Raw genomic sequence first — 115,343 nt, 5'->3', positions numbered from 1 at the left:
GGTGGGGGCGCGGGGGCCGGGGGGTGACGGCTCGACGGGCGGCGGTGTCGGTTCAGCGGGAGGCGGTGTCGGTTCCACGGACGGCGGTTCGGGGTCTGTGGGAGGCGGTTCGGGCTCTACGGGCGGTACGGGTTCCGGGGTGGGAGCGGGGGCCGGTACCGGTTCTCGTACGGGGGCGGGGGCGGGCGCCGAGGTCGGCTCCGGCTCCGGCTCCGGCTCCGGCTCCGGCTCCGGCTCCGGCTCCGGCAGAGCGTCTCGCGCGGGTGCGTCCGGGCAGGCGGCGGAGGAGCTGAGGCAGGGGCGTGCCGAGCGGCGGACGGTGCCGGGGCAAGGCGGGGCGCCGGGGATCGAGCGGACGGCGGAGGGTACGGAGGCCGCGTCCGGTACGGGCGGGGCGGGCGCGTACGAGGGTGCTCCGGGCGGGGGCGGAGCGGAAGCTCATGGCCGCCTCAGCGAGGGCCGTGATGCCCATGAAGCTCGTGGTATTCGGGATCACCGCAGCGGCCGCGATTCCCACGATCCCCGCGATGCCGGTGATCCCCACATGTCCGGCGGACCCGGCGTGCCTACGGGTTCCGGTGGGCCCGGCGGTTCTGGCTGGCCGGGCGGTTCTGGTGGGCCAGGCCGTCCCCATGGGGCTGACGGTTCCGGTGGGGCCCATGGTTCCGGTGGGGCCGACGGTTCCGGTGGGGGCCAGGGCTCCCGTGGGACAAACGGCTCCGATGAGGGCCAAGGCTCCCGTGGGGCGCACGGCTCCAGTGGGCCAGACCGTCCCAGCGGGGCCAGCGGTTCCGGTGTGGCCGGCGGTTCCGGTGTGGCCGGTGTTCGGGCCGGGTCGGTCGGCGCCGGTGATGCCGTCGGGTCCGGTACCCGTAAGGGCACTCCCCTTCGGGGGACGGATGTGCCGCGTGGGGTGCGTAAGCGCGGTGGGTTCGGGGCCTGGGCGCGGCGGTTGGCCGGCGGGCGGGGGCAGGCGGGGGCGGAGCACGACCCGTACGAGTACGACGCGGAGTACGACGAGGACGAGCGCGGGGCGATGGCCTCGGTGTTGCCCGCCGGTGGCGAGCGGCTGCCGGAGACCTGGCCGGATCCCGCCGCGCTGCTGCTCACCGCGCTGGGGCCCGGCGCCCGGCTGTGGGAGCGGGGGCCGGGGCACCCGGAGGCGCTGACGGTGCGGCTGGGTACGACGGACCGGGTGGCGCCGGACGGCTCGGGGCTGTTGCCGGCGGTGCCGGTGACCACCGGGTTGCGCGAGGTCGGGGCGCTGGGGCTGGCCGGGCCGCGCCCCCGGCTGATGGGACTGACCCGCGCGGTCGTGGCCCAGCTCGCCGCGCTGCACTCCCCCGACATCCTCGAACTGGTCCTGATCAGCGCGGACCGCTCCCGCTCCGCCGAGGAACGCGCCACCGACTGGTCCTGGCTCGGCTGGCTCCCCCACCTCCGCCCCGCCCACAACCAGGACTGCCGCCTCCTCCTCGCCTACGACCGCGAGCAGACGACGGCACGTCTGGACGAGTTGCTGCGCCGCCTGGAGGACCACGCGGCGGACACGGCGGGGCATGCGCCCGGGCGCGCGGCGGGCGCCGGGTCCGGTCGTACGCCGCGCGCCGGAACCAGTCGTACGCAGGGCACCGGGACCCTGGGCGTGGCAGGCCACCGGTCGGACGACACGACGGGCCGGCTGTCCCGGGAGGCGACGGGCCGCACCGCCGGGGCCGGGGACGCGACGGGCCAGGGGGACGACGGTGCTTCCGGCCGGCGGGCCGTGCGGCGGCCCTCGTGGGCTCGGGAGGACGGTCCGGCGGGCGGTGACTTCCCGGGGCCGTACACGGTGGTGATCGTGGACGGGGACCCCGGGGGCGCGGATGTGCGGAAGGCCGTGATGCGGCTGGCGCAGGACGGGCCGGTCGCCGGGATCCATGTCGTGTGCCTCGCCGAGACGGAGTCCGCGTCGCCCGCCTCACCGGTGACGGAGACGTACGCGGCGGCCTGCGAGGTCTCGCCCGCGTTCCGCGCGTGCGGGGCCGTCGCCCTGCTCAGCGGTGACGTCGCCACGGCGCTGCGGCTGCTGCGCGTGGCCTCCGGGTACGCCGGGGTGAGCGGTTCCGGGGCACCCGGTCCGTCGGGGCCCGCTCGGTCCGGGCGTACGGGGAGCGCGCATCCCGGACCCGCCGACCACGCGCGCGGTGCGGACTTCGACGGCCCGTCGAGCCGCCCCCGTTCCGACCGTGCGGCCCACTCGGACCCCGGTCTGGTGAGCCGAACCCACACCAACATCGACCTCGCGGGGAGCGGACTCTCCGGTGCCGACGAGCGCACGCATCCCGGCACCCAGAATCTCCCCTCGCTCGATCCGGAGGCGGCGCCCGGGCTGTTGAACCACGGCACGGTGGCCACGCTGGACGCGGTGTCGGTGGCGTGGGCGGAGCGGTTCGCGCGGGCGCTGGCGCCGTTGCGTACGGACGGGTCGGCCGGTGACCGGCAGGCCCGGGTGTCGGCGCCGTTGCCGCAGTCGGCGCGGTTGCTGGACGAGTTGGGGCTGGCGCGGGCCACGCCGGCGTCGTTGATGGCTCGGTGGGCGGACGCGGGCGACGACACGACGGCGCTCGGCGGGCGGGCCTGGGCCGTGCTCGGCGCGGGGCCGCGCGGGCCGGTGTCCGTGGACCTCGTCGCCGAGGGCCCTCATCTGCTGATCGAGGGGCCGGCCGGCAGCGGTCGTACGGAGCTGCTGCGGTCCGTCGCCGCGTCGCTGGCCGCGGCCGAGCGGCCCGACCGGCTGGGGATCGCCCTCGTGGACGGGCGGGACGGCGGGGGCAGTGGCGGCGCCGGTGGTGCGGGCGGGGGGCGGACCGGGGAAGGGCTGGGGGCCTGTACCGACCTGCCCCACGTCGGGACGCATCTCACGGCCAACGATCCCGTCCGGATGCGGGAGTTCGCGCAGTCGCTGAGCGCCGAGTTGAAGCGTCGGGCCGAGTTGCTCGGCGGGCTCGGGTTCATGGAGTGGCACACCCGGCGTGAGGTGTCGGGCCGTATCGTCCCGCAGCGGTCGGCGGGGGCCGGGTCCGGCGGTGTGTCGGCGGGCTCGTCCGGGGCGGCCGACCTCGACTCGTCCTCCAGTTCCACGCTCCGGCTGCGGCCTGGGGCCGGCCGCAGGCCCGGGGACCAGGGCGGCAAGGGGGCGGCCGGGAAGCGCCCTGCCCCCGGCTCGGAGCTGCCCCGTCTCGTCGTGATCGTCGACGACCTCGACGCCCTGCTGTCACCGCCCCTGGGCTCCACGGGGCGGCCTGCGGCCGGATCCGTCGTACGGGCGCTGGAGGCGGTGGCCCGGGAGGGTGAGCGGCTCGGGGTGCATCTCGTCGCCACCACGGGTGGGGGTGGGCGTGTGGGAGAGAGCGAGTTCGGGCGTGCGGGTGGGGGGCGTGTCGTGCTGAGCGCGCCGGTGCCGGGGCCGGACGAACCGGCGCCCGGGCGAGGGGAGTTGCTGGGTGAGGGGGGTCGGGCGACCCCGTTCCAGGCGGGGCGGGTGACGGGGCGCATTCCTCGTACGGCGACCCTTCGGCCCACCGTCGTCCCGCTGGACTGGGCGCGGATGGGGGACCCGCCTGCGCGGCGCCCCGTAAGGGAGTTGGGGAACGGGCCCACGGATCTGGCCTTGCTGGCCAGCGCGTTGGACCGCGCGGCGCGGGAAGTCTCGGCGGCGGGAGTGCCGTCGCTGCTCTGACCGTTCGTCACAAGGCGCCCGGCGCCTGGGTCGGCCGGGCGTGGGCTGCGCAACTCGGCGCTACGAGGTGCCGCTGCGCCCACCGTGCCGCCCCTAGCGGCACGACTGCCCGCAGCTACATCAGCTACGTCAGCCACGTCAGCCACGTCAGCTATGGCAGCTATGGCACCGGGGGCGCCCCCGGTGCTTTTAGGGGCGCGGGGAACTGCGCGAGCAACCACCCCCGGCGGGAAGCCGCCCACGACGAGCCACCCCCACGGCGAGTAGGCACCCCCCGCTCGCCCGCGGCTCATGGTCACGACGCGGTCACGATCAAGGACTTGACACCGCAGGCGCTCTTGCCGCCCCCAGGCACGCGGCGTAGACCAGAGCGCACGGGACAGCGCTTCTACGTTCGACGACGCACGGAGAACGGGGTCAGTCATGCGCAGCATGCTTCGTACACCCAACGCCAAGGCCCTCGCCGCCCTCGCCGCAGGCCTCCTCGCCGCCTCGCTCACCGCGTGCGGCGGTGACGACGACGGCGGTGACAGCGGTGATACCGGCAACGGCGGCGGCAGCAAGGCCACCGTCCAACTCCCCCAGCTGGACGGCCAGAAGCTGGAGGTCGCGGCGGTCTTCACCGGCCCGGAGCTGGACAACTTCCAGAAGGTGCTGGACGAGTTCGAAAAACGTACCGGCGCCTCGGTGACGTTCGTGCCGACCGGCAACAACACGTCCACTTTCCTCGGTACGAAGATCGAGGGCGGCAAGCCGCCGGACGTGGCGTTCCTGCCGCAGGTCGGCGTGTTGCACCAGTTCGCCGAGAAGGGCTGGGTCAAACCGCTCGGCAGTGAGGCCCAGGCGCAGCTGGACAAGAACTTCTCGGCCGGCTGGAAGGACCTGGGCGCGTACGAGGGCAAGCAGTACGGCGTGTACGCGAAGGCCGCCAACAAGTCCCTCGTCTGGTACAACACCGCGGCCTTCGAGGCGGCGGGCATCACCGAGGAACCCAAGACGTGGGACGAGTTCATCCAGACCGCGCAGACGCTCTCCGACGCCGGCTCCCCCGCCGTGTCGATCGGCGGCGCGGACGGCTGGACGCTCACCGACTGGTTCGAGAACGTCTATCTGTCACAGGCGGGCCCGGAGAAGTACGACCAGCTCGCCAAGCACGAGATCAAATGGACCGACCCCTCCGTCAAGGAGGCCCTCACCACGCTCGCGGAGCTGTGGGGCAAGGACGACCTGCTCGCGGGCGGCGCCTCCGGCGCGCTGCAGACCGACTACATCAAGTCGATCACGAACACCTTCGGCGGGGACACCCCGGCCGGCATGGTCTTCGAGGGCGACTTCGTGGCCGTCACCATCAACGGTGACACGGACTCGAAGATCGGCACGGACGCCAAGGTCTTCCCGTTCCCGGCGGTCGGCGACGCCTCCCCCGTGGTGACCGGCGGCGACGCGGCCGTGGCGCTCAAGGACGGCAAGGGCGCGCAGGCGCTGCTCACCTTCCTCGCCTCGACCGACGCGGCGGAGATCTGGGCGGCCCAGGGCGGCTTCCTCTCCCCCAACAAGGAGATGGACCAGGGGACTTACAAGGACGACGTCACCCGGGAGATCGCCAAGGCGCTGCTCGCGGCGGGCGACGACTTCCGCTTCGACATGTCCGACCAGGCCCCGGCGGCGTTCGGCGGCACGCAGGGCGTGGGTGAGTGGAAGGACCTGCAGGACTTCCTGAAGAGCCCCGACGACGTGGCCGGTGCCCAGAAGCAACTGGAGACCGACGCGGCGAAGGCCTACGGGAACGGCTGACGGCCGCGATGTCGTCCGCTGTGGCGAAGACGGCGGGGGGCGCCGGCGCACTGCCGACGCCCCCCGCCGCACCGCGCAAGAGCGTGACCGGTACCCGGTGGTGGGTGGCAGGGCTGTTTCTGCTGCCCGCGCTGGTGCTGCTCGGCGCGCTCGTGGTCTACCCGATCGGGTACTCGGTCTGGCGGAGCCTGTTCGACGGAGACGGCTCGGGTTTCGTCGGCCTCGACAACTACGCGGAGATCTTCTCCGACGACTCCACCCTCGTCGCCGTACGCAACACCGCGATCTGGGTCGCGGTCGCCCCGGCGCTCGTCACCGCGCTCGGTCTGATCTTCGCGGTGCTGACCGAACGGGTGCGCTGGGGAACCGCGTTCAAGCTGATCGTCTTCATGCCGATGGCGATCTCGATGCTGGCCGCGGGCATCATCTTCCGGCTGGTGTACGAGCAGGATCCGAACCAGGGTGTCGCCAACGCGATCGCCACGTCCGTACATGACGTCTTCGTGGACGAGTCGGTGTATCCGAAGGCCCGGCCCAACGCCCAGGTGAGCGATCTACGGGCGTCCGGCGGGGGTTCGTTCACCACGGAGGGCACCGTGCGGGCGGGAAGCCCCGCCCTGCTCCCCCTCGTCGGGATCGCGCCCAACCGGCTGCCCGGCGACGCACAGGACGCGAAGGCGGCCACCGGCGACGGTGTCACCGGCACGGTCTGGCTGGACTTCCGGCTCGGTGGCGGCGGCGAGAAGGGAGCCGTCGACCCGGGTGAGAAGGCGTTGGAGGGCGTCAAGGTCGAGGCGGTGAAGGACGGGAAGGTCGTCGCCACCGCGACCAGCGGCACCGACGGCACGTTCAGCCTCCCGGACTCGGCCGAGGGGGCCCGACTCCGGCTGCCGGGCTCGAACTTCGCGGCGCCCTACAACGGCATCGACTGGCTCGGCCCGGCCCTTGTCACCCCGGCCGTGATCGGCTCGTACATCTGGATGTGGGCCGGCTTCGCGATGGTGCTGATCGCGGCGGGGCTGGCCGGTGTGGACCGCAATCTGCTCGAAGCGGCCCGGGTGGACGGGGCGAACGAGTGGCAGGTGTTCCGCAAGGTCACCGTGCCGCTGCTCGCGCCGGTCCTGGTCGTCGTCCTCGTCACGCTGATGATCAACGTGATGAAGGTCTTCGACCTCGTCTACATCATCGCGCCCCAGCCCACCCAGGACGAGGCCAACGTCCTCGCACTGCAGCTGTACTTGGTGTCGTACGGCGGCGGGGGCGACTTCGGGCTCGGCAGCGCGATCGGTGTGATCCTGCTGCTGCTCGTGCTGCCGGTGATGTGGGTCAACATCCGGCGACTGCGGAAGGAGCGCCAGCGGTGACCACTCTCGAGACCCCGGCCCCGGCTCCGAAGACCCCCGAACTCGACCCGCCCGTACGCGCCCAGCGCTCCGTCGCCTCCCGGCTGGCGAGCGGCGTGGCGGGCGGCGCGCTGCGTGTGTTCCTCCTCCTGGTGGCGCTGTTCTGGCTGGTGCCGACGTTCGGACTGCTGGTGTCGTCGTTCCGCGACCCGACCGACATCTCCACCTCCGGGTGGTGGAAGGTGTTCTCGGCACCGGCCCAACTCACCACCAAGAGCTATGAGTCGTTGCTGGAGAACGACGACATCACGGGCGCCCTGTTCAACACGATCTGGATCACGGTCCCGGCGACCCTGCTGGTCGTCGTGATCGGCGCGATGGCCGGATACGCCTTCGCCTGGATGGACTTCAAGGGCCGCGACGGGTGGTTCATGGTCGTGGTGGGGCTGTTGGTGGTGCCGGTGCAGGTGGCGCTGATCCCGCTGTCCGGGCTCTTCCGGGACCTCGGGATCTTCGGCGACATCATCGGCGTCGTCCTCTTCCACGTCGCCTTCGGACTCCCGTTCGCGATCTTCCTGTTGCGGAACTTCTTCGCGGAGATCCCACGTGAGCTGCTGGAGGCGGCGCGGCTCGACGGGGCGGGTGAGGTACGGCTGTTCGCGACCGTCGTCATGCCGCTCGCCGCGCCGGCGCTCGCGTCCCTCGGGATCTTCCAGTTCCTGTGGGTGTGGAACGACATGCTGGTCGCACTGGTCTTCTCCAGCTCCGGATCACAGCCGTTGACGGTCGCGCTCCAGCAGCAGGTACGGCAGTTCGGCAGCAACATCGAGATTCTGGCGCCGGGTGCGTTCATCTCGATGGTGATCCCGTTGGCCGTGTTCTTCGCGTTCCAGAGGCAGTTCGTGTCGGGTGTGATGGCGGGGGCGGTGAAGTAGTAGCCGCCGGGCGCCTAATAGATCGGGGCGTGGGGGTGCGTCGGCGGGTGCGGGTGCGTGGGGGCTGGTCGCGCAGTTCCCCGCGCCCCTAAAAGACCCCGGGCGCGCCCCATGCCGTCAAGGGGCGCGGGGAACTGCGCGAGCAACCACACACCACCCGCACCCGCCGACGCACCCCCACCCCCGAGCTAGTGCTCTGACCGCATTGGTTCGCCGGGTGGCTAGGGTGGTGTTCAGTGGCCCCACCAAGGCGACTCCAACTGGCCCCGGTTCATGGATGATGCGTAAAGATCAGGCGTCGCGAGGTGGCTCCGGAAGGCGGCTTGATCTGGGACCACCAGGGTGGGGGTGGTCGGTCCCGTCTGGCCCTCCGATAGGCCGTCGGGCCGGGCCGCTTCGTGTCATCGTGCGTCGTTGAGGATCTCCCGGACGCGTGCCGCGTAGGCCCGAGGGTGGGTGGTGTTTCCGTTGTGGCCGCCGGGCAGCTCCTGCAGTTCGCGGTCGAGCAGTGCGGCCAGGGCTGTCGCGCACTGGTAGTCGAAGACGGTCCTCGGGGTGGCGTGCCCGGCGGCGGGCACGATGTGGGCGCTGACGTCCTTCAGAGCGGCGGTGTCGAGGGTGTCGTGGACGATCGCGGTGAAGTCGTGCCGGATGAAGTAGTCGAAGTTGGCGGTGCGCCGGGCGTCCATCGGCTGGGGCGTCAGGCCGGGTTCGGCGTCCGTGGCGGCGGGGTCGATCCCGAGAGTCCTGGCGATCTCCGGGAGGGCGGCGCCGAGGCCCTGGTGAAGGTAGAGGTCCTGCAGGGCGGCGAGTTCGTGCTCGTGTCGGGCGCGTTCGTCGTCGGGCAGCAGGCGTGGGGCGACGGGCTCGTGGGCTATGAGGGTGTGGATCTGTCCGGGATGCCGCAGGGCGGCGTGCATGCCGACGACGGCTCCGAGACTGCAGCCGAGCATGAGGGCGGGGGCGTCCGTGAGATGCGCGAGGAGGCGGTGGACGTCGTCGGCGTGCTCGGCCAGGGTGGCGCCCTTCTCGGCGGTGCGGAGCCGGCTGCGGGACAGGCCGCGGCGGTCGTAGGTGACGACGGTGTAGGTGTCGGTGAGGTGGGCGACGAGGTCGGTGGTGCGGTCGGCGTCGCCCTCCCCGCTCTGCGAGATCAGCAGCGGCGGCCCAGTGCCGCGGACCTGGTAGTGCAGGACGGTGCCGGGAACGGTGAGTGTGCCGGTGGGCTTGGGCACGGCGGTCCCCCCTTTGTGCGCGACGGGCCTTCCGTCGCGGCCTCGACCACCGTAATCCATCGAACTAGATACATCAATCTCGATGAATCGAGCTCGATGTATGTTGGTCGGCGTGAACGGAGTCGAGCTGTTCCTACTGGGACGCACCCTGATGAAGATCGGCGAGGAGGCCCTGCCGGAGCCCCCGGGCGACGCCGGCCGCTATGCCGGAAGCACCCTGCTGGTGCTCATCGTGGCCAGCGACATCGCCGCCCATCCCGACACCACCGTCGGTGAGATCGCCGCCCGCACCGGCCTGCCGCAGAGCCAGGTGTCCGCGGCCATCGCCCGGCTGAAGGAGGCCGGATCGGTCCAGACGGCGCCTGATCCCGCTGACCGGCGGCGGGTGCTGGTGCGCCAGGCCGCCGAGGTGTCCGAGCGAGTGACGCAGGTCCGCGCGACAGGCATCGAGGATGCGCTCGCCGCGGCACTTGGATCCGACGACCCGCAGCGGCTGAGGGAGGTCTGCGAAGCATTGGATGTGCTGGCCCGCAACCTCATGCCGACGGTCCGGGAGCCGCGCCCGTAACCGGGTGCGGCCGGGCGGCGTGCGGACGCTGCATGACCACCCGAGCGGCTGATCAGTTCCGGCGGGCGCTCCTGGTCACGCCGAGAAGTGCGGAGATCGTTCGGCCGTCGGACCGGGGCCGGGTCACTTCGTCCCGCTGTTTTTGTTGGCCCTAGTGCGGGCCAGGCGGTAGGACTCGGTGCCGGTCTCGATGAGAGTGGCGTTGAAGGTGAGCCGGTCCACGATGGCCGCGCAGAGCCGGGGGTCGGTGAAGGTCTTGCTCCAGCCGGTGAACGCCTCGTTGGAGGCGATGGCGATGCTGTTCTTCTCCTCGCGTTCGGTCAGGACCTGGAAGAGCATCTCGGCGCCGCGGCGGTCCAGTTCGAGGTAGCCGAGCTCGTCGATCTCCAAAAGGTCGACGCGTCCGTAGCGGGCGATGGTCTTGCCGAGCTGTTTGTCGTCGGCGGCCTCGACGAGCTCGTTCACCAGGGCCGCGGCCGTCGTGTAGCGGACGCGGTAGCCGGCCATGGCGGCCGCAGTACCCAAGCCGATCAGCAGGTGGGACTTCCCGGTGCCGGAGTCCCCGATCAGACACAGCGGGTAGCCCTTGGCGATCCAGTCGCAGGTGGCGAGGGAGTGGATGACGGCCGGGTCGACGTTGGGGTTGGCGCGGTAGTCGAAGTCGCGCAGGGACTTCTCCCGCGGGAAGTGGGCGGCCCGGATGCGGCGTTCGGCCCGGCGGCGGTCGCGGTCCTCGCACTCGGCCATCAGCAGCTCGGCGAGGAAGCCCGCGTAGGAGAGCCCTTCGCGTTCGGCGCGGGCGATGGTGTCGGCGGCCTGGGCCCGCATGGTGGGCAGCCTCAGCATGCGGCAGGCGGTGTCGATCGCGGCATCGGGTGTCTGCGCGGTAAGCGCGTGATGGGCAGCGGTCATGGCGAATCCTTCCGGCGGAGCTGGAGTAGTTCGTCCCACTGCTCCAGGCGGGGCAGGGGGCGGGCGTCATCGGGCAATGGCTGGGCCAGGCGGCGCGAGGTGAGGTGGCTGACCTGCGGCATCTGCGGGCTGAGCGGATCCGTCTGATCCGGCGGCGCCGGTGTCGCGGTGACTGTGGGTGCCCGGCCGGCCGCCTGGGCGGCCTTGCGGGCCTCCAGGGCAACCACGTCGTCGCTGCAGGTACCCAGCGCGACGGCGGCCCGCAGTCCCGCGATCACGTCCGCGTGCTGCTGATGGCGGTGCAAGAGCAGGACCCTGACCAGGGCTTTCGTTCCTTCGATCTCGCCGAGCTGCTGCTGGGCCAGGGCCCAGAACGCCTCGTGCTCAGTGGTGAAGGTGCCCTCGGTGCGGGCCTGGTGCAACGCCTCGGAGCGGTCCAGGGCACCGGGCTTGCGCAGCAGCACCTCCAGGTAGTGGTCCAGGACCAGACGTTCCTGGCCGCGGCCGGCGAGCCGGGCATGGCGGGCGATCTCGCGACGGTTGTCGAACACGACGAGCGTGTCGCCGGTCAGGTGGACGGTGACCTTGCGGTCGATGAAGCGGACCGGGACGGAGTACGAGCACATCTTGACGGTGATCCGGCTGTAGCGGTCGACCCTCGGCGGACCACATCCACCGTTCCACCGCAAGACCCAAGGTGGGACCACTTCGCCTCGCCACTACCCCTCAGTGCCCCCGAACACCCCTTCCCCTGGGGCCAGTTGGAGTCGCCTCGGTGGGGCCACTGAACACCGCCCTAGCCAGCCGGGTGGGCCTTCGGAGCGGTTGGATGGCGACGTTCGTTCCGACCGCTGGAGGTGTGGTGGCCGAGCTTGTGCGGGTGCGCCGATTGACCGATCAGGAAGGGCAGAAACTGCAGCAGATCCTGCGCCGGGGCAGTACCAGCTCGGTGCGCTATCGGCGGGCGATGATGCTGCTGGCCTCGGCCGGCGGAAACCGTGTCCCGGTGATCGCCCAGCTCGTCCAGGCCGACGAGGACACCGTCCGCGATGTGATCCACCGCTTCAACGAGATCGGCCTGGCCTGTCTGGACCCTCGGTGGGCGGGAGGCCGTCCCCGCCAACTCAGCCCCGACGACGAGGACTTCGTCGTCCAGACGGCCACCACCCGCCCGACCAAGCTCGGCCAGCCCTTCACCCGCTGGTCGGTCCGCAAACTCGCCGCCTACCTGCGCCGCGTACACGGACGCATCATCCGCATCGGCCGGGAAGCCTTACGGTGCCTGCTCCTGCGCCGCGGCATCACCTTCCAGCGCACCAAGACCTGGAAGGAGTCGCCCGATCCCGACCGTGATGCCAAGCTCGACCGCATCGAAGAGGTGCTGGAACGCTTCCCGGACCGGGTCTTCGCCTTCGACGAGTTCGGCCCCCTCGGGATCCGGCCCACCGCAGGCTCCTGCTGGGCGAAGCAGGGCAGGCCCGACCGCCTGCCGGCGACGTACCGCCGCACCCACGGCGTCACCTACTTCCACGGCTGCTACTCCGTCGGCGACGACACGCTGTGGGGAGTGAACCACCGCCGCAAGGGCACCGCCAACAGCCTGGTCGCGCTGAAGTCGATCCGCGCCGCCCGCCCCGACGGCGCCCCGATCTACATCATTCTGGACACCCTCTCCGCCCATACCGGAGCGGACATCCGCCGCTGGGCGAAGAAGAACAAGGTCGAGCTGTGCTTCACCCCGACCTACGCCTCCTGGGCCAACCCGATCGAGGCCCATTTCGGCCCGCTGCGGCAGTTCACCCTCGCCAACTCCCACCACCGCAGTCACCCCGTGCAGACCCGGGCCCTGCACGCCTACCTGCGCTGGCGCAACGCCAACGCCCGCCACCCCGACCTCCTGGCCGCCCAGCGCAAGGAACGCGCCCGCATCCGCAGCGAGAAGGGCATTCGCTGGGGCGGACGCCCCCTGACGGCCGCAGCCTGATCCAGACCGGCGAAGACTGGACACGCCTGCGAAGGCTCGAATCGGTGCGGAAGGAACCGGTTTGCCGCAGACCCCTCTCCGCAGCGCAGCCAAAAATCTCTTGCGGAGTCGTCTGAGCACTCGATACCCAGCATCGAGACGACAAGGAGCACAGGATGACGACCCCTCTGGGTTCATTGAACGAGTTCTGCTGGATGGACCTCAAAACCCGTGACTTGGCCGGCACCGCCACCTTCTTCTCGAAGACGCTGGGCTGGCGCTTCGCGGTGGACGAGAAGGACTGGCGAAAGGCCACCAAGATAGCCATCGACGGCCACCTGATCGGCAGCGTGAGCGACCTGGCGAACCCGGTCTACCCACCGGGAACACCCGCCCATATCGCCTATTATCTGGCAGTCGACAACGTCGATCGCCGTGCCGAAGCGGCGACGGTGAACGGCGCTCGTCTTGTCGTGCCTCCCTTCGACGCGGGCGATCAGGGGCGCATGGCGACATTGATCGATCCAGTAGGTGCCGCCTTCTCCCTCTGGCAGCCACGCAACTTCACCGGATGGAAGTTCCCGTCCCACTTGGCAGGTGCCCCGCACCGCATGGTCCTGACGTGCGACCAGCCTGAGAAGGCCCGGCACTTTTACGACAAGACGATGGGGACCCCTCCGAACTGCGCCGATTTCATCGCCACACGTGGACCCAGTGCATCCGCCCCGCAGTGGGAACTTGCGGTCGAGGTCGAGGATCCGGACAGCGCCGTCGCCCGCGCACACGATTACGGCCAAGACCCGGCCACCTGGTTCGAGGAAACCGGTCGTCGTGTTGTGCGGTTGAGCAGCCCAGAGGGACTGACATTCCTGGTCCGCTGCCTTGAGCAGTGACTCGGCCGTCGACCAGGCGGTGGTCGCACCCTGGCCCAACCCGGCGGACCTATGCGGTCAGAGCACTAGTAGGCGCCCCCGGCCCCGGCCCCGGCCCCGGCCCCGGCAGAGCCCACCGCGCGAACTCCCCTCCTACACCCGCAAGTTCACACCCGTGCGCCCCCACCACCCGGCGATATCCCCCGTATGGAACACGTCGCGTAACCAAATCATCGGATCGGCCGTTTCCGGGCAGTATGCCCGCGCCGACCCAAGGATGTCCTCCTTGCCCAGGTTCAGTGTCATCGTTCCCGCGTACAAGGTTCAGGCGTACCTGCACGAATGCCTGGATTCCGTGCTGTCCCAGTCCTTCACCGACCTCGAAGTGATCGTCGTCGACGACGCCTCGCCCGACAACGGCGGGTCGATCGCCGACGAGTTCGCGGCCCGCGACCCCCGGGTCAGGCGAACCGTGCGCCTGCGGGAGAACGCGGGGCCGGGTGCCGCCCGCAACAAGGGGATGGAGTACGCGAGGGGCGACTACCTCCTCTTCCTCGACGGCGACGACACGTTCACGCCGGGCGCGCTCCAGGCGATCGCCGACCGCGTCAAGGAGACCGGCGAACCCGACGTCCTCGTCCACGACTTCGCCCGCACCTCCTGGTCCGGCGAGTCCGTCCGCAACGAACGCGCCCTCCAACTCACCGAGCAGGGCACGGCCCCGTTCCGCCTCGACGACCGCCCGGGCCTGCTGAGCGTCCGCCCGGTGGCGTGGAACAAGGCGTACAAGCGCGAGTTCGTCGAGGACCACGACTTCCGGTTCCCGCCCGGCATCTACGAGGACACGGCCTGGACGTACCCGGTCCTGATGACCGCCGAGTCCGTCGCCACCCTCGACCGGGTCTGCGTCCACCACCGCCGGCGCCGCCACGGCAGCCTCCTCGGGGCGACCACGCGGGCGCACTTCGATGTGTTCGAGCAGTACGACCGGGTGTTCGCGTACGTCGACGAGCGGCCGGAGCTGGCCCAGTGGCGTCCGGTGCTCTTCCGGCGCATGGTCGACCACCTCACGTCCGTGTTCACCCGGCGCCACCGGCTGCCGCGCGAGGCGCGCGCCGAGTTCCTGCGCACGGTCCGCGCGCACTGCGCCCGCTACCGCACTCCGGGCGCCCCCATCCGCGCCCACGCCCGCCTCCGGCACGCGCTCCTACGGCTGGGCAGCCAGCGCGTCTACCGGGCGCTGTGGGCCGTGGCACGGCTGGGCGGGGGCGCCGGACGCCTGGTGGCGGGCCTGGCCCGGCCGCTGCGCGACGCCGGGCTGCGCCTCCACTACCGCGTCCAGCGCCTCCTCCCGCTGCGTGCCGACCGGGCGGTGTTCGCCGCGTACGGCGGCCGGGGCTATGTGTGCAGCCCGGCCGCGCTGGAGAACGCGTTCCGTACGTACGTCCCCAAGATGCGCACCTCGTGGATCGCGCGCCCCGAGCACCACCACACCCTTCCGGTGGCGACCCGGCGTGTGCGCCCCGGCTCGATGGCGTACTGGACGGCGCTCGCCCGCTCCAAGTACCTGGTGAACAACGTGGACTTCGACCGCCGCTTGGTCAAGCGTCGCGGCCAGGTCCTCCTCCAGACCCAGCACGGCACCCCGCTCAAGCACATGGGCCTCGACCTCCAGGACCGCCCGGCGGCCGCGCGCGGCACGGACTTCGCGGCCGTGCTGCGCGGCAGCGACCAGTGGGACTACGTCCTGTCCGGCAACCGCCACTCCACCCTCGTCTGGGAGCGCGTCCATCCGTCCGCGTACACGACCCTGGAGTACGGCTCCCCGCGCAACGACGTGTTCCTGAAGGCCAATTCGACGGATGTGGCCCGGGTGCGCGAACACCTCGGCATCCCCGAGGGCGCGGTCGCCGTCCTGTACGCCCCCACACACCGCGACTACCGCCACTCGCAACGCGCCCACCTGGATCTGGAGCGGGTGCTCCGCAAGCTCGGCCCGCGCTTCGTGATCCTGGCCCGCGCCCACCACGCGTACGACTCCCCGCTGACGGACCTGGCGCACGGCCGTCTCCTCGACGTCACGGCCTACCCGAGCGTCGAGAACCTGTGCCTCGCCTCCGACGCGCTCGTCACCGACTACTCCTCCCTGATGTTCGACTACGCCAACCTCGACCGGCCCATCGTGATCCACTCCGAGGACTGGGAGGCGTACGAGGCGGCCCGTGGCACGTACTTCGACCTGCGCTCGTTCCCGCCGGGCGCGGTCGCGCGCAGCGAGGACGAGCTGATCGACATCTTCGCGACGGGGCACTGGCGCGGGTCGCGCTCCGCGCAGTTGCGGGCCGCCTTCCGTGACCGGTTCTGCCCGTACGACGACGGGCGGGCGGCGGAGCGGGTGGTGCGGCGGGTGGTCCTGGGTGACACCGCGCCGGTCGACTTCGTCCCCTTGGCCGACCGCCGTCCCGTCCCGTCCGCCGCCGCGGCCCGTCCGTCGTCTCCGTTGGCGACGGTCCCTGGCCAGTCGCAGCCGGGCGTGGACGACTCCCTGCGCACGTAACCGCCTTTCCCTCGCCCCCGCCGCCCCTACCCGTCCCATCCCCAGGGGCTGCGCCCCCTTCGACCCCCAGCCGCGGGTCCGGTGGGGGCTGGTCGCGCAGTTCCCCGCGCCCCTGAAAAGCGGGGGCTGCGCCCGCCGCTTTTCATCGGCCCGCAGGGCCGTCTTCAGGGGCGCGGGGAACTGCGCGAGCAAGCCCCACCCAGCCGCAGTCGAAGAACGCCCCCCCCGAAAGGACAGAATGCCCCGCTTCAGCATCATCGTCCCCACGCACGGTGTCGAAGGGCGCCTCCCCCTCGCCCTGGACTCGATCCTCACGCAGCCGTTCGGCGACTTCGAGCTGATCCCGGTCCATGACGCGGCGGGCTCACCCGCGGAGGCGGTCAGCACCGCGTACTCCACCAGGGACACCCGGGTGGCCCCCGTCGAGTCGCCGCCGTCGGGCGGGCTGAGCGCTGCCCGCAACGCGGGACTGGCGGCGGCGCACGGGACGTACGTCCTGTTCCTGGACGGGGACGACACGCTCGCCCCGGGCGCGCTGCAGGCGATCGCGGACCGGCTGGCCGAGACCGGCGGCCCCGACGTCCTGTACTTCGCACACGAACGGGCGCACTGGTGGGAGGGCGGTACGACCCTCGTGCGCCCGACCGGTGTGCGGACCCCGGCGTGGAGCGCGGCCTACCGCCGGGACTTCCTCACCGCGCACCAACTCACCTTCCCCATCGGCCACTTCACCGACCTCGGCTGGAGCGGTCTCGTCGCGCTCGCCACCGACCGCACGGCGGAGCTGCGGAGCACGGTCTGCGTACGGCATCTGCTGCGCCGGCAGGGCAGCCGGCTGAACGCCCCCGGTGAGCACCAGCTCGAACTCCTCGACCAGGTGGAGCTGGTGCTCGCCAGGGCCACGGCCAAGCAGGGCCTGTCGGAGGCACTGTTCGAGCAGCTGTTCGCGGTCGTGCTGCGGACCGCCGCGCACCCGGAGCGGCTGCCCGCCCACCACCGCCGCGCCTTCTTCCGTCGCGCCGCACACCTCTACCTCCACAACCTCCCGGCCGGCTTTCGCCCGCCCGGCGGCAGCCTCGGCGTGCAGCACCGGCTGCTCGCGACCGGCTCGTACGCCGGGTTCCGGGTCCTGTGCGCCGCCAACCGGGCGGCGGCCGGAGCGCTCGCGGCGCTCCCCCGCCCCCGCACGCCCCTGGCCCGCGCCCTGTACGCCGCCCAGCGCCGCCTCCCGCTGGACAAGAACCTCACCGTGTACTGCTCGTACCGGGGTCGAGGTGTCACCTGCGACCCGGCCGCCCTCCACGCCAAGGCCCGCGAACTCGCCCCGCACCTCCGCTCGGTGTTCCTCGTCGATCCCGATGTGGTGGACCGGCTCCCGAAGGACCTCGACCACGCCGTCATCGGCAGCCGGCGCTACTGGCGGGTGCTCGCCCGCGCCAAGTACCTCGTCGACAACGCCGGCTTCCCGGACACGGTCGTCAAGCGTCCCGGCAGTGTCCATCTCCAGACCCAGCACGGCACCCCACTGGAGACGACGGGCGTGGACCGGTCCCCGTACCCGGTGGCGGCCGCCGCGTCCGGCAGCCTCACCAGCCTCCTCAAGCGCCTGGACCGCTGGGACTTCAGCCTCTCCGCGAACCGGCACTCCACGGAGACCTGGGAGCGCGCGTTCCCGGGCACGTACGAGCAACTGGAGTACGGCTCCCCGCGCAACGACGTCTACTACACGGCCACGGCGGCGGACGTGGCGCGCGTCCGGCGTGAACTGGGCATCCCCGAGGGCAAGAAGGCCCTGCTCTACGCCCCCGCCCACCGGGACCAGGCCACCGGCCACGGCACCCGGCTGAACCTGGAGGCGTTCTGCGAGGCGGTGGGCGAGGAGTTCGTGGTGCTGCTGCGGGCGCACCACTTCCCCGACGACGGCACCGCCCGCACGAGCGACGACCGGATCATCGACGTCACCCGGCACCACTCCACCGAGGACGTCTGCCTCGCCGCCGACGCGCTGATCACGGACTACTCCTCCGTGATGTTCGACTACGCCAACCTCGACCGGCCGATCGTGATCCGCGCGGACGACTGGGAGGTCCACCGGGAGACGAGGGGCGTGTACGTCGACCTTCCGGCCGCGCCGCCGGGTCATGTGGCGCGTACCGAGCGGGAGTTGGCGGACCTGTTCCGCGACGGCTCGTACGCGGACGCGGAGGCCGACGCCCTGCGGGCCGACTTCCGGGAGCGGTTCTGCCAGTTCGACGACGGGCGGGCTGCCGAGCGGGTCGTACGGCGGGTGTTCCTCGGTGAGCGGCCGGAGGCGCTGCCGCCCGTCGTGCCGCTCGCCGAGCGCACCCCGGCCCCGGCGCCCGCCGCCGCGACCCTCGTGAGGAGCTGACGGACATGCCCCGCTTCACTGTCATCGTCCCCGTCTTCAAGGTCCGGGGTTTCCTGCGGGAATGCCTCGACTCGGTCCTTGAGCAGTCGTACCGGGACCTGGAGGTGATCGCTGTCGACGACTGCTCGCCGGACGGCAGCGGCGAGATCCTCGACGCGTACGCCGCCCGCGACCCGCGCGTACGGGTGCTGCGTCTCCCGGCGAACGTGGGGCTCGGCCGGGCCCGCAACGCCGGGCTGCCCTACGCCACCGGGGACTTCCTCCTCTTCCTCGACAGCGACGACACCCTCATCCCGGGTGCCCTGCGTGCCCTGGCCGACCGGCTCGACGAGGCCGGCGATCCCGATGTGCTGGTCTTCGACCACGCCCGCACGTACTGGTGGGGCGGGACGCGCCGCAACGCCCTCGCGCACCTCCTGAACACGGCGGGCGAAGGCACCTTCACGGTCTCCGAGCGCCCCGAGATCCTCGAACTGTGGATGTCCGTGTGGAACAAGGCGTACCGGCGGGAGTTCGTCGAGACGCACGGCTTCCGGTTCCCGCCCGGCTCCTACGAGGACACGCCCTGGACGTTCCCGGCGCTGCTGAGCGCCGGGCGGATCGCCACGCTGGACCGGATCTGCGTGGCCCACCGGCAGCGGCGGCAGGGCGACACCCTGTCCACCACGAGCCGCCGGCACTTCGACGTCCACGACCAGTACGAGAGGGTCTTCGGCTTCCTCGACTCCCGCCCGGAGCTGGCGACTTGGCGGCCGTATCTGCGGAACAGGATGGCGGAGCACTGCCTGGACATCCTCGCCGAGCCGGACCGGCTGCCGCCTGCCGACAAGGCCGAGTTCTTCCGGCGGACAGCCGTGCTGTACCGGAAGTACCGGTCCGACGACGACCCCGTGGCCCCGGAGTTCCCTGTCCTGGAGGGCGGTTGGACCGCCTACCGCGCCCGGCAGGGGGCCGTCCGCGTCCGTACGGCGCTCGGCGCGCACGGGGAGCGGCTGCGGGCGGCCGGTGCCGAGGGGATCAGGCGGGGCTGGTCGCTGGCGCACGAGCGGCTGCCGCTGGACCCGAATCTGGCGGTGTACTCGGCGTTCTCGCACCGGGGAGTGCTCGGGGACCCGGCGGCCGTGTACCAGGCGGCCCGCGATCTCGCGCCGCACCTGCGTGGGGTGTGGGTGGTGCGGCCGGAGCGGGTGGCGACGCTGCCGCCGGGCGTCGAGTACGTGACGCCGGGGTCGCGCGAGTATCTGCGGGTGGCCGCGCGGGCCACGTACTTCGTCAACAACGTCAACTGGCCCGGCACCCTCACCAAGCGTCCGGGCAGTGTGCACATCCACACCCATCAGGGGGCCCCGCTCAAGTTCATGGGCGCCGATCTGCTGCACAAGCCGGGTGCCCGGCTCGGTGTGGATGTGCCGCGGATGCTGCGCCGGGCCGACCGCTGGGACCACAGCCTCGTCGCCAACCGCCACTCGGAGCTGGTGTGGAGCAGGGCGTACCCGTGCGGCTTCACCTCCCTGCGGACCGGCAGCCCGCGCAACGACGTCCTGGTGAACGCCGGGCCGGACAGCGGCGCGTCGATCCGTGAGCGGCTCGGCATCCCGGTCGGCCACACGGTCGTGCTGTACGCGCCCACGCCCCGCGACTACCGGCGGGGCGGCCACGTCGAACGCTTCGACCTCGCCCGGTTCGCCACGGACCTGCGGTGCGGTCTGGGCGAGGCCCACACCCTCGTCGTACGGCTGCATCCGTCGCTCGCGGACGGCCCGGCGCGCGGGTTCGGGCTCGCCGAGCTGCACCGGCGGGGTGTCGTCGTGGACGCGACCGACGAGCCGCATGCGGAGGAGCTGATGCTCGCCTCCGACGTCCTGGTCACGGACTACTCGGCCCTGATGTTCGACTACGCCAACCTCGACCGGCCGATCGTCGTGCACGCCGACGACCGGGACGCCTTCGCGGCGAGCCGGGGCATGTACGTCGACATCACCGCCGACCCGCCCGGCCATGTGTCCCGCTCCTACCGGGAGCTGGCCTGGCTGTTCGACTCCGGGCAGTGGCGGGACGCGGAGTCGGCGCGGCTGCGGGCGGGGTTCCGGGAGCGGTACTGCGAGTTCGACGACGGGCGGGCGGCCGAGCGGGTGGTGCGGACGCTGATGCTGGGTGAGAGGGCGGCGGCGGTTCCCGCGCCCCGGCCGGGCACCCACACCTCACTCGATGTGGTGACCGCGAGCTAAGCCGTTGACCCGAGCGGGAATATACGGCGAATGCCTCGAACAGCCCATACCGGTCACGATTCCGGCCGCGATCCCCTGCGAGCCGGCGCCCGGCGTCGCCGTGTCGCCCTCGGCGCCACCGCCCTGCGCGGCGGCCGTACCTGGCTGACCCGGCGGCCGACTCCCTATGTCGTCGTCGGCGGGCTGTTCTGGCTGGTGATGACGCTGGCGTACTGGCGGGTGCCGCTGTGCTGCGACGCCGGTCAGCACGCGGCGGTCGTCGAACGCCTCCGCTGGGACCTGCTGCATCCGGCCCACCCGACCGCCGACCTCCCGGGCGCCGGCAGCCCGTACTACTCCCCGTATGCCGTCACCCAGGGCGTCCTCGCCCGGCTGACCGGCCTGAGCGGGTGGTCGCTGGTGAAGCTCGCCGGGCCGGTGAACCTGCTGGTGCTGCTCACCGGGATCGGCCGTCTGGTGCGCGTGCTGACACCCCGGCCGTGGGCGCCGGTCCTCGCGTTGCTGTTCATGACATTGCTGTGGGGCACCGAGCGGATCCTGTGGAGCGGCTACCTCGGGCTGATGTCGATGACGACGAACCTCGGCTATCCGTCGGCGTGCGCCACCGGACTGACGTTCTGGGCGTGGGCGTGGACGGCGGCACGCGCGCGTGGCGGCGGGTTTTCGCGGGGCGTGCGGTACGTCGGGCCTAGGGCCCTTCTGATGGATCTCCGTGGGAGAAGGAGCGGCGTTCGGTGCGTGCTCTCGGCGTGCCGGGCGAAAGCCCTCGTAGCGGAGCCACTAGGGCTTTTGTCCGGTGCGGCGAGAGTGCGTGCCGGGCGTCGCGACGCCGCGGAGATCCATCAGAAGGGCCCTAGCGGCCTCGGCAGCCTCTGGGCGTACACCGGACTCGGCACGCTGTACGGGCTGATCCTGCTGGTGCATCCGATCACGGCCGTGGCGTCGATGGCCGGGGCCGTGGCGATCGTGGCGGCCTGGCAGCGTGGATGGCGGGGCCCGTTGGTGGGGCGTTGGGCGCTGACGGGAGCGATCGCCCTGGCGGTCGCGGTGTCGTGGCCGTACTACGACATCCTGTCGCTGGCCGGGAACACGGGTGTGGACGGCATGCACAAGCCGCTGTACGAGAACGTGGCCGGACATCTCTGGCTGGCGCTGTTCGGGCTGCCGGCGCTGTGGGCACGGGGGCGCAGGTCCCCGAGGGATCCGCTGGTGCTGATGTTCGCGGCGGAATGCCTGGTGGTGGCGTACGGCTGGGTCAGCGGGCACTACACGTACGGCCGCGTCCTCGGGCTCGCGGCCGTGCCCGCGCAGTTCGCCCTGGCGGTGGAGCTGGCGGCGCCCCGGCCGTGGGGGTGGGCCCGGCACGTGCTGGGCGGGGCGGCGGTCGCGGGGGCGTGCGTGGGGTTCCTCACCGTGCAGGCCGGGGCGGTGGTGCCGTCCCGGCTCGACCCCGTGGGGTTCGATCCACCGCCGCGGTGGCCTTCGTACGCGTGGGTGGCGCGGCATGTGCGGGCGGGGGACGTGCTGATCACGGACGGGTATTTCGCGGAGCGTGCGGTCGCCGGCTACGGGGTGAACCTGGCGGTGCCCACCTGGCCCGATCCGGCGCTGGACGAGCGGGAGCGGGCTCGGCGGTACGCGGATGTCCGGGCGTATCTGGATCCCGCGTCCTCGCGTGCGAAGCGCGCGGTGGTCGCGCGGCGGTACGGGGTGAGGTGGGTGTTGTTGGCTCGTTGGCAGCGGGTGCCGGGGGAGGCGGTGGTCGTGGGGTGGAGTGCTGAGACCGGGGAGGTGCTGGCGCGGATCGCTCCGTAGGGGGTGGTTTCGGAGCGATCCGCGAGCTTGCGGCCGGTGGGGGCTGGTCGCGCCCACGCGGCGGAGCCGCACATTGATACAGCCCCGCGCCCCTAAAGGTGTGAGCCCTTCCCGGATCGCTTGGCTACTCGACGACCAGCTCGACCGGCATGTTGTTGCGGGTTGCGTTGGAGTAGGGGCAGACCTGGTGGGCCTGCTCGACGAGCTTGCGGCCGGTGGCCTCGTCGACGGTGTCGGGGAGCTCCACGCGGAGGGTGGCCTTGAGGGCGAAGCCCTCGCCCTCCTTGCCGATACCGACCTCGGCGGTCACGGCGGCCTCGCTGACGTCGACCTTGGCGGCGCGGCCGACGAGGCCGAGGGCGCTGGCGAAACAGGCGGCGTAGCCGGCGGCGAACAGCTGCTCCGGGTTGGTGCCCTGGCCGTTGCCGCCGAGCTCCACCGGGAGGGCCAGGTCGAGGTCGAGCTTGCCGTCGTTGGTGACGGCGCGACCGTCGCGGCCGTGGGTGGCGGTGGCGACAGCGGTGTAGAGCGCGTCCATGGGAGAACCATCCCTTTCAAAGGGTCATGTCACGTCCGGCGGTCCGGTCCGACCGCCGTTCATGGACTCAAGTAGAGCACACAATTCAATTGACCACAACTAAATGGCGGACACGAGTTACTCTGGAGCCATGACCACGAACGCCGCCCCCTTGCCCGAGGGGATCTCCCGGGAGATCCCCGGGCAGGTCTCCGAGGAGGACCTCCTCCGTCTCGACCGGCAGATCTGCTTCTCCCTGCACGCCGCCTCGCGCGCCTTCAACAGCGTCTACCGCGTGGTTCTGAAGGACCTCGGGATCACCTATCCCCAGTACCTGGTGATGCTGGTGCTGTGGGAGCAGGGCGAGCTGCCCGTGAAGAGGCTGGGCGAGCATCTGCGGCTCGACTCCGGAACCCTCTCGCCGCTGCTGAAGCGCCTGGAGGCGGCCGGTCTCGTACGGCGTGAGCGCAGCGCCCGCGACGAGCGGTCGGTGGTGGTGCGGCCGACCGAGGAGGGCACCGCCCTGCGGGAGCGCGCGCTGGCCGTGCCGCGCCGGATCGTCTCCGCGACGAGCTTCGACATCGACGAGATCCGCGATCTGCGCGACCGCCTGAACCGCCTGACGGCCGCACTGGACGAGGCGGCGCTGGAGGACCCGACGGGTCAGTCACAGGTCTGACGCCGCGCCCCGTCCGGGCGATCGGACGGAATCCAACAACCTTGAACGGAACCCCGACCTCACGGGTGCCATCTTCCCCACGGGGCCGCGAAGCGCCCCTTAAGGGAAGATTGCACACATACCTCTCACAGGTGCGGGGCAAGCATGGCTCTTCAGCAGGCGCAGGTCTCCGTCGTCGTCATCGGGTACGACGACGCCGCCCATGTGGCGGACGCCGTGCGTTCGGCGCTGGCACAAGGGCCGGCCGTCCGTGAGGTGATCGCGGTCGACGACTGTTCTACGGACGGCAGCGGGGAACTGCTGGAGCGGCTGGCCGAGGACGAGCCCCGCCTGAGGGTGATCCGGCGCCCGGCCAACAGCGGCGGCTGCGGCACCCCGCGCAACACCGGGCTCGACGCCGCCGCCTCGCCGTACGTGATGTTCCTGGACAGCGACGACGTGCTGCCGCCGGGTGCCGTGGAGGCGCTGCTGGGCGCGGCCCTGGAGCACGACGCGCCGGTCGTGTCGGGGCTGTGTGTGCGCAAGGAGCTGCCGTCCGGCCGGGAGACCCCCTGGCAGCCCGAGCTGTACGCCCGGCGCACGCTGGTGGCACATCCCGCCCAGCGCGTACGCCTGGTGCACGACACCCTCTGCGTCAACAAGCTCTACCGCACCGCCTTCCTGCGCGAACGCGCCATCCGCTTCCCCGAGGGCCGCTACCCGTACGAGGACTTCGTGTTCGTCGCGCGCGTGCTGGCCGCCGTGCCGCGCGTCGCGCTCGTACCGGACCCGGTGTACGTCTGGCACGTACGCCGGTCGGCGGCCCGGCTGTCCATCTCCCTGGACCGCTCGGACATCGCCAACTGGCGGGCCCGCCTCGAGGCCGACAAGCTGTCGTACGACATCCTGCTGGGCGCCGGCGAGAAGCAGCTCGCGCGGGCGACACGGACGCGGTTCCTCGACCACTCGCTGCGGATGTACGCGCGCGAGCTGGACCTGCGCGGCGCGGAGTACCGGCGCGAGTGGTGGGCCCTGACGCGCGCGTACCTGTCTTCCTTCGACGAGGGCGACTTCACGCCGGCGCCCGCGCCCGGCCGGGTCGTCGCCCGGGTGATCCTCGCTTCCGAGGAGCCGCGCGACCTGGCCCGCCTCAAGGAGCTCGCGGCCCGCCCGGCCCGGCTGAACCCGCCCTACGCGCGCGCGGCCGACGGCTCCCCCGTCTGGTCCGCCGATCTCCCCCAGGTGGAGCTGGACCACCTCCTCGTCCGGCCCGTGCATCTGCTGCCCGCCGCCGTCGACGCGGAACTGCGGCCACGCGCGCGTGGGACGGCGCTCCGGCTGCGCCTGCACGAGCTGTACGAGCGGATGGCGGACGCGGGGCCGGAGACCGTGCGGGTGGAGTTCACCGAACGGGAGACCGGGCGGGTCGGGTTCAGCGGCACGGCGGCCCTCGCGGCCCAGCCGGACTTCGACAGCTGGACGGCCGACGTCCCGCTGGACCTGGCGGCGTTGGGCAGCGGCACCTGGGACCTCCGGCTGCGGCTGCGGTTCCAGGACGGCACCCACCGGGAGACCACCGCGCACGCCGTCGCGGGCGCCGGGCTATTGCGCCGGAGCGCACTGCCGAGCACGCGCCACGGTGTGCTCCTGGTGCAGCCGTACGCGACGCACGCGGGGGCGCTCGCGGTGCGGATCGCGCCCGGTTGGCGAGGATTGACCGAAGTGGTACGCCGTCGCCTCAAACGCCTGCTTCACTGATGACCTACCTGCGATGACCCATCTGCCGGCACCCGCCGGCGTCTGTCGGCATCCGCCGGCACCCGCATCAACACCATGACTACGAGGGGACGGTCGTACATGACCTGGCTGATCACCGGTGGCGCCGGATACATCGGGGCGCATGTGGTGCGCGCGATGCTCGACGCGGGCGAACAGGCCGTCGTCTACGACGACCTGTCCACGGGGATCGCCGAACGGGTCCCCGACGGGGTGCCGTTGGAGATCGGCTCCACCCTCGACGGGGAGCTGCTGACGCGGGTGATCCGGGACCGAGGCATCACCGGAGTCGTCCATCTCGCGGCGAAGAAGCAGGTCGGCGAGTCCGTCGAACTACCGCTGCACTACTACCGGGAGAACGTCGAGGGCCTGCGCACCCTGCTGTCGGCCGTCACCGACGCCGGGGTCGCCTCCTTCGTCTTCTCGTCCTCCGCCGCCGTGTACGGCATGCCCGACGTGGACCTCGTCACCGAGGACACGCCGTGTCTGCCGATGAGCCCGTACGGCGAGACCAAGCTGGTCGGCGAGTGGCTGGTGCGGGCCACGGGCCGGGCGACCGGCCTGTCGACGGCCTCGCTCCGCTACTTCAACGTGGCCGGGGCGGCGACCCCCGAGCTGGCCGACACCGGCGTCTTCAACCTCGTCCCCATGGTCTTCGAGAAGCTCTCCGAGGGCGCCCCGCCACGCGTTTTCGGCGCCGACTACCCGACCCCCGACGGGACGTGCGTCCGCGACTACATCCACGTCGTCGACCTCGCGGAGGCCCATGTGGCGGCCGCGCGGCGGCTGCGCGAGGCGCCGGGCACGGACCTGACCCTCAACATCGGTCGCGGGGAAGGCGTCTCGGTGCGCGAGATGATCGACCGGATCAACACGCTCACCGGTCACGACCTGCCTCCGACGGTCGTCGACCGGCGCCCGGGCGACCCCGCCCGTGTCGTCGCCTCGGCGGACCGGATCGCCTCCGAGCTGGGCTGGAAGGCGCGGCACGGCGTCGAGGACATGATCGCGTCGGCATGGGCGGGCTGGACGCTGAACCACGCCGCGCAGTGAGATGTGTGGCTGGATCGACCTGATGCGGGAACTGTTCGTGCCGTTTGCGCGTGTGTACTGAGGGAAGCGAACGACGCGTACGAGAAGTACGACGAGCAAGCGACGTACGACGTATCCGACAGGGGCGTTACGGGGGTAGCGACGATGCCGGCATGGGACATCGATCCGATCAACGTGCAGACCACGCTGAACTCGACCGGTGAGGCGGCGGGCGGCCTGGAGAAGGCCGCCAACTCTCTGGTGACGAACATGGCGAGCGCGGCCGAGTCGGCCGGTACGGCCGTGCCGGGCGGGCAGTTCAACGGGCCCATGATCGGGCCGGTGGCCGCGGGCACTCCCCGGGTGCCGGTCGGCCCGGTCGCGGCGGCGCTGAGCCAGTACCTCCAGGAGCGGCAGCAGAAGCTGGCGTTCATGGCGCAGCGGACCATCGACTCGGTGCAGGGCGCGGCCAAGGCCACCAACGCCTATGTCACAGGCGACCTGGACATGGCCGCCGAGCACCAGGCGGGCGCCCTGAAGGCGACGGTCGTGCCACCGCCGCCGGGTGTCGACGGCAACGGCGGGCAGGGGCCGAAGTGAGCGACGACATCCCCGTCATCCCGGAGGAGGTCCCCGAGTTCACGGGCGATCTGGAGCTGCTGGACCAGCACATCGCGGGCGTCCGTTCGGCCGGCACCTCCCTGAAGGACTCGGGCTCGGCGATCCACACCCGCTTCGGCGGCCTCTCCGCGTACTACAAGGCGCCGGAGGCGGAGGCGCTGTTCGCGACGACCGCGCCGGTGGCGGCCAAGGGCGACGAGTTCGCCACCGAGCTGGAGACCGTGGCCTCGGCCCTGGACACGTATGCCGCCGCCGTCGGCCCGCTCAAGCAGAGGTTCGACCAGCTCCGCCAGGACGCGATCGCCTTCCGCAACAGGATCGCGGGTGACGACGAGTGGCGCGCCGACGGCGACCTCGTCGAGGAGAACAACAACCGCCGCTCGGACATCAACGCCGCGTACGCCGCCTTCCAGGCCGCCGAACGCGACTGCTACAACAAGATCGTCGCGCTGGTCGGCGGCGAGGCGCTCGTCGTCAACGACGGCTCGAACAAAGAGAACATGTACGGCTACCGGGGCGAGGACCTCAACAACGCCGGTGGTCTGCCCTGGGGCGACCCCGTCGAGGAGTCCAACCCGTGGTACTACATCCACGAGCACGCCTGGGACTTCGCGGTCGGCTTCGTCGTCGACGGTGTGTGGGGCACGATCAAGGGTCTCGGCACACTGGTGGGCTTCAACGGCCTGGACGCGGCCGGCCAGGCCTGGGTCGGCCTCGCCAAGCTCGCCACCGGCATCGTCATCATGTCCAACCCGGTGACCGCCGCCGCGTTCTGGCTCACCCCCGACGACAAACTGCCCTCCTGGATCCGCGACTCCCGTACGGCGGTCGTGGAGACCGGCAAGGCGCTCATCGCCTACGACGAGTGGGGCAAGAACCCGTCGCGGGCGGCCGGGGCCGTGACCTTCAACGTCCTCACCACCGTCTTCACGGGCGGGGCGGGCGGTGCCGTGGCCGGCGCGGGCAAGGCCGGCGCCATCGCCAGGGCCATCTCCTTCGCGGGCAAGGCCGGCAAGATCGTCGACCCGATGACGTACATCACCAAGGGCGTCGGCGCGACGGCGGTGAGGATCAGCGACGTGATGGCGGGCCTGCGCGGCATCACCGACGGCACGCAGATCAGGCTCGGCGAGGGCACGTACCAGATCGCCGACCCGCCCAACATCACGGACGACCTGCCGGCCGGCCTGACCCCCGAGAACAGCGTCCGCATGGAGACCCCCAAGGGCGAGGTCGTCTACCTCAACACCGAGACGCTGGTCATGCACAACGCCGACGGCACGGTGCGCGAGTCGCTCGACAGCATCAAGCAGGAGGGTACGGCGGCCGAGCGGGGGGCCGATGTCTCGCAGCGCCAGCCGGAGCTGGTGGGCGCCGGGGCCAGGGTGGGCGACGGGACGGGGACTGTGGGGCAGGTCGGGGACAACGGCCTGCCGTCCGGGAGCCATGAGACGCCGACCGGTGGTGGTCGTGGTGAGACACCGGGTGGTGGACAGGCGGAAACCCCCTCGGGCGGCGGTCACCCGGAGAGCCCTGCGGGCGGCGGTCACAGTGAGACGCCCGGCGGTGGCGGCACCGACGGACCCGGCAGCGGTGGTACCGACGGACCCGGCGGTGGCGCTGACGGTCCGGGTGGGCCTCCTCAGGATCCGCCGGTTGGCCCGGGAGCCGGTAGCGGCGGTCCGGACGAACCCAGCGGCTGGGAGCGGCCCGACGGCGACCCGGCGCCCTTCGAGCGCGGCGGTCAGCTGGAGGACCAGGTCCGTCAGCAGATCCGGGGTACGAAGGTCAAGCCGGGCGACGTCGAGTCGATCCTGAACACCCTGGCCGGGCACCCGGCGGGGCGCGAGGTCGCCGACGTCATCGCCTCCGGGCGCTTCAGGGACGCCCCGAACTTCTCGGACGTCGTCTCCAACATGTCCCGTCCTTCGGAGATGCCCGGGAGCCTGGAGCAGATCCGGCTGGCCAACCGGCTGCACGAGAGCGGACTGACCGACATCTCGTTCGAGGTCAAGCAAGGAGGCCACGAGATCAAGCCGGGAGTCGTCACCGGCGAACGGACCGACCTGGACGTGATGGCCCGGGACGCGGCCGGCAACGTCCACGGCTGGCAGTTCAAGGACGTCCAGTCGACCAACCCCAGGAACGTGGTCGGCAAGGTCTTCAAGGAGATGCGCCAGCTGACGGACTCGGGCGCCGACGTGCAGACTTTCGTGCTGGACACGGTGGTCTCGAAGCAGGACCTCGCGCCGCACCTCGGGCGGCTGGAAAAGAACTACATGGACAAGAACGTGCAGGTCGTCATCCGCACACCGGACGGAATCGTGTTCATCCCGCCGGGCGGTAGGTTCATGCCGGAGGGAACGCTGTGATCACCACTACACCCGTCGCCCGGTGGACCTGGGGACGTGACGACGAGGCTGCCGACGGTCTGGTCCTGTGCCTGCGTGATGTGCTGGGCGCGTACGCGGTGCTGGCCTCCCACCGCCTCGCGCTCGGCGCGCCGAAGGTGCGTCTCAAGGTGCCCGAGTCGGGAAACCCGAAGAACCGCCTGTTCGAGGGCGAGCTTCTGCCGGGTGAAGGGCATGATCCGGACGAGGCCGCCACACGGTTGGCCGACGAGGCCCGTGCCGCGCTTCGTCCCGGCGAAATCGGCTCGGTGGAGGCCGAGATCACCTGCACCGGCGTCCTGCTCGACGGCGAGGGACGGGAAAGCCGCCAGGAGAGGCTGTTTCTTCTGGGCACGGCCGCGTACCGCGACTATGTCACCACGGACCTCGTGACGTTCTCGGACGCCTGGATGCCGTACGACCTGGAAGGGCGCCCTCAGGCTGACGTCCACGGCGCGAACGCCCCGCGCCTGGAGGCCGCGCTGCGCGACCTCGCGGAAGCACTGGGCGAGGAGACCGACCCGGACGACCCGACCTTCTTCGGCAGGCCGACCGAGACGGGCGTCGACAACTTCTTCGAGCCGGACGGCTCCCCGTCCGACGTGTGGTCCCGCTTCGAGATCCCGAGGCGTAGCGAGGTCTTCCGGCATGGCCCCGTCTTCGACTCCGTGGGCTACAAACGGTCCGGGGCCGAGCAGGTCCAGTGCGTCCCGGTCGTCGCCGACCACGGCGGCGTCCTCGGCTACCTGTGGGCCTCGGACGCCGACGCCGCCGCCAGCTTCGAACCGCGCGCGGCGGCCGATGAGGAAGGCCGCAAGGCGGGTCTGGTGTGGCTGGACCGCCTGCACGAGTCGTACGAGCGCGGCCTGACCCCGGTCCAGGCCCTCGCGGCCTGCGCCGCCCTGCCCGCCGACCCGGTGGCGGGCCACGTATCCGGGAACGCCGAGCCGCAGATCATCGCCCTCGACGACCTGCGCGAAGCCGCCATGCACGGCGACTGACCCGCCACGGTGAGGGGAGGGAAGTGACGAACACGCCCGGCCACGCTCCCAGGCCGGGCGCCGGTGGATGGGACCCGCCGGGCTCGATCTCCATGGTGTCGATCTGTCCGGCAGGGACCTCACCGAGTCCTGGCTGACGCAGGCGCACGGCAGTCCCCACCGGGCCCGGCCCTCGGCCACTTCCCCGGGAAGCGACTTCCCTCGACACCCTGGAAGAACCGTCAGGACGGTACTGAGTGACCTCCACACTCCTGCGCTCTCCGAGCGAGTCCGCGTCTTGGACCTGGAACCTGGACGACGTCGAGCCGCCTGGCCTGGAGTCCGCGCTGACCGTCGTGGCCCGTATGAGTCAGGTCCTGCGGGAACATGGGCTTCTGGTACCGCCGTTCGCCCTCGAATGGGACTGGTTCGTGTACGGCAGCGGCGGCATCGGCGTCACCACACGATTGTCGCTCCGGAGCCCGCTGGCCGACCCGGAACTGCCCGCTCACGTTCTGGCGGCCCGCCCCGTGGGCTTCCCCGACGCGTCGGTCGGGAGCATCCTCGTCGTGGGCTCCGGCACCTGGATCGACGCGGCGGGGGAGAAGCACCGGGAACACCGGCTGGTCGAATTGACGGTGGCGCCGGACGCGCCCGGCATCTGGGCGGAACTGGCCGTGTTCCACGACATCTGGGGCCCCTTCGACTTCCGGGGCCTGCCCCATCCGGACGTCGAGCAGCGGAACGCCCCTCGCCTCGCGGCGGCCCTCCAGTCACTCGACGCACTGCTGGGCGTCTCCGCCGAGCCCGGCGATACCACGTACTTCGGCAGCGCCGAAGGCCACGGCATCAAGGCCCCGGAGGCGATCGACGGCCATGGCCCGGACCTGACGGACCTGCTCTGACAGTGATGATGTTCGTGGTGCCGTCGCCGGCAGGTCAGGGGATCTGCTCGGGGCCGGATGAGAGCCGTGAGGTCGGCGGAACGGACATCGACTGATCAGGTCGTCCCCCATACGCTCCTCGGTGCGTCAACTGCCAGGACCGGCCGGTTGGTCCCTGGTGTGAGTGGCATCCCACGGGGTGCTCGGCGAGAGGACGCGCAGCCGCCGCCCTGCCCTCGCCCAGCTCGAACCACACCCCTTTCCCCGCCGCGCCCAGCCGCTCGGTCCCCCAGCGGCCCTCCGTGACCGTGTCCACGATCCACAGACCACGGCCCGATTCGGCGTCGTAACCCTCAAGTCGGATCGGGGGATTTCGGGACTCGTCGTAGACCGTGACGCGTACGGCATTGCGGTAACCGTCCGTGTCGAGCAGCAGCCGGACGCCCCGCTCCTTCGTGTGCACGCAGGAGTTGGTGACCAGTTCGGAGGTGCAGAGCACGGCGTCGTCCACGAGGGCGTCCAGTGCGAGGGCGTGGAGAACGGTGGTGACGAAGTCCCGGGCGACGTGGGGGGTGGTGGGGAGGAGGGGGCAGTTGAGTTGGTATTTGGGCATGGCTCATCAACTCCAACTTGCTGGGGGCGTGGGTGAGTTGAGGCACGCGAGGGCTGGGCGCACTCAGGGTGCCGGGCACGTCACCGACCGTAGGGCGTAACCTGGTGACGGCACAACCTGATGCCGGATATTGACCCCGTTTCGGTGACCGTCTTGCTCGGGTGAACGGCATACTCGTCAGCCGAACAACCAGGGAGAGAGCACCGATGCCACCCAGGAGCACCCCTACCGCCCGGCAGGAGCGCCTCGGCGCCGAGCTGCGCAAGATCCGCGAACGGGCGGGTGTGACGGCCCGCGCAGCTGCCTCACTCCTGGGCACGAACCCCATACAGCAGAGTGCCTACGAGGCCGGCCGCAGCGGCATCAGCGAGGAGCGGATTCGTCGCCTGGCGGCGCATTGCGCGTGCGATGACAGGGCGTACGTCGACGCGTTGGTGAGCATGGCGAATGAGCGCGGCAAGGGGTGGTGGGACAAGTACCGGGGCACCGTCGTTCCCCAAGGGCTCGCTCTCGCAGAGTCCGAGTATCACGCCACTCGCATCCGAACTTTCCAGGTCGTGCATGTTCCTGGCCTGTTGCAGACCGAGGAGCACATGCGGGCTCTGTTCAACTACGCATCACAGAACGTGCCCCAAGGCGACCTGGACACCTTCGTGGCGTTCCGTACCCAACGCCAGCAGGTCCTCGACGACCCTTCCGGGACGCCGTACGAGGCCATCGTCCACGAGGCTGCTCTCCGCATCCGCGTTGGTGGCCGCGACACGACCCGGGCCCAGTTGAAGCGGCTCCTCGAACGATCGGAAGCGGCCAACGTGACCGTTCGTGTGCTGCCTTTCGATACAGACGACTTCGCCGGAACGGGCTATTCGATGCTCTACCTGCACGGACCCGTCCCCCAACTGGACACCGTGCAGATCGATACGGGCCATGACAGCGAGTTCTTCGACGCGGAGGCACGCTTGTTGCAGTATCGACGGCGATACGAGCGGGTGACGGCAGCGGCTCTCCCTGTGGCGGAGTCCCGAGACCTCATCGCCCGCATTGCCCACGAGCTGTGAAAGGAACCGACGTGCCCGATCCTCGCTTCCACTGGCAGAAGTCGTCCTTCTCAGGCGCTGATGCGGGTGACACCTGTGTCGAACTCGCCCCCACCCCCGCCGCCATACACATACGCGAAAGCGACCACCCCACCATCCTTCTCACCACCACCCCCACCCCCCTCCACGCCCTCCTCACCACCCTCAAAGAAGGCACCCTTGGCGGCCATTGACCCGCAGCGCGCCCTCGGCGCAGTGCTCGGCTCCGCCGTCGGCGACGCGCTGGGCGCGCCCTTCGAGTTCGGCCCCGAGGGCGCGTTCTCCGCACGCTTCCCGAAGGGCCACCGCGGGGAGATGTGCGGAGGCGGCGGCCTGGGATCCGGGCGAGGCCACGGACGACACGCAGATGGCCGTGCTCGTCGGGGAGTCACTCGTCGAACACGGCGGCCTCGAACTCCCCGATGTCTTCCGGCGGTTCCAGCGCTGGGCGGCCGCCGGGCCCAAGGACATCGGCATCCAGACCGAGGACGTCCTCACCAACGGCGAACCCTGGGACTTCGCCGCCGCCCTCCACTTCCAGGTGAACCTGCGGGCCGCGGGCAACGGCGCGTTGATGCGGGCGGCCACCTCGGCCGTGTACTTCGCGCCGTACGGGCGAGAGGCCGGCATGGATGCCGGGCGGCGGCTGTCCGCGCTGACGCACGGGGACGCGGCAGCCTGGGAGGGCACGGCCGTCTTCCACGAGTTGGTACGGGTCGCGCTGGGCGGAGGCGATCCGCTCGCCGCCCTCCCCGAGACGCTGGACGCCGTACGCCCCGACCACCGCACCCGGTACGCCGTCGTCCTCGCCCCCGACTGGCACCCGGACGACGCCACAGAGTTCAACGGTGCCGTCTGGCCCTGTCTCGGCTCCGCCGTCTGGGCGCTGCGTACGACCGACTCGTACGAGGACGCCGTACGAGCGGCCGTCGACCTCGGCGGCGACACGGACACGGTGGCGGCGGTGACCGGAGGGCTGGCGGGGGCGGTGTACGGCGTCGGCGGTATCCCCGAGCGGTGGCTGGAGCCGCTGCACGTGCCCCTCCCCGGGTTCGGGGACCGGGTACTGCGGGCGCACCAACTGGCGGATCTCGCCCGGGATCTGAGCCGACCTACAGTGCCCTGAGCGCCGCCGCCGTGGCCCGGGTCAAGCTCGCCAGATAGCCCTTCGGCAGCTTCGGCGCGCGCACGACCACCGACCGCCAGTACAGCGGCCCGGAGATCACATCCAGGGCCAGGTCCTCGTCGACGCCCTCCCGGACCTCCCCGCGCGCGACCGCCGCCGCGACGATCCCCGTGGCCACACTCTGCTGGCCCTCGCGGAGCGCCTTCTGCATCGCCTCGGCGATCTCGGGGTTGCGGGCGGCCTCGGCCTGGAGGTCGGGGATGATCTGGCCCGCGACCGGGTGGCGCAGGGCGCGCGAGGTGACCTCGTACAACAACCTGAGGTCTCCCTCCAGCGAACCCGTGTCCGGCATCGGCAGGCCCTGCACCGCCACCGCCGAGACGAGGTCCAGCACCAGGTGCAGCTTGGAACGCCAGCGCCGGTACACCGCCGTCTTGCCGACACCCGCGCGGCGCGCGATCCCCTCGATGGACATCCGGGCGTAGCCGACCGCCGCCAGCTCCTCGAAGACCGCCGCCCGGATCGCCTCGGTCACATCCTCGCGGAGCACGGCCGCCCCGGCGGGGGCCCGGCGACGCGGCCGTGGCGGCGGCTGCGCTGCGGAGGGGCCGGCGTTCGTCGTCATGCCTCCCAGCATAGGGCGCGACGACGAAACGGTTGCGTTCCGACGTCATAACGGCTTACGCTCGCGTTGCGACGATACGGTCCCGTCCCGACGTAAGCGCACGGCAAGAGCCGTACGAGAGCGGCGTAAGTCGCGTGAGACGACGCCGAGTACGGCCGCGTACGGCCGAGTACGGTCGCGTACGCGGGACGTCCCCCACTAGCGAAAGCAGCGGATGTGAGCCAGGTCCTCCACACACCGCCGACCAAAACGGCGGCCAACCCCCCGGCCGCCCCGGGCACCCCCGCCGCCGAGAGCCCCGCCCAGCTCGCCGAGCGGTACGGGCTCAGCGTCAGCGGGGCCCGCCCCTCGCTCGGCGCGTACGTACGGCAGCTGTGGGCCCGGCGGCACTTCATCACCGCCTTCGCCACGGCGAAGCTGACCGCGCAGTACAGCCAGGCGAAGCTCGGCCAGATCTGGCAGGTGGCGAACCCGCTGCTCAACGCGGCGGTCTACTACCTCATCTTCGGCCTGCTCATGGGCACCAAGAACGGCGTGCCGGACTACGTCCCGTTCCTCGTGACCGGCGTGTTCGTGTGGACCTTCACGCAGAGCTCGATCATGGCGGGCACCCGGGCCATTTCCGGCAGCCTCGGCCTCGTCCGCGCCCTGCACTTCCCCCGGGCCTCGCTGCCCCTGTCGTACTGCCTGCAGCAGCTCCAGCAGCTGCTGTTCTCCATGGCCGCGCTGGTCGTGATCCTGCTCGCCTTCGGAGTGCCGGTCGCCGCGTCCTGGCTGCTGATCGTGCCGGCGCTCACGCTTCAGTTCGTGTTCAACGCCGGGGTCGCGATGGTCATGGCGCGGATCGGCGCCAAGACCCCCGACATCTCGCAGCTGATGCCGTTCGTGCTGCGTACCTGGATGTACGCGTCGGGCGTGATGTTCAGCATGGACCACATCCTCGCCGACCGGGACCTGCCGGCCTTCGTCCACGTGCTGCTGGAGTACAACCCGGCCGCCGTCTACATCGACCTCATGCGCTTCGCGCTGATCGACAGCTTCCACGGGAGCCAGCTGCCGACGCATGTGTGGGCGATCGCCGCCGGCTGGGCGCTCCTCGCGGGCGTCGGCGGATTCATCTACTTCTGGAAGGCTGAGGAGACGTACGGCCGTGGCTGACATCGACACCATCACCGCCCCCCAGGCCGGGGAGACCGCTCGGGAGACCGGCGCCGAAGCCGTCCCCACCGTCGTCGTCGACGGCGTCGACATCGTCTACCGCGTCAACGGCACGGGGGCCGGGCGCGGCACCGCCACCGCCGCGCTCAACCGCATCCTGCGGCGGAAGAAGACCGAGAAGGCGGCCGGCGTACGCACGGTGCACGCCGTGCGGAACGTGTCCTTCACCGCGTACCGGGGCGAGGCCATCGGCCTCATCGGCACGAACGGGTCCGGCAAGTCGACCCTCCTCAAGGCCGTCGCCGGACTCCTTCCCGTCGAGAACGGCCGTATCTTCACCGACGGCCAGCCGTCTCTGCTCGGCGTGAACGCCGCCCTCATGAACGACCTCACCGGTGAACGCAACGTCCATCTCGGCGGGCTCGCCATGGGGATGTCCCGTGAGCAGGTCAAGGAGCGGTACCAGGAGATCGTCGACTTCTCGGGCATCAACGAGAAGGGCGACTTCATCACGCTGCCCATGCGCACGTATTCCTCCGGAATGGCGGCGCGGCTCCGGTTCTCCATCGCCGCGGCCAAGGACCATGACGTGCTGTTGATCGACGAGGCGTTGGCGACGGGTGACGCGTCCTTCCGGAAGCGGTCGGAGGCGCGTATCCGTGAGCTGCGGAAGAACGCGGGGACGGTGTTTCTTGTCAGCCACAACAATAAGTCGATCCGGGATACGTGTGATCGGGTGTTGTGGCTTGAGCGGGGGGAGCTTCGTATGGACGGGGCGACGGAGGACGTGCTGAAGGAGTACGAGAAGTTCACGGGTGGGAAGAAGTAGGTCGTCTCGCCTGAGAGCTCGGGGGGAACTGTTGTGTCGCGACTGCGGGTTCGTCGTGGCTGATCGCGCAGTTCCCCGCGCCCCTGACTCTTCACCTCTCCAGGAAGGTGAAAAGTTGCTCCCATCTGTCCACGATCTCCTCCGTCCCGTACCGCCGAATGTTCTCCCTCGCCGTCTCCCCCATCCGGTCCCGCAGGCTCTTGTCCGACATCAACAGGTCCAGTTTGCGGGCCAGTTCGCCCGTGTTGCCGGGGGTGGCGAGGAGGCCGTCCTCCCCGTCCCGCACGATCTCGTGGACGCCCGGTGCGCAGTCGAAGGCGGCGCAGGGGACGCCCATGGCCATGGCTTCCATGAGGGCGAGGGGGAAGCCCTCGCCCCTGGACGACAGGGCGAAGACCGAGCCTCCCCGGAGCGCGCCCGGGACGTCGCTCGTGCGGCCCATCCACCGGACCGATGCGTCGAGGCCGAGGGAGGCGCACTGCTTGCGCAGGATCTCCTCGTCCTCGCCGGAGCCGTAGATCTTCAGGACCCAGCCGGGGTGACGGGGGCCCACCTCGGACCAGGTGTCGAGGAGCAGGTCGACGCCCTTCTCGTCGCTGAGCCGGCCGATGCTGATGACGGCCTTCTCGGTGCGCGGCGACGGCTCGTCCGGCAGCCAGGGCACGGCGTTCGGGAGGAACGAGGTGTTGTTGAGGCCGGCGCCGATCCACAGGTCGGCGTCCTCGCGGGTGAGGACGAGCATGCGGTCGACGTCCCGGTAGTGCTGCAGGACGCGCCGGAAGCGGGAACTGGCCCTGGACGTCTCGTACGACTCGTGGCTCATCCCGATGACGGTCAGACCGGCGGTGTCCGCGAGCTTCACCCACTCCATCGCCCACACCTGGGTCACGATGACGACCCCACCGGGACGCGCTGCGGCGAAGAGCCGGGTCAGCAGGGCGGCCCGTTCGCGCATGCTCGCATCCCTCGCCCGGCCGGGGCCCGGCGGCTGGCCGCCGTACAACCTGGTCGTCGGGTAGGGGAGTTCGCCGAGGTCGTGCGGATCCTCGGGCGTGGTGATGCCGATGACATGGACGCGGTGACCCCGCTCGGTGAGGAGCCGGGCCATGTGGTGCGTCCAGCTGGTCACACCGCCCAGCTCGTCGACGCTGTTGGCGACGAGGAAGACGTCCCGCGGCCCGGTCACTTGTGCCTCCACTCGGAGAAGAACTGGTCGACGACGCTCTGGGCCGCCGTGCCCTTGTCGTACTCGCCGAAGTCGGCCGTGAACCGCTCCCGCGCGGCGGCGTACTTGATCGTCTGCTCGTCCAGTGACATCGACGCCAGCACGGAGTGGAGTTCGTCCTCCGTGCGCACGATCGGGCCCGGCGCCCGTTCCAGCAGGTCGAAGTAGGTGCCCCGGCCCTCGTGCACGTACTCCTCGTAGTCGTAGGTGAAGAAGAGCATCGGGCGGTCCAGGAGCGCGTAGTCGAACATCACCGACGAGTAGTCCGTGATCAGCGCGTCCGCGAGAGCGAGGACGGGGGTCACGTCGTGGTGGGCCGATACGTCGATGACCCGGCCCCGGACGGAGGGCGGAAGGACGACGTGGTTGAGGTAGTGGGCGCGGACGAGGAGGACGTACTCGTCGCCGAAGGTCTCCGCGAAGCGCTCCACGTCGAAGGGGAGGGTGAAGCGGCGCTGTCCGTGGTGCCGGAACGTGGGGGCGTAGAGCAGGACCTTCTTGTCCGCCGGGATGCCCAACTCGGCTGCCAGCGGCGGGCGTTCGGCCGCACCTCGCGCCGCTCTCGCCCGTACGAGCGCGTCGTTGCGCGGATAGCCCACCCGCAGCAGCACCTTCTCCCGCAGCCGGAATGCCTTCGCCAGGGTGCGGACGTCGTGCTCGGAGCGGATCAGGAAGTGGTCGAAGCGCTCCAGGGTGCGCTGTTGTTCGGCCTGCTCGGCGCGGGTCTTGAGCTTCCAGCCGGGTTCGTCGAAGCCCATGCGCTTGAGCGCGGAGCCGTGCCAGGTCTGGAGGTAGGTCGTGCCGGGGCGCTTGGTCAGCTTCAGCGGATAGCTCTGGTTGTCGATCCAGAACTCGGCGCGGGCCAGGGCCCGCAGGTAGGGCAGCGACCAGCGGCGGACGAGCGTGGCGTCGGAGGGGAAGCCCTCCGGGCGGCCCGTGTACGACCACACCGCCTCGAAGTCGAGGCCCTGGCGGCGCATCTCCTCGTAGATCGCCCGGGGGCTGTCGCTGTACTGCCGGCCGAGGTGGCTCTCGAACACCACGAGGCGCCGCTGCACCGGCATGCGCTGGAAAACCTCATGATAAAGGCGGATTTTGGTGTCTCCGGAGGTGGCCTTCTTGCGCAGCTCCTTCGCCCTGCGGTAGCCGCTCTTGGCGAGCCGGGCGGGGGTGCCCTGGAGGCCGCGGGTGACGAGGGCGTTGGCCTTCTTGTCGGGGACCAGACGGAAGGCGAGGTGGCCGCGGGCGGAGATCTGCGGCTCGACGCGGTCGGCGACAAGCCGGGTGAGGCGGGGGCGGACCGGCAACTGACCGGTGGCCAGGCCGGGTTCGGCGGCGGTGAGACGGCTGCTGGTGCGCTCGCCGTCGACGTCCAGGTGGAGGCGTACGTCCCAGACGGCGTCCACGATGCCGAGCGGGCGGAGGGTCTTCGAGATGTCCGCCGTGGCTTCCCAGGACACGTACGGGCCCTCGTGCCGGACCGTGGCGACCGGGATGCGGAAGGTCTGGAAGCGTACGCCCGGGCGGCGGGCGTAGAACTCCAGCCCGGCTGCGAGCCGGGCGGTGGGCGGGATGACGCCGAGCGGGTTGGTGACGCGCCCGGCGAGACGGACACCGCCCCGGCCCGTCTCCTCGTACTCCGTCAGCTCGTTGCGCAGGAACAGCTTCCCGACCGGGCGGGCGTGGTAGCCGAGTTCGGTGACGTCCAGGATCCGGCGCGCGAAGGGGTCGTCCTGGATGTGCTCGGCACACCAGTAGATCCGTCCGTCGCGCTCGACGAGCGGCGCGGAGACCTTGTCGCGGTTGGTGAGCGTGTCCACGGCGGGCAGCAGGTTGTCCCAGTCACTCATCCGCAGCAGATACGCGCAGACCGCGTGGATGGGCTCGACCTCGTCGTACGCGGCCGGGTCGATCGACGCCAGATAGGCGCGGGCCAGCTCGGCGAACTCCTGGCGGTAGGAGGCGTCCCGGAAGGGCAGGTCACGCAGATGCAGCACCAGGTCGTGCTTGAGGAACTTGACGTCCTTGTGGAACTTCAGCGCCTCCATGCCCTTGTCGGCGAGGAGCCGGTCGACCCGGCGGTGGATCTCCATGCGGTGCGCGAAGTTGGCGATCTCGGCCCGGCGGTTGCTGATCGACTTCGCCTCGGCCCTCTCCACGACGTTCCAGTCGTAGACCCGGTTGGGGATGAGGGTGATGCGGCGGGCGGCCGCGTAGGCCTGCGCGGAGAAGAAGAGGTCCTCGTAGTGGATGCCGACCGGGAACTTCAGGCCGTTGTCGAGGAGGAAGTCCCGGCGGTAGCACTTGTTGGTCGACAGGGTGTCGTAGACCAGCAGGTCGGGCAGCTCGGCGACCGAGTCGAGGGTGCGCGTGCGGGCGTACAGCCACGGGTACCACTTGACCTCCTTCCGCGTCCGCGAGTCCACGTGGACACGGACACAGAGGCCGGAGACGAGGTCGGCGCCGGTGGTCTCGGCTGCCTCCAGCATGTTCCGGCAGGCGTTCCGCTCCAGGACGTCGTCGCTGTCGAGGAAGAGGACGTACTCGCCGCGGGTCTCGCGGATGCCCTGGTTCCGGGGCGCGCCGCAGCCGCCGCTGTTCTCGGGGAGCCGGTACGCCCGTACGCGGCCCGGGTGCTCGGCGGCGAGGCGGGCGGCCACCTCGTACGAGCCGTCCGTGCTGTGGTCGTCGACGATCACGACCTCGACGCTCCGCAGCGTCTGCTCCAGCACCGAGCGCACGGCCGTGGGCAGCCTGGCCTCGTCGTTGTAGACGATCACGACGACGGACATCGCGACGTCGGATACGGCGGGTCGCTGGTCCACGTCCACATTCACCCCATCAGTTCCGTTCGTCAATGTTTCTACCCTCTATATGCGCCGGCGCGCTTGAGGGCCACTTGGGTAGATGTCAATGGGTGAGTGCGGGTTCCGCTGCCGCGATACGCTCCGGAGACAGGCTGAGCGGAGGGGGCGGTCGATGCGCGGGGTGGTACCTGAGCCGCTGCGGACGGAGGATCCGCGGGAGATCGCCGGGTATCCGCTGTACGCCCGGATCGGTGAGGGCGGCATGGGGACCGTCTATCTCTCCCGCAGCCGGGGCGGCCAGCCGGTCGCGCTGAAGCTGGTCCGCCCGGAGTACGCCGACAGCCCCGCCTTCCGTGAGCGCTTCGCCCGCGAGGTGGCTGCCGGGCGCCGCGTCTCCGGCTACCACCTGGTGCCGATCGTCGACCACGACGCCGGTGCGGAGCGGCCCTGGCTCGCCACCCACTACGTCCCGGGCATCCCCCTGGACCAGGCCCTGGAGACCCACGGCCCGCTCCCCGTCCCCACCGTCCTCCAGCTGCTGGCCTGCGCCGCGTACGCGCTGGACGCCGTGCACACCGCCGGGGTGATCCACCGCGACGTCAAGCCCGCCAACCTGCTGCTCGCCGCGGACGGGCCCTGGCTGCTCGACTTCGGCATCGCCCGGGCGGCGGGCGCGGCCACCCTCACCACCGCCGGACGCCTGATCGGCACGCCGCGCTACATGTCCCCCGAGCACGCCCTCGGCCGCCGGGTCACCTCCGCGTCCGACGTCTTCGCCCTCGGCCTGATCGCCGCCGTCGCGGCCACCGGCCGGCACCCGTACGGCCGCGGCAACCCCCTCGCCATCGCGACGCGCATCGCCGGCACCGACGTCGCCCCGCCCGCCCTGGACGGCATCGACCGCCCCCTCCTCGACGTCGTACGCCGCTGCCTCACCGCCGACCCCACGGCCCGCCCCTCGGCCGCCGCCATCGCCGAACACTGCGCGGGAGCGGCCCGCCGAGACGTCCGCGACTTCACGTCCTGGCTACCGGGCCCGTTCGCCACGTCGGTGGCCATCATCGAGACGGCCTTCCGCACGCTCTCCCTCACGGAAGCCCCTACGACTCCGGCCCCGCCGCCCCGCCGGCTACCGGCGACGGCCCCGATCACGGTGCGGGACGAGGAATGGCGCCGCAGGGTCCGCCGGGACCCATAGGAACGTCGCCGGGTGCGGGTCCGGTGGGGGCTGGTCGCGCAGTTCCCCGCGCCCCTGAAAAGCAGGGGCCGTGTCTTTCAGGGGCGCGGGGAACTGCGCGAGAAGCCCCCACCGGACCCGCACCCGCCACACGACCCCACGCACCATCGCGAAGCGCCTCGTCCCAACAGTCACACGGAACCGTAACGCCAGGCCCACGTGTCATAAGTGCCGTATAAGCTTCGGACCGCTTCAAGTGCCCCGCCACGGCACAGGAGTTCGGCACCGTACCGGGGGAGGCTCCCATTACCACCAGCACTGGCGACATCCTGAGCCCACTGGGACCACAGGACCCGCGCGAGACCGCCGGCTACCACCTGCAGGCCCGCATCGGCGAGGGCGGCATGGGCACGGTCTATCTGTCGCACACCCGCGGCGGCCAGCCCGTCGCACTGAAGGTCATCCGCCGCGAGTACGGCCAGGACGCCGACTTCCGCCGCCGCTTCGAGCAGGAGGTCCAGGCGGCCCGCCGCGTGCAGGGCTACCACATCGTCCCGGTCGTCGACCATGACACGACCGGCGACCTCCCTTGGCTGGCCTCGGTGTTCATCGCCGGCATCCCCCTGCACGACGCCCTCGTCGCCTTCGGCCCGCTCCCCCTGCCCGCCGTCTTCCAGCTGGTCGGCTGCGCGGCCCGCGCCCTGACCTCCATCCACGCGGCCGGCGTCATCCACCGCGACCTCAAGCCCAGCAACATCCTGCTGGGCTCGCAGGGCCCGTACGTCATCGACTTCGGTATCGCCCGCGCCGCCGACGCCACCCAGCTCACCCAGTCCGGCGGCCTGATCGGCACCCCGCAGTACATGTCGCCGGAGCACGCCCTCGGCGAGACGGTCACCCCGGCCACCGACGTCTTCTCGCTCGGCCTGATCGCGGCGGTCGCGGCCACCGGACGCCACCCGTACGGCGACGGCGGCGCCATCACCATCGCCGCGCAGATCGCCAACACCGCCCAGCGGCCGCCGAAACTCGACGGGTACGACGACCGGTTGCGCCCCCTGCTGGAGCGCTGCCTGACCGCCGACCCGGCCGAGCGCGTCGGCACCGAGGAACTGGCCGCGCTCTGCCAGGAGTTGGCCGGCCGTGGCCTCAGCGACTTCACCGGCTGGCTGCCGGAGCCGCTCACCGCCGAGATCGCCCGGCGCGAGCACTCCGCCCAGACCCCGCCCCGGGCGACGGCACCCCAGATGCCCGCGGCGCCCCCGGGCACACCCCCGGCAGGCCCCCCGACCGCCGCCCCGGCGCCTCCCGTGACGCCGCCGCCCCACGACCCGGCGTCGGCCCAGGGCACCACTCAGGGCGTCCCCCAGGCGTCCCCGGCGACCGGCTTCGGCCCGGCGGCCCCAGGCTCGGGCCCGGCACCGGGCTACGGCTACCCGCCCCCGGCCCCCAGCACCTACAACCTCACCCCTCAGACCCCCGTCCCCGCCCCGGCACCGGCCGCCGCCCCCAAGAAGAGCCGCCGCGGCCTGAAGGCGGCCCTCGTCGCCCTGGTCCTCGTCCTCGTGGCCGGCTCGGGCGCGGCCGCCGCGGTGTGGGTACTGGACAATAAGGACGACAGCAACAGCACGGCGGGCGACACCAAGGGCAGCGACAAGGCCGACGACAAGGCGACCCCGACCGCCACCGAGTCCGGCTCCGGCTCCGGCTCCGGCTCCGGCTCCGGCGGGCAGGGCAACGGGGAGGACGTGACAAACCCGACCGAGTCCGCCTCGGTGCCCGCCAACGCCGAGTACACCGTGGTCTTCGAAGGCCAGTCCTTCGTCCTGCGCACCCCCGCCGTGAACTACACCTACGTCGACCTGGACGAGCCGAGCATCGACACCAAGGCCGAGATGGTCGACAAGAGACGGGACATGTCGGTCGAGAACGGCCGGTGGAACTTCGAGACCACGATGGGCAAGAGCGAGGGTGCCACGCCCGAGCAGTGCCGCACGGGCGCGGAGACGGACGTCCTGCCCTCCTACGTGGACCCCGACTACTTCGGCGAGGACGCGGCCATCGCCGAGGGCACCCGCCTCTGCACGATCACCAAGGACGGCAACCTCGCCATGTACGAGATCACCACTCTGACCCCGGGCGAGTACAGCTGGGAAGTACCCAGCGCGCAGGGCAAGTTGACTCTCTGGAAGATCACCGAGTAGCCCAGGCGGCGCACACGGAAGGGGGCGCCCCACGGCCATGGGGCGCCCCCTTCCGTCGTACACCTTACGAGTGGCCGCGCAGCAGCGTCCGCATCGTCCGCATCGCCACCGACAGGTTGGCGAGGTCGAACGCGTCGGAGCTCTGGATCTCCTCCAGGGTCGTGCGGGCCCGGCCCAGCAGCGCCGCGTTCTTCTGCTCCCACACCTTGAAGCGCTGCTCGGGCGTGGAGGTGCCGTTGCCCACGGACAGGACATCGGCGGTGAGGGACGCGTGGGCCGCGTACAGGTCCTCACGGATCGCCGCGCGGGCCATGGACTGCCAGCGGTCGGCGCGCGGCAGCTCGATGATGCGGTCCATGAGCTGGGTGATGCGCAGCCGGTCGGCGAGGTCGTAGTACACCTCGGCGACCTCCATCGGCGTCCGGCCGACCCGGTCGGCGACGGCGACGATGTCGAGCGTGGGGAAGGCCGAGGAGAAGCCCGCGACCCGCGTGGCCAGCTCCTCCGGAACGCCCGCGCCCGTCAGCTCGTCGTAGATCTTCTGGTACCACTCCAGGTCCGCGCCGCGCAGCAGCTTGGGCAGCTCGCCCCAGACCAGGTGCACGCCCTCCTTGAAGAAGGCGATGGTCCCGCTGAGCTCCAGCGGCTGCGGCCGGTTGTTGAGCAGCCAGCGCGTACCGCGCTCGACGAGGCGGCGGGAGTGCAGCCGGATCCGGGTCTGGACGGCCGCGTCGACCTTGTTGTCCAGGGCCTCGACGCCGTCCCACACCGCGCCCGACCCGAAGATCGCGCGGGACGCGGTCTGCGCCCGGACAATCTCCTCCAGCGAGGCCCCGGTCTCCTCCCGCAGCCGGTGCAGGAAGCTCGTACCGCCTGTGTTGACCGTGTCGTTGACCAGCACGGTCGTGACGATCTCGCGGCTCAGCGGGTGGCTCTCGACCCGCTCCGGGAACCGCTCGTGCAGCGCGGTCGGGAAGTACGCGTGCAGCAGCTTGCGCAGATACGGGTCGTCCGGCAGCGAGGTGTGCAGCAGTTCCTCGGCGACCGTGATCTTCGTGTAGGCGAGGAGGACGGCCGTCTCTGGGCTGGTGAGCCCCTGCCCGGTGTTGAGGCGCTCGCGGATCTGGCGGTCGGTGGGCAGGAATTCGAGCGCCCGGTCGAGGCGCCCTTCCCTGACCAGGTGGCGGATGAAGCGCTGCTGGGCGTGGAGCATGTCCTTGGACTGGGCGAGGGCGTTGGCGATCGCCGTGTTCTGCGCGTAGTTGTTGCGCAGGACGAGGCGGCCGACCTCGTCGGTCATCTCGGCGAGCAGCTTGTTGCGCTGCTTGACCGTCATGTCGCCGTCCGCGACCAGGCCGTTGAGCAGGATCTTGATGTTCACCTCGTGGTCGGAGGTGTCCACGCCCGCGCTGTTGTCGATGGCGTCGGTGTTGACCCGCCCGCCCTTCTGCGCGAACTCGATCCTGCCCAGCTGGGTCAGGCCGAGGTTGCCGCCCTCGCCGACGACCTGGACGCGCAGGTCGGCGCCGTCGACCCGGATCGCGTCGTTGGCCTTGTCCCCGACGTCGGCGTGCGACTCGGTCGAGGACTTGACGTACGTACCGATGCCGCCGTTCCACAGCAGGTCGACCGGCGCCTTGAGGATGGCCTTCATCAGGTCGGCCGGGGTCATCTTGGCGATCTTGTCCTCGATACCGAGGGCGTCCCGGATGTGGCCGTTGATCGGGATCGCCTTGGCGGTCCGCGGGAAGACGCCGCCGCCGGCCGAGATCAACTCCGTGTTGTAGTCGGCCCAGCTCGACCGGGGCAGCTCGAAGACGCGGCGGCGCTCGGCGTACGAGGTGGCCGCGTCCGGGTGCGGGTCGATGAAGATGTGCCGGTGGTCGAAGGCGGCGACCAGCCGGATGTGCTCGCTGAGCAGCATGCCGTTGCCGAACACGTCACCGGACATGTCACCGATGCCGACGACCGTGAAGTCCTCGGCCTGCGTGTTCACCCCCAGCTCCCGGAAGTGCCGCTTCACCGACTCCCAGGCGCCGCGCGCGGTGATGCCCATGCCCTTGTGGTCGTACCCGGCGCTGCCGCCGGAGGCGAAGGCGTCCCCGAGCCAGAAGTTGTAGCTCTCGGCGACCTCGTTGGCGATGTCGGAGAAGGTCGCGGTGCCCTTGTCGGCGGCGACGACGAGGTAGGTGTCGTCCTCGTCGTGCCGGACCACGTCCGACGGCGGCACGACCTCGCCGGCGACCATGTTGTCGGTGATGTCGAGCAGCGCGGAGATGAAGGTCTTGTAGCTCCGGATGCCCTCGGCCATCCACGCGTCGCGGTCGACGGACGGGTCCGGCAGCTGCTTGGCGACGAAGCCGCCCTTGGCGCCGACCGGCACGATGACGGTGTTCTTGACCATCTGCGCCTTGACCAGGCCCAGGATCTCGGTCCGGAAGTCCTCCCGCCGGTCGGACCAGCGGAGCCCTCCTCGGGCGACCTTCCCGAACCGCAGGTGCACGCCCTCGACACGCGGCGAGTACACCCAGATCTCGTACGCCGGACGCGGCGCCGGGAGGTCGGGGATGGCCTGCGGGTCGAACTTCATGGAGACGTAGTCGTGCGGCTTGCCGCCGGCCGCCTCCTGGAAGAAGTTCGTCCGCAGCGTCGCCTTGATGACGGTCAGGAACGACCGCAGGATCCGGTCCTCGTCGAGGCTCGCCACCTGGTCCAGGGCCGCGTCGACCTCTTCGAGCAGCGCGTCGACGATCTCCCTGCCCGCCCGCTGCCGCTCGGGCGACATCCGCGCCTCGAACAGCGACACGAGCAACCGGGTGGTGTGGACGTTGTTGCGGAGGGTGTCCTCCATGTAGTCCTGGCTGAACGTGGACCCGGCCTGCCGCAGGTACTTGGCGTACGCCCGCAGCACCATGGCCTGCCGCCAGGTGAGGCCCGCGCTCAGCACGAGCGCGTTGAACCCGTCGTTCTCGGCCTGCCCGGTCCAGGTGGCGGAGAAGGCCTCCTGCACCCGCTCCCGGGCGTCGTCCCCGGCGTAGTCCACACTGCCGGCCTGCGGCCTCGGCATACGCAGCCCGAAGTCGTAGATCCACGCGGTCGTCCGGTCCGAGCAGCGCAGCTCGTACGGCCGCTCGTCGATGACCTCGACGCCGATGCGGTTGAGGACGGGCAGCACCGCGGAGAGCGACACGGAGCCGCCCTTGCGGTAGATCTTGAACCGGCGCTCGTCGGGCGTGGCGCCCACCGGCTCGTACAGGCTGAGCTCGAAGTCCTCGTCCTGTTCGAGCGCTTCGAGGCGGACGACGTCCGCGACGGCCGTGCGCGGGTTGTGGTCGGCCTTGTACCCCTCGGGGATGGCGTTCGCGTACCGGCGCAGCAGCTCGGCGGCGCGCTCCTCGCCGACCTCGGCGTTGAGCGCCTCGGCGAACCCGTCCGACCAGGACCGGGCGGCCTCGACGAGCTTGGCCTCGAGGCGGTCCTTGTCGGCGTCGCTGAGGGGTGAGAGTTCGGTGCCCGGCGGGACGCGGACCACGAAGTGCAGCCGGGAGAGGATCGATTCGGTGTTCCAGGCGGTGAAGTCGACGCTGACGCCGCCGAGTTCCTCCTTCAGGATGTCGATGATCCTGAGGCGTACGCCGGTGGTGTAGCGGTCGCGCGGCAGGTAGACGAGGGCGGAGTAGTAGCGCCCGTACTCGTCCTGGCGGAGGTAGAGCCGCAGCCGCCGGCGCTCCTGCAGATAGAGCACGGAGGTGACGATGGAGCGCAGCTCGTCGGGCGGGGTCTGGAACAGCTCGTCGCGCGGGTAGGTCTCCAGGATCTGGAGCAGGTCGCGTCCGTCGTGGCTGTTGGGTGAGAAACCGGCGCCCTGGAGGACCTCGTCGACCTTGCGGCGGATGACGGGCACGCGGCGCACGGACTCGGTGTAGGCGGCCGAGGAGAACAGTCCGAGGAAGCGCCGCTCACCGACCACGTTCCCCTCGGCGTCGAACTTCTTCACGCCCACGTAGTCGAGGTAGGACGGCCGGTGGACGGTGGCCCGGCTGTTGGCCTTCGTCAGGACGAGGAGCTTGTGCTCACGGGCCTTGGCGCGGGCGTCGGCGGGCAGCCGCTCGAAGGAGGAGCTGACGGGGTGCTGGTCGTGCCCGGCGTGGTGCGGGTCGGCGCGCAGGATGCCGAGCCCGGTGCCCGGGACGGCGGCCAGCGAGTCGTCCTGCCGCAGCTCGTACTCGCGGTACCCGAGGAAGGTGAAGTGGTCGTCGGCGAGCCAGCGCAGCAGCTCGCGGGCCTCCTCGACCTCCTGTTCGCGCAGGTCGTCGGCGGTGTGCTCGGCGGGCAGTCCGTCGGCGATACGCACCGCCGCGTCCCGCATCTTCTCCCAGTCCTCGACGGCCTCGCGGACGTCGGACAGGACGCGCAGCAGATCGTTGGTGATCTGCTTCAGGTCCCCCCGGTCGGTCTCGCGGTCGGCCTCGACATGGATCCAGGACTCGATGTGCGCGTCGTGCGGCAGCGTCTCACCGGCGGCCACGGCGGCGGACGCCGCGGCGACGGCGGCCGGTTCGGTGATCAGATCGACCAGCTTGCCGGTGACGTCCCGCCGGACGACGACCTGGGGGTGGATGACGACATGGATGCCGCGCCCCTGCCGTGACAGCTCGTTGGTCACGGAGTCGACGAGGAACGGCATGTCGTCGGTGACGACCTCGACGACGGAGTGGCTGCACGTCCAGCCGTTCTCCTCCACCGTCGGGGTGTGGACCCGCACGTTGGCCGTGCCCTGGGGGCGGTTCTCGGCCAGCCGGTAGTGGGAGTAGGCGGCTCCGAAGACGTCGACCGGGTCGCGGCCGCTCAGGTCCTCCGGGGCGGTGTGCAGGTAGTAGCGCTGGAGGAACGCGAGCACGGTGTCGTGGTCCGGGATGCCGGACGTACTCTCGCTCGTCGTCCCAGTCGGTAGATACCCCCCGACCGGGCTGTTCTCAGCTACCCGGGCGGCCCTCTCGAGCAGCTCGACCTTGGCTTCGTCCAGCTTGGTCTGCATTGTCCTCTGGCTCCTGTCGCGCGCCGTTGCGTGACGTAGAAGGAAGTACGGTGTCTTCCCCTCCGACGTAACGCCACGACACGGGGTGTCCGGTCTGCTTCGACGCTATGCCGCGGGGTGAGATGAACGGGGGGCAATCAGCCATTCTCGGTACCCGACAGGGGTGTGACGCTGCTCTCTGCGGCGCCCGGCCCGTGGGTGTACCCGGCGTCCCGGGAGCCCTGGTGGCTCCCTCCCGCCCGCGAGGACCAGCGACCGCCGCCCGGTCACGGATGTCGTCCGTGTTCACCGGGCGCAGGGCAGGGACGATGACGTCCCCGCGAGCTATCGCGCTGATCACGCCACAAGGCTATCCCTCCGGACGGGGGGCCCGTCATGAGCCGTATGTGTACAAAACCGAGGGTGGAACTTTGACGTTCCGCACAGTGCCCATCGCGCACTTTTGAGCTTACCTCCGCGCAACCGAGCCTATACGCGCATCCGTCGGACCCCGAATGTGCGCGCCCTCTTGGCAAACCTTCACCCCGGATGCACGGTGCCCAGGAAGGCCTAGCCTGACGATTGAAGCCGGGAGAGCCCCTGGCCTGACGAAGCCGCTGGCCCACTGGAGCCCCTGGCCCGACGAAAGCCGTGGCCCGACGAAGGAAGCCCTGCGACAGCCCTGCCAAGCCCTGCCAAGCCTTGGGAAGCCTGAAAAGCCCTAGCCCGACGAAGGCGAAGGACGCGCCGAAGCCGACCGGTGACCGACCGCGCCTCGCCGCACAGCCGAGGGGAGCCCCACCATGACGGCCAAGATCCTGATCGTGACCGGCGACGCGGCGGAGTCACTGGAGGTCCTGTACCCCTACCAGCGTCTTCGCGAGGAGGGATACGAGGTCCACATCGCCGCCCCCAGCCGCAAGAAGCTCCGCTTCGTCGTCCACGACTTCGAACCCGGCTACGACACCTACACCGAGAAGCCCGGCTACACCTGGCCCGCCGACCTGGCCTTCTCCGAGGTCGATCCCGGTCAGTACGTCGCCCTCGTCGTCCCCGGCGGCCGGGCCCCGGAGTACCTCCGCAACGACCCCGAGCTGCGCAAGATCCTCAAGTCCTTCTTCGACACCGACAAGCCGGTCGCCCAGATCTGCCACGGCCCCCTGCTCACCGCCGCCGTGGACGCCCTCCACGGCCGCCGCGTCACCGCGTACCCCGCGCTGGAACTCGACATGCAGGCCGCCGGCGCCACCTTCCACGACACCGAGACCGTCGTCGACGGCACCCTCGTCTCCGCCCGCGCCTGGCCGGACCACTCCCGCTGGATGCGGGAGTTCCTCACGGTGCTGCGGGCGAAGGCGCCGGTGACGTAGCGGGCGGGCCGGGCGGACCGGGCGGAGGTACGAGTACGCAGGTGCTCCGACCGCTACGCGGCCAGCCGCTCGGCCTCCGCGACGGCCTCCTCCAGGGTGTCCACGACGGGCACGCCGACCCCCTCCAGGCTGGCCCGGCTGTGGGACCCCCCGGTGTAGAGCACGGCCCGCGCGCCCACATGCCGGGCGGCCACGGCGTCGTCGGCCGCGTCCCCGATCACGACGGTCCGCGCCGGTTCCACACCCACGAGCCGCCGCAGGTGCCGCACCATGTGCTCGGTCTTGCTGCCCCCGGACGGCCCGGTCCGCCCGTCGACCCGTATGAAGTGCGGCTCGATCCCGAAGCCCCGCACCAGCGGAACCAGCTCCTCATGCACATACATGCTGAGGATCGACTGACTGCGCCCCGCCGAAAGCCAGTCCGTGAGCAGCCCCGGCACACCCTCGGTCAGCCCACAGGCCACCCGGTGCTCCGCGTAGTACCGATGGAAGACCACATCCATGGCCTCCCACTCCTCGTCCGTGGGCAGCCGCCCGATCAACCGCTCATAGAACTTCGGTACCGGTACGCAGTACAGCTCCCTGTACCGCTCCAGCGTGATCGGCTCGATCCCCAACTCCGCGAACGCCGCGTTCGTGGCCCCGATGATCGCCTCGTTGTCATGGAACAACGTCCCGTTCCAGTCCCAGACGATATGCGCCCCGACTCCGTGCTTCCCCATACCGAAAACGTACCCTTCACCACTGACAACGCACCGCGACCACGAGTACGCCGACCGTACCTGCGCACGAACTCACGGCTGCCTGATCAGCCGCCATAGCTGCGGGCAACCGTGCCGCTGGGACAGCCACCCACCCACCCGCCATAACTGCGGGCAATCGTGCCGCTGGGGCGGCACGGGTGGGCGCAGCGGCACCCGGCAAGCGCCGGTGAGCGAGACCCCGCCCCTGGCTCAGCCCCAGCACAGGGCACCGCACTCCAGCCCCGGCCGGCACGCCCCCAACCCCGCCGGGACCGCTCAGCCCCCCAGCCCCACCAGGTTGGGAATCTCCTGCGTCGCGTACCACAACAGCTCGTGATCGTCCGCCCCGTCCACGATGAACTGCGCGTCGTCATCCCCCTGATCCGCCGCCCCCAACGCAGCCGCGGCCTCCCCCACCTCCCCCTCGGCCTCCACCGAGTCGACATGCACAGCCGCCGCCTTGCCCAACGACACCGGCCCAGCCACCCGCACCTCCCCGAGCGCCACCGGATCGAGCCCCCGGTCGGGATCGGCGACCGCGTCCCGGTCGGCCACATCCACCGCCACCACAACCCGCCGCCGAGCAGCCCCCGGATCCCCCGCCACCAACCGCAACGACGCGAGCGCCGCCCGGTTCAACGCCGCGTACTCCAACTCCTCGATGTCGTCGGACAGATACCACTCCCGCAACGCCGGCGTGACGGCGTACGCGACGAACGCCCCCTCCCCCAACTCACCCGTCTTGTACGCCTCGGCGAGCCCGGGAAGGGTCAGGGGGACGTAGACGCGCATGGCAGGCCGCTTTCGTAGTCGTGGTCGCTGATCTCGGAGCGTTGCGGAGGTTCCGCGAAGGTCCGCCGCGGAGGTCGTTCCGGAGGTTCTCGCGAAGTCCCCGGACGGCCTTCAGGATACGTGCGGGCGTCCCCTTTCGAGCCCCCGCCCAACCCCCTGGAGGCGTCCACCCCAGGCCCGCCACCTCACCCGGTGCACCCCCGCCCCGCCGGGCCCGAACCCCCACCCCGTCACCCTGATAGGTGAACATTTCGCGCCCCCCCGCCGGACGCCGCCCTTCCTTGCGACGGCACCCTCCCGCCTCGTACAAGATCCCCAGCGCAAAGTTACCGACCGGTACCCAGTGGCCTCACCGACGAACGGGGATCTCCGATGAACAAGGTCATGACCAGGACCAAGCGCCGGCCCGGCACCCACCCACCCGTCCGCCACGACACCCGCCGCCCCGGCCGCACCCCCGCCCGCACGACCCCGGGAGGCGGCCACCCCTCAGCGGCGGCCCTTTCCCGAGCCCTCACAACCCCGGCCCCCACGTCTCCCCAGGACGCCATCCCACCCCTCTCCAGGCCGGTCCCCCAACCCCGCCCCACCGACCACTTCGCCGACCTCCTCCTCGCCGTACTGAGCGGCCGCCGCCCGGTCCACAGCATGCTGCGCCACACGGCGGGCCGGGCCTACGACGAACTGGCCTGGCTGGCCGAACGAGGCCCCCTGCGCACCACCCACGGCGCCCACCCCGTCGTCCGCGACATCGGCTACTACGTCGCCGCCCCGGGCGCCCTGGAGGTCTTCGCCCGCATCGGCGCGGGCGACCGACTCCGTGCCATGGCCTTCCGCCTGGAACACGGCCCCGACCACCGCTGGCGCTGCACAGCGGTGGAACTGGGCGGCCCGAGGCTCCCCCACCAGGACGACGACTGAGCGCGAAGGGCCGGGCACCCGAAGATGCCCGGCCCTTCAAAGCCTCACGGCTCGTGTTTCACCGTCTCGCCCACGGAGCGTGCCCGTGGAGCGGCCCTTTACTTCTTGCGGCGGCGGCTCGTCTTGCCCTGCTGCTTGCGGCGCTCCGCGCGGGTGAGGCCGTCGGCCTCGGAGCGGACGGGCTCGTCCTCGGGGAGGTCGCCCTCGACGATGCCACCCTCGCCGTCGACGGTCGGCGCGGAGAAGTGCAGCCGGTCGCGGCGCTGCGGGGCCTCCAGACCCTTCGCACGAATCTCGGGCCGGGACGCACCGGCCTGGGCCGGCACCGCATCCGTCTTCTCCAGGGACGGCTTCTCGTCCTCGACCGGGACCTCCTCGACCTGCTGCTCGACCTGGACCTCCAGGTTGAACAGATAGCCGACGGACTCCTCCTTGATGCCCTCCATCATGGCCTGGAACATGTCGAAGCCCTCGCGCTGGTACTCGACCAGCGGGTCCTTCTGGGCCATCGCGCGCAGGCCGATGCCCTCCTGGAGGTAGTCCATCTCGTAGAGGTGCTCACGCCACTTGCGGTCCAGCACGGAGAGGACGACCCGGCGCTCCAGCTCACGCATGATCTCGGAGCCGAGCTGCGCCTCACGCGCCTGGTACTGCTCGGTGATGTCGTCCTTGATGGACTCGGCGATGAACTCGGGGGTCAGCCCGGCCCGGTCGCCGGCGGCCTCCTCCAGCTCCTCGACGGTGACCTTCACCGGGTAGAGCTGCTTGAAGGCGCCCCACAGCCGGTCGAGGTCCCACTCCTCGGCGAAGCCCTCGGCGGTCTCGGCGGTGATGTACGCGTCGATGGTGTCGTCCATGAAGTGCTGGATCTGCTCCTGCAGGTCCTCGCCCTCCAGGACACGGCGACGCTCGCCGTAGATGACCTCGCGCTGCCGGTTGAGGACCTCGTCGTACTTGAGGACGTTCTTCCGGGTCTCGAAGTTCTGCTGCTCGACCTGCGACTGGGCGGAGGCGATCGCGCGCGTGACCATCTTGTTCTCGATCGGCACGTCGTCCGGCACGTTGGCCATGGACATCACGCGCTCGACCATCTGCGCCTTGAAGAGCCTCATCAGGTCGTCGCCCAGCGACAGATAGAAACGGGACTCGCCCGGGTCGCCCTGACGGCCGGAACGACCGCGCAGCTGGTTGTCGATACGGCGGGACTCGTGCCGTTCAGTGCCGAGGACGTAGAGCCCGCCCAGGTCCTTGACCTCCTCGAACTCCGCCTTGACCGCCTCCTCGGCCTTCGCGAGGGCCTCGGGCAGGGCGTGGGCCCACTCCTCGATGTGCTCCTCGGGGTCGAGGCCGCGCTGGCGCAGCTCGGCCTCGGCGAGGTCCTCGGGGTTACCGCCGAGCTTGATGTCCGTACCACGGCCGGCCATGTTCGTCGCGACCGTCACGGCGCCCTTGCGGCCGGCCTGGGCGACGATCGTCGCCTCCCGGTCGTGCTGCTTGGCGTTGAGCACCTCGTGCTGGACGCCGCGCTTGCTCAGCTGCTGGGACAGGTACTCGGACTTCTCGACCGACGTCGTACCGACGAGGATCGGCTGGCCCTTCTCGTGCTTCTCGACGATGTCGTCGACGACCGCCTCGAACTTGGCGACCTCGGTGCGGTAGATCAGGTCGGACTGGTCCTTGCGGACCATCGGCCGGTTGGTCGGGATCGGGACGACGCCGAGCTTGTAGATCTGGTGGAACTCGGCGGCCTCGGTCATCGCCGTACCGGTCATGCCGCAGAGGCCGGGCCGTTCCTTGCCGTTGTGGTCGTGGCGCTTGTAGAGGCGGAAGAAGTTCTGCAGGGTGATCGTGGCGAGCGTCTGGTTCTCGTCCTTGATGTCCACCCCTTCCTTCGCCTCGATCGCCTGGTGCATGCCCTCGTTGTAGCGGCGGCCGGCGAGGATACGGCCGGTGTGCTCGTCGACGATCATGACTTCGCCGTCCATGACGACGTAGTCCTTGTCCTTCTTGAAGAGCTCCTTGGCCTTGATGGCGTTGTTCAGGTAGCCCACCAGAGGCGTGTTCACCGACTCGTAGAGGTTGTCGATGCCCAGCCAGTCCTCGACCTTGGAGACGCCGGACTCGTGGATGGCGACCGTGCGCTTCTTCTCGTCGACCTCGTAGTCGCCGGTCTCCTCGATGCCCTTGAGCTGGTTGCCGGGCTCGCCCTTCTTCAGGCGCGTGACCAGCTTGGCGAAGTCGCCGTACCACTTGGTGGCCTGGTCGGCCGGGCCGGAGATGATCAGCGGCGTACGGGCCTCGTCGACGAGGATGGAGTCGACCTCGTCGACGATCGCGAAGTTGTGACCGCGCTGGACGAGCTCGTCCTTGGACCACGCCATGTTGTCGCGGAGGTAGTCGAAGCCGAACTCGTTGTTCGTGCCGTACGTGATGTCGCACGCGTACTGCTCACGGCGCTGGGCCGGCGTCATGTTGGCGAGGATGCAGCCGACGCTCAGACCCAGGAACTTGTGGACGCGGCCCATCATCTCGGAGTCGCGCTCGGCCAGGTAGTCGTTGACCGTGATCAGGTGAACGCCTTCGCCGGACAGCGCGTTCAGATACGCGGGCAGCGTGCCGACGAGGGTCTTGCCCTCACCGGTCTTCATCTCGGCGACATAGCCGAGGTGGAGGGCGGCACCGCCCATGATCTGCACGTCGTAGTGGCGCTGGCCGAGCGCGCGCTTGGCACCCTCGCGCACGGTGGCGAACGCCTCGGGAAGCAGGTCGTCGAGGGTCTCGCCGTCGGCGTACCGCTGCTTGTACTCCTCGGTCAGGGCGCGCAGCTCGGCGTCGGAGAGGTCGACGAAGTCCTCTTCGATGGAGTTGACCTGGTCCGCGATGCGGTGCAGCTTGCGCAGGATTTTGCCTTCGCCTGCACGCATGATCTTCGAGAGGACGGACACGGGGGTTTGTCTCCTTGCCGGTCGGGCCTGGGACGGTCGGTTTCAATGACAGTTGGCAGTTTTAAATCACAGCTTGAGCAACGGCCATCGTAAGCGAGGACCCCGCCGTGCCGGGAGGTCTGTCAGTGACAGCCACTAGGACAACGGGCGGCCGATGCGGATGGTGCCGCGTTCCGTACACGAAATGCGCGAATTGTGACCGTCTCCTCACCCACCGCGCCCCTGGGCCGTCCACAGAACAGCCTCAAATGGGATGGCGTCCTTCGCTTCCGCCAAGCAGAATCGCCCGATGGACCCCGTCACCCTGACCACCGCGCGCCTGCTGCTGCGCACCGTGGACCGGCACGACACCGACTCGGTGTACGCGGCCGCGCAGGACCCGGACATCCAGCGCTGGACCACGATCCCCTCGCCGTACCTGCGGGAGCACGCGGAGGGTTTCGTCGAGCAGGCCGTCCCCGAGGGCTGGGCCGACGCCTCCATGTTCACCTTCGGCCTCTTCCTGCCCGCCGGGGAACTGGTGGGCATGCTCGGCGTCACCATGCGGTCCCTGGGCACCGGCGAGATCGGTTTCTGGGCCACCAAGGAGCACCGCCGCAACGGCTACATCACCGAGGCCACCCGCGCCGCCGCCCACTGGTCCTTCACCACGCTCGCCCTCGACCGCCTCGAATGGCGCGCCGAGGTGGGCAACACCGCCTCCCGAGCCGTGGCCGAACACACCGGCTTCACCCTCGAAGGCACCCTCCGAGCCGCCCTCACCAACAACGGAGTACGCCGCGACTGCTGGCTGGCCTCCCTGCTCCCCTCAGACCTGGGCCTGCCTTCCGCCACGCCGTATCTGCCCGCACCCTCCAGCCCGTCCGGCGTTTGAGGACGAGGCCGAAGGCCGACGGGGGTCTGGTGGCGCAGCCCCTCCCCCTCCCCCCAACCCCGCAGCGCATCCCCCGCTGTCAGTGCCCTCCCCTACCCTGCGGAACATGACCTCCCTCCCGCGCCCCGCCACAGAACTCACCGCAGACGAGGCCCGCCGAATCGCCCTCCGGGCCCAGGGCTTCCTCGGCGCCCCGGACCGCAGAGCCGGCGTCCGCGGCGTCCTGCGACACCTGGGCGCGGTCCAACTCGACACGATCTCCGTCCTCGCCCGCTCCCACGAACTCATCCCGTACGCCCGCCTCGGCGCCATAGGCCGCACCACGGTCGACCAGGCCTACTGGACGGCCGCGCCCACCGGCGCACCTCCGGCACGCCCCCACGCCTTCGAGTACTGGTCCCACGCCGCCTGCATCCTCCCCATCGAGGAGTGGCCCCACTTCGCCTTCCGCCGCCGCGCCTACCGAGCCCGCCCCCACTGGAACCACCAACTCCCGGACGGCGCCTACGACCGCGTCATCAAACAGCTCCGCACCGAGGGCCCCCTCACCGCCACCGAACTCGGCGGAGCCAAACGCACCAGCGAGTGGTGGGACTGGTCCGGCGAGAAGGTCGCCGTCGAACGCGCCCTGATGTACGGCGAGGTGGTCTGCGTGGAGCGCCGCGGCTGGAAGCGGGTGTACGACCTGGCCGAGCGCGCCGTGCCGGACACCTTGCTGCACGACGAGCTGGACGACACGGAGTGCCTACGCCGCCTGGTCCGTCTGGCGGGCGAGGCCCTGGGCGTCGGCACCCGCGCGGACATCGCCGACTACCACCGTCTGAAGGGCGAGCAGTTCGACGCGGTCGTCGCCGACTCCGGTCTGGTCCCGGTGACGGTGGAGGGCTGGGCCAAGCCGGCCTGGGCCGACCCGGCGGCCCTGGCCACACCCCCACGCGGACGCCACCGCACCACTCTCCTGTCCCCGTTCGACTCCCTCGTCTGGGAACGGGCCCGCACGGAACGCCTCTTCGGCTTCACCCACCGCCTGGAGGCCTACGTCCCCAAGCAGAAACGCGTCTACGGCTACTTCGCGATGCCGGTCCTGTCCGGCGGCCGGCTCGTCGGCCGTGTCGACCCCGCCCGCGACGGCCGCACCCTGGTCGCCAAACAGGTCACGCTCAACGGCCCCAAGGCGGTCCCGGCGGTCGCGCAGGCCCTCCTGGAGGCCGCGACCTGGGTGGACTGCACGGACGTACGCGTGGAACGCGTGGACGCCCCGGAGCTCCGCGAGCCCCTGATCCGCGCCCTGACGTGACCTCGCGGCCCAACGACCGGACCTAACGAATCTCGAGGATCTTCTCCCGCATCGCGTAGACCACGGCCTCCATCCTGGAGTGCAGCTGAAGCTTCTCCAGGATGTTGCGCACATGGTTCTTCACGGTGTTCTCGGAAATGAACAGCTCCTTGGCGATGTCCCGGTTGTTCATCCCGGTCGCCACGAGCTTGAGTACTTCCAGTTCCCGGTCCGTGAGCCGCGGCGCCGGCACGAGCCGCCGCTCGTCGGTCCGCTGAATCATGGATTTGAACTCGGTGAGCAGCTTCGACGCCATCGAAGGACTGATCTGCGACTGCCCGTCGGCGACCGCGCGAATGGCCGTGGCCACCTCGTCCGTGGAGATCTCTTTGAGGAGATAACCGGTGGCCCCCGCCTTGATCGCGTCGTAGAGGTCGGCCTCCTCATCGCTGATCGTCAACATGATGATCTTCGCGCTGGGAGCCACCTCCTTGATGGAGGTACACGCCTCGATACCGCCGCGCTTGGGCATCCGTACGTCCATCAGCACGATGTCGGGCAGCAGATCCGCGGCCTTGTCGACCGCCTCCGCCCCGTCACCGGCCTCGCCGACGACCTGGATGTCCTCCTCGGCCGCGAGCACGATCTCCAGACCGCGGCGGAAAAGCGCGTGATCGTCCACGACCAGGACCCGGATCGGCTCCTTGCGCTGGGAGCCCGCGGCGGGGCCCATGCCGACGGAGCCTTCGTCGGCATCCTCGTCACGCATCGGTCCAAAACTGCTGTCCGCCATCGTTCCTCCCCCTGAAGGCCGTGGCCTGTGTTTCTGTGCCATCGCCAACCCAAGGCAACGGCCCGCCGGTTGGGGCCGGTTCGGCCATGATTTCATGCCCGGCCGACACTGCGGTGACAGAGCGGGCCACGAGGGGTCGCACACCGGTGCCCCTGGGGGCGCACAAGCGCTCCAGGGGCACCAGCTCAGCTGTCACACGGCGCGGTCAGCCGCCGAGCGCGCCGCCCGCGGCGTCCGAATGCGCCTGGGCGACCATCGGGTCCGTGCTGAGGTGGATGACGCCGTAGTCGTAGGCGTGCCGCCGGTAGACGACACTCGGTTCCTTGGTCTCGGAGTCGACGAACAGGTAGAAGTCGTGCCCGACCAGCTCCATCTCGTAGAGAGCCTGGTCGAGGGTCATCGGGGAGGCGACGTGGGTCTTCTCGCGGACGATGAGAGGGCCTTCGCCCTTCACTTCCAGCGAGCCGATCCTCTTGGTGGGCACGCCGTCCGACTTCTCCTCGTCGGCGACGTATCCGTTGCCGTTGAGCGTCGCCACACCGGGGACGTGGTCGGCGACCTCCGCGGCCGTGAGCCTGCGCGCGCCTCGGCGCGTGTAACGCTTGTCGTGCTGCTTGCGCAGCCGGGCCTCGAGCTTGTCCGCCGCCAGGTCGAGCGCCGCATACGGATCACTTGCCGCGGCCTCCGCCCGGATCACCGGTCCGCGGGAGTGGAGCGTGATCTCCACCCGGTCACTGCGGTCGGCCTGTCGGGGGTTGGGCTCCTTGGACACCTCGACGTCGAGGCTGATCACCTTGGCGTCGAGCTTCTGGATCTTCTCCAGCTTCAGCTTCTCGGCCACGTGCTTGCGGAACCGCTCGGGCACCTCGGTCTTGCGGCCCTTGACGACGATGTCCACGCAGAACTCCGTTCCCGGATCACTCCGCTCCACTGGCGGAGCATCTCCCTTGTGCACCAGGTTCCGGTGGCTCCCGGAACCGCGGACTCGGTGACTTCCACCTCCTCCTCCCCCGTGGACAAGATCTCCACCCCGCCGGCGCGGGTGATTCGGAAAACCCGCAGCACAGCATTCGGATATGGCGCGAACAGCCGGGGCCATTCCCTCACAACCGAACATATCTCGCCCGGACGTATGTCGTCACCCTCTACCGAGACATACCTCCGTTCAGGTGAATTGACCCTCTCATTACCTGCAACGATGCAAGTTCTCTCTCAGTTCCGGTTTATTTGGAAAGAGTCGGGCGGCGCGGCGACCACCGCCGCACGGATCACGTCTCCGACGCCGTCCGCACCCGCCATTCCCGTTACCCCTTGTGTTCGCACCATCTCCTTTACCGTTCGTCCCGCGTCAAACTCCTCCGGAACCACCTCCCACCCGGCCCTGGCCACCCGCACCGCCCGTGCCGCCTCCGCGAGCGAGGCACCGGTCGTCATCAGGTCGTCCACGAGCACGACCAGGCCTCCACCCAGCAGCCGAGTACCCCCGGCGACCACCTCCAGGGCACCCGCGAGGTTGTCCAGCCGCTGCCGGGAGTCCAGCCCCGACTGATCGGCCACGGCACGCCGCTGCCGCAGCACACCGAGCACCCGGGCCGGCGTACCGGTACGCCGCAGCTGCCCGGCCGCCGCGAGCGCGATCCGCCGCGCCGGGTCGTGCCCACGCGCCCGCACCGCCCGCCGCGCGGACGGCACCGGAACCAGCAGCACCGGTCCATCGCCACCGCCCGCCCGTACGGCCCCTGCCAAGGCCGTGCCGAGCGGTCCGGCGAGCGCCAGCGCACCCCGTTCCTTGTGCGCGAGCAGCGCGGCCCGCACCGCGTCCTCGTACGGAGCCGCCGCGTACACCACGGGCAACCCCGACGGTTCCGGCACCGGTCGCACCCGGCACGGCGCGCCTTTGGTCAGAGCCGCGCGACACTCCGGGCAGAGCACCGCGCGAGGCCTCCCGCAGCCTCCGCACTCGGCCGGCAGCACCAGATCCGTGAGGTCCTGCCACCACCCCCGCATGCCCACCACTGTGCCAACGCATGCGACGCCCTGCCACCCCTGTGGACAACCGCCTGTGGACAAGTCACCGAAAGGACAGAGGGGTTGTCACCCACATGAGCGATGGGCGCCCGAAGAAGAGCGAGTGCCTTCAGAAAAGGCCGAGTCTCATCACAAAAGGACCGGGTGCCGCCGCAGATGGGCGCACGCCACCACCTCCGCCGCGCGTCGACGCCGGCCGACATCACGGGCGCCACCGAACCACGGGCGGCACCGAAACCGGGCGCAGCTGAACCACAGCCGCCCAGAAGCCACCAGTGGCCAGCCCCGCGGAACCCGTCCGCCGGACACGGCGGACACGGCGGACACGCCGGACACGCCGGACACAGCGGAGACAGGCCCCGCCCCGGCCCTACCCCGGGTAGACCGGCGCCGTCCCCTCCTTGACCACCGTCTGCCACTGCGCCCCCGGAGACAGCCGGACGATGCCGTCGGCAGAGTGCGCGACCAGCGGCTGGCTCTCGTCCTCGGACGCGGCGATCTCCTCCACGCCGGTGAGCGCGGAAGGCCCGGCGCCCGGCGCCGGGGAGCCGTCGACCCGGACGTACCGCATCTGCTGCACACCCCCGGATTCGCGCCCCACGACCACGAGCTGGCTGTCACCGGCCCACGACATGGCGGTGACGTCCTCCAGGTCCGGTGTCACGGACCGCAGTTCGACGATCGAGACAGTGGTGCCGTCGGCGTCGGCGTCGCGCTCGATGCGGCCGATGTACAGCGCCCGCTCGCCCTCGTCCTCCAGGATCAGCGCGACCCGTACCCCGTCGGCGGCCACACGCACCGCCTCGATGCGCCCGTTGAGCCCCGGCGTCCTGACCTCCAGCGGCTCCCCCATGCCGTCCGCCAGCACCAGCAACCGGGGATTCCTGGGGTCGCGGTCGGCGACCCACAGGTCGCCCCGCCCGTCCCAACTGGGCGTCGTCAGCCGGTCCTTCGCGGTGGCGCCGGCGCTGCTCAGCGCGGGATCGCCGAGCGCGCCGTCCGCCGTCAGCGGCGACACGTACAGCTCGCTCCCGTCGAGCGACACCCCGGCGGCCCGGTCCTCACCGCGTGACACGGCGGCGGACCGCAACTGCTTCTCGCCCTCGCCGAGCGCGCCGGGAACGGCCGTCGGCGTGGTCACCGTGTTCCGCTCGGGCAGGCGTACGAGCTTGTGCTCGCCGTCGATGAAGTACTCGTACTCCGCGCTCTTACCGAAGCCGTGCGAGGCGATGATGTCGGCCTGGCCCTCACCGAGCACGCACAGCTGCGCGCCGGTCGACCCCTGGAGCTCCACCTCGTCCACGCCCGTGGGCATGTAGTCCTGGAGTGTGAAGAGGAGTTGGGCGGCCATCTCCTCGCATCGGCTCTCCGAGACGCGGTCGGCCTTCTTGTTCAACGGCACGACCAGCCTGTTCTGGTCGTCGGGCGTCAGCGGCCCGGTGCCCTTCCGCAGGGCCGTACCGGAGGGGAAGCTCGTCCTCGCGACCGGGTTGAGCCAGCTGGTGGGGCCCTTCAACAGGTCCCGGACCACCTGGGTCACCGGGTCGACCTGGCTGCGCACATAGACCGGGTCGGCGACCGTCCCCGGCTCACCGGACTGCGCGGCGGAGGTGAAGTAGTACTTGTTGATCGACTTGTAGTTGCGCTCGAAGTCCGACCTGCCGAGCACCACGCCCGGCGGCAGCTGGTCGATGCGCCACTGCTGGGTGTCCTTCACGCGCGTGAGATGCACGGTCCGGCGGTACTCCCCGCCGACGGGCGTGTACGCGTGCTGCCCGTCCACCAGGGCGACCTTCTTGCCGGACAGCTCGTACCGGTACTCGTCGGTCTGCGGCCGCTCCCCCGTGACCTGGGTGTAGGGGGTGGGTGCCTCGGCGAGGACCGTGGTCGACTCGCCCGGTTTCCAGTTCTTGAGCGCGTCACCGGTCAGGTATTTGCGTGCCGTCGCATAGTTCAGGTCGTCGCTGGTCAGGGCTTCCAGGAAACCCTGCACGATCTCCCGCGGCTCGGCGTCCTCCGCGGGCGGCAGCGCGAAGACCCGCACCTGGGCGTCCTGCCTCGGCGTGGACTCGACATCACGCATGTCACCGCTGTCCGGCATCGAGGCGCACCCCGCCAGCAGTACGGCACCGATGCCGACGTATGCCGTCGCCCGCACCGGACGCCCACGGCCGCGTTTCCCGCGGTCAGCGCCCACGGAATGCCTCCCCCTGCTCGTGCTGCCGCTCCACGCCGCTCTCCGACGGCCTCTCCTCGGCCTGCCCCGCGTCGTCCGACCGCCGCGCCGGCGAGGCCGGAGACGGTGTCGTGGGCGGCGTGCCCGGCCGGGGCACCACACGCGCGCCGCTGCCGGGGAGCGCCGTAGGGTCGGCCGTGGGCACCTGCCCGGCGCCCGGCCGGGGCCCTATGGCCGCCCGCGCGGCCCCCCGCTCACCGGCTTGGACCGGCACCGTGGCGAGCTTGCCGCTGCCGCCGAGCGGCAGACCGGCGTCGTTCAGCCCACGGGTTCGCCGTGAGTCCTTCGGTTCCAGGGGTATCGGGGACCCCCGCAGCGGCTCGTCCGCCGTCCGCGGCAGAGTGAGCCGGAACTGCGAACCGCCGCCCGGCTCACCCCACGCCTGCAACCAGCCGCCGTGCAGCCGGGCGTCCTCCAGGGCGATGGAGAGCCCCAGTCCCGTACCACCGGTGGTACGCGCGCGTGCCGGGTCGGCCCGCCAGAAACGGCTGAACACCCGCGTCGCCTCGCCCGGCTTGAGCCCGACGCCGTAGTCGCGCACCGCGACCGCGACCGCGCCGCCCGCCGCCGCCAGCTTGACCACCACGTCCTTGCCCTCACCGTGCTCGACCGCGTTCACCACGAGGTTGCGCAGCACTCGCTCCACACGCCGGGCGTCGGCCTCGGCGACGACGGGCTGCTGGTCCCCCAGGACCCGTATCCGCGTCCCCTTGCGCTCCGCGAGCGGCTCGGCCCCGCTGACGACCTTCCGCACGACCTCGCGCAGGTCTATCGGCTCGGCCTCCAGTGCCGCCGCGCCCGCGTCGAACCGGCTGATCTCCAGCAGGTCCGCGAGCAGCGACTCGAACCGGTCCAGCTGGTCGGCGAGCAGCTCGGCCGACCGCGCGGTCACCGGGTCGAAGTCCACGCGCGCGTCATGGATGACGTCCGCCGCCATCCGTACCGTCGTCAACGGCGTACGCAACTCGTGCGACACATCGGAGACGAACCGCCGCTGCATCCGCGACAGGTCCTCCAGCTGCTGGATCTTCAGCTGCAGATTCTGCGCCATCTTGTTGAAGGCCTCGCCGAGCCGCGCGATGTCGTCCTCGCCGCTGACCTTCATACGTTCCTGGAGGCGTCCGGCGGACAGCCGCTCGGCGATCCCGGCCGCCATCCGCACGGGCGTGACGACCTGCCGCACCACGAGCCAGGCGATGGCCCCGAGCAGCACGACCACGAACAGCCCCGCCGTCGCCAGCGTCCCCTTGACCAGATCGAGGGACTTCTCCTCCTGAGTGAGCGGGAAGAGGTAGTACAGCTGGTACGGCTCACTGTTGGGGTCGCTGACCTGCTTGCCGATGATCAGCCCCGGCTGGGGCTCCTGCCCGTTGTCGTAGTAGATCCGCGTGTAGCTCTGGACGGCACTGGTGCCGTCGTCGACCCGCTCGCGCAGCTCCACGGGCACGCTGAGGTCCCATTTCACGCCCCCGGAGACACGCGGGCCGAGCCCCCCGGTGTCACCGTCGGCGGAGGCGGGGCTGAGGGTCACGACGTCGAACGCGCCCTGGCCACCACTGGACAGCGAATTCACCAGGTTGGTCATCCACTCGACGACGTTCTGCACCTGGTCGCCGTCCGGCTCCGCGCTGTCGTTCCCTGCCGCGCTCGCCTCACTGTCGGCCTTCTGCTCGGCGACCGTGAAGCCGCCGGTGGCCTGGCTCTGCGAGGCCTTGACCTTGGCGTCCAGCAGTCCGTTACGGACCTGCCCGATGACGACGAAGCCCAGCAGCAGTACGACGCTGAGCGACATCAGCAGGGTCGTCACGACGATCCTGAGCTGGATGTTGCGCCGCCACAGCCGCATCACGGGCAGCAGCGGACGGCGCACCCAGCGCATGAACAGCCTCAGGACCGGGCTGCCCTGGACTCCGCCCTGCAGCAACCCGCCGTCGAGGAGACGCCCCCAACGGGAACCCGACGACTTCCGGCCGACAGGCCGCTCCGCGCGGGTCCCCGGCTGGCCGGGCGCCGAAGCGGCACTGTCACCGGACATGTCAGCTGGGCCCTGCCTTGTATCCGACGCCACGGACGGTCACCACGATCTCCGGCCGCTCCGGGTCCTTCTCGACCTTGGAGCGCAGCCGCTGCACATGGACGTTCACCAGACGGGTGTCCGCCGCGTGGCGGTACCCCCAGACCTGCTCCAGCAGGACCTCCCGGGTGAACACCTGCCACGGCTTCCGCGCCAACGCGACCAGCAGGTCGAACTCCAGAGGCGTCAGCGCGATCGACTGCCCCTCCCGCTTCACGGAGTGCCCGGCCACATCGATGACCAGGTCACCTATGGCGAGCTGCTCCGGCGCCGGCTCCTCCGACCTCCTCAGCCTGGCCCGGATCCGGGCCACCAGCTCCTTCGGCTTGAACGGCTTCACGATGTAGTCGTCCGCGCCCGACTCCAGGCCGACCACCACATCCACGGTGTCGCTCTTCGCCGTGAGCATCACGATCGGCACCCCGGACTCCGCCCTGATCAGACGGCACACCTCGATCCCGTCCCGGCCCGGCAGCATCAGATCCAGCAGCACCAGATCCGGTTTGGCCTCACGGAACGCGGCCAGCGCCTTGTCGCCGTCGGCTACGAAAGACGGCTCAAAACCTTCACCACGCAACACAATGCCGAGCATCTCGGCCAGTGCGGTGTCGTCGTCGACGACAAGGACTCGTCCCTTCATGAATGCCATCATCCCATTAACTAAATCGTTACCTGGCGTGACCTGTCACACAGCTCGGCAAGCGCATCGGCGGTCACGGGCGACACAGCCCCTTCCTCGGTGACGATCGCCGTCACCAGCTCCGGCGGTGTCACGTCGAACGCCGGGTTGTACGCCTGGGTCCCCAGGGGTGCCACCGCGATCCCGCCTCCCGCCTCTGCTCCCGCCACCGGCACCTGAGGTGCCGTGATCTCGGTCACCTCATGACCCGCGCGCTGTTCCACCTCGATGGACGCCCCGTCCGGGGTGTCCGGATCCACCGTCGTCACCGGCGCCACCACGATGAACGGCACATGGTGATACCGGGCAAGCACCGCGAGCGGATAGGTCCCGACCTTGTTCGCCACCGATCCGTCGGCGGCGATCCGGTCGGCCCCGACCAGCACCGCGTCCACCTCCCCCGCCGCGAAGAGCGAACCCGCGGCATTGTCCGTGAGCAAGGTGTACGCCATTCCGCTGCGCGCCGCCTCATAAGCGGTCAGCCGGGAACCCTGCAGCAACGGCCGCGTCTCGTCCACCCACAGCCGACGCAGCCGCCCCGACCGGTGCGCGGCGAGCGCCACCGCGAACGCCGTGCCCTCACCACCCGACACCAGCGCACCGGTGTTGCAGTGCGTGAGCACCCGGTGCCCGCCGCCCGGCAGCAGCTCGTCGAGCAGCGCCAGCCCGTGCGCGGCCATGCGGGAACTCGCCTCGGCGTCCTCCCGGTGCAGCGCCCGCGCCGCGGCGAGCGCCGCCTCGGCGGCCTGCTCCTGGTCGCTCGTCCGGCCGAGCTCTGCCCGGTAGGCGGCCCGCGCCCGGCGCACACCGACGGCGAGGTTCACCGCGGTGGGCCGGGCACCCTCGAGCGCCTGGGCGGCGTCCTCCACGTCGAACCCCCGGGCGGCGGCGAGCGCGACGCCGTATGCCCCGGCGATGCCCAGCAGCGGCGCCCCGCGCACAGCGAGCGAACGGATCGCCTCCACCAGCGCGGGCGCGTCCGTGCACACCAGCTCGACCTCCTCGGCCGGCAGCCTCGTCTGGTCCAGGAGGACCAGGACGGGGCCTTCAGGTGGCTCGTCCCAACGGATCGCGGGTATCTCGGTCGGCCTGGTGTCGTCGCCGGATCGCGCGTACTGATCAGCCATGCGGTCAGTCTGCCCCGTATCCGTCGGACAATTGAAGGTACGCAGCGCATACGGCCCCCGGTCACTTCTCGGACACCGCGTGGCACGATGGGCGCCAACCTGCCGCCGCGACCGCGGACGAGCACCGTGAAGGAGCGACGATGAAGGACACTCCGGGCTGGGCCTCGCCCGGATCCGCCCCCTCGGGCGGCCAGGAGCCGGACCAGCAGGGCTCCGCGCAGCCGGCTGACCAGAGCGGCGCGGACCAGGCACAATCGCCGTCCAAGTGGTCCAAGGAGCAGCCGCCGCCCGCCCAGTGGACCGCTCCGAGCCCGCAGGGCCCCGGCCAGACCCCGCCACCACCACCGCCCGTCCCGGGCTGGGGCGGCCACCCCGGCGCGCCCCAGCCCGGCACCCAGCACCCCGGCCCCGGCGGCTACGGCCCGCCCGGCGGGCACCCCGGCTACGGCGCCCCTGGCCCGGGCTACGGCGCTCCCGGCTGGGGCGGCGGATGGGGAGGCCCCCCGCCCGCGGCCAAGCCCGGCGTGATCCCGCTGCGCCCGCTCGGCATCGGCGAGATCCTCGACGGCGCGGTCTCCACCATGCGCACGCACTGGCGCACGGTCCTGGGCATCTCCCTGACCGTCGCGGTCATCACCCAGATCGCGGCCATCCTGCTCCAGGGCCTCGTTCTCAACGACACCGCGAACTCGGACGTCCTCAGCGACCCGACCGCCACGCCCGACGAGCTGGGCCGCGCCCTCGGCGACACCCTGCTGACCACCTCCGCCGTCCTGGTGATCTCCCTGCTGGGCACCATCATCGCGACGGCCCTGCTCACGACCGTCACCAGCCGAGCCGTCCTCGGCAAGCCGGTGACCACCGCCGAAGCCTGGCGGGACGCCCGCCCGCAACTCCTCAGGCTGGGCGGCCTGACCCTCCTGCTGCTCCTCATCGCCGGCCTGATCATGACCGTGGGCGTCCTGCCCGGCATCCTCGTCGCCGCAGGGGGCTCGGCCGGCGCCGGCGTCCTCCTCGCCCTCGTCGGCGGGATCGGTGCCTTCGCCCTCACCGTCTGGCTGATGATCCGCTTCTCGCTCGCCTCGCCCGCGCTGATGCTGGAGAAGCAGGGCGTGGCGAAGTCGATGAACCGCTCCGTCAAGCTGGTGCGCGGCTCCTGGTGGCGGGTCCTCGGCATCCAACTGCTCGCCGCGATCATCGCCTACGTCGTCGCGTCGATCGTCGTGATCCCCTTCTCCGTCGTGGCCGCTCTCCTGGACGGCAACGGCATCTCCGACTTCATCGCCTCCGGCGGCGCGAACATCGGCTGGACGTACCTCGTCATCAGCGGCGTCGGCGCGGTCATCGGATCCACGGTCACCTTCCCGATCAGCGCCGGCGTCACCGTGCTCCTCTACATCGACCAGCGCATCCGCCGCGAGGCCCTCGACCTCGAACTGGGCCGCGCCGCCGGTGTCCAGGGCTACGGCGGCGACACCCCCGCCGCCACCCCGGGGAGCTGATGCGGTGAGACTGTCGGGGGGAGCGCTGACAGCCATACCGATGTCCTGGCGCTCGGCGGACGAGCCACCCATCACCCTCCCGCGCGACCCCGCGCGAGAGGCGGCACAGCGCGAGCTGTCCAAGGGCATGTACCACGAGAACGACCCCAGTTGGTACGAGCGCGCCATCGACGCCTTCTGGGACTGGCTCGACAAACTGTTCGGCGCCGCCTCCGCAGCCACCCCCGGCGGCACACTCGGCCTCGTCGTCATCGTCCTGGCCGTCCTGGCCCTCCTCGGAGCCCTGTGGTGGCGCCTCGGCACCCCTCGCCGCGCCCCTGTCTCGTCAGCTGTGCTCTTCGACGACCGCCCCCGCAGCGCCGCCGAACACCGCGCGGCCGCCGAGGCGCAGGCCGCCCAGGGCCACTGGAACCAGGCCGTCCAGGAACGCATGCGTGCCGTCGTCCGCTCCCTGGAGGAGCGCGCCCTGCTCGACGCCCGCCCCGGCCGCACCGCCGACGAGGCGGCCTCCGAAGCCGGCCGGGTCCTCCCCGCCCACGCGGACCGACTGCGCGCCGCCGCCCGGGACTTCGACGACGTCACATACGGCGGCCGGTCCGCGGCCGAAGGAACGTACCGCCGGCTCGCCGCCCTCGACGACGACCTGGAGCGCACCAAGCCCGCCCTGGCGAGCAGCACCGCCAGCACCGCGAACACGGCCCACAGCACGCGCCGGGGAGCCGCCGAATGACCACCGAGGCCACGCTCCCGTCCACCTCGGTCTCGCCCACCGCCCGCCAGGTGTGGACCCGCGCACGCGGTGTCGTGCTCGCGGCCGTGATCCTCCTGGCGGCGGCCGTCGTGATCGCCGTGATCCAGTCGGGCGCGGAGCACGGCCGCCTCGACCCGCGCTCCGCCGACACCAACGGCAGCCGCGCCGTCGCCGAACTCCTCACCGACCGGGACGTGTCCACCCGGCTCGTCACCACCCTCGACGAGGCGAGCGCCGCCGCGGGCCCCGACACCACACTCCTGATCGCTGTCCCCGACCTGCTGACCGATTCCCAGCAGAGCCGCCTGCGCACGGCGACCGAGGCCTCCGGCGGCCGCACGGTCCTCGTCGCCCCCGGCTCCCCGTCCGTCAGCACCCTCGCCCCCGGGGTCACCGCCGACCCCGTCCTCAGCTTCGACTCCACCCTCGCCCCCCGCTGCGACCTGCCCGCCGCCCGCCGCGCGGGCAGCGCCGACACCGGCGGCATCCGCTACCACGTCACAGCCCGCACGGCCGACACCTGCTACTCCGACGAGGGCCTGCCCACCCTGGTGCGCGTCCCGGCGGCAGAGGGGGACGGCGACACCGTCGTACTCGGCGCCCCCGACGTCCTCTACAACAGCAGCCTCGACGAGCAGGGCAACGCCTCCCTCGCCCTCCAACTCCTCGGCTCGCGCTCCCATGTGGTCTGGTACCTCCCCTCGCTCTCCGACGACTCGGCCTCCGACGCCGACAGCCGCAGCTTCTTCGACCTGCTCCCCTCGGGCTGGATCTGGGGCACCGCGCAGCTCTTCGTCGCCGGGGCCCTGGCCGCCCTCTGGCGGGCACGCCGACTCGGCCCCCTGGTGCCCGAGAAACTCCCCGTCGCGATCCGCGCCTCCGAAACCGTCGAAGGCCGCGCCCGCCTCTACCGCAAGGCCAACGCCCGCGACCGCGCGGCCGCCGCTCTTCGCTCCACCACCCGCACGCGCCTCGCCCCCCTCGTAGGTGTCCCCGTCTCCCGGGCACACACGCCCGAGGCCCTGCTCCCCGCCCTGTCCTCACACCTCCACGGCGACGGACAGTCCCTGCACGCCCTCCTCTTCGGCCCGCCGCCCAGCGACGACACCGCCCTCATCGCCCTCACCGACCAACTCGACGCCCTCGAAAGAGAGGTACGCCGTTCATGATGGACCCGACCACTGACAACGCCGGGACCACCGGGGACCCGGGTGCCGCCCGAGCCTCCCTGGAGGCCCTGCGCGCCGAGATCGCCAAAGCCGTGGTCGGCCAGGACCCCGCCGTGACCGGCCTCGTCGTCGCCCTCCTCTGCCGCGGACACGTCCTACTTGAAGGAGTCCCTGGAGTAGCCAAAACGTTGCTCGTCCGCGCCCTCGCGTCCGCACTGGAACTGGACACCAAGCGCGTCCAGTTCACCCCGGACCTCATGCCGAGCGACGTCACCGGCTCCCTCGTCTACGACACCCGCAGCGCCGAGTTCTCCTTCCAGCCCGGCCCGGTCTTCACCAACCTGCTCCTCGCCGACGAGATCAACCGCACCCCGCCGAAGACCCAGTCCTCCTTGCTGGAGGCCATGGAGGAGCGCCAGGTCACGGTCGACGGCACCCCACGCCCGCTCCCGGACCCGTTCCTGGTCGCCGCGACCCAGAACCCGGTCGAGTACGAGGGCACGTATCCCCTCCCCGAAGCCCAGCTGGACCGTTTCCTCCTCAAACTGACGGTCCCACTCCCGTCCCGTGAGGACGAGATCAACGTCCTCACCCGCCACGCAGAGGGCTTCAACCCGCGCGACCTGCGCGCCGCCGGCGTACGCCCCGTCGCGAACGCGGCCGACCTCGAAGCGGCCCGCGCCGCCGTGGCCAAGACGACGATCTCCCCCGAGATCACCGCCTACGTGGTGGACATCTGCCGCGCCACCCGCGAGTCCCCGTCCCTCACCCTCGGCGTCTCCCCCCGAGGCGCCACAGCCCTCCTCGCGGCCTCCCGCGCCTGGGCCTGGCTGACGGGCCGCGACTACGTCATCCCCGACGATGTCAAGGCACTCGCCCTTCCGACCCTCCGCCATCGCGTCCAGCTCCGCCCGGAGGCCGAGATGGAAGGCGTGACGGCCGACTCGGTCATCAACGCGATCCTCGCCCACCTCCCCGTCCCCCGCTGATGGCCCCCACCGGACGCGCCGCACTCCTCGCGGCCCTCGGCACTCTCCCCGTGGGCATCTGGGAACCCAGCTGGACGGGCATCCTCGCCGTGAACGCATCCCTGGCCCTGGCATGCGCCTGCGACTACGCCCTCGCCGCCCCAGTGCGCCGACTGGGCCTCACACGCTCCGGCGACACCTCCGCACGCCTGGGCGAAACCGCGGACGTCACCCTCACGGTCACCAACTCCTCCAACCGCCCCCTGCGCGCCCAGCTCCGCGACGCCTGGCCCCCCAGCAGCTGGCTCCCCGGCACCGAAGTGGCCGCCTCCCGCCACCGCCTCACGGTCCCCCCAGGCGAACGCCGCCGCGTCACCACACGCCTGCGCCCCACCCGCCGAGGCGACCGCCAAGCGGACAAGGTCACGATCCGCTCGTACGGCCCCCTCGGCCTCTTCGCCCGCCAGGGCAGCCACAAGGTCCCCTGGACCGTACGGGTCCTCCCGCCGTTCACCAGTCGCAAACACCTGCCCTCCAAGCTGGCCCGCCTGCGCGAACTCGACGGCCGCACCAGCCTCCTGACCCGAGGCGAGGGCACGGAGTTCGACAGCCTCCGCGAATACATCCCCGGCGACGACACCCGTTCCATCGACTGGCGCGCCACGGCCCGCCAGTCCTCGGTGGCGGTACGCACCTGGCGCCCCGAACGCGATCGCCACATCCTCCTCGTCCTGGACACCGGCCGAACCTCCGCAGGCCGCGTGGGCGACGCCCCCCGCCTCGACGCTTCCATGGACGCGGCCCTCCTCCTGGCCGCGCTCGCCTCCCGAGCCGGCGACCGTGTGGACCTCCTGGCCTACGACCGCCACGTACGAGCCCTCGTCCAGGGCCGCACGGCCGGCGACGTACTCCCATCCCTGGTCAACGCGATGGCCCCCCTCGAACCCGAGCTCGTCGAAACGGACGCCCGCGGCCTCACGGCCACCGCACTCCGTACGGCATCCCGCCGCGCCCTCATCGTTCTCCTCACGACCCTCGACGCGGCCCCCGTCGAACAGGGCCTCCTCCCGGTGCTGTCCCGCCTCACCCAACGCCATACGCTTCTGGTGGCCTCGGTCGCCGACCCGCACATCGCCCGCATGGCCGGCTCACGAGGCACCACAGAGGCCGTCTACGAGGCCGCAGCGGCCGCGCAGGCCCAAACAGACCGCCACCGCACCGCCGAACAACTCCGCCGCCACGGCGTCACAGTCGTCGACGCGACCCCGGAGAACCTGGCGCCGGCCCTGGCTGATGCCTATCTGGCGCTGAAGGCAGCAGGTCGCCTCTGATTCCTCTAATTCAGGGGGGCAATCCTGGAAAGGGAGGGAGCACCCCAAACGCAGAAAGGCCCACACCGTGAGGTGTGGGCCTTTCTGTAATATTTGTTCGGCGGTGTCCTACTCTCCCACAGGGTCCCCCCTGCAGTACCATCGGCGCTGTAAGGCTTAGCTTCCGGGTTCGGAATGTAACCGGGCGTTTCCCTCACGCTATGACCACCGAAACACTATGAAACTGTCAAACACCCGCACCACCCGCTGTGACCCGGGCGGGGTTGTTCGTGGTTTCAGAACCAACACAGTGGACGCGAGCAACTGAGGACAAGCCCTCGGCCTATTAGTACCAGTCAACTCCAGCGGTTACCCGCCTTCCATATCTGGCCTATCAACCCAGTCGTCTACTGGGAGCCTTAACCCCTCAAAGGGGGTGGGAATACTCATCTCGAAGCAGGCTTCCCGCTTAGATGCTTTCAGCGGTTATCCCTCCCGAACGTAGCCAACCAGCCATGCCCTTGGCAGAACAACTGGCACACCAGAGGTTCGTCCGTCCCGGTCCTCTCGTACTAGGGACAGCCCTTCTCAATATTCCTGCGCGCGCAGCGGATAGGGACCGAACTGTCTCACGACGTTCTAAACCCAGCTCGCGTACCGCTTTAATGGGCGAACAGCCCAACCCTTGGGACCGACTCCAGCCCCAGGATGCGACGAGCCGACATCGAGGTGCCAAACCATCCCGTCGATATGGACTCTTGGGGAAGATCAGCCTGTTATCCCCGGGGTACCTTTTATCCGTTGAGCGACGGCGCTTCCACAAGCCACCGCCGGATCACTAGTCCCGACTTTCGTCCCTGCTCGACCCGTCGGTCTCACAGTCAAGCTCCCTTGTGCACTTACACTCACCACCTGATTGCCAACCAGGCTGAGGGAACCTTTGGGCGCCTCCGTTACTCTTTAGGAGGCAACCGCCCCAGTTAAACTACCCATCAGACACTGTCCCCGATCCGGATCACGGACCCGGGTTAGACATCCAGCACGACCAGACTGGTATTTCAACGACGACTCCACCCGAACTGGCGTCCGAGCTTCACAGTCTCCCAGCTATCCTACACAAGCCGAACCGAACACCAATATCAAACTGTAGTAAAGGTCCCGGGGTCTTTCCGTCCTGCTGCGCGAAACGAGCATCTTTACTCGTAGTGCAATTTCACCGGGCCTATGGTTGAGACAGTCGAGAAGTCGTTACGCCATTCGTGCAGGTCGGAACTTACCCGACAAGGAATTTCGCTACCTTAGGATGGTTATAGTTACCACCGCCGTTTACTGGCGCTTAAGTTCTCAGCTTCGCACGCCCGAAAGCGCACTAACCGGTCCCCTTAACGTTCCAGCACCGGGCAGGCGTCAGTCCGTATACATCGCCTTACGGCTTCGCACGGACCTGTGTTTTTAGTAAACAGTCGCTTCTCGCTGGTCTCTGCGGCCACCCCCAGCTCACCGAGTAAATCGGATCACCGGTGATGGCCCCCCTTCTCCCGAAGTTACGGGGGCATTTTGCCGAGTTCCTTAACCATAGTTCACCCGAACGCCTCGGTATTCTCTACCTGACCACCTGAGTCGGTTTAGGGTACGGGCCGCCATGAAACTCGCTAGAGGCTTTTCTCGACAGCATAGGATCATCCACTTCACCACAATCGGCTCGGCATCAGGTCTCAGACTATTGCCAGGCGGATTTACCTACCTGACGTCCTACACCCTTACCCCGGGACAACCACCGCCCGGGATGGACTACCTTCCTGCGTCACCCCATCACTCACCTACTACAGGTCTGGTCCGTCGGCTCCACCACTTTCCTTTCCCCGAAGGGTCCGGAACGGCTTCACGGACTTAGCATCGCCTGGTTCAATGTTTGACGCTTCACAGCGGGTACCGGAATATCAACCGGTTATCCATCGACTACGCCTGTCGGCCTCGCCTTAGGTCCCGACTTACCCTGGGCAGATCAGCTTGACCCAGGAACCCTTGGTCAATCGGCGCACACGTTTCTCACGTGTGTATCGCTACTCATGCCTGCATTCTCACTCGTCAACCGTCCACAACTCGCTTCCGCGGCTGCTTCACCCGGCAGACGACGCTCCCCTACCCATCCCAGCGGGCGTTGGCCCTCATGCTGAAATGACACGACTTCGGCGGTACGCTTGAGCCCCGCTACATTGTCGGCGCGGAATCACTAGACCAGTGAGCTATTACGCACTCTTTCAAGGGTGGCTGCTTCTAAGCCAACCTCCTGGTTGTCTGTGCGACTCCACATCCTTTCCCACTTAGCGTACGCTTAGGGGCCTTAGTCGATGCTCTGGGCTGTTTCCCTCTCGACCATGGAGCTTATCCCCCACAGTCTCACTGCCGCGCTCTCACTTACCGGCATTCGGAGTTTGGCTAAGGTCAGTAACCCGGTAGGGCCCATCGCCTATCCAGTGCTCTACCTCCGGCAAGAAACACACGACGCTGCACCTAAATGCATTTCGGGGAGAACCAGCTATCACGGAGTTTGATTGGCCTTTCACCCCTAACCACAGGTCATCCCCCAGGTTTTCAACCCTGGTGGGTTCGGTCCTCCACGAAGTCTTACCTCCGCTTCAACCTGCCCATGGCTAGATCACTCCGCTTCGGGTCTTGAGCGTGCTACTCAAACGCCCTATTCGGACTCGCTTTCGCTACGGCTACCCCACAACGGGTTAACCTCGCAACACACCGCAAACTCGCAGGCTCATTCTTCAAAAGGCACGCAGTCACGAGGCAAGCACAAGTGCTCACCCGACGCTCCCACGGCTTGTAGGCACACGGTTTCAGGTACTATTTCACTCCGCTCCCGCGGTACTTTTCACCATTCCCTCACGGTACTATCCGCTATCGGTCACCAGGGAATATTTAGGCTTAGCGGGTGGTCCCGCCAGATTCACACGGGATTTCTCGGGCCCCGTGCTACTTGGGTGTCTCTCAAACGAGCCGTTGACGTTTCAGCTACGGGGGTCTTACCCTCTACGCCGGACCTTTCGCATGTCCTTCGCCTACATCAACGGTTTCTGACTCGTCCTGTCGCCGGCAGACGACAGAAGAGAGATCCCACAACCCCGTATACGCAACCCCTGCCGGGTCTCACACGCATACGGTTTGGCCTCATCCGGTTTCGCTCGCCACTACTCCCGGAATCACGGTTGTTTTCTCTTCCTGCGGGTACTGAGATGTTTCACTTCCCCGCGTTCCCTCCACTTGCCCTATGTGTTCAGGCAAGGGTGACAGCCCATGACGACTGCCGGGTTTCCCCATTCGGACACCCCCGGATCAAAGCCTGGTTGACGACTCCCCGGGGCCTATCGTGGCCTCCCACGTCCTTCATCGGTTCCTGGTGCCAAGGCATCCACCGTGCGCCCTTAAAAACTTGGCCACAGATGCTCGCGTCCACTGTGCAGTTCTCAAACAACGACCAACCACCCATCACCCCCGGCAACAACCGGAGTTCACTGGGGCCGGCACTGAAGGCAGCCACACGGCCATACCCTCAGACACCCAACAGCGTGCCCGACACCCTCGCCTCTCTCATCCGTGTTCCACGCCGAAGCAGTACTAACGAACCCGAGAAGACCGAGTGTGCCGAATAATCAACGTTCCACCCTTGAGCAACCACCGCAGAACATTCGCCTGCGTTGTGGCCCTGGACCACCGAGCAAGCTCGACGGCCTAGATGCTCCTTAGAAAGGAGGTGATCCAGCCGCACCTTCCGGTACGGCTACCTTGTTACGACTTCGTCCCAATCGCCAGTCCCACCTTCGACAGCTCCCTCCCTTACGGGTTGGGCCACCGGCTTCGGGTGTTACCGACTTTCGTGACGTGACGGGCGGTGTGTACAAGGCCCGGGAACGTATTCACCGCAGCACTGCTGATCTGCGATTACTAGCAACTCCGACTTCATGGGGTCGAGTTGCAGACCCCAATCCGAACTGAGACAGGCTTTTTGAGATTCGCTCCGCCTCACGGCTTCGCAGCTCATTGTACCTGCCATTGTAGCACGTGTGCAGCCCAAGACATAAGGGGCATGATGACTTGACGTCGTCCCCACCTTCCTCCGAGTTGACCCCGGCAGTCTCCTGTGAGTCCCCATCACCCCGAAGGGCATGCTGGCAACACAGAACAAGGGTTGCGCTCGTTGCGGGACTTAACCCAACATCTCACGACACGAGCTGACGACAGCCATGCACCACCTGTACACCGACCACAAGGGGGCGACCATCTCTGGCCGTTTCCGGTGTATGTCAAGCCTTGGTAAGGTTCTTCGCGTTGCGTCGAATTAAGCCACATGCTCCGCTGCTTGTGCGGGCCCCCGTCAATTCCTTTGAGTTTTAGCCTTGCGGCCGTACTCCCCAGGCGGGGAACTTAATGCGTTAGCTGCGGCACCGACGACGTGGAATGTCGCCAACACCTAGTTCCCACCGTTTACGGCGTGGACTACCAGGGTATCTAATCCTGTTCGCTCCCCACGCTTTCGCTCCTCAGCGTCAGTAATGGCCCAGAGATCCGCCTTCGCCACCGGTGTTCCTCCTGATATCTGCGCATTTCACCGCTACACCAGGAATTCCGATCTCCCCTACCACACTCTAGTCTGCCCGTATCGAATGCAGACCCGGGGTTAAGCCCCGGGCTTTCACATCCGACGCGACAGACCGCCTACGAGCTCTTTACGCCCAATAATTCCGGACAACGCTCGCGCCCTACGTATTACCGCGGCTGCTGGCACGTAGTTAGCCGGCGCTTCTTCTGCAGGTACCGTCACTTTCGCTTCTTCCCTGCTGAAAGAGGTTTACAACCCGAAGGCCGTCATCCCTCACGCGGCGTCGCTGCATCAGGCTTTCGCCCATTGTGCAATATTCCCCACTGCTGCCTCCCGTAGGAGTCTGGGCCGTGTCTCAGTCCCAGTGTGGCCGGTCGCCCTCTCAGGCCGGCTACCCGTCGTCGCCTTGGTGAGCCGTTACCTCACCAACAAGCTGATAGGCCGCGGGCTCATCCTTCACCGCCGGAGCTTTCCACCACCAGGCCATGCGGCCGGTGGTTGTATCCGGTATTAGACCCCGTTTCCAGGGCTTGTCCCAGAGTGAAGGGCAGATTGCCCACGTGTTACTCACCCGTTCGCCACTAATCCCCACCGAAGTGGTTCATCGTTCGACTTGCATGTGTTAAGCACGCCGCCAGCGTTCGTCCTGAGCCAGGATCAAACTCTCCGTGAATGTTTACCCGTAATCGGGTGCACACATCACGAGAGCGGAACAACCAGGCGGAATAAGCCCGGCCGTTCACAGCGTCCTCGCTGTGTTTTTTCAAAGGAACCTCGCCCCAACCACATGGCCGGGAACGGGGTATCAACATATCTGGCGTTGATTTTTGGCACGCTGTTGAGTTCTCAAGGAACGGACGCTTCCTTTGTACTCACCCGAGCAACTTCTCGAGCTTTCCTCCGGGCGCTTCCCTTCGGTCTTGCATTTCCAACCTTACCAGATCCGTTTTCCGTTCCGTTTCCGGTCGGAATTCATTTCCAGTGGCCGTTGGAGGGCCTCTGCCTATTTGATTGCCTTACGGCTTTCTTTTCGGCGAGTCCGACTTTATCAGAAGTTTTTGGCCGGACTGACCAGCCGCTCATTCTGAATCATCGGATGGGCTCACTCGGGAATCATCTTCACGAGAAGCCGACAGATATTCACTGTCACCTGGGGCATGTCCACCTCTAGGTAACTGTGTAAATCTACCTCCCCACACGCGCCGTGTCAACGGCTCCTGCGGGAACGAAGAGGAGACTAACAGCCCGACGGGGGTGTCCGCACATCAGGCGGCCGTAGGGACCGCGGCACTGCGTTCGTGCTCCTCGACGTCGCCCGTGTCGCCGGCCCGGACGGCGCGTCCTCCCAGGACATAGACGTAGGCGAGGAAGGCCAGCTCGGCAAGGACTCCGATGCTGATACGGGCCCAGGTGGGCAGGCCGGAGGGGGTGACGAAGCCTTCGATGGCGCCGGAGACGAAGAGGACCAGCGCCAGGCCTATCGCCATGCCCAGGGCGGCTCGCCCCTCCTCGGCCAGGGCCGAACGGCGGGTGCGGGGACCGGGATCGATGACGGTCCAGCCGAGGCGTAGGCCCGTGCCGGCGGCCACGAAGACAGCGGTCAGTTCCAGGAGGCCGTGCGGGAGTATCAGGCCGAGGAAAACGTCGAGGCGGCCGGCCGAGGACATCAGGCCGATGCCCACGCCAAGGTTGAGCATGTTCAGCAGCAGGATCCAGAGGACCGGCAGGCCCAGGAAGATGCCCAGGACGAGGCACATCGCGGCGGCCTGTGCGTTGTTCGTCCACACCTGGGCGGCGAAGGAGGCGGCGGGATGGCTGGAGTAGTACGTCTCGTACTGGCCCCCGGGACGGGTCATCTCGCGGAGTTCGTCGGGGGCCGCCAGGGTGGCCTGGACCTCCGGATGGATGCCGATCCACCACCCCAGGAGGACGGCGACGAGGGTGGAGAGGAGTGCTGTGGGGACCCACCAGTGGCGGGAGCGGTACACGGCGGCCGGGAATCCGTGGGTCAGGAAGCGCGTGACATCTCGCCAGGAAGCGCGTCGGTTTCCTGTCACGGCACTGCGCGCGCGTGCCACCAGTTGGCTGAGACGGCCGGTGAGCTGGGGGTCCGGGGCGCTGGACTGGATCAGCGAGAGGTGGGTGGCCGTGCGCTGGTAGAGGGCGACGAGTTCGTCGACCTCGGCGCCGTTGAGGCGGCGCTGGCGGCGGAGCAGGGCATCCAGGCGGTCCCACTCGGCGCGATGGGCGGACACGAAGACATCGAGGTCCATCGGGTGTGCTGCTCCTCGTCCCTCTCGTATTGCGTGTCAGCTTGTCGTACTGGTCGTACTGCGGCGCGATGTGACTTCAGCTTGGCAGACTGGCCGTTCTCGGGGCAGGTCAGGGGATGAAACCGGAAGGACTACGGGTGTGAGTGAGCTAGTGACGGGCGAGGCGGTGGCGCTGGAGCTGCGTCCCGCGAAGCTGCCGAGCCGGGCGCTGGCCGTGTTGGTCGACCTGATCGTGGCCATGGTCGTCTACTTCGCGGTGGTCTTGGTTTTCGTGCTGGCGACGGCCGGCCTCGACGAGGCGGCCCAGATGGCGATATCCATCGCGAGCTTCCTGCTCGTACTGGTGGGCGGGCCGATCGCGGTGGAGACGCTGAGCCATGGGCGTTCGCTGGGGAAGCTGGCGTGCGGGCTGCGGGTGGTGCGGGACGACGGCGGGCCGATCCGGTTCCGGCACGCGCTGGTGCGCGGTGCGGTCGGGGTGGTCGAGATCCTGATGACCTTGGGAGTCGTCGCGTGCATCGCCTCGCTCGTGTCGGCGCGGGGGCGGCGGCTGGGTGACGTGTTCGCGGGGACGCTGGTCGTGCGGGAGCGGGTGCCGGCCGGGCAGACGGCGTTCATGCCTCCCCCGCCGCCCTGGCTGGTCGGGCGGTTCTCCGGGCTCGACCTGTCCGCCGTTCCGGACGGGCTGTGGCTGGCCATCCGCCAGTACCTGACGCGCATGCGGCAGCTGGACCCGCACGTCGGCGCTGCCATGGCGGAACGTCTCGCCTCGGACCTCGCGGCGCGTACGGGGGCGCCGGCGCCGCATGGAGTGCCGCCGGGCGCGTACCTCGCGGCCGTGGTGCACGAGCGGCAGGCTCGGGAGGCTCGGCAGGCGTTCGGGGGCGCGGGTGCTGTCGGGCCGGGGGCGCCGGTCGGTGGCCCCGGGTGGGGTGGGCCGATGGCTCGGCCCGCGATGCCTCAACCTCCGGTGGCCCCTGTGTATGCGCCGCCTGGGGGTTTTGTGGGGCAGGCGCCGCCGGCGGGCCCCTTGGGGTATGTGCCGCCTGGCGGAGCCGCTGCCGCTCCGGGGGCCAATGCTTCCGGCACGACGGCTTCGGGCATCTCCGAGGCACCCCAGGAGCCGCAAGGGCCACAAGGGCCACCTGCCGAGCGGCCGGGCACCGGGTTCGCGCCGCCCGCGTAAGCCACGGCCCCTCACGTCCAAAACGTGCAAGCTGCTGTCAGTCGAACGTCGACGGCGGTGTTTCCAGGTGCTCCAGCTCGATTCCAGGTGCCGCCAGAACGACGTCCCCCGCGATGTGAACGGTGTGCCGCTCGCCCGTGTCCAGGGCTGTGACCTGGTATTTGTCCACGGTCAGGGGGCCGTTGTCAGTGGCGTGTGCTTCTCTTGCGATCAAGGCCCAGGACTGGTCGAGGGTGCGCGGGGCGAGGACCGGGTCGGTGAAGGCGACGAGGCGTACGCGGGTGGCGGGCTCGGCAGGGGTGAGGCGCAGGAGACGGGCGGTGGCGATGAGGAACGCCGGGGAGGTGCCGGTGAAGGCATGGGCGCGGACATTGCCTTCGGTGGCCTCCGTGCCGGTGGGGTCGGTGCGGACCCAGGTGACGCCGTCGAGGGCGGCACCGCGGACCTGCCAGCTCGCGGCGTGGAGTTCGAGGCGGATGGGACGGCCGAGTTCGTCCAGGGCGAGGTCGACGGAGCCTGCGTGGTCGCCGGAGGGGGTGGTCAGTTGGGACACATAACGCCAGCCGGACGGGCCGGGCGCGCAGTGGAAGTGTTCCTCGGCGAGGAGGGTGTGATCGTGCGGGTCGTGAAGCGAATACCGGCCGCGGGGCATGGGGGTCCTGGGTCTTGACGGGCTGGTCCGGCCGACGGGCGGGGCGGGAGCCGAAGGGGCAGGCCCCCGGCACGGGGGTGCGGGGGCCTGCCTGGGAGCTGCTGCCGACGTGGGTGCGTCAGTGCACGGACGCACCCGTCGCGGGGCGGATCAGTAGCGGTAGTGGTCCGGCTTGTACGGGCCCTCGACCTCGACCCCGATGTACGAGGCCTGCTCGGGGCGGAGCGTCGTGAGCTTCACGCCGAGCGCGTCGAGGTGGAGGCGGGCGACCTTCTCGTCGAGGTGCTTGGGCAGCGTGTACACGCCGATCGGGTACTCGGACTGCTTGGTGAACAGCTCGATCTGGGCCAGGGTCTGGTCCGCGAAGGAGTTGGACATCACGAACGACGGGTGGCCGGTGGCGTTGCCCAGGTTCAGCAGGCGCCCCTCGGACAGGACGATGAGCACCTTGCCGTCGGGGAACTTCCAGGTGTGGACCTGCGGCTTGACCTCGTCCTTGACGATGCCCGGGATCTGCGCGAGGCCGGCCATGTCGATCTCGTTGTCGAAGTGGCCGATGTTGCCGACGATGGCCTGGTGCTTCATCCTGGCCATGTCCGAGGCCATGATGATGTCCTTGTTGCCGGTCGTGGTGATGAAGATGTCGGCCTTGTCGACGACCTCGTCGAGGGTCGTGACCTGGTAGCCGTCCATCGCCGCCTGGAGCGCGCAGATCGGGTCGATCTCGGTGACGATGACGCGGGCGCCCTGTCCGCGCAGAGACTCCGCACAGCCCTTGCCCACATCACCGTAACCACAGACGACGGCGGTCTTGCCGCCGATGAGGACATCGGTGGCGCGGTTGATGCCGTCGATCAGGGAGTGGCGGCAGCCGTACTTGTTGTCGAACTTCGACTTGGTGACGGCGTCGTTCACGTTGATCGCCGGGAACAGCAGGTCGCCGTCACGCTGCATCTCGTACAGGCGGTGGACACCGGTGGTGGTCTCCTCGGTGACACCGCGGATCTCCGAGGCCAGCTGGGTCCACTTCTGGGAGCCGTCGGTGATGGTGCGGTTCAGCAGTTCGAGGATGACGCGGTGCTCGTCGTTCTCGGCCGTGTCGACGGCGGGCACCTTGCCGGCCTTCTCGTACTCGACGCCCTTGTGGACGAGGAGAGTGGCGTCACCGCCGTCGTCGAGGATCATGTTGGGGCCGCCGGTGGGGCTGTCCGGCCAGGTCAGCGCCTGCTCGGTGCACCACCAGTACTCCTCCAGAGTCTCGCCCTTCCAGGCGAAGACCGGGATGCCCCGCGGGCTGTCCACCGTGCCGTTGGGGCCGACCGCGACGGCGGCGGCGGCGTGGTCCTGGGTGGAGAAGATGTTGCAGGAGGCCCAGCGGACCTGGGCGCCGAGGGCGGCCAGGGTCTCGATGAGGACGGCGGTCTGCACGGTCATGTGCAGGGAGCCGGTGACACGCGCGCCGGCGAGGGGCTGCGCCTCGGCGTACTCCCTGCGGATCGCCATCAGGCCGGGCATCTCATGCTCGGCGAGGGTGATCTCCTTGCGGCCGAACTCGGCCAGGGAGAGGTCGGCGACCTTGAAGTCCTGCCGGTTGTCGACAGTCGTCATTACGAGCTGCTCCTCGGTGTCGGGTCGAGGGTGGATAGGGCTGGTCTGCGCGGCGGCGGACACAGGAGTGCCCGAAGAGGACACAGGCATGCCCGCGTGCGCGCAGCACAGTCCGTCGGAGGCCCTCTCTCCCTCGGCCGGTCCTCGGTGGGACCGCCCGACCGCCATCAGCAGCGACGTCTGGCTCCGTCCCAAGCTACACCGGTCGGCCCGGCCTGCCCCAGTCCGCCTGCGTACAGATCAAGCCGAAGAGGGTGGCTGGGGCGGAGATCCGTTGGGCGGGGACGGGAAAGGGCCCGTCGCTGCGGTTCGCGACGGGCCCCGGTGTCCTGGGGAGTGGCTGGTGGGTCAGTGCTCGGCGGTGGGGGCCGGGCCGCCGGGGGCGGCGTCGGGGTCGGCGCCCCTGGCGGCCTCCGCCTCGCTGTAGATGTCGGGCTCCAGGTAGATGACGCGGGCGATCGGGACGGCCTCGCGGATGCGGGCCTCGGCCGCGTCGATGGCGTTGGCGATCTCGGTGGCCGTGTCGTCGTGCTGGACGGCGATCTTGGCGGCGACGAGGAGTTCCTCGGGGCCGAGGTGGAGGGTGCGCATGTGGATGACGCGGGTGACGGTGTCGCCGTCGACGACGGCCTTCGCGATCTTCTCGACGTCCTCGGCGCCCGCGGCCTCGCCGAGGAGCAGGGACTTCGTCTCGGCGGCGAGGACGATCGCGATCAGGATGAGCAGGACGCCGATGCAGAGGGTGCCGATGCCGTCCCAGACGCCGTCGCCGGTGAGCAGGGCGAGGCCGACGCCGCCGAGGGCGAGGATCAGGCCGACGAGGGCGCCGAGGTCCTCCAGGAGGACGACCGGCAGTTCGGGGGCCTTGGCGTGGCGGACGAACTCGGTCCAGGACTTCTTGCCCCGCAGGGCGTTGGACTCCTTGATGGCGGTCCGGAAGGAGAAGGTCTCGGCGATGATCGCGAAGACGAGGACGCCGACCGGCCAGTACCAGTTCTCGATCTCGTGCGGGTGCTTGATCTTCTCGTAGCCCTCGTAGAGGGCGAACATACCGCCCACGGAGAAGAGGACGATGGAGACGAGGAAGGCGTAGATGTAGCGTTCGCGGCCGTAGCCGAAGGGGTGTTGCGGGGTCGCCTCGCGCTTGGCCTTCTTGCCGCCGAGGAGCAGCAGCGCCTGGTTGCCGGAGTCCGCGAGGGAGTGCACGGACTCGGCGAGCATCGACGACGAGTGGCTGAAGAGGAACGCCACGAACTTCGCTACCGCGATCGCGAGGTTGGCGGCGAGTGCCGCCACGATCGCCTTGGTGCCGCCTGACGCGCTCATGTGTCCGGGGTTCCCTTCGCCTACGCATATGTCTGTGCATGGGCATGGGTACCCACGCTTCCGTCCGTCACCGGCCGGGCTTTGCCAGCCTTTTGCAGGGGGCATTGTTGCAGCCCGGTCCGGCGGCGGTGCGCCAGGCTGTGGATCAGGAGGGGTTCACGCCGTTCAGGCGACCACGGTGGCGCGGAACAGCGTGCCCGGTCCGGACACCTCGGCCTTCTGGTCCGCCGGTACGAAGACGGATTCGCCGGGGGCGAGCGTGTGTTCGCCGGCGCGGACGGAACCGGCCGTGCAGAGGAGGATCTGCGGGGTGGCGCGGGTGAGGTCGTGCGCGGCGGTGGCCTCGGGGAGGACGTAGCGGGAGAGGCGGAACTCCTCGATGGGGGTCTCGTAGACCTCCTCGCCGTCGGGGGACGCCTCGGGGCGCAGGACGCCGGGGTCGGTCGCCTCGAAGCGGACGATGCGCAGGAGTTCGGGGACGTCGACGTGCTTGGGGGTCAGGCCGCAGCGCAGGACGTTGTCGGAGTTGGCCATGATCTCGACGCCGAGGCCGTTCAGGTAGGCGTGCGGGATTCCGGCGCCGAGGAACAGGGCCTCGCCGGGCTGCAGGCGGACGTGATTGAGGAGCATGGCGGCGATGACGCCGGGGTCGCCCGGGTAGTGGTGGGCGATGTCGGCGTACGGGGCGTAGTCGCCGCCGAGGCGGGCGCAGGCGGCCGCGGCCTCGGTGACCGTGTGGGCCATCTCCTCGGGGTCGGCGCCCAGGACGGCGGTCAGCACCTCGCGCAGGGCGGCCTCTTCGGGGTGGGCGTGCAGGAGGTCGACATACGGCTTGAGGGAGTCGACGTCGAGGGCGGCGAGCAGGTCGGCGGCCCGGAGCGGGTCGCGGAAGCCGCAGAGGCCGTCGAACTCCGTGAGGGCGCAGATCAGTTCGGGCTTGTGGTTGGCGTCCTTGTAGTTGCGGTGGCCCGCGTCGATCGGGATGCCCCGGCGCTCCTCGTCCTCGTACCCCTCCCTGGCCTGTTCGAGGTTGGGGTGGACCTGGAGGGAGAGGGGCGCGCCGGCGGCGAGGAGCTTCAGGAGGAACGGGAGGCGGGGGCCGAACTTGGCGACGGTTCGAGATCCCAACTCACGTTCCGGGTCCTCGTCGATCACCTCGGTGAGAGGGCCGCGACCGGTGCGGGAGGGCGCTCCGGGGTGGGCGCCCATCCACATCTCCGCCTGTGGCTCGCCGGTGGGTGCCACGCCGAGGAGCTGCGGGATGGCGGTGGTCGAGCCCCAGGCGTAGGGGCGGACGGTGTTGTCGAGGCGGTCCATGGTGTGTGTTTCTCCGTAGGTGGGGAGCCGGCCGAGGCCCCGGTCAGGGTCGGGCTCCGGTAAAGATCAGGCTCTGGAAGCGAGCGACAGGTAAACGGCGGCGAAATCCGTGATGGCGATCATCTCCGCGAGGGTTTCCAGGTCGCTGCCTTCCTCGGGTTCCAGCTCGCTGATCGCGGTGTCGTGGCTGAGGGCCAGCTCGCGGGCGGCCGGTACGGCGCTCAGACCGCCGGTCGGGCGGTCGCGGAGGACCACCACGCGCGCGTGGAGGGCGGGTGGCTCATCGACGCGGTCACGGAAGAAGTCGTCGGGGTCGGCGCTCGCGGCGAGCGGGCCGGACAGCAGCACGGTGTGTGAGGCGAGGGCCTCGGGCAGCTGGGCGGCGAGGGAGGGGCGGCCCGCCAGTTCGGCGAGCGCGGCCGCGAAACGGCGGCCCACCGGGCCTGCGGCCTGGCCCTCGGTCCAGATCACCGGGAGCCCGTCGGCGAGCTCGGCAGCGAGCGTCTTGGCGGGGTTGCTGTACGTGGCGATGGCCGGGCCGCAGCGCTCGGCCACGCCGTCGAGGCGGTCGGCGACCTTCTGCAGGGCTTCCGGCGGGGCGGCGACCAGGCCGGTGCGGTCCAGCAGCGCGAGCATCGGGGTGAGCAGCGCCCACAGGACGCCGGGAGCGGCGGCGCCGAGGGGCACCTCCTGCTCGTACGGGGCGGTCGCCATCGGTACGAAGAGGCCGTGGGCGCCTTCCACCGCCTCGGCGACGGGGGTGCGGGCCGGGGCGACGGCGACGACCGTGCTGCCGCGGCGGTACGCCTGGTCGACGAGGAGCGACAGGCCGGGTTCGCTGCCGTCCGCGGTGGCGACCAGGAGGAGGTCGACCGGGCCCGTCCAGCCGGGGAGTTCCCAGCGGAGGGCGCCCGCGGCGGGGGCTACGCCGGTGGGGTGGAGACGGATGATGGGGCAGCTCGCGCCCGCGAGGGCGCCGAGCAGGTCGGCGACGCCCGCGGAGGCCATGCCGGGGCCCGCGATCAGGAGGGCGCGGGGGCGGCCGTCCGGTTTCAGGCCGGGGATGCCGGCCTCGATGCCGAGGCGGATGGCCGTACGGACCCGGGCGCCGGCCTCGGCGGCGCCGCGGAGCAGGCCGCGATGGTCCGCCTCCGACAGGGCGTCGGGGGTGTCTAGCAGCGATTCGTCGAGCATGGGCGGCAGCCTCCGATTCGCCGGGTGCCCTTTTACGCCTTTTCGCCTTTACGTTCGCCTGTACGCCTGCGTCGGGCTTCCCGGCGCGTGCGTGGTGCCTTGCGCGAGAGTCTCGGTCGCGTAGGTCACGCGGGGCGGCGGGCCTCGTCGACGAGGAGTACGGGGATGCCGTCCCGGATCGGGTAGGCGAGGCCGCAGTCCTGGCTCGTGCAGGCCAGCTCCGTTTCCTCCTCCGTGAGGGGGGCGTGGCACGCCGGGCAGGCGAGGATCTCCAGGAGGCCGGCTTCGAGCGGCATGTCGGGTCCCTTCGGGGGCGGGTTGTTGTGCGGTGCGGCCTGGTCAGCGTACCGCCGTGAGGGAGTTGGCGCCGGGGTTGGGGCTCTGGGGCGTCTCGCCCCCGCCGCCCCTACCCGTCCCGTCCCCCAGGGGCTGCGCCCCTTCGACCCCGCTTCGCCTGGCAGCTCGGGAGGCGGGGGTTCGTGGGCGGGTGCGGGTTGTGTGTGGTTGCTCGCGCGGTTCCCCGCGCCCCTGAAAAAGCAGGGGCTGCGCCCCGTGCTTTCTCAGGGTGCTTTCTCAGGCGCGGTCCCGCAGTCAGCCCCTGATGATCGCCAGCACCTCGTCCCGGACCTTCGCCATCGTGGCCTCGTCGCGGGCTTCCGCGTTCAGGCGGAGGAGTGGTTCGGTGTTGGAGGGGCGGACGTTGAACCACCAGTCGGCGGACGTGACGGTGAGGCCGTCCAGCTGGTCCAGGGTGACGCCCTCCCGGCTCTCGTAGGCGGAGCGGATCGCGGCGAGGCGGCCCGTCTGGTCGTCGACCGTGGAGTTGATCTCGCCGGACCCGGCGTAGCGGTCGTACTGGGCTACGAGGCCGGAGAGGGGGCCGTCCTGGCCGCCGAGGGCCGCGAGGACGTGGAGGGCGGCCAGCATGCCCGTATCGGCGTTCCAGAAGTCGGCGAAGTAGTAGTGGGCGGAGTGCTCGCCGCCGAAGATCGCGCCGGTCCTGGCCATCTCGGCCTTGATGAAGGAGTGGCCGACGCGGGTGCGCACCGGCGTGCCGCCGTTCTCCTTCACCACCTCCGGGACGGACCAGGAGGTGATCAGGTTGTGGATGACCGTGCCCTTGCCGCCGTGCCTGGCGAGCTCACGGGAGGCGACCAGGGCGGTGATCGCGGAGGGCGAGACCGGGTTGCCCTGCTCGTCGACGACGAAGCAGCGGTCGGCGTCGCCGTCGAAGGCGATGCCCAGGTCGGCGCTCTCCTCGCGGACGCGCTTCTGGAGGTCGACGATGTTCGCCGGGTCGAGGGGGTTGGCCTCGTGGTTCGGGAACGTGCCGTCCAGCTCGAAGTACATCGGGACCAGGTCCAGCGGCAGGCCGGCGAAGACCGTCGGGACCGTGTGTCCGCCCATGCCGTTGCCCGCGTCGACGACGACCTTCAGGGGGCGGATGGAGGTCAGGTCGACGAGGCCGCGGAGGTGCGCCGCGTAATCCTCCAACGTGTCACGCTGGGTGATCGTTCCCGGCGTGGCGGCCGAGGCCGGCGCGCCCGACTCGCTCCAGCCCTCGACCAGTTCGCGGATCTCGGCGAGGCCGGTGTCCTGGCCGACGGGGGCGGCGCCCGCGCGGCACATCTTGATGCCGTTGTACTGGGCGGGGTTGTGGGAGGCCGTGAACATCGCGCCGGGCAGGTTCAGCGCGCCCGACGCGTAGTACAGCTGGTCCGTCGAACAGAGGCCGATCTCGGTCACGTTCACCCCGAGCGCCGCCGCCCCGCGCGCGAAGGCACGCGACAGGCCGGGCGAGGAGGGCCGCATGTCGTGCCCGGTCACAAGGGCGTCCGCGCCGGTCACCCGCACGAAGGCCGCCCCGAAAAGCTCGGCCAGCGTCTCGTCCCACTGGTCCGGGACCACCCCGCGTACGTCGTACGCCTTCACGATCGTCGACAGATCAGCAGCCACGGCCGGCCCTCCAGAAGTCTCATTGGTCACCCCAAACTACCCGCCTGATGTGACAGCCAGCTGTATGACCTCTGAGTACGCCCACCGACTCGCTGTGAGCCCTCCCTTCACCGGCTACGGAAGCATCCACTCCAGTACGGGCGTGCTCTGCCCCACCACGATCAGGCACATCACCAGCAACAGCCCCAGACTCCACGGCAGCACCTTGCGCAGCAGGTCGCCCTCGCGGCCGGCGAGGCCGACGGCCGCGCAGGCGATGGTCAGGTTCTGCGGGGAGATCATCTTGCCGAGGACCCCGCCGGAGCTGTTGGCCGCGGCGAGCAGTTCGGGCGACAGGCCCGACTCGCGGGCCGCGCTCACCTGGAGGGCGCCGAACAACGCGTTGGCGGAGGTGTCGGAGCCGGAGACCGCGACGCCGAACCAGCCGAGGACCGGTGACAGGAAGGCGAGCCCCGCGCCGGCCGCCGCCACGAAGTGGCCGATGGTGGCGGCCTGTCCGGAGAGGTTCATGACGTGGGCGAGGGCCAGGACGGACGTCACGGTGAGGATCGCGAACCGCAGTTCGTGGACCGTCGCCATCCACTCCCTGACGGCCACGCGCGCGTGGACCCCCAGTACGACGGCCGTGCAGAGCCCGGCGAGCAGCACCAGGGTGCCGCCGGTGGACACGATCGGCCAGGTGAAGACATTGCCCCCTACGGGGTCGCCGTCCGGGCCGGCGACGTTCAGGAAGGGCCAGTCGTACGCCTGTGTCGTGGTGGCCAGCCAGTCCTTCACCACCGGGATCTGGGCGACGGAGAAGATCGCGACGATCAGCGCGTACGGGGCGTAGGCGCGCAGGACTTCGCGCGGCGGGTCCTCCTCGTCGAGGTCCTCGCTGCGCGCGCCGGTCAGGACGGCGGCGCGTACGGGTTCGGCGGCGGGCCGGCGCGCCTGCGGTACGGCGACGAGGGCGCCCGCGCCCAGCAAGGCGGCGCCGATGTCGGCGAGTTGCGCGGAGACGTAGTTGGAGGCGACGAACTGGCCGACGGCGAAGGCGAACCCGCAGGTCAGGGCGGGCACCCAGGTCTCGCGCAGCCCGCGCCGCCCGTCGACGAGCCAGACGAGCACCAGGGGCACCACGAGGGCCAGCAGCGGTGTCTGCCGGCCGACCACGGACGCGACGGTGTCCAGGGGCAGTTCGGTGACCTGGGCGAGGGTCACGACCGGGGTGCCCATGGCGCCGAAGGCGACGGGTGCGGTGTTGGCGACCAGGGCGACCACGGCGGCCTTCACCGGTTCGAAGCCGAGCGCGACGAGCATCACCGAGCAGATGGCGACCGGCGCGCCGAAGCCGGCGAGGGCCTCCAGGAGCGCGCCGAAGCAGAACGCGACGACGAGCGCCTGGATGCGCGGGTCGTCGGAGAGCCGCCCGAAGGAACGGCGCAGGATGTCGAAGTGCCGGGTGTGGACGGTCATCCGGTACACCCACAGGGCGTTGACGACGATCCACATGATCGGGAAGAGGCCGAACGCGGCACCCTGGGCCGCACTGGAGAGCGTCTGGCCGAGCGGCATGCGATAGGCGAGCCAGGCGACCAGAACGGCCGCCAGGAGGCCGATCAAGCCCGCCAGATGCGCTTTCAGGCGCACACCGCCGAGCAGAACCAGGACGATGACGAGGGGCAGGGTGGCGACGAGGGCGGACAGGCCGAGCGAGCCGGCCACGGGTTCCAGTTCCTGGACGTACACGGGAGCCTCCCCGTATTCCGCGATGCGGAAAGCGGTTTCTCACGGCACGGGCACCCGGAATGGTCGCGTCCGCGGCGACACGGCGTCAACAGGCGTGCACCACTGGGCGGAACGGCGGGAACGGAAACAGCCACACCGAACGGGAGGGGGACGACCGCGAAGGAGCGCGTCCGGCAACGGCCGCGTTCGGCACGCCGGTTGTCCGAGCGTCAGCTTGTCCGCGCGTGCTGTCCGCGCGTCAGCTTGTCCGCGCGTCAGTTGTCGGGGGAGCGCAGGACCCGGAGATGGCCGCGGCGGGCGACCTCCATCGGGTCCGCCGAGCGGGCGCCGCCACCGGCCTCCGCGGCACGCCGCTGCGGGCGGGCCGCCTCGCGCACGGCGTTGGCAAGCGCTTCCAGGTCGTCACCGCTGGGGCGGGCGGGGGCCGAGCCGTCCAGCAGGCGTACGACTTCCCAGCCGCGCGGGGCGGTGAGGCGCTCGGAGTGCTCGGCGCACAGGTCGTAGCAGTGGGGTTCGGCGTAGGTGGCGAGGGGGCCGAGGACCGCGGTCGAGTCGGCGTAGACGTACGTCAGCGTCGCGACGGCGGGGCGGCCGCAAGCGGTGCGCGAACAGCGACGTACAGGGCTCACGACGTTGGACGGTACCGCACTCTTGAGCGGGCCGCGACGACTCTCCACCAGGTCACTCCACCGTGTCGTGCTGTGAAACGCCCCACACGCCCCTCCGGCCCCACCGCGTTGACCTGCGAGCAACCCCTCGTCCGGGATGCCGAACGATCCTGAATTCGATCAATTTTCTATACAAACCATGCCAATTGGCGCTAGTTCATCAGTCTCGGAGAGATATGGAATCGAGCCCAACCTTGGCCGGAATGGTCATCCTGCGACATGCCCTACAACCCTCCGGAGCCCCGTCGTACGGCGAGCCGGTTGGACGTGCCAGGTCAGCGATGTCAGGCCGGTGGGGGTGGCCGAGGGTGTGGAGCCGGGCGGGCGGACCTCGTGAGGACTACGCTTCACAGGTGATGGAGAACCTCGTACCGCCTCGCGCCGCCTCCGCACCTGGGCCCCGCCGCCGAGATCGGCACGGCAGGGGGATGCGCGGGCCGATCGCGCCGCCGCAGGTGCCGCTCGCGGCGAGTCGTGCGGAGATGTTCGCGGATCTTGTGCAGGACTCCGTGGAGCGGCTGGAGCGGCGGTGGCCGCAGCTCACGGATGTCGACTTTCTTGTGCTTGAGGTGCCTCGGCTCGATGGGCCGGGGGACGCGGAGTGGAATGACGAGGCTGTGCCTCTGGGGGGGATCGTCGTCGCGCGGGAGGGGCGGCCGGCTCGGGTTGTTGTCTATCGGCGGCCGGTGGAGATTCGGACCAAGGGGCGGGATGAGCGGGCCGCGCTGGTGCATGAGGTCGTGGTGGAGCAGGTGGCCGAGTTGCTGGGGCTGAATCCGGAGACGGTGGATCCTCGGTACGGGGAGGACTGACGGCGGGGGTTCGCCCGGGATGGGTTTCGCCCCCGCCGCCCCCGCCGCCCTACCCGTCCCACCCCCAGGGGCTGCGCCCCTTCGACCCCACTCAGGTGGTTCTTCGGGTGCGGGTGGGTGGGGGCTGGTCGCGCAGTTCCCCGCGCCCCCCAAAAAAAAGCAGGGGCTGCGCCCCGTGCTTTTTGACCGGGGGCTCTCCCGCGGTCTACCTCTGCAGTACCGACAAGTCCTGTTCCGCCTCCGGGACCGCTACCGTGCCTCGGTCGTTCGGGAGGGTTTGGATGGTGAAGGCGGGGAGGGTGCCGAGCTTGGATTCCAGGGTGCGGGAGGCGTAGACGGGGCCGCCGGAGACCGGTTCGACGGTGAGGGCGTAGGTGCCCTTGAGGCCGGCCGGGGCGGGCATGTCGATGTTCTGGGTCGTGCCGGCTTTGATCGTGAAGGTCTTGGTCGTGGGTTCGCCGGCGGTGGTGCCGGCGGAGGCGGTGACCTTGACCTTGGCCGTGCGGGTGGGGGCGGTGAGGGCGAGGGTGGTGCCCTTGGCGCGGTTGTCGGCGACCGTGGCGCGCGTGCCGACCGGGCGGGTGGCCGGGATGAAGGCCGTTTCCTGGTTGTCGCCCTTGCCGCGGACGACGCGGAGGGCGGCCACCACCGGGACCGACGCGTCGGTCGGGGTCAGCAGCAGGGAACCGGCCTCGCCGCGCGTGATGTCGCCGAGGTCGGCGGAGGCGGTCATGCCCCCCTTGACGTGCAGCGTCTCGTTGCCCGCCGGGGTGATCGGGCCGTTGGGCGAGGCGAGTCGCAGCTTCAGGTCGGCGTCGGTCTCGCCGGGGGCGAAGACGACGAGGCGTACGGACGTGGCGTCCTTCGGGATGCCGGGGAGGACCAGCTCGGCGGCCGGGTCGGTCGCGGCGGCGAGCCAGTCGCCGCCCAGCTTGTCGTCGAGGGCCTGGACAGCGGCGGCGACCCGGCCGCTGCGGACGCTGACGTGGACCGTGAGGTCGGCCTCCTTCGCCGTGGCGAGCGTCGACAGCAGGACCGGCTCGGTGGAGCGGGGCTGGACCGTGATGCCCTCCCCCACCGTGGACTTCAGGGCGCCGTCCTTGCCGTAGAGCTCGATGTCGACGACGGCCGCCGAATCGTCCGGGTTGGTGAGGTGGACGTAGTCCGTACGGTCCGCGACCGTGCCGGCGCCCGGGAACCAGAACTCCGTGTCCGGGGCGGTGCAGTTGACACCGAGCAGGCCGCGGCCGGTGCCGGCGGCGACCTCGGTGGTCTCCTGGACCGTCCAGCCGGGCGCGAACTTCTCCTCGGCCGTGCCGATCAGTGCGGGCGAGTCACCGCCGTCGGTGCTGCCGGTGACGGGCTTGCCGGGCCCCTTGACCTCGACGACGGGCTTGTCGGCCTTGCCCTTGTCCGCCTTGTCTGTCTTGTTCGCCTTGCCCGTCGACTCCTCGCCGGCCGCCACGAGTTCGGCGCTGCCTTCGGCGCCGGTGCCCTCGGTGACGGGTGTGAAGGAGGTGTACGCCGTCTCCGCGACGTCCGAGGTGCTCGGCTGGGGGCAGAGCAGGCTCGTGCGCTGCACGGGCAGTTGGGCGGCGGCCTTGGTGGTGGTGTCGCCGCCGGAGGCGTCGGGCGCGGTGAGTGCGGCGAAGCCGGTGACGGCGGCGAGGGCGGTCGTGCCGGCGATCAGGGACAGGGTCGTGCGGTTCACTGCTGGCTCCCGTCGGGGCGCTCGCTGTCGGCGCCGGTGCCGTGCGACGGGTCGTACGTCGCGTCGTAGCCCTGGGTGTACGTCTGGTCGTACGAGGCCGTATTGCCGCCGTAGGAGGCGTACGGGTCGTACTGGCCGCCCTGGTAGGGGTCGCCCTGGTAGTGCTGCTGGTCGTACGTGCCCGCCGGGTACTGCTGGGCGCCCTGGTACTGCTGGTCGTACTGGCCGTATGTGGCGCCCGCGCCCGCGTGGTTGGCGGTGTCCCACTCTCCGTACGCGTGCTGCTGCGGGACGGGGGCGGCGACCGGGGCCTCCCCCGGAGGAGTCGGCAGGTCGGGGTCGGCGGACTGTTCGGCCTCGGACTCCGCCTGGGCGCGCAGGCGGCGGGCGCGGCGGCCGTCGCCGGTGGTGTCCTGGGCGGGCGCGGCGACCGGCTCGTCGGGGAGGTCGTCGTCGACGTCCCGGCGGCGGCCGGGCAGGGCGAGGACGACGAGGACGACGGCGAGCGAGCCCTGGGCCCACAGCCAGCCGGTGTGGGTCACCGGGGCGTCGAAGGTGACGTCCAGCTTGCCGCCGTCGACGGGCAGTTGGAAGCCCTGGGCCCAGCCGTCGACCGTGGTCGCGGTGAGCGGCTTGCCGTCGAGGGTGGCGGTCCAGGACTCGTCGGCGGTGTCGGCGAGGCGCAGGACCCGGCCCGAGCCGCCGGCCGGGATGGTGGTGTGCACGTCGACGGGGCCCGCGGCGACGGCCTTCGGGTCGCCGGAGGAGGCCTCGATGGTGACGCGGGCGACCTGGCGGTCCACGCGCCACAGGGCGCTGCCGTTCTGCTGGCTGAGCCGGCTCAGGCCGGGCGTGGCGTCCAGGACGCGGCCGACCTCGCGGGGCGCGCCCGGGCGGACGAGGACGTACCGCACGGCGAAGCCGCCGAGTTCGTCGGTCTGGTCGGCGCCGGAGCCCGCGACCAGGTGGGCGACGACCTCGTCGAGCTGCTTGTTCTCCCCGGCGGCCGCGGTGAGTTCGGCGTCGCCGAGGCGGACGCCGGAGCCGCGGACCAGGGTGTAGGCGACCTTGGCGGTGGAGTCGCTGTCGAGGACGAGGGTGCGGGCCTGGTCGCGGGTGCCGCTCTCCTCAGCGACGAACGGGGGCACCTGGACGGGGTCGCGGCGCTCCAGGGGGCCGTCGGCGCCGCCGATCACCCATCCGGCGGCGGCCAGCAGCGGGCCGACGGCGGCGGCGAGGGCGATGAGCGCGGCCACCGGCTGGCGCCAGCCGAAGCTCTGCTCGGCCACGCGTGAGCGTGCCCCGTCGGCGCCGAGGGTGGCGGCGGCGAGGAGGGCGATGCCGTAGACGAGGGTGGCGGGGCCGGCCCAGGTGGAGCCGTTGGAGAGGACCGCGAAGATGAGGGCCACCAGGGCGGCCGTCCAGGCGGTCCGGATTCCCAACTGACGTTCCGAGCGGAGCAGGGCGGCCAGTGCGGCCAGGACGACGCCGATGAGCGTCAGTCCGCCGACCGTGCCGGGCCCGCCGGGGCTGATGCCGAGCAGGTCCGTCGCGGAGGCCGTGCTCCCCCCGTACTCCATGCCGGCCTCCTGGAAGAAGCCGAACGGCAGCAGCGTCAGCGACCAGGGGGCGAGGATCAGCAGCGGGGTGCCCAGCTGGGCGAGGAAGCGCGGGCCGTAGGCGGTGATCTCGCGGCGGCGCACGGCGAGGAGTCCGAGACCGAGGAGCAGCGCGATGGGCCACACGATCGGGGTGAACGCGGTGGTGATCGTCAGCAGCAGCGCGTACGCCCAGGTGGCGCGCCAACTGCCGCGCGCCCCCGTGCTGCTCGTCAGGCCGCCGGCCGCGGCGCCCGCGCGGGCGATGAGGGGCAGCAGGATCGCGAGGACGGCGGTACCGATGCGGCCGGCCGCGAGCGCGCCGGTGACGGCGGGCAGGAAGGCGTACGCGACGGCCGCCCAGGCGCGCAGCAGCCGGGACTCGACCAGGGGCCGCGAGGCGAAGTACGCGGTGAAGCCGGCCAGGGGCACGGAGGCCACGAGCAGCACGGTGACCGCGAGTCCGGTGGAGCCGAACAGCAGGGAGGCGAGCATGGCCACGAGCGCCAGATACGGCGGGGCGGCCTCGGCGCCGCCCGCGCCCACGGGGTGCCAGGCGTCCAGGTAGCGGGACCACAGCTCGGCGGAGTCGGCGGGGGCGGGCAGCAGGGCGCCACCCGTGAGCGCGCCGCCGCCGAGCAGGTCGCGGCAGGCGGCGAGCGCGGCGATCAGCAGGAGCGCGAAGAGCACGGGCCCGGGCTTGCGGGCGACGCGCTTGAGCCGGGCGAACTGCTCGACCTGGAGGAAGTCGGCGTCGTCGTCGCCGGGCCCCGACTCGACCGCGCCGCCGTGCCGTCCGGCCGGGGCGGAGTCGGTGTCGGAGCGGCCGAAGAGATCGCCCGCGACCTGTTCGACGGTGGCCCGGACGGTGGCGCCGGGCGGCGGGAACAGCGGGCGCAGCTCGCCCTTGTCCAGCTGTGGGCGGCCTCTTCTGCGCCGCCCGGCGATGATCCGCTCGGGTCGCAGCAGCACGCTCAGCAGACCGCGGATCTCGTCGACGGCCTGTCCGGGGACCTTGCCGACGAGATACGCGACGGTCCTGAGCAGCGTGCCGAGGACGATGCGCAGCAGCACCCAGGGGAGCTGTGCCGTACGGGAGTTGACGAGGAGGGTGTAGATCGCGCCGGCCTTGTCGACCATGTGCGGGGAGGCGGCGCTGCGGCCCACGCAGTCGACGGTGCGGCGCTCGCGCGAGGACGCCTCGGCGTGCCGTACGACGGCTTCGGGGGCGACGAGGACGCGGTGCCCGGCGGCGGTGGCGCGCCAGCACAGGTCCACGTCGTCACGCATCAGGGGCAGGCGCCGGTCGAAGCCGCCGAGCTCCTCGAAGACGTCGCGGCGGATCAGCATGCCGGCGGTGGACACGGCGAGGCTGGGCCTGATGTGGTCGTGCTGGCCCTGGTCCTGCTCGCGGCGGTCCAGGCCGGTCCAGCGGCGGCCGGAGTTGGCGATGGTGACGCCGACCTCCAGGAGCTGACGGCGGTCGTACCAGCCGCGCAGCTTGGGGCCGACGACGGCGACGTCGTCCCGGCCCAGCTCCCGCTCGTTCTCCACGACCCGCAGCAGTTGGGCGAGGGCGTCGGGCTCGGGGGCGCAGTCGTCGTGGAGCAGCCACAGCCACTGGACCGGCTCTCCGTGGGGGAGTTCCGGCATGTCGTACGCGTCGTCGCGCCAGGTGCGGGTGACGGGGTCCCAGCCGCTGGGGCGCCTGAGGTACGCCAGGTCGTCCTGGGTGAGGACGCCCGCGGTGCGGTGGGCCTCCTCGACGGCCTGGCCGAAACCGGTCCGTCGGGCCAGGTGCAGGACGCGGTCGGCCCCGAGGGCGTCGGAGAGGAGCCGGGCGGAGTCGTCCGCGCTGCCGGTGTCGGCCGCCATGGCGCTCTGCACGGGGCGCTCCTGGCCGAGCAGCCCGGCGAGCGCGTCGGGCAGCCAGCGGGCGCCGTCGTGCGCGACGAGGACCGCGGTCACCACATGACGTGGGAACTCAGGAGTGGCAGCGTCTTGGTGGGCTGCGGTGTGGCTGTGCACGGACATCGAGGTACGGGCCCCGGTTCGATGGACTGCGGTGGACGCCTGTGTCCGGCGGGGACAACGGGACGTCTCGGACGAGGGCCCACACTAACGGCTGAGCAGCACGGCGGCCCGCCGCCTGTGGACAACCCACGTGCGACGGGCCGTGCATGTTCGGTTGTTCCTGTTCGACCGTCCGGGACGGGGTCAGACGGCTGCCTTCTTGAGGCGGCGGCGCTCGCGCTCCGACAGGCCGCCCCAGATACCGAACCGCTCGTCGTTGGCGAGGGCGTACTCAAGGCACTCGGAGCGGACCTCGCAGGCGAGGCAGACCTTCTTGGCCTCGCGGGTCGAGCCGCCCTTCTCGGGGAAGAAGGACTCGGGATCGGTCTGGGCGCACAGCGCGCGCTCCTGCCAGCCGAGTTCCTCGTCCGCGTCGTCGACCAGCAGTTGCTGCACGAGCTCGGTCATGTGCGCCCCTCGTCCGTCTTTCGCGTCCCCGTCGTGCGGCCGTTACCGATTTCGGCTGAACGACACGAGTGAAATTACAAGTGTGCTGCTACGGGCGAGTCAAGCCGAGATCTGCTATTGAGCCCCTTATTCACTCTGCGGAACCAAGGCTATGCGGAAAGTGTTCAAATCGGCATAAACCCTGACAGAGGCTTGGCGGCAGAGGGGAGCTCCCAGCGGATCACCCTTCCTTACGGGAAAGGACGCCCAGGAGTTCGATCTCGTTCCGGCTCGATCCCACTTCACTCGTTCCGGGTTGTGCGCCATGTGTCCTCGGCACCCCCTGCACAAACCTTTCGCCGAGCGGATGCACCGGAAGAGGTGAACGGACATCCACATACCGGACGCGAAGTTGACAGCGGAGGTGTGAGCCGGTGTCCTTGTGGGCATGCTCGCGAACTCGGCACTCACCTCGACCCGCTCCGCCGGGTCCCTCGGTGCTGCTCGCTGTAGCTGTTGCTGTTGCCGTTCCAGCTGTTGAGCCCCACACGCTCCGGTTGGCACTGAGCCCGTCCAGGCTCGGCTGCTGTTCCCCTTCGCCCACAACCGTCGAGGAACCACCCCTTCATGAACAGCGACAGCGACCTCCAGATCGCCGGCGACCTCCTCGAAGTACCGCACCTCCTCCAGGCGCCGCGCCAACACCCCGTCACCGTGGCCGAGTTCGCCGGACTCGCCCGTTCCCTCGCCGACGACCGCTCCCAGTGGGAGCACCTCGTCGAGTACGACGCGACGACGCGCTGGTACCACCGGCTGCGGACCGGCCCGGGGTACGAGGTGTGGCTGCTGTCCTGGGTGCCGGGGCAGGGCACCGGACCGCACGACCACGGGGGCTCCTCCGGCGTACTCACCGTGCTGGACGGCACGCTGACCGAGCGCACCGACCGGGGCACGCGGGTGCTGGGCGCGGGCGCGCAGCGGGTGTTCGCGCCGGGCTACGCGCACGAGGTCGTCAACGACACGCTGGAACCGGCCATCAGCCTGCACGTCTACTACCCCGGCCTGACGGACATGCCGATGCACACGAAGGCCTGCGCGGCACAGACGGTGACCGTGACCAAGTGAAACCGGCCGTGGTCGCGGCCCGGCGACCCCGTGTCGTACCCGCCTGCAAGACTGGCTCCCATGCGCATTGTGGTTCTGGCAGGCGGCATCGGTGGTGCCCGGTTTCTGCGCGGTCTCAAGCGGGCCGTGCCGGACGGGGACATCACGGTCATCGGAAACACCGGGGACGACATCCACCTCTTCGGGCTGAAGGTCTGCCCCGACCTCGACACGGTGATGTACACGCTCGGCGGCGGCATCAACGAGGAGCAGGGCTGGGGCCGGGCCGAGGAGACCTTCCATCTGAAGGAGGAGCTCGCGGCGTACGGCGTCGGGCCCGAGTGGTTCGGGCTCGGGGACCGGGACTTCGCCACGCACATCGTGCGGACGCAGATGATCAGTGCCGGGTATCCGCTGAGCGCGGTCACCGAGGCGCTGTGCGACCGGTGGAAGCCGGGCGTCCGGCTCATCCCCATGACCGACGACCGCGTCGAGACCCATGTCGCCGTCGAGCAGGACGGGGAGCGCAGGGCGATCCACTTCCAGGAGTACTGGGTGCGGCTGCGGGCCTCCGTGCCGGCCGAGGCGATCGTGCCGGTCGGCGCGGACCAGTCGAAGCCGGCGCCCGGCGTCCTGGAGGCCATCGCCGAGGCGGACGTGATCCTCTTCCCGCCGTCCAACCCCGTCGTCTCCGTCGGCACCATCCTCGCCGTGCCCGGGATCCGGGAGGCGATCGCCGAGGCCGGGGTGCCGGTCGTCGGCCTCTCCCCCATCGTCGGCGACGCGCCCGTGCGCGGGATGGCCGACAAGGTCCTCGCCGCCGTCGGCGTCGAGTCCACGGCCGCGGCCGTCGCCGAGCACTACGGCTCCGGGCTCCTCGACGGCTGGCTGGTCGACACGGTCGACGCGGGCGTCGTGGAGCGCGTCGAGAGCGCCGGGATACGGTGCCGGGCCGTGCCCCTGATGATGACGGACCTGGACGCGACGACGGCCATGGCCCGCGAGGCACTGGCGCTGGCGGAGGAGGTGCGGGGAGCTTGAGCGAGGAGAGCGTGAGAGAAGTGCGGCCCGGTGCCGAGTACCGGGTCTGGGCCCTGGCCGGTATTCCCGAGGTACAGAAGGGGGACGACCTCGCCAAGCTGATCGCCGCGGCCGAGCCGGGGCTGGTCGACGGGGACGTGTTGCTCGTCACCTCGAAGATCGTGTCCAAGGCGGAGGGACGCGTCGTCGAGGCGGTCGACCGGGAGGACGCCATCGACGCCGAGACCGTGCGGGTCGTGGCCCGGCGGGGGGCGTTGCGGATCGTGGAGAACCGGCAGGGGCTGGTGATGGCCGCCGCCGGGGTCGACGCCTCCAACACGCCGTCCGGGACCGTGCTGCTGCTGCCCGAGGACCCCGACGCCTCCGCGCGGGCGATCCGGGACGGCATCAGGGACACGCTCGGGGTCGAGGTCGGGGTCGTCGTCACCGACACCTTCGGGCGGCCCTGGCGCAGCGGGCTGACGGACGTCGCCATCGGGGCGGCCGGCGTGCGCGTCCTCGACGACCTGCGGGGCGGGACCGACGCGTACGGCAATCCGCTCAGCGCGACCGTCGTCGCCACCGCCGACGAGCTGGCCTCCGCCGGTGACCTGGTGAAGGGCAAGGCCGCCGGGCTGCCCGTCGCCGTCGTGCGGGGGCTGGGGCATGTCGTGGCCGAGGACGACGGCGAGGGGACGCGGGCCCTGGTCCGGGGTGCGCGGGACGACATGTTCCGGCTCGGCACCTCCGAGGCCGTACGGCTGGCGGTGACCCAGCGGCGTACCGTACGGGCGTTCACGGACGAGCCGGTCGATCCCGGGGCGGTGCGGCGGGCCGTGGCCGCCGCGGTCACCGCGCCGGCGCCGCATCACACGACGCCGTGGCGGTTCGTGCTGCTGGAGTCCGAGGAGTCGCGGGTACGGCTGCTCGACGCCATGCGGGACGCGTGGATCGCGGATCTGCGGCGGGACGGCAAGAGCGAGGAGTCCATCGCCAAGCGGGTGCGGCGCGGGGACGTGCTGCGCAACGCGCCGTATCTGGTGGTGCCGTGTCTGGTGATGGACGGGGCGCACTCCTACGGGGACGCGCGGCGGGACGCGGCCGAGCGGGAGATGTTCGTCGTCGCGGCGGGGGCCGGGGTGCAGAACTTCCTCGTCGCGCTGGCCGGGGAGCGGTTGGGGTCGGCGTGGGTGTCTTCGACGATGTTCTGCCGGGATGTCGTGCGGGGGGTGCTGGGGCTGCCGGAGGAGTGGGATCCGATGGGGGCGGTGGCTGTGGGGCATGCGGCGGTTGAGCCTTCGGCGCGGGGGGAGCGGGATGCGGGGATGTTCATCGAGGTTCGGTGAGGTGACGTGGGGAGCGCCTGAGATTCGAGGGCGGATCGTGTGCTGTGGGCGAGTGCGGGTTCGCTGTGGCTGATCGCGCAGTTCCCTACGCCCCTAAAAGCATCCGTGGGCCCCTAGGCTCATAGGCACCGCATCGCTACCTAGGACCTCATCGTGGCCGGACGTTTTGTTCAGCGGCCCACTCGTACGACTGTGCGGGGTGGGGATGTTGTCGTGCCCGGTGGGGTGCCTCGGCAGGGCGTTGCGCCCGGGCGGCGGCGGGCTTGGACTCCGGAGGGGCCGCTCGATCTGGGGCTGGTGCTGGGGCCGCTTCGGCGGGGGCCCGGGGATCCCACGTTTCGGGCCACGCCGGACGGGTCCGTGTGGCGGGCCAGTCGTACGCCGGTCGGGGCCGGGACCCTGCGGGTGGCGATGCGGGGTGGGGTCGTCGAGGCGGAGGCCTGGGGGCCGGGGGCCGAGTGGCTGCTCGATCGGATGCCGTCGATGCTGGGCGCCTTGGACGAGCCCGAGATCTTCGCGCCTCGGCATCGGATCGTGGCGATGGCCTGGCGGCGGCGGCCGGGGTTGCGGCTGACGCGGACCGGGCTGGTGCTGGAGTCGTTGATTCCGTCGGTGCTGGAGCAGAAGGTCACGACGGACGAGGCGTATCGGGCGTGGCGGTTGCTCGTACGGAAGTACGGGGAGCCGGCGCCGGGGGCCGTTCCGCCGGGGATGTTCGTGATGCCCACGGCTCGGGAGTGGGCGCTGATTCCGTCCTGGGAGTGGCATCGGGCCGGGGTCGACAACAAGCGGGCGTCGACGATTCTGCGGGCGGTCCGGGTGGCGGGGCGGCTGGAGGAGGCCGTGGAGATGTCGCCGGATGATGCGCGGGCGCGGTGGGAGTTGGTGGCGGGGATCGGGCCGTGGACCTCGGCGGAGACCGTGCAGCGGAGTCATGGGGCGGCGGATGCGGTGACCGTGGGGGATCTGCATCTGCCGGGGATCGTGGGGTTCGCGTTGGCGGGGGATCGGGATGCGGATGACGCGGTGATGTTGTCGTTGTTGGAGCCGTATGCGGGGCAGCGGCATCGGGCGGCTCGGTTGATCTTGCTGTCGGGGAGGGTTCCGGGGCGGCGGACGCCGAAGATGCCGCGGGGGGATATCGGGCGGTTGTAGGTCGCCCCCGCCGCCCCTACCCGTCCCATCCCCCAGGGGCTGTGCCCCTTCGACCCCCTGAGCGCCTTATGGCCCGGGGGGTTCTGTGCGTTGGCGGGTGCGGGATCGTCGTGGTTGGTCGCGCAGTTCCCCGCGCCCCTGAAAGACCCCGGGCCGACCCATGGCTTTTGAGGGGCGCGGGGAACTGCGCGACCAACCCCCACTCACCCGCAGACGACGACGCGCCCTGCGGCTACTGGTCCGACGAGAAGCGGAGCGCCCCCGTGGGGATTTGGGCGTCGCACCAGACTCGGACGCCGGTGCGGAGTTCGTTGTCGGCGCCGATGACGGCGCCGTCGCCGACGACGGTGCCGGTGAGGATGGAGCGTTCACCGATGCGGGCTCGGGCGCCTATGAGGGAGTCGGTGATGACGGCTCCGGGTTCGACCACCGCGCCTGCCAGGACCGTGCTGCCGAAGACCCGCGCGCCCTCGCCGACGAACGCGCCCTCGCCCACGACCGTGCCGCCGGTCAGCTTGGCGTCGCCCGCCACTCGGGCGGTGGGGAGGATGAGGCGGTCGCCGCAGCGGCCGGGGACGGCGGGGGACGGGGCCCGGCCCAGGACGAGGTCCGCCGAGCCGCGGACGAAGGCCGCCGGAGTGCCCAGGTCCAGCCAGTACGTCGAGTCCACCATGCCCTGGAGGTGGGCTCCCGCGGACAGGAGGTCCGGGAACGTTTCCCGTTCGACCGAGACCGGGCGGCCCGCCGGGATCGTGTCGATGACCGAGCGGCGGAAGACGTACGCCCCCGCGTTGATCTGGTCGGTGACGATCTCCTCGGGGGTCTGGGGCTTCTCCAGGAAGGCCAGGACGCGGCCCGTCCCGTCGGTGGGGACGAGACCGTAGGCGCGCGGGTCGGTCACCTGGGTCAGGTGGAGGGAGACGTCCGCGCCGGTCCTGTCATGGGTGGCGACCAGGCGGCGGATGTCCAGGCCGGTGAGGATGTCGCCGTTGAAGACGAGGACGGGGTCCTCGGGGCCGGAGTGGAGATGCGAGGCGGCGTTGCGGATCGCGCCGCCGGTGCCGAGGGGCTCCTCCTCCGTGACGTATTCGAGGTGGAGGCCGAGGGCGGAGCCGTCGCCGAAGTGGGGTTCGAAGACCTCGGCGAGATAGGAGGTGGCGAGGACTATGTGGTCGACTCCCGCCGCCTTGGCTCTCGCCAACTGGTGTGTGAGGAAAGGGACTCCGGCCGCGGGGACCATGGGCTTCGGAGTGTGCACCGTGAGCGGACGCAGCCGGGTGCCTCTGCCGCCGACCAGGAGGATCGCTTCTGTCACCTGTCGTCTCTGCTTCCTGCCGGGACCGGCCGAACTCTCATTCGACCGGCGAGTGTATGCAGACCGTTCATGGCGCCTTCGTGGCCGTGCGGATCTCCGTCGACGGCCGAAGAGGCACGTCGACGGGGTTTCCGGCGAGGGCACGCTGGGCGCGCCCTCGGCCTGTGCTGCGTTCTGGCGGCGACCTCCGGCCGGTCACTGGTTGCCGGCCGGGGTGCTCGGACCCCGGTTCCCCCCATCATCCTGTCGCCGCGCTATCGGCCTTGATAGCCGGCTGCCGCCGTGCGTGCCGCGCCGAGCTTTCCGTAAAGGCGCCCCCCCGGGCACTCGGTCGCGAACCCGTCCCGGTGGCCGGAGATCACGTTCAGTCGTACCTTCTTACCTTTTGGATAGAGATTGCCACCACCGGAAGTGAGGTATGTCTTGCCATTCGGGTTCGCCCCGTAAAGACCGAGTTTCCAGGCGGTTAGTTGCGCGATCGCCTTGACCGACGCCGCGGGCGGTTTGGTGGTGCCGAAACTGCCGAGGACCGCGATGCCCATGCTGTTGGTGTTGAAACCGAGGGTGTGGGCACCCATGACGGGCTTGGCGACACCACCCGCGCGCCCTTCGTAGATGTTTCCGCACTTGTCGACGAGGAAGTTGTAGCCGATGTCGCGCCAGCCGCTGCTCACGACGTGGTAGCGGTAGATACTGCGGATGACGGAAGCGGCCTGCGCACACGTGTAGTTGTTGCCCGACGCCGTGTGGTGCACGAAGGCCGCGTCGACCCGCGTGGTGTAGCGGAAGTCGCGCTCGCGCAGCTTCTCGTCGGCGCCCCAGCCGGCCCGCGTGACGATGCGCGGACGCGGGCCGATGTACGGCTTCGCCCCGGGCACCAGGTTCGCCAGCCGCTCCTCCGTCTCCTTGCGCGACAGCGCCGGGATCGTGGTGGCGCCGAGCGGCGCGAGGTCGGCGTTGACGGCGGAGGAGGCGGCCGACTCGGCGGTCAGCGCGCCCAGCCGTGGGGCGTCCACGGGGGTACCGACGGGCGGCGGTTCGGCCCCTGCCCAGGTTCCCGTCCCGGTTTCCGGTCCCGCCGCGCCCTCCGGGGTGCCGGAGCCGGGGTCGACCAGCTCCAGACGTAGGCCGTCCGGGAGCATCTGGACGCCGGGAGCGGCCGCAGCGCCCCGGGGCTCGGCGTGTACGCGCACCTCGACGCCGTCCGAGTCGCCCACCCAGAGCGGGGCGGTGGAGCCACGCACCCGGCCCGAGGAGCGCTCGGCGGTGTCCGGGTCGGCCGCGTGCTCGTGGTTGTGCGTCTCGACGTCCTGCCAGCCGGACCAGCGGGCGGTGCCCCTCGCGCGCGTACGGACCTGGACGCTGCCCCGGAGTTCGGCGTCCGGGTCGTCCCAGACGACGCCGACCAGCGAGAACGACCGTACGTCCCGCTTTTCGAGGCCCTGTTCGGCGGCGGCCGGGCCGAGGTGGCGGTCCGCTCCTCGTGGGGTGAGGGGGAGCGACTGGGTACTGCCGGACGCGGATGCAGAGGCGGGCGCGGGCGCGAACCGGCCGGTGAGGGCCGGGGTCCACGCCGGGTTCAGGGCTGCTGTGGAGGACGAGTCCGTCGGGGTCGCCGCGGAGGCCGTCGCCGGGAGTGCCGCCGGGAGGGCGAGTGCCGCCGCGCAGGTGATGCCGATCGAGGACGCGAGGAATCGAGATCTACGCATGTTTCCGATCCTGGACATAGTCATACATATCTGTCCATCGCGGAATTGACGGGCCATCGGCCGCGCTCCGCCGAACCGGTGGCGCTTCCGGTCCGGCCGGGGCCCCGCGCGCGGGGCGGGCCCGCGTACGCTTACGCGGGTGAACGCCACCGACCGCACCCCTGCCGACCTGCTGCGATCCGCGCTCTCCGCGGATCCCGCGCGCCCCCTGGTGACCTTCTACGACGACGCCACGGGTGAGCGGGTCGAATTGTCCGTCGCCACCTTCGCCAATTGGGTGGCCAAGACCGCGAACCTTCTTCAGGGCGAGTTGTCCGCGGAGCCGGGGGACCGGGTCGCGCTGCTGCTGCCGGCGCACTGGCAGACGGCGGTGTGGCTGTTGGCGTGTTCGTCGGTGGGAGTCGTCGCCGATGTCGCCGGGGATCCGGGGGCGGCCGACATCGTGGTGAGTGGGCCGGAGACGTTGGAGGCGGCTCGGGCGTGCTCCGGGGAGCGGGTCGCTCTCGCGTTGCGGCCGCTCGGGGGGAGGTTTCCGCAGCCGCCGGCCGGGTTCGCCGATTACGCGGTGGAGGTGCCGTCCCAGGGGGATCGGTTCATGGCGTATGCGCCGGTCGATCCCGATGCGGCCGCGTTGATCGTGGCCGGGCGGGAGTTCAGTGGGGCGGAGGTTGTCGAGCGGGCCGGCGCGGAGGCCTCCGGCCTGGGGCTGACCGGGCCGGGGTCTCGGTTGCTGTCGGGGTTGCCGTACGACACGTGGGAGGGGTTGGCCGCGGGGTTGTACGGGCCGCTCACCACCGGGGGGTCCGTGGTGTTGTGTCGGCACCTTGAGCAACTGGGTGAGGATGCGCTGGCCAAGCGGATCGAGAGTGAGCGGGTGACCGCGGTCGCGCGGTGACGCCGCGGGGGTGAGGGCGTGGGGCGGCTGCGGGTTCGTTGTGGTTGCTCGCGCAGTTCCCCGCGCCCCTTTGGGGCACGGCTGCCCCTGAGCCACGGAGAACAGTTCCCCCATTCGGCCTAGTCCCGGCCGCCTCCACCCTCCTCCCGCGCCATCGTCGTAAGAGCAACGACTCGCTCGTACGCCGTGAGGGGTGGCCGGAAGTGGACGACGTCGGAGGGAAGGTGCGCGGGCTGGGGCCCGGTGTGGGTGGGTCGCCCACCGGGGCCGGGCTCGGGCGGCGGCGTCGGCGGCGGTGGTGGGTGCGGTGGGTGGCGGGTGGGGCGGTGCTGGTGGTCGTCGGGGCCCTGGGGGTGGGGTGGGCGGCCTATCGGAAGCTGGACGGGAACATCACGTCGGACCGGGCGGCGGCGGACGAGCTGGCACGGTTCGAGGGAGAGCGGCCTACCGCGCTCGTGCGGGACGCGCAGAACATCCTCGTCATCGGGTCGGACTCGCGGTCGGGGGACGACAACGGCAAGTACGGGCGGGACTCGGGGACCGAGCGGTCGGACACGACGATCCTGTTGCATCTGGCGGCGAATCGGCGGAGTGCGACCGCGGTGTCGCTGCCACGGGACCTGATGGTGGATGTCCCGAGCTGCCGGCAGGCGGACGGCAGTCGCACCGAGCCGGTGTTCACGGTGTTCAACTACGCGTTCCAGAGCGGGGGTTCGGCCTGCACCATTCGGACCGTCGAGCGGATGACCGACATCCGGATCGACCATCACGTCGTCGTGGACTTCAGCGGCTTCAAGGAGATGGTCGACGCCGTGGACGGGGTGGAGGTCTGTCTCGCCGAGCCCATTCACGACAAGCAGGCCAAACTGCGGCTGCCCGCCGGGAAGGTGAAGCTCAATGGCGAGCAGGCGCTCGGGTATGTGCGGGCCCGTAAGTCGCTGGGGGACGGCAGCGACACCGATCGGATGGACCGGCAGCAGCGGTTCCTCGCGGCGCTGGCGACGAAGGTGCGCGGCAATGACGTACTGCTGAATCCGGTGAAGCTGTATCCGGTGCTGGACGCGGCCACGTCGTCGCTCACCACGGATCCGGGGCTGGCAAGTCTGCGCGGGCTCTACGACCTTGTGCGCGGTTTGCGCACCATTCCCATGGAAAAGGTGCAATTCCTGACCGTTCCCCGGAAGTCGTATGCGTACGACGCCAATCGTGATGAGCTCGTGGAGCCGGCTGCGCGGATGCTTTTCGCTCGACTGCGCTCCGACGCCCCGGTGGCGGTGGCGCGGGAACTACCGGAAGGGATGCGCGAAGGGCATTCGGAAGAGCTTTCGGGAGGCCTCGCCGACAACCCGGATCCGATGCCGACTTTCCGTGGCAGTACGGCCGCGGAGGAGTCCTGTGGGTGACCTCGGAGGGGTTCCGCAGGTAAAGCGCGTGTCAACAGAAGGAACAAATGCTCTAGGAATTGGGCAGATTGCCCAGTTGTAGGGACGTGGAATTTGTCACCGTCGTCGCTTGACGCCTGATCGGGCGGCTAGTGTGAGCGATCCGGTGCGTCAGGCCTTCTCGGCCGCGCACCACTTGCATCGAGACCCGAGCGTCTTTTGAGGGGGGAAGACGCCGCGTGGCCCCGACGGAGGAATCAGACAACCGTGGACGCGCAAGGCCGTGGGCGGGCGGACGACATCGACCCCGCAGACCAGTGGGTACTCAACCCGAGCACCGGTGAATACGAACTGCGACTGACCCCTTCCGCACCGCAGTCGGGGGTACCCAGGCCGCGCAGGGCCACACCCACGCCCGCCGCGGCGGGGGCCAGGTCGGCGGGCACATCCACGCGTTCCGCGTCGGTGGGCACGGACACCCGGGAGATCCCCGACACGCTGCCGGGACCCCGGCGTCGGCGGGGCGTGCCCGAGGAGGAACCGCTGCCGGGCCGGCGCGGGGGCCGGGGCAGGACGAAGCCCAAGAAGTCGGTGGGCAAGCGGATCCTGGTGTGGACCGGCGGCACGCTGGCCTTCCTGCTGGTCGGGGTGAGCGCGGCGGGCTACCTCTACTACCAGCACCTCAACAACAACATCGACAAGATCGCCGACGACGGGGCGAGCACCGGCGGCTTCAGCAAGGACCGCGCGATCAACCTCCTGGTGATCGGCACGGACAAGCGCACCGGCGCGGGCAACGAGAAGTACGGCGACTCGGGCAGCGTCGGCCACGCGGACACCACGATCCTGCTGCACGTCTCCAAGGACCGCTCCAACGCGACCGCGATGAGCATCCCCCGCGACATGATCGTGGACGTCCCGGACTGCCCGACCGAGCAGGAGGACGGCTCCACCGAGACCATCGCGGGCACGAACGACGTGCGCTTCAACACGAGCCTCGGCCAGGACGACCGCACCCCGAGCTGCACGATGCGCACGGTCACCGAGCTGACCGGGATCGTTCCGGACCACTTCATGGTGGCCGACTTCAACGCGGTGAAGACGCTCTCCACGGCCATCGGCGGTGTCGAGGTCTGTCTGGCGAAGCCCATCAAGGACTCGAAGTCGAAGCTGAACCTCTCCGAGGGCAAGCACACCATCGAGGGCGAGCAGGCGCTGGCGTTCCTGCGCACCCGCTACAGCGTGGGCCTCGGCAGCGACCTGAGCCGGATCGAGCTGCAGCAGCAGTTCCTCAGCTCGATGATCCGCCAGATGAAGTCCGAGGACACGCTCACCGACCCGACGAAGGTGCTGAACCTCGCGGAGGCCGCCACGAGCGCGCTGTCCGTCGACTCCAAGATCTCCGACATCAAGAAGCTGGCCTCGCTCGGCCAGGAGGTCGGCAAGGTCAAGACGAAGAACATCACCTTCACCACGGTGCCGGTGGTCGACAACACCGACGGCGCGACCGTGCTGCCCACGCCGGGCAAGGCCGAGCAGCTCTTCGAGACCATCAAGAACGACATCTCGCTCACCGAGGTGAAGAAGCAGGCCAAGGAGAAGGAGGCCGCGAAGCTCAAGGGCACGCGCGCCGAGGCCTCCGAGGTCCGGGTCAACGTCTACAACGGCGGCGCCGTCGCCGGCAGCGCACAGGCCACTCTCAACTGGCTGCAGAACGATGTCGGCGTGACCAAGTCGAGTCAGCTCGGCAACGCCGACAAGACGCTGTCGAAGACCACCCTCGCGTACGACCCCGACCAGGCCGACCAGGCACGCAAGCTGGCCGACCTGATGGGCCTGTCCGCATCGGCGCTGAAGCCCGGCAAGGGCAACAGCGAGACCAACTCCCAGGGACTGCCCGCGATGGTGCTGACCCTGGGCAAGGACTTCAAGGGCGCCGGGGTGTCGCTGAGCGGGGCGTCGGCGAAGGATCTGGACGTCCAGAAGAACACCGCGGACAAGGAAAAGTGCGCCAGTTGATGACCTGACGGCGTCATCACGCGTCTGACAGGACGCGAGTGCAGTGAATCAGTGCGGTGAACACCGGGCGGGCGCGAGGATGCGCCCGGCCGGTCGGTTCCGAATGTCATCGGGCGGCCGTGCCGCCGTACCGACCTGTGTCCATGTCCGTATCCGCGTACGGCGTCCGAGGGGACGTACGCGAGCGGTGCCGGCGCGGACGGTCGAGCGGCGATGTCATCCGACCGGAACTCATGACGCGTTCAACAGGTCATGAGTACATCCGAGTCGGGGTCTCGGCGGTCCAACAGGAGGCGGGGACGGTCCCGTCGGCACGGCAGGGTGGGGAGGGGCAGGGAGATGGTACGGAGCGACGTGCGCGGGGACGGGGGGCAACCGCGCGTCGGGGAGCCCGGCGAGCGGGACGGGAACCTGGAAGGGCCGGACGAGTCGTCCGGCGAGGACGCGGACGTCAGAGTTCCCGAACAGCGCGGGCGCGGTGGCCGGCACGGGGGTGACGGGCGGGGGCGCCCGAAGACCGCCGGCAGGCCCCGGCGCAGACGGGCGCTGCGCTGGTCGGCGTCGGTGCTGGCGGTGGTGATACTCGGCACCGCGGGTGCCGGTTATCTCTACTACCAGCACCTCAACGACAACATCAAGAAAGAGAAGCTGAACCTCGGCGACACGAAGATCGCCGAGCCGACCCCGAACGCGGCCGGCCAGACCCCGCTGAACATCCTGGTCATCGGCTCGGACGCGCGGGACACCGAGGCGAACCAGAAGCTCGGCGGCGCCAAGGAGACCTTCGGCGCCACCCCGCTCGCGGACGTCCAGATGCTGGTGCACCTCTCCGCCGACCGCACCAACATGTCGGTGGTCAGCATGCCCCGCGACACCCTGCTCGCCATACCCAAGTGCACCGACCCCGACAGCGGCGACGTGTACGAGGCGAGCACCATGACGATGACCAACCAGTCGCTGGGGCGCGGCGGCCCCGGCTGCACGGTCGCCACCTGGCAGGAGCTGACCGGCATCCACATCGACCACTTCATGATGGTCGACTTCTCCGGTGTGGTCTCGATGGCCGACGCGATCGGCGGTGTGCCCGTCTGTGTGACCGACAACATCGAGTCCAAGGACGGCCAGGGCCACGGCTCCGGGCTGAAGCTGGAGAAGGGCACCACGTACATCAAGGGCGAGCAGGCCCTGCAGTGGCTGCGCACCCGGTACGGCTTCGAGGACGGCAGCGACATCGCGCGCGCCAAGGCGCAGCACATGTACATGAACTCGATGGTCCGCGAGCTGCGCGAGAACGCCACGATCACCAACCCGAACAAGCTGCGCAAGCTCGCCGAGGAGGCCACGAAGGCGCTCACCGTCGACGAGGGCCTCGCCACGGTGACGCAGCTCTACGACCTCAGCACGGAGCTGCGCAAGGTCGAGCCGGCCCGGATCACGATGACGACGATGCCGTACACGTACGTCGGCGCGCGTGTGGTGCCCAAGGAGGGCGACGCGGAGAAGCTGTTCCGGCTGGTCCGCGAGGACATCGCGCTGGACGGCAAGGACAAGAAGAAGACCACCACCGAGGACGAGACCTCCGACGATCCGGCGGCGGCGAAGGACGAGATCGGTGTACTGGTGCAGAACGGCACCATGACCTCGACGCTCGGCGCCGTCAGCGGCCGGGCCCACACGGTGTCCCAGTTGCTCGTCGAGGACGGCTTCGCCAAGGCCTCGTCCGACAGGACCACCGCGACCGCCGAGGACAAGACGGTCGTGCGCTACCCGAGCGCCGAGCTGGAGGGCGACGCCCAGGCGGTCGCCGAGGCCCTCGGCATCCCGCTGAGCCAGGTGGAGAAGTCCACGAACGTCAGCGGGGTGACGCTGGTCGTCGGCGCCGACTGGCGGGAGGGCAAGGCGTACGAGGCCGAGAAGAAGGACGACTCGACTCCGAAGTCGGCGGACGCCCTGAACGGCGCGAACAAGAAGGCGTGTATGGAGGTCAACCCCAACTTCACCTGGTAGCCGTCGCAGGACATACGCCATCGGGCCCCTCTCCTGATCGAGAGGGGCCCGATGGCGTACGTGTGTTCAGCTCTCGGCCAGTACCGCCGGGCGGCGGGACGCGATGACCTTCTTCGCCAGGGACCTGGGGCTGGTGAGGAAGCCGAAGCCCCAGGACATGTGCATGGTGGCGAGGGCGACCGGGATCTGGAGGCGGGCCTTGAGCGGCAGGCCCCTGCCCGCCGGGAGCGAGCCCGCGACGATCGCCGCGAGGTAGCCGCCGGGGACGAGGTAGCCCAGCGGGGTCAGCAGACCGCCCACCAGGATGCCCGCCGCGATCGCGACGACGGCGGTCGGCGGGGCGAGGTAGCGCAGGTTGATGGAGCCCTCGTGGTAGCGGGCGACGACGTGGCGCCAGCGTCCGTAGTCCTTGTACTGCTTGGCGAGCGCCTTCACGCTGGGCCGCGGCCGGTACGACACCTTCAGCTCGGGCGAGAACCAGATGAGGCCGCCCGCCTCGCGGATCCGGAAGTTCAGCTCCCAGTCCTGGGCGCGGATGAACTCCACGTTGTAGCCGCCCTGTTGCTCCAGCGCCTCGCGCCGGAAGACGCCCAGGTAGACCGTCTCGGCCGGACCGGCCTGCCCGCCCGTGTGGAAGGCCGCGTTGCCGACACCGATCTTCGAGGTCATCGCGGCGGCGACCGCGTGCTCCCAGTCGTTCTCGCCCTCGGCGTGCATGATGCCGCCGACGTTCTGCGCGCCGGTCTCCTCCAGGAGCCGTACGGCGGTGGCGATGTAGTTCGGCGAGAGCATGCCGTGGCCGTCGACGCGGACGACGATCGGGTGGCGGGAGGCGCCGATCGCGGCGTTGAGCGCGGCGGGCGTACGACCGGTGGGGTTCGGGACCGTATGGACGCGCGGGTCTTCCCCTGCGAGCTCGGCGGCGATCTCGTCCGTGCGGTCCGTGGACGGACCGAGGGCGATCACGACCTCCATCTCGCCGGCGTACTCCTGCGCGAGGATCGCTTGGACGGCTCCGCGCAGATGCCGCTCCTCGTTGAGGACCGGCATGATCACAGACACGGCGGGGAGCTGCACGTCGGGCTTGGCGTTCATAGGGGCCTCACGTTACCGCGAACGGGGGACACCGACGCGCGCCGCCCGGCCGCCGGGACGAGGCACGGATCATGGGGCCCTACGGTGCTCACGGATCCCTGACTTCCCCTGACCGGTCTCGCGGAGGTGTCCCCCGTGTCCACGCCGCCCCGCCGCCCAGCCCGCCCGCAGCAGCCCCGGCCCCCCGTACCTCCCCGGCGGCTGAGCTGGGCCATGCGGGCGGTGACCACGCTCTCGGTGGTGGTGCTGGCCGCCGCGGGCATCGGGCACGCGGTGGTGACCCGCCTGGACGACGAGATCGCCCGGGTCGACGCCTTCAAGGACATGAAGAACCGCCCCGAGGCGGGCCACGGCATGAACGTCCTGCTGGTCGGCACCGACGGCCGCGACCGGATCAGCGAGGAGCAGCGGCGGAAGTACCGGCTGGGCGGTGCCCCGTGCCACTGCACGGACACGATGATGATCGTGCACATCTCGGAGGACCGGGAGCGTGCGAGCGTCGTGAGCCTGCCGCGCGACTCGTACGCCGAGACGCCCGAGCACACCGACCGCGCCACCGGGAAGACCCTCCGGTCCCACCCGATCAAGCTGAACGCGGCCTACGCGGAGGGCGGCCCGCAGCTCACCGTGCGCACGGTCGAACACATGACCAAGGTGAAGATCGACCACTACGTCGAGGTCGACTTCACCAGCTTCATGCGGACCGTCGACGTCCTCGGCGGCGTCGAGATCTGCACCGCCCGCCCCCTCAAGGACCCGTACACCGGCCTCGACCTCGCCGCCGGCACCCACGAGCTGGACGGCGGCCAGGCCCTCCAGTACGTCCGCTCCCGGCACGCCGACGGTTCCTCCGACCTCGGCCGGATGAAGCGCCAGCAGCGGTTCATGGCGTCCCTGATGGCGCAGGCCACCTCCTCCGGTGTTCTGCTCAACCCGATGAAGTTCCGCGACATCACGCAGGCCGTCCTCGGTTCCGTCCGCGCCGACAAGGAGTTCGGCACCGGCGAGCTGATCGACCTCGGCCGCGCGATGCGGAACCTCAGCCCCGCCTCCTCGGAGTTCACCACCGTGCCCATCGGCCGCATGGGGTACGCCGTGAAGGGCATCGGCTCGACCCTCAAGTGGGACGAGGCCAAGTCGGCCCGCCTGTTCAAGGCGCTGCGCGACGACCGCCCCCTCGCCCCGTACAAGCCCCGCGGCAGGTACGCCCTGGTCGAGGTCGCTCCCCAGCAGATCCACGTGCAGGTGGAGAACGGCACGACCGTGCCCGGCCTCGGCAAGCAGGTGGACCGCCAGCTGGCCGCCACCGGCTTCCGCACGACGAAGACCCCGGTCAACTCCCGGCAGAACGACGTCCGACGCACCCTCGTCGTCCACGACCCCCGCTGGGACCGCTCCGCCAAGTCCCTCGCCGCCGCCCTCCCCGGCTCAGAACTACGCCCCGTCCGCGCCCAGGGCCCCACCCTCAGGGTGATCGCCGGCACGGACTTCAAGAAAGTCCGCAAGGTACGGGCCGAGGACCCGGAGCAGGGCGAGTCGGGCGTGGTGACGGGCGACGAGGTGTCCTGCGCCCCGTGACCGGGCGTCCGGCTCCCTTACAAATCCGTGCAATGTGTGTCAGCTTCGCAACAGCCCTGCCTTTGTTTTTCATCGACCCTTGTAATGGGCACAGCCTGACCCGGCACACTGGACCGCATGAACGATTGGCCCGAGGGATGGTCCGGCAACAACCGCGGCGGCGACTACCGCGGCGGTGGGTACGGACACGGCAGCGCGAGCGCACAGCCCGACGGGGCGCGTGTGATGCGCCAGGTCCGTCGCGGCCCGTCGGCACCCCCTCAGGGAGGTGTGCCCCAGCAGCCGTCGTACGGCGATCCGTACGGTGACGGCTACGGCAACGGACCCGACCAGTACGGCGGCGGGTACGACAGCGACTACAACACCGGCCAGGTGTACGGCTCCGGCGGCCCGGGCGGTCCCACCGGCCACGGCGGCAGGGGGGAGCGCCCCGCGCCGAACTGGCGGCGTCGTATCAAGGTGACGGCGATCACGGCCACCGTGGTGCTGCTCGCGACGACGATCGGCACGTACTTCTGGGCCGACTCCAAGCTGAACCGCGAGGTCGACCTGTCGAAGGTCATCGAGCGGCCGGAGGCGGGCGAGGGCACCAACTACCTGATCGTCGGCTCCGACAGCCGTGAGGGCCTGTCCGACGAGCAGAAGAAGGAGCTCCACACCGGGTCCGCCGACGGCAAGCGCACGGACTCGATGATGATCCTGCACACCGGTTCCAACGGCCCGACGCTGATCTCGCTGCCGCGTGACTCGAACGTCGAGATACCGACGTTCGTCGGCTCCGAGTCCGGCAAGACCTTCCCGGGCACCGGCCGCCAGGTGAAGCTGAACGCGGCGTACGCGGAGGACGGCCCCGAGCTGCTGGTCCGTACCGTCGAGGCCAACACCGGCCTGCACATCGACCACTACGTGGAGATCGGCTTCGCGGGCTTCGCGAACATCGTCGACGCGGTCGGCGGGGTGGAGATCGAGATCCCCAAGGGCGGCATGAAGGACACCAAGTCCGGTGCCGACT

The 115,343-nt window shown here is 70.4% G+C and carries 80 protein-coding genes, 3 rRNA genes and 1 pseudogene (2 of these 84 cut by a window edge); 46 read left to right on the top strand and 38 right to left on the bottom strand.

Going from position 1 to position 115,343, the window contains the following annotated elements:
- From JIX56_RS28630 to JIX56_RS28615, 4 genes are all read left to right on the top strand, one after another.
- On the top strand, nt 1–3,721 hold the 3' portion of the coding sequence (locus JIX56_RS28630) for an FHA domain-containing protein (protein WP_257551176.1). The gene continues 674 nt to the left of window position 1, outside the view; the window shows 3,721 of its 4,395 coding nt (coding positions 675–4,395); the start codon falls outside the window, past its left edge; the stop codon is at nt 3,719–3,721.
- A gap of 423 nt (nt 3,722–4,144) precedes the next feature.
- Complete coding sequence (locus JIX56_RS28625) at nt 4,145–5,515, top strand: ABC transporter substrate-binding protein (protein ID WP_257544811.1); 1,371 nt, start codon at nt 4,145–4,147, stop codon at nt 5,513–5,515.
- A gap of 8 nt (nt 5,516–5,523) precedes the next feature.
- Nucleotides 5,524–6,879, top strand: a complete 1,356-nt coding sequence (locus JIX56_RS28620) for a carbohydrate ABC transporter permease (RefSeq protein WP_443031897.1) — start codon at nt 5,524–5,526, stop codon at nt 6,877–6,879.
- Nucleotides 6,876–7,793 carry a carbohydrate ABC transporter permease gene (locus JIX56_RS28615; RefSeq protein ID WP_257544807.1) on the top strand — a complete coding sequence of 306 codons (918 nt, stop codon included), beginning with the start codon at nt 6,876–6,878 and terminating at the stop codon, nt 7,791–7,793. The genes JIX56_RS28620 and JIX56_RS28615 overlap by 4 nt, the downstream gene beginning before the upstream one ends.
- A gap of 401 nt (nt 7,794–8,194) precedes the next feature.
- Here the strand turns inward: JIX56_RS28615 and JIX56_RS28610 are convergent, their stop codons facing one another.
- Nucleotides 8,195–9,028 (bottom strand): alpha/beta fold hydrolase, encoded by an 834-nt coding sequence (locus JIX56_RS28610; protein WP_257544806.1) that lies wholly within the window; start codon nt 9,026–9,028, stop codon nt 8,195–8,197.
- Nucleotides 9,029–9,140: 112 nt separating this feature from the next.
- On the opposite strand from JIX56_RS28610, the gene JIX56_RS28605 reads away from it, so the two are divergent.
- Entirely contained in the window at nt 9,141–9,596 is a 456-nt protein-coding gene (locus JIX56_RS28605) for a MarR family winged helix-turn-helix transcriptional regulator (RefSeq protein WP_257544804.1), read from the top strand.
- Between the two features lie 123 nt (nt 9,597–9,719).
- Here JIX56_RS28605 and istB read toward each other — a convergent pair whose 3' ends face one another.
- Nucleotides 9,720–10,508 (bottom strand): IS21-like element helper ATPase IstB, encoded by a 789-nt coding sequence (istB, locus tag JIX56_RS28600; protein ID WP_257544802.1) that lies wholly within the window; start codon nt 10,506–10,508, stop codon nt 9,720–9,722.
- Nucleotides 10,505–11,197 (bottom strand): Mu transposase domain-containing protein, encoded by a 693-nt coding sequence (locus JIX56_RS28595; RefSeq protein ID WP_257544800.1) that lies wholly within the window; start codon nt 11,195–11,197, stop codon nt 10,505–10,507. The genes istB and JIX56_RS28595 overlap by 4 nt, the downstream gene beginning before the upstream one ends.
- Before the next feature lie 173 nt (nt 11,198–11,370).
- Here JIX56_RS28595 and JIX56_RS28590 point away from each other — a divergent pair, with 173 nt between their 5' ends.
- The 6 genes from JIX56_RS28590 to JIX56_RS28565 all read left to right on the top strand — a co-directional run bounded on the left by JIX56_RS28590 (nt 11,371) and on the right by JIX56_RS28565 (nt 22,332).
- Nucleotides 11,371–12,492, top strand: coding sequence for an IS630 family transposase (locus tag JIX56_RS28590; RefSeq protein ID WP_306819949.1), 1,122 nt, complete (start codon nt 11,371–11,373; stop codon nt 12,490–12,492).
- Between the two features lie 155 nt (nt 12,493–12,647).
- Nucleotides 12,648–13,364: a VOC family protein gene (locus JIX56_RS28585; RefSeq protein WP_257544797.1), complete on the top strand. Its 717-nt coding sequence runs from the start codon at nt 12,648–12,650 to the stop codon at nt 13,362–13,364.
- Between the two features lie 256 nt (nt 13,365–13,620).
- On the top strand, nt 13,621–15,900 hold the full coding sequence (locus JIX56_RS28580; protein WP_443031896.1) for a bifunctional glycosyltransferase/CDP-glycerol:glycerophosphate glycerophosphotransferase: 2,280 nt from the start codon (nt 13,621–13,623) through the stop codon (nt 15,898–15,900).
- A gap of 238 nt (nt 15,901–16,138) precedes the next feature.
- Nucleotides 16,139–18,289, top strand: a complete 2,151-nt coding sequence (locus JIX56_RS28575) for a bifunctional glycosyltransferase/CDP-glycerol:glycerophosphate glycerophosphotransferase (protein ID WP_257544793.1) — start codon at nt 16,139–16,141, stop codon at nt 18,287–18,289.
- 5 nt (nt 18,290–18,294) lie between these two features.
- Nucleotides 18,295–20,517 (top strand): bifunctional glycosyltransferase/CDP-glycerol:glycerophosphate glycerophosphotransferase, encoded by a 2,223-nt coding sequence (locus JIX56_RS28570; RefSeq protein ID WP_257544791.1) that lies wholly within the window; start codon nt 18,295–18,297, stop codon nt 20,515–20,517.
- A gap of 30 nt (nt 20,518–20,547) precedes the next feature.
- On the top strand, nt 20,548–22,332 hold the full coding sequence (locus tag JIX56_RS28565; protein ID WP_257544789.1) for a hypothetical protein: 1,785 nt from the start codon (nt 20,548–20,550) through the stop codon (nt 22,330–22,332).
- 124 nt (nt 22,333–22,456) lie between these two features.
- Here JIX56_RS28565 and JIX56_RS28560 read toward each other — a convergent pair whose 3' ends face one another.
- Nucleotides 22,457–22,870 carry an organic hydroperoxide resistance protein gene (locus JIX56_RS28560; RefSeq protein WP_257544787.1) on the bottom strand — a complete coding sequence of 138 codons (414 nt, stop codon included), beginning with the start codon at nt 22,868–22,870 and terminating at the stop codon, nt 22,457–22,459.
- A gap of 130 nt (nt 22,871–23,000) precedes the next feature.
- On the opposite strand from JIX56_RS28560, the gene JIX56_RS28555 reads away from it, so the two are divergent.
- The 7 genes from JIX56_RS28555 (at nt 23,001) to JIX56_RS28525 (ending at nt 31,211) form a co-directional block, all read left to right on the top strand.
- Complete coding sequence (locus JIX56_RS28555) at nt 23,001–23,528, top strand: MarR family winged helix-turn-helix transcriptional regulator (RefSeq protein ID WP_257544785.1); 528 nt, start codon at nt 23,001–23,003, stop codon at nt 23,526–23,528.
- A gap of 144 nt (nt 23,529–23,672) precedes the next feature.
- Nucleotides 23,673–25,265 carry a glycosyltransferase family 2 protein gene (locus JIX56_RS28550; RefSeq protein ID WP_257544783.1) on the top strand — a complete coding sequence of 531 codons (1,593 nt, stop codon included), beginning with the start codon at nt 23,673–23,675 and terminating at the stop codon, nt 25,263–25,265.
- A 99-nt stretch (nt 25,266–25,364) separates the two neighbouring features.
- Entirely contained in the window at nt 25,365–26,336 is a 972-nt protein-coding gene (galE, locus tag JIX56_RS28545) for a UDP-glucose 4-epimerase GalE (protein WP_257551175.1), read from the top strand.
- A 144-nt stretch (nt 26,337–26,480) separates the two neighbouring features.
- Nucleotides 26,481–26,915 (top strand): DUF6507 family protein, encoded by a 435-nt coding sequence (locus JIX56_RS28540; protein WP_257544781.1) that lies wholly within the window; start codon nt 26,481–26,483, stop codon nt 26,913–26,915.
- Nucleotides 26,912–29,308 carry a CvpA family protein gene (locus JIX56_RS28535; protein WP_257544779.1) on the top strand — a complete coding sequence of 799 codons (2,397 nt, stop codon included), beginning with the start codon at nt 26,912–26,914 and terminating at the stop codon, nt 29,306–29,308. The genes JIX56_RS28540 and JIX56_RS28535 overlap by 4 nt, the downstream gene beginning before the upstream one ends.
- Entirely contained in the window at nt 29,305–30,327 is a 1,023-nt protein-coding gene (locus JIX56_RS28530) for a hypothetical protein (protein ID WP_257544777.1), read from the top strand. The genes JIX56_RS28535 and JIX56_RS28530 overlap by 4 nt, the downstream gene beginning before the upstream one ends.
- A gap of 251 nt (nt 30,328–30,578) precedes the next feature.
- Nucleotides 30,579–31,211, top strand: a complete 633-nt coding sequence (locus tag JIX56_RS28525) for a hypothetical protein (protein WP_257551174.1) — start codon at nt 30,579–30,581, stop codon at nt 31,209–31,211.
- A 34-nt stretch (nt 31,212–31,245) separates the two neighbouring features.
- Here the strand turns inward: JIX56_RS28525 and JIX56_RS28520 are convergent, their stop codons facing one another.
- Complete coding sequence (locus tag JIX56_RS28520; protein ID WP_257544775.1) at nt 31,246–31,803, bottom strand: ATP-binding protein; 558 nt, start codon at nt 31,801–31,803, stop codon at nt 31,246–31,248.
- Between the two features lie 206 nt (nt 31,804–32,009).
- On the opposite strand from JIX56_RS28520, the gene JIX56_RS28515 reads away from it, so the two are divergent.
- The 3 genes and pseudogenes from JIX56_RS28515 (at nt 32,010) to JIX56_RS28505 (ending at nt 34,005) form a co-directional block, all read left to right on the top strand.
- Nucleotides 32,010–32,861, top strand: coding sequence for a helix-turn-helix domain-containing protein (locus JIX56_RS28515; RefSeq protein ID WP_257544773.1), 852 nt, complete (start codon nt 32,010–32,012; stop codon nt 32,859–32,861).
- Nucleotides 32,862–32,872: 11 nt separating this feature from the next.
- Nucleotides 32,873–33,073, top strand: a complete 201-nt coding sequence (locus tag JIX56_RS28510; RefSeq protein WP_257544771.1) for a DUF397 domain-containing protein — start codon at nt 32,873–32,875, stop codon at nt 33,071–33,073.
- A pseudogene (locus JIX56_RS28505) lies at nt 33,060–34,005 on the top strand (ADP-ribosylglycohydrolase family protein). Before JIX56_RS28510 ends, JIX56_RS28505 begins: the two are co-directional and overlap by 14 nt.
- Here JIX56_RS28505 and JIX56_RS28500 read toward each other — a convergent pair.
- On the bottom strand, nt 33,992–34,630 hold the full coding sequence (locus tag JIX56_RS28500) for a TetR/AcrR family transcriptional regulator (protein ID WP_257544769.1): 639 nt from the start codon (nt 34,628–34,630) through the stop codon (nt 33,992–33,994). The pseudogene JIX56_RS28505 and the gene JIX56_RS28500 overlap by 14 nt on opposite strands.
- Nucleotides 34,631–34,846: 216 nt before the next feature.
- On the opposite strand from JIX56_RS28500, the gene JIX56_RS28495 reads away from it, so the two are divergent.
- The gene (locus tag JIX56_RS28495; RefSeq protein ID WP_257544767.1) at nt 34,847–35,788 is read left to right on the top strand and encodes an ABC transporter permease; all 942 of its coding nucleotides are present in this window, start codon (nt 34,847–34,849) and stop codon (nt 35,786–35,788) included.
- Nucleotides 35,781–36,617 (top strand): ABC transporter ATP-binding protein, encoded by an 837-nt coding sequence (locus JIX56_RS28490; RefSeq protein WP_257544765.1) that lies wholly within the window; start codon nt 35,781–35,783, stop codon nt 36,615–36,617. The genes JIX56_RS28495 and JIX56_RS28490 overlap by 8 nt, the downstream gene beginning before the upstream one ends.
- Nucleotides 36,618–36,708: 91 nt before the next feature.
- Here the strand turns inward: JIX56_RS28490 and JIX56_RS28485 are convergent, their stop codons facing one another.
- On the bottom strand, nt 36,709–37,803 hold the full coding sequence (locus tag JIX56_RS28485; protein WP_257544763.1) for a glycosyltransferase: 1,095 nt from the start codon (nt 37,801–37,803) through the stop codon (nt 36,709–36,711).
- A complete protein-coding gene (locus JIX56_RS28480; protein WP_257551173.1) occupies nt 37,800–40,634 on the bottom strand; it encodes a bifunctional glycosyltransferase/CDP-glycerol:glycerophosphate glycerophosphotransferase in 2,835 nt (944 codons plus the stop codon). The genes JIX56_RS28485 and JIX56_RS28480 overlap by 4 nt, the downstream gene beginning before the upstream one ends.
- Nucleotides 40,635–40,821: 187 nt before the next feature.
- Between JIX56_RS28480 and JIX56_RS28475 the strand changes: the two genes are divergently transcribed.
- Both JIX56_RS28475 and JIX56_RS28470 read left to right on the top strand, forming a co-directional pair.
- Nucleotides 40,822–41,847: a serine/threonine-protein kinase gene (locus JIX56_RS28475; RefSeq protein ID WP_257544761.1), complete on the top strand. Its 1,026-nt coding sequence runs from the start codon at nt 40,822–40,824 to the stop codon at nt 41,845–41,847.
- A 356-nt stretch (nt 41,848–42,203) separates the two neighbouring features.
- Entirely contained in the window at nt 42,204–44,030 is a 1,827-nt protein-coding gene (locus tag JIX56_RS28470) for a serine/threonine-protein kinase (RefSeq protein WP_443032069.1), read from the top strand.
- Between the two features lie 64 nt (nt 44,031–44,094).
- On the opposite strand, the gene JIX56_RS28465 is transcribed toward JIX56_RS28470, so the two are convergent.
- Nucleotides 44,095–49,068 (bottom strand): NAD-glutamate dehydrogenase, encoded by a 4,974-nt coding sequence (locus JIX56_RS28465; RefSeq protein ID WP_257544757.1) that lies wholly within the window; start codon nt 49,066–49,068, stop codon nt 44,095–44,097.
- A gap of 782 nt (nt 49,069–49,850) precedes the next feature.
- Between JIX56_RS28465 and JIX56_RS28460 the strand changes: the two genes are divergently transcribed.
- Complete coding sequence (locus tag JIX56_RS28460) at nt 49,851–50,417, top strand: DJ-1/PfpI family protein (RefSeq protein WP_257544755.1); 567 nt, start codon at nt 49,851–49,853, stop codon at nt 50,415–50,417.
- A gap of 53 nt (nt 50,418–50,470) precedes the next feature.
- Here JIX56_RS28460 and JIX56_RS28455 read toward each other — a convergent pair whose 3' ends face one another.
- Both JIX56_RS28455 and JIX56_RS28450 read right to left on the bottom strand, forming a co-directional pair.
- Nucleotides 50,471–51,139, bottom strand: a complete 669-nt coding sequence (locus JIX56_RS28455; protein ID WP_257544754.1) for an HAD family hydrolase — start codon at nt 51,137–51,139, stop codon at nt 50,471–50,473.
- 297 nt (nt 51,140–51,436) lie between these two features.
- The gene (locus JIX56_RS28450) at nt 51,437–51,952 is read right to left on the bottom strand and encodes a DUF6912 family protein (protein WP_257544752.1); all 516 of its coding nucleotides are present in this window, start codon (nt 51,950–51,952) and stop codon (nt 51,437–51,439) included.
- A gap of 372 nt (nt 51,953–52,324) precedes the next feature.
- Between JIX56_RS28450 and JIX56_RS28445 the strand changes: the two genes are divergently transcribed.
- Nucleotides 52,325–52,873 carry an Rv3235 family protein gene (locus JIX56_RS28445; RefSeq protein ID WP_257544750.1) on the top strand — a complete coding sequence of 183 codons (549 nt, stop codon included), beginning with the start codon at nt 52,325–52,327 and terminating at the stop codon, nt 52,871–52,873.
- 98 nt (nt 52,874–52,971) lie between these two features.
- Here JIX56_RS28445 and secA read toward each other — a convergent pair whose 3' ends face one another.
- On the bottom strand, nt 52,972–55,818 hold the full coding sequence (secA, locus tag JIX56_RS28440; RefSeq protein ID WP_257544748.1) for a preprotein translocase subunit SecA: 2,847 nt from the start codon (nt 55,816–55,818) through the stop codon (nt 52,972–52,974).
- A gap of 289 nt (nt 55,819–56,107) precedes the next feature.
- On the opposite strand from secA, the gene JIX56_RS28435 reads away from it, so the two are divergent.
- Both JIX56_RS28435 and JIX56_RS28430 read left to right on the top strand, forming a co-directional pair.
- The gene (locus tag JIX56_RS28435; RefSeq protein WP_257544746.1) at nt 56,108–56,692 is read left to right on the top strand and encodes a GNAT family N-acetyltransferase; all 585 of its coding nucleotides are present in this window, start codon (nt 56,108–56,110) and stop codon (nt 56,690–56,692) included.
- Nucleotides 56,693–56,798: 106 nt separating this feature from the next.
- Complete coding sequence (locus JIX56_RS28430) at nt 56,799–57,989, top strand: winged helix-turn-helix domain-containing protein (RefSeq protein ID WP_257544744.1); 1,191 nt, start codon at nt 56,799–56,801, stop codon at nt 57,987–57,989.
- A gap of 22 nt (nt 57,990–58,011) precedes the next feature.
- Here JIX56_RS28430 and JIX56_RS28425 read toward each other — a convergent pair whose 3' ends face one another.
- The 7 genes from JIX56_RS28425 to mtnA form a co-directional block, all read right to left on the bottom strand.
- On the bottom strand, nt 58,012–58,761 hold the full coding sequence (locus JIX56_RS28425) for a response regulator (RefSeq protein ID WP_257544742.1): 750 nt from the start codon (nt 58,759–58,761) through the stop codon (nt 58,012–58,014).
- A gap of 205 nt (nt 58,762–58,966) precedes the next feature.
- Nucleotides 58,967–59,659 carry a ribosome hibernation-promoting factor, HPF/YfiA family gene (hpf, locus tag JIX56_RS28420; protein ID WP_443031895.1) on the bottom strand — a complete coding sequence of 231 codons (693 nt, stop codon included), beginning with the start codon at nt 59,657–59,659 and terminating at the stop codon, nt 58,967–58,969.
- Between the two features lie 314 nt (nt 59,660–59,973).
- Nucleotides 59,974–60,768, bottom strand: a complete 795-nt coding sequence (locus JIX56_RS28415) for a ComF family protein (protein WP_257544738.1) — start codon at nt 60,766–60,768, stop codon at nt 59,974–59,976.
- A 391-nt stretch (nt 60,769–61,159) separates the two neighbouring features.
- Nucleotides 61,160–62,986, bottom strand: a complete 1,827-nt coding sequence (locus JIX56_RS28410; protein WP_257544736.1) for an LpqB family beta-propeller domain-containing protein — start codon at nt 62,984–62,986, stop codon at nt 61,160–61,162.
- On the bottom strand, nt 62,976–65,060 hold the full coding sequence (mtrB, locus tag JIX56_RS28405) for an MtrAB system histidine kinase MtrB (protein ID WP_257544734.1): 2,085 nt from the start codon (nt 65,058–65,060) through the stop codon (nt 62,976–62,978). Before mtrB ends, JIX56_RS28410 begins: the two co-directional genes overlap by 11 nt.
- Before the next feature lies 1 nt (nt 65,061).
- A complete protein-coding gene (gene mtrA / locus JIX56_RS28400) occupies nt 65,062–65,751 on the bottom strand; it encodes a two-component system response regulator MtrA (protein WP_189823911.1) in 690 nt (229 codons plus the stop codon).
- A gap of 8 nt (nt 65,752–65,759) precedes the next feature.
- A complete protein-coding gene (mtnA, locus tag JIX56_RS28395) occupies nt 65,760–66,905 on the bottom strand; it encodes an S-methyl-5-thioribose-1-phosphate isomerase (protein ID WP_257544732.1) in 1,146 nt (381 codons plus the stop codon).
- A 140-nt stretch (nt 66,906–67,045) separates the two neighbouring features.
- On the opposite strand from mtnA, the gene JIX56_RS28390 reads away from it, so the two are divergent.
- Genes JIX56_RS28390 through JIX56_RS28370 form a run of 5 tightly spaced genes read left to right on the top strand, consistent with a single transcriptional unit; the run spans nt 67,046 to nt 72,626 of the window.
- Complete coding sequence (locus JIX56_RS28390) at nt 67,046–68,407, top strand: glycerophosphoryl diester phosphodiesterase membrane domain-containing protein (RefSeq protein ID WP_257544730.1); 1,362 nt, start codon at nt 67,046–67,048, stop codon at nt 68,405–68,407.
- Between the two features lie 40 nt (nt 68,408–68,447).
- The gene (locus JIX56_RS28385; RefSeq protein WP_257544728.1) at nt 68,448–69,137 is read left to right on the top strand and encodes a DUF4129 domain-containing protein; all 690 of its coding nucleotides are present in this window, start codon (nt 68,448–68,450) and stop codon (nt 69,135–69,137) included.
- Nucleotides 69,134–70,327, top strand: coding sequence for a DUF4350 domain-containing protein (locus JIX56_RS28380; protein ID WP_257544726.1), 1,194 nt, complete (start codon nt 69,134–69,136; stop codon nt 70,325–70,327). Before JIX56_RS28385 ends, JIX56_RS28380 begins: the two co-directional genes overlap by 4 nt.
- Complete coding sequence (locus tag JIX56_RS28375; RefSeq protein ID WP_257544724.1) at nt 70,327–71,316, top strand: AAA family ATPase; 990 nt, start codon at nt 70,327–70,329, stop codon at nt 71,314–71,316. Before JIX56_RS28380 ends, JIX56_RS28375 begins: the two co-directional genes overlap by 1 nt.
- Nucleotides 71,316–72,626 carry a DUF58 domain-containing protein gene (locus tag JIX56_RS28370; protein WP_257544722.1) on the top strand — a complete coding sequence of 437 codons (1,311 nt, stop codon included), beginning with the start codon at nt 71,316–71,318 and terminating at the stop codon, nt 72,624–72,626. Before JIX56_RS28375 ends, JIX56_RS28370 begins: the two co-directional genes overlap by 1 nt.
- 95 nt (nt 72,627–72,721) lie before the next feature.
- Here the strand turns inward: JIX56_RS28370 and rrf are convergent.
- The 4 genes from rrf to JIX56_RS28350 form a co-directional block, all read right to left on the bottom strand.
- Nucleotides 72,722–72,838: ribosomal RNA gene (rrf, locus tag JIX56_RS28365) — 5S ribosomal RNA — on the bottom strand.
- 93 nt (nt 72,839–72,931) lie between these two features.
- Nucleotides 72,932–76,053: ribosomal RNA gene (locus JIX56_RS28360) — 23S ribosomal RNA — on the bottom strand.
- A 308-nt stretch (nt 76,054–76,361) separates the two neighbouring features.
- Nucleotides 76,362–77,887 (bottom strand): 16S ribosomal RNA (locus JIX56_RS28355).
- Together the 16S, 23S and 5S rRNA genes form the textbook arrangement of a ribosomal RNA operon.
- A gap of 592 nt (nt 77,888–78,479) precedes the next feature.
- The gene (locus JIX56_RS28350) at nt 78,480–79,487 is read right to left on the bottom strand and encodes a stage II sporulation protein M (RefSeq protein WP_257544720.1); all 1,008 of its coding nucleotides are present in this window, start codon (nt 79,485–79,487) and stop codon (nt 78,480–78,482) included.
- 139 nt (nt 79,488–79,626) lie between these two features.
- Between JIX56_RS28350 and JIX56_RS28345 the strand changes: the two genes are divergently transcribed.
- Entirely contained in the window at nt 79,627–80,673 is a 1,047-nt protein-coding gene (locus tag JIX56_RS28345) for an RDD family protein (RefSeq protein WP_257544718.1), read from the top strand.
- Nucleotides 80,674–80,710: 37 nt separating this feature from the next.
- Here the strand turns inward: JIX56_RS28345 and JIX56_RS28340 are convergent, their stop codons facing one another.
- The 9 genes from JIX56_RS28340 to JIX56_RS28300 form a co-directional block, all read right to left on the bottom strand.
- Nucleotides 80,711–81,325, bottom strand: coding sequence for a hypothetical protein (locus JIX56_RS28340; protein ID WP_257544716.1), 615 nt, complete (start codon nt 81,323–81,325; stop codon nt 80,711–80,713).
- Nucleotides 81,326–81,475: 150 nt separating this feature from the next.
- The gene (gene ahcY, locus JIX56_RS28335; protein WP_257544714.1) at nt 81,476–82,933 is read right to left on the bottom strand and encodes an adenosylhomocysteinase; all 1,458 of its coding nucleotides are present in this window, start codon (nt 82,931–82,933) and stop codon (nt 81,476–81,478) included.
- A 348-nt stretch (nt 82,934–83,281) separates the two neighbouring features.
- Nucleotides 83,282–84,259: a cation diffusion facilitator family transporter gene (locus JIX56_RS28330; RefSeq protein ID WP_257544712.1), complete on the bottom strand. Its 978-nt coding sequence runs from the start codon at nt 84,257–84,259 to the stop codon at nt 83,282–83,284.
- A gap of 165 nt (nt 84,260–84,424) precedes the next feature.
- Nucleotides 84,425–85,576, bottom strand: a complete 1,152-nt coding sequence (manA, locus tag JIX56_RS28325) for a mannose-6-phosphate isomerase, class I (protein ID WP_257544710.1) — start codon at nt 85,574–85,576, stop codon at nt 84,425–84,427.
- Nucleotides 85,577–85,642: 66 nt separating this feature from the next.
- Nucleotides 85,643–86,770, bottom strand: a complete 1,128-nt coding sequence (locus tag JIX56_RS28320; protein WP_257544708.1) for an SIS domain-containing protein — start codon at nt 86,768–86,770, stop codon at nt 85,643–85,645.
- Nucleotides 86,771–86,895: 125 nt separating this feature from the next.
- Nucleotides 86,896–87,066: a Trm112 family protein gene (locus JIX56_RS28315; protein ID WP_257544707.1), complete on the bottom strand. Its 171-nt coding sequence runs from the start codon at nt 87,064–87,066 to the stop codon at nt 86,896–86,898.
- A 295-nt stretch (nt 87,067–87,361) separates the two neighbouring features.
- Complete coding sequence (locus JIX56_RS28310) at nt 87,362–88,726, bottom strand: phosphomannomutase/phosphoglucomutase (RefSeq protein ID WP_257544705.1); 1,365 nt, start codon at nt 88,724–88,726, stop codon at nt 87,362–87,364.
- A 114-nt stretch (nt 88,727–88,840) separates the two neighbouring features.
- Nucleotides 88,841–90,457, bottom strand: a complete 1,617-nt coding sequence (locus JIX56_RS28305; protein ID WP_257544703.1) for an L-lactate permease — start codon at nt 90,455–90,457, stop codon at nt 88,841–88,843.
- 254 nt (nt 90,458–90,711) lie between these two features.
- Nucleotides 90,712–91,134 carry a DUF3499 domain-containing protein gene (locus tag JIX56_RS28300; protein ID WP_257544701.1) on the bottom strand — a complete coding sequence of 141 codons (423 nt, stop codon included), beginning with the start codon at nt 91,132–91,134 and terminating at the stop codon, nt 90,712–90,714.
- A 347-nt stretch (nt 91,135–91,481) separates the two neighbouring features.
- Here JIX56_RS28300 and JIX56_RS28295 point away from each other — a divergent pair, with 347 nt between their 5' ends.
- Nucleotides 91,482–91,937, top strand: coding sequence for a metallopeptidase family protein (locus JIX56_RS28295; RefSeq protein ID WP_257551172.1), 456 nt, complete (start codon nt 91,482–91,484; stop codon nt 91,935–91,937).
- 205 nt (nt 91,938–92,142) lie between these two features.
- Here the strand turns inward: JIX56_RS28295 and JIX56_RS28290 are convergent, their stop codons facing one another.
- The 3 genes from JIX56_RS28290 to JIX56_RS28280 all read right to left on the bottom strand — a co-directional run bounded on the left by JIX56_RS28290 (nt 92,143) and on the right by JIX56_RS28280 (nt 97,727).
- Nucleotides 92,143–93,648 carry a DUF5719 family protein gene (locus tag JIX56_RS28290; protein WP_257544699.1) on the bottom strand — a complete coding sequence of 502 codons (1,506 nt, stop codon included), beginning with the start codon at nt 93,646–93,648 and terminating at the stop codon, nt 92,143–92,145.
- Nucleotides 93,645–97,280 carry a glycosyltransferase family 2 protein gene (locus JIX56_RS28285; protein ID WP_257544697.1) on the bottom strand — a complete coding sequence of 1,212 codons (3,636 nt, stop codon included), beginning with the start codon at nt 97,278–97,280 and terminating at the stop codon, nt 93,645–93,647. Before JIX56_RS28285 ends, JIX56_RS28290 begins: the two co-directional genes overlap by 4 nt.
- 183 nt (nt 97,281–97,463) lie before the next feature.
- Nucleotides 97,464–97,727 (bottom strand): WhiB family transcriptional regulator, encoded by a 264-nt coding sequence (locus JIX56_RS28280; RefSeq protein WP_003975777.1) that lies wholly within the window; start codon nt 97,725–97,727, stop codon nt 97,464–97,466.
- A gap of 606 nt (nt 97,728–98,333) precedes the next feature.
- On the opposite strand from JIX56_RS28280, the gene JIX56_RS28275 reads away from it, so the two are divergent.
- From JIX56_RS28275 to JIX56_RS28260, 4 genes are all read left to right on the top strand, one after another.
- Nucleotides 98,334–98,831, top strand: a complete 498-nt coding sequence (locus JIX56_RS28275) for a cysteine dioxygenase (protein ID WP_257544695.1) — start codon at nt 98,334–98,336, stop codon at nt 98,829–98,831.
- Between the two features lie 60 nt (nt 98,832–98,891).
- The gene (cofD, locus tag JIX56_RS28270) at nt 98,892–99,851 is read left to right on the top strand and encodes a 2-phospho-L-lactate transferase (RefSeq protein ID WP_257544693.1); all 960 of its coding nucleotides are present in this window, start codon (nt 98,892–98,894) and stop codon (nt 99,849–99,851) included.
- Nucleotides 99,848–101,176, top strand: a complete 1,329-nt coding sequence (locus JIX56_RS28265) for a coenzyme F420-0:L-glutamate ligase (protein WP_257544691.1) — start codon at nt 99,848–99,850, stop codon at nt 101,174–101,176. The genes cofD and JIX56_RS28265 overlap by 4 nt, the downstream gene beginning before the upstream one ends.
- A gap of 153 nt (nt 101,177–101,329) precedes the next feature.
- Entirely contained in the window at nt 101,330–102,331 is a 1,002-nt protein-coding gene (locus JIX56_RS28260; protein WP_257544689.1) for a DNA-3-methyladenine glycosylase family protein, read from the top strand.
- A gap of 232 nt (nt 102,332–102,563) precedes the next feature.
- Here the strand turns inward: JIX56_RS28260 and JIX56_RS28255 are convergent, their stop codons facing one another.
- Entirely contained in the window at nt 102,564–103,646 is a 1,083-nt protein-coding gene (locus tag JIX56_RS28255; protein WP_257544687.1) for a nucleotidyltransferase family protein, read from the bottom strand.
- 254 nt (nt 103,647–103,900) lie between these two features.
- Entirely contained in the window at nt 103,901–105,373 is a 1,473-nt protein-coding gene (locus JIX56_RS28250) for a peptidoglycan recognition protein family protein (RefSeq protein ID WP_257551171.1), read from the bottom strand.
- A 121-nt stretch (nt 105,374–105,494) separates the two neighbouring features.
- On the opposite strand from JIX56_RS28250, the gene JIX56_RS28245 reads away from it, so the two are divergent.
- The 4 genes from JIX56_RS28245 (at nt 105,495) to JIX56_RS28230 (ending at nt 111,658) form a co-directional block, all read left to right on the top strand.
- Nucleotides 105,495–106,250, top strand: coding sequence for a TIGR03089 family protein (locus tag JIX56_RS28245; protein ID WP_257544685.1), 756 nt, complete (start codon nt 105,495–105,497; stop codon nt 106,248–106,250).
- A 203-nt stretch (nt 106,251–106,453) separates the two neighbouring features.
- On the top strand, nt 106,454–107,653 hold the full coding sequence (locus JIX56_RS28240) for an LCP family protein (protein ID WP_257544683.1): 1,200 nt from the start codon (nt 106,454–106,456) through the stop codon (nt 107,651–107,653).
- A gap of 246 nt (nt 107,654–107,899) precedes the next feature.
- Complete coding sequence (locus tag JIX56_RS28235) at nt 107,900–109,651, top strand: LCP family protein (protein WP_257544681.1); 1,752 nt, start codon at nt 107,900–107,902, stop codon at nt 109,649–109,651.
- Nucleotides 109,652–109,990: 339 nt separating this feature from the next.
- Nucleotides 109,991–111,658, top strand: coding sequence for an LCP family protein (locus tag JIX56_RS28230; protein WP_257544679.1), 1,668 nt, complete (start codon nt 109,991–109,993; stop codon nt 111,656–111,658).
- Nucleotides 111,659–111,724: 66 nt separating this feature from the next.
- Here the strand turns inward: JIX56_RS28230 and JIX56_RS28225 are convergent, their stop codons facing one another.
- Nucleotides 111,725–112,753 carry a glycosyltransferase family 2 protein gene (locus tag JIX56_RS28225; protein ID WP_257544677.1) on the bottom strand — a complete coding sequence of 343 codons (1,029 nt, stop codon included), beginning with the start codon at nt 112,751–112,753 and terminating at the stop codon, nt 111,725–111,727.
- Between the two features lie 135 nt (nt 112,754–112,888).
- Between JIX56_RS28225 and JIX56_RS28220 the strand changes: the two genes are divergently transcribed.
- Together JIX56_RS28220 and JIX56_RS28215 are read left to right on the top strand one after the other, a co-directional pair.
- Nucleotides 112,889–114,331: an LCP family protein gene (locus tag JIX56_RS28220; RefSeq protein ID WP_443031894.1), complete on the top strand. Its 1,443-nt coding sequence runs from the start codon at nt 112,889–112,891 to the stop codon at nt 114,329–114,331.
- A gap of 117 nt (nt 114,332–114,448) precedes the next feature.
- Nucleotides 114,449–115,343, top strand: the 5' portion of a protein-coding gene (locus JIX56_RS28215) for an LCP family protein (protein WP_257544673.1). 407 nt of this gene lie beyond the right edge of the window; 895 of the gene's 1,302 nt are visible here — the first part of the coding sequence; the start codon lies at nt 114,449–114,451; its stop codon lies beyond the right edge, outside the window.

This window comes from Streptomyces sp. CA-210063 (genome assembly GCF_024612015.1).
Classification (GTDB): Bacteria; Actinomycetota; Actinomycetes; order Streptomycetales; family Streptomycetaceae; genus Streptomyces.
This window is presented reverse-complemented; position numbering and strand designations above follow the sequence as displayed.

Excerpts from the sequence above, each read along its gene's own strand:
- JIX56_RS28625 (WP_257544811.1), top strand. The coding sequence starts at position 4,145 with ATGCGCAGCATGCTTCGTACACCCAACGCCAAGGCCCTCGCCGCCCTC.
- JIX56_RS28620 (WP_443031897.1), top strand. The coding sequence starts at position 5,524 with ATGTCGTCCGCTGTGGCGAAGACGGCGGGGGGCGCCGGCGCACTGCCG.
- istB (WP_257544802.1), bottom strand. The coding sequence starts at position 10,508 with ATGACCGCTGCCCATCACGCGCTTACCGCGCAGACACCCGATGCCGCG.
- JIX56_RS28585 (WP_257544797.1), top strand. The coding sequence starts at position 12,648 with ATGACGACCCCTCTGGGTTCATTGAACGAGTTCTGCTGGATGGACCTC.
- JIX56_RS28580 (WP_443031896.1), top strand. The coding sequence starts at position 13,621 with ATGTCCTCCTTGCCCAGGTTCAGTGTCATCGTTCCCGCGTACAAGGTT.
- JIX56_RS28575 (WP_257544793.1), top strand. The coding sequence starts at position 16,139 with ATGCCCCGCTTCAGCATCATCGTCCCCACGCACGGTGTCGAAGGGCGC.
- JIX56_RS28570 (WP_257544791.1), top strand. The coding sequence starts at position 18,295 with ATGCCCCGCTTCACTGTCATCGTCCCCGTCTTCAAGGTCCGGGGTTTC.
- JIX56_RS28565 (WP_257544789.1), top strand. The coding sequence starts at position 20,548 with ATGCCTCGAACAGCCCATACCGGTCACGATTCCGGCCGCGATCCCCTG.
- JIX56_RS28560 (WP_257544787.1), bottom strand. The coding sequence starts at position 22,870 with ATGGACGCGCTCTACACCGCTGTCGCCACCGCCACCCACGGCCGCGAC.
- JIX56_RS28555 (WP_257544785.1), top strand. The coding sequence starts at position 23,001 with ATGACCACGAACGCCGCCCCCTTGCCCGAGGGGATCTCCCGGGAGATC.
- JIX56_RS28550 (WP_257544783.1), top strand. The coding sequence starts at position 23,673 with ATGGCTCTTCAGCAGGCGCAGGTCTCCGTCGTCGTCATCGGGTACGAC.
- galE (WP_257551175.1), top strand. The coding sequence starts at position 25,365 with ATGACCTGGCTGATCACCGGTGGCGCCGGATACATCGGGGCGCATGTG.
- JIX56_RS28540 (WP_257544781.1), top strand. The coding sequence starts at position 26,481 with ATGCCGGCATGGGACATCGATCCGATCAACGTGCAGACCACGCTGAAC.
- JIX56_RS28520 (WP_257544775.1), bottom strand. The coding sequence starts at position 31,803 with ATGCCCAAATACCAACTCAACTGCCCCCTCCTCCCCACCACCCCCCAC.
- JIX56_RS28515 (WP_257544773.1), top strand. The coding sequence starts at position 32,010 with ATGCCACCCAGGAGCACCCCTACCGCCCGGCAGGAGCGCCTCGGCGCC.
- JIX56_RS28500 (WP_257544769.1), bottom strand. The coding sequence starts at position 34,630 with ATGACGACGAACGCCGGCCCCTCCGCAGCGCAGCCGCCGCCACGGCCG.
- JIX56_RS28480 (WP_257551173.1), bottom strand. The coding sequence starts at position 40,634 with ATGTCCGTCGTCGTGATCGTCTACAACGACGAGGCCAGGCTGCCCACG.
- JIX56_RS28475 (WP_257544761.1), top strand. The coding sequence starts at position 40,822 with ATGCGCGGGGTGGTACCTGAGCCGCTGCGGACGGAGGATCCGCGGGAG.
- JIX56_RS28465 (WP_257544757.1), bottom strand. The coding sequence starts at position 49,068 with ATGCAGACCAAGCTGGACGAAGCCAAGGTCGAGCTGCTCGAGAGGGCC.
- JIX56_RS28460 (WP_257544755.1), top strand. The coding sequence starts at position 49,851 with ATGACGGCCAAGATCCTGATCGTGACCGGCGACGCGGCGGAGTCACTG.
- JIX56_RS28455 (WP_257544754.1), bottom strand. The coding sequence starts at position 51,139 with ATGGGGAAGCACGGAGTCGGGGCGCATATCGTCTGGGACTGGAACGGG.
- JIX56_RS28450 (WP_257544752.1), bottom strand. The coding sequence starts at position 51,952 with ATGCGCGTCTACGTCCCCCTGACCCTTCCCGGGCTCGCCGAGGCGTAC.
- JIX56_RS28445 (WP_257544750.1), top strand. The coding sequence starts at position 52,325 with ATGAACAAGGTCATGACCAGGACCAAGCGCCGGCCCGGCACCCACCCA.
- JIX56_RS28435 (WP_257544746.1), top strand. The coding sequence starts at position 56,108 with ATGGACCCCGTCACCCTGACCACCGCGCGCCTGCTGCTGCGCACCGTG.
- JIX56_RS28430 (WP_257544744.1), top strand. The coding sequence starts at position 56,799 with ATGACCTCCCTCCCGCGCCCCGCCACAGAACTCACCGCAGACGAGGCC.
- JIX56_RS28425 (WP_257544742.1), bottom strand. The coding sequence starts at position 58,761 with ATGGCGGACAGCAGTTTTGGACCGATGCGTGACGAGGATGCCGACGAA.
- JIX56_RS28415 (WP_257544738.1), bottom strand. The coding sequence starts at position 60,768 with ATGCGGGGGTGGTGGCAGGACCTCACGGATCTGGTGCTGCCGGCCGAG.
- mtrB (WP_257544734.1), bottom strand. The coding sequence starts at position 65,060 with ATGTCCGGTGACAGTGCCGCTTCGGCGCCCGGCCAGCCGGGGACCCGC.
- mtrA (WP_189823911.1), bottom strand. The coding sequence starts at position 65,751 with ATGATGGCATTCATGAAGGGACGAGTCCTTGTCGTCGACGACGACACC.
- mtnA (WP_257544732.1), bottom strand. The coding sequence starts at position 66,905 with ATGGCTGATCAGTACGCGCGATCCGGCGACGACACCAGGCCGACCGAG.
- JIX56_RS28390 (WP_257544730.1), top strand. The coding sequence starts at position 67,046 with ATGAAGGACACTCCGGGCTGGGCCTCGCCCGGATCCGCCCCCTCGGGC.
- JIX56_RS28385 (WP_257544728.1), top strand. The coding sequence starts at position 68,448 with ATGTCCTGGCGCTCGGCGGACGAGCCACCCATCACCCTCCCGCGCGAC.
- JIX56_RS28380 (WP_257544726.1), top strand. The coding sequence starts at position 69,134 with ATGACCACCGAGGCCACGCTCCCGTCCACCTCGGTCTCGCCCACCGCC.
- JIX56_RS28375 (WP_257544724.1), top strand. The coding sequence starts at position 70,327 with ATGGACCCGACCACTGACAACGCCGGGACCACCGGGGACCCGGGTGCC.
- JIX56_RS28370 (WP_257544722.1), top strand. The coding sequence starts at position 71,316 with ATGGCCCCCACCGGACGCGCCGCACTCCTCGCGGCCCTCGGCACTCTC.
- JIX56_RS28350 (WP_257544720.1), bottom strand. The coding sequence starts at position 79,487 with ATGGACCTCGATGTCTTCGTGTCCGCCCATCGCGCCGAGTGGGACCGC.
- JIX56_RS28340 (WP_257544716.1), bottom strand. The coding sequence starts at position 81,325 with ATGCCCCGCGGCCGGTATTCGCTTCACGACCCGCACGATCACACCCTC.
- ahcY (WP_257544714.1), bottom strand. The coding sequence starts at position 82,933 with ATGACGACTGTCGACAACCGGCAGGACTTCAAGGTCGCCGACCTCTCC.
- JIX56_RS28330 (WP_257544712.1), bottom strand. The coding sequence starts at position 84,259 with ATGAGCGCGTCAGGCGGCACCAAGGCGATCGTGGCGGCACTCGCCGCC.
- manA (WP_257544710.1), bottom strand. The coding sequence starts at position 85,576 with ATGGACCGCCTCGACAACACCGTCCGCCCCTACGCCTGGGGCTCGACC.
- JIX56_RS28320 (WP_257544708.1), bottom strand. The coding sequence starts at position 86,770 with ATGCTCGACGAATCGCTGCTAGACACCCCCGACGCCCTGTCGGAGGCG.
- JIX56_RS28315 (WP_257544707.1), bottom strand. The coding sequence starts at position 87,066 with ATGCCGCTCGAAGCCGGCCTCCTGGAGATCCTCGCCTGCCCGGCGTGC.
- JIX56_RS28295 (WP_257551172.1), top strand. The coding sequence starts at position 91,482 with ATGGAGAACCTCGTACCGCCTCGCGCCGCCTCCGCACCTGGGCCCCGC.
- JIX56_RS28285 (WP_257544697.1), bottom strand. The coding sequence starts at position 97,280 with ATGTCCGTGCACAGCCACACCGCAGCCCACCAAGACGCTGCCACTCCT.
- JIX56_RS28280 (WP_003975777.1), bottom strand. The coding sequence starts at position 97,727 with ATGACCGAGCTCGTGCAGCAACTGCTGGTCGACGACGCGGACGAGGAA.
- JIX56_RS28275 (WP_257544695.1), top strand. The coding sequence starts at position 98,334 with ATGAACAGCGACAGCGACCTCCAGATCGCCGGCGACCTCCTCGAAGTA.
- cofD (WP_257544693.1), top strand. The coding sequence starts at position 98,892 with ATGCGCATTGTGGTTCTGGCAGGCGGCATCGGTGGTGCCCGGTTTCTG.
- JIX56_RS28250 (WP_257551171.1), bottom strand. The coding sequence starts at position 105,373 with ATGTCCAGGATCGGAAACATGCGTAGATCTCGATTCCTCGCGTCCTCG.
- JIX56_RS28230 (WP_257544679.1), top strand. The coding sequence starts at position 109,991 with ATGGTACGGAGCGACGTGCGCGGGGACGGGGGGCAACCGCGCGTCGGG.
- JIX56_RS28225 (WP_257544677.1), bottom strand. The coding sequence starts at position 112,753 with ATGAACGCCAAGCCCGACGTGCAGCTCCCCGCCGTGTCTGTGATCATG.